This is a genomic window from Frigoribacterium sp. NBH87 (genome assembly GCF_014217665.1).
GTDB lineage: Bacteria > Actinomycetota > Actinomycetes > Actinomycetales > Microbacteriaceae > Frigoribacterium > Frigoribacterium endophyticum.
Genome location: NZ_CP043650.1, coordinates 1,934,009 through 2,045,177 on the forward strand (window position 1 = coordinate 1,934,009; position 111,169 = coordinate 2,045,177).

108 protein-coding genes, 1 tRNA gene and 2 pseudogenes (2 of these 111 cut by a window edge) are annotated in these 111,169 nt (G+C 71.7%); 59 read left to right on the forward strand and 52 right to left on the reverse strand.

The features are described 5' to 3' along the window. The 9 genes from F1C15_RS09020 to dnaA form a co-directional block, all read right to left on the reverse strand. A tRNA-Ile gene (locus F1C15_RS09020) sits at positions 1-64 on the reverse strand (it extends 10 nt beyond the left edge of the window). A 72-nt stretch (positions 65-136) separates the two neighbouring features. Further along, complete coding sequence (locus F1C15_RS09025; RefSeq protein WP_056058111.1) at positions 137-544, reverse strand: DUF3566 domain-containing protein; 408 nt, start codon at positions 542-544, stop codon at positions 137-139. Continuing rightward, a complete protein-coding gene (gene gyrA, locus F1C15_RS09030; RefSeq protein ID WP_185230689.1) occupies positions 537-3,206 on the reverse strand; it encodes a DNA gyrase subunit A in 2,670 nt (889 codons plus the stop codon). The genes F1C15_RS09025 and gyrA overlap by 8 nt, the downstream gene beginning before the upstream one ends. Before the next feature lie 77 nt (positions 3,207-3,283). Next, the gene (gyrB, locus tag F1C15_RS09035) at positions 3,284-5,257 is read right to left on the reverse strand and encodes a DNA topoisomerase (ATP-hydrolyzing) subunit B (RefSeq protein ID WP_185230691.1); all 1,974 of its coding nucleotides are present in this window, start codon (positions 5,255-5,257) and stop codon (positions 3,284-3,286) included. Positions 5,258-5,424: 167 nt separating this feature from the next. Then, complete coding sequence (locus F1C15_RS09040) at positions 5,425-5,976, reverse strand: DciA family protein (protein ID WP_185230693.1); 552 nt, start codon at positions 5,974-5,976, stop codon at positions 5,425-5,427. Continuing rightward, entirely contained in the window at positions 5,973-7,214 is a 1,242-nt protein-coding gene (recF, locus tag F1C15_RS09045) for a DNA replication/repair protein RecF (protein ID WP_185230695.1), read from the reverse strand. Before recF ends, F1C15_RS09040 begins: the two co-directional genes overlap by 4 nt. Before the next feature lie 17 nt (positions 7,215-7,231). Then, positions 7,232-8,116: a phosphogluconate dehydrogenase (NAD(+)-dependent, decarboxylating) gene (gnd, locus tag F1C15_RS09050; protein ID WP_056058120.1), complete on the reverse strand. Its 885-nt coding sequence runs from the start codon at positions 8,114-8,116 to the stop codon at positions 7,232-7,234. Between the two features lie 54 nt (positions 8,117-8,170). After that, positions 8,171-9,319, reverse strand: coding sequence for a DNA polymerase III subunit beta (gene dnaN / locus F1C15_RS09055; protein WP_185230697.1), 1,149 nt, complete (start codon positions 9,317-9,319; stop codon positions 8,171-8,173). Positions 9,320-9,811: 492 nt separating this feature from the next. After that, positions 9,812-11,227 (reverse strand): chromosomal replication initiator protein DnaA, encoded by a 1,416-nt coding sequence (dnaA, locus tag F1C15_RS09060; RefSeq protein WP_056058127.1) that lies wholly within the window; start codon positions 11,225-11,227, stop codon positions 9,812-9,814. A gap of 383 nt (positions 11,228-11,610) precedes the next feature. On the opposite strand from dnaA, the gene rpmH reads away from it, so the two are divergent. The 8 genes from rpmH (at position 11,611) to F1C15_RS09100 (ending at position 17,222) form a co-directional block, all read left to right on the forward strand. Next, positions 11,611-11,748, forward strand: coding sequence for a 50S ribosomal protein L34 (rpmH, locus tag F1C15_RS09065; RefSeq protein WP_043595303.1), 138 nt, complete (start codon positions 11,611-11,613; stop codon positions 11,746-11,748). A gap of 10 nt (positions 11,749-11,758) precedes the next feature. Further along, positions 11,759-12,094 carry a ribonuclease P protein component gene (gene rnpA, locus F1C15_RS09070; RefSeq protein WP_235491293.1) on the forward strand — a complete coding sequence of 112 codons (336 nt, stop codon included), beginning with the start codon at positions 11,759-11,761 and terminating at the stop codon, positions 12,092-12,094. Next, positions 12,091-12,447 (forward strand): membrane protein insertion efficiency factor YidD, encoded by a 357-nt coding sequence (yidD, locus tag F1C15_RS09075; RefSeq protein WP_056058131.1) that lies wholly within the window; start codon positions 12,091-12,093, stop codon positions 12,445-12,447. The genes rnpA and yidD overlap by 4 nt, the downstream gene beginning before the upstream one ends. Before the next feature lie 9 nt (positions 12,448-12,456). Then, complete coding sequence (gene yidC / locus F1C15_RS09080; protein WP_056058135.1) at positions 12,457-13,419, forward strand: membrane protein insertase YidC; 963 nt, start codon at positions 12,457-12,459, stop codon at positions 13,417-13,419. 93 nt (positions 13,420-13,512) lie between these two features. Beyond that, the gene (locus tag F1C15_RS09085; protein ID WP_185230699.1) at positions 13,513-14,154 is read left to right on the forward strand and encodes a R3H domain-containing nucleic acid-binding protein; all 642 of its coding nucleotides are present in this window, start codon (positions 13,513-13,515) and stop codon (positions 14,152-14,154) included. A gap of 72 nt (positions 14,155-14,226) precedes the next feature. Continuing rightward, the gene (gene rsmG, locus F1C15_RS09090; protein WP_185230701.1) at positions 14,227-14,868 is read left to right on the forward strand and encodes a 16S rRNA (guanine(527)-N(7))-methyltransferase RsmG; all 642 of its coding nucleotides are present in this window, start codon (positions 14,227-14,229) and stop codon (positions 14,866-14,868) included. A 441-nt stretch (positions 14,869-15,309) separates the two neighbouring features. Further along, on the forward strand, positions 15,310-16,242 hold the full coding sequence (locus F1C15_RS09095; RefSeq protein ID WP_056058142.1) for a ParA family protein: 933 nt from the start codon (positions 15,310-15,312) through the stop codon (positions 16,240-16,242). Further along, on the forward strand, positions 16,242-17,222 hold the full coding sequence (locus tag F1C15_RS09100; protein ID WP_056058147.1) for a ParB/RepB/Spo0J family partition protein: 981 nt from the start codon (positions 16,242-16,244) through the stop codon (positions 17,220-17,222). The genes F1C15_RS09095 and F1C15_RS09100 overlap by 1 nt, the downstream gene beginning before the upstream one ends. Positions 17,223-17,907: 685 nt before the next feature. Here the strand turns inward: F1C15_RS09100 and F1C15_RS09105 are convergent. The 6 genes from F1C15_RS09105 to F1C15_RS09130 form a co-directional block, all read right to left on the reverse strand. Beyond that, positions 17,908-18,867 (reverse strand): D-alanine--D-alanine ligase, encoded by a 960-nt coding sequence (locus F1C15_RS09105; RefSeq protein ID WP_185230703.1) that lies wholly within the window; start codon positions 18,865-18,867, stop codon positions 17,908-17,910. A 115-nt stretch (positions 18,868-18,982) separates the two neighbouring features. Continuing rightward, on the reverse strand, positions 18,983-20,290 hold the full coding sequence (locus F1C15_RS09110; RefSeq protein ID WP_056058153.1) for a PLP-dependent aminotransferase family protein: 1,308 nt from the start codon (positions 20,288-20,290) through the stop codon (positions 18,983-18,985). 121 nt (positions 20,291-20,411) lie between these two features. After that, complete coding sequence (gene trxA / locus F1C15_RS09115) at positions 20,412-20,738, reverse strand: thioredoxin (protein ID WP_056058156.1); 327 nt, start codon at positions 20,736-20,738, stop codon at positions 20,412-20,414. Positions 20,739-20,779: 41 nt separating this feature from the next. Next, complete coding sequence (gene trxB / locus F1C15_RS09120; RefSeq protein ID WP_185230705.1) at positions 20,780-21,772, reverse strand: thioredoxin-disulfide reductase; 993 nt, start codon at positions 21,770-21,772, stop codon at positions 20,780-20,782. A gap of 204 nt (positions 21,773-21,976) precedes the next feature. Further along, positions 21,977-23,647 (reverse strand): murein biosynthesis integral membrane protein MurJ, encoded by a 1,671-nt coding sequence (murJ, locus tag F1C15_RS09125; protein ID WP_255465128.1) that lies wholly within the window; start codon positions 23,645-23,647, stop codon positions 21,977-21,979. Further along, positions 23,644-26,019, reverse strand: coding sequence for a DUF6049 family protein (locus F1C15_RS09130; protein WP_185230706.1), 2,376 nt, complete (start codon positions 26,017-26,019; stop codon positions 23,644-23,646). Before F1C15_RS09130 ends, murJ begins: the two co-directional genes overlap by 4 nt. A gap of 175 nt (positions 26,020-26,194) precedes the next feature. On the opposite strand from F1C15_RS09130, the gene F1C15_RS09135 reads away from it, so the two are divergent. The 12 genes and pseudogenes from F1C15_RS09135 (at position 26,195) to rbsD (ending at position 38,301) form a co-directional block, all read left to right on the forward strand. Then, the gene (locus tag F1C15_RS09135; protein ID WP_185230708.1) at positions 26,195-27,625 is read left to right on the forward strand and encodes a CCA tRNA nucleotidyltransferase; all 1,431 of its coding nucleotides are present in this window, start codon (positions 26,195-26,197) and stop codon (positions 27,623-27,625) included. A 79-nt stretch (positions 27,626-27,704) separates the two neighbouring features. Then, on the forward strand, positions 27,705-29,126 hold the full coding sequence (locus F1C15_RS09140) for an extracellular solute-binding protein (RefSeq protein ID WP_185230710.1): 1,422 nt from the start codon (positions 27,705-27,707) through the stop codon (positions 29,124-29,126). Between the two features lie 193 nt (positions 29,127-29,319). Further along, positions 29,320-29,682, forward strand: a pseudogene (gene rpsF, locus F1C15_RS09145) (30S ribosomal protein S6); the annotation flags it as partial. Positions 29,683-29,769: 87 nt separating this feature from the next. Further along, positions 29,770-30,333: a single-stranded DNA-binding protein gene (locus F1C15_RS09150; protein WP_167260982.1), complete on the forward strand. Its 564-nt coding sequence runs from the start codon at positions 29,770-29,772 to the stop codon at positions 30,331-30,333. Positions 30,334-30,420: 87 nt separating this feature from the next. After that, positions 30,421-30,681 (forward strand): 30S ribosomal protein S18, encoded by a 261-nt coding sequence (gene rpsR, locus F1C15_RS09155; protein WP_055964231.1) that lies wholly within the window; start codon positions 30,421-30,423, stop codon positions 30,679-30,681. A gap of 27 nt (positions 30,682-30,708) precedes the next feature. Next, positions 30,709-31,161, forward strand: coding sequence for a 50S ribosomal protein L9 (gene rplI, locus F1C15_RS09160; protein WP_056058172.1), 453 nt, complete (start codon positions 30,709-30,711; stop codon positions 31,159-31,161). Positions 31,162-31,877: 716 nt separating this feature from the next. Continuing rightward, entirely contained in the window at positions 31,878-32,909 is a 1,032-nt protein-coding gene (locus F1C15_RS09165; protein WP_185230712.1) for a LacI family DNA-binding transcriptional regulator, read from the forward strand. 2 nt (positions 32,910-32,911) lie between these two features. Continuing rightward, the gene (locus F1C15_RS09170; RefSeq protein ID WP_056058177.1) at positions 32,912-34,429 is read left to right on the forward strand and encodes a sugar ABC transporter ATP-binding protein; all 1,518 of its coding nucleotides are present in this window, start codon (positions 32,912-32,914) and stop codon (positions 34,427-34,429) included. A gap of 32 nt (positions 34,430-34,461) precedes the next feature. Then, a complete protein-coding gene (locus F1C15_RS09175; RefSeq protein WP_056058181.1) occupies positions 34,462-35,433 on the forward strand; it encodes an ABC transporter permease in 972 nt (323 codons plus the stop codon). Between the two features lie 116 nt (positions 35,434-35,549). Further along, a complete protein-coding gene (locus tag F1C15_RS09180) occupies positions 35,550-36,485 on the forward strand; it encodes a substrate-binding domain-containing protein (RefSeq protein WP_185230714.1) in 936 nt (311 codons plus the stop codon). Then, positions 36,485-37,876, forward strand: a complete 1,392-nt coding sequence (locus tag F1C15_RS09185; protein ID WP_219731536.1) for a ribokinase — start codon at positions 36,485-36,487, stop codon at positions 37,874-37,876. Before F1C15_RS09180 ends, F1C15_RS09185 begins: the two co-directional genes overlap by 1 nt. Then, positions 37,873-38,301: a D-ribose pyranase gene (rbsD, locus tag F1C15_RS09190; protein WP_185230716.1), complete on the forward strand. Its 429-nt coding sequence runs from the start codon at positions 37,873-37,875 to the stop codon at positions 38,299-38,301. Before F1C15_RS09185 ends, rbsD begins: the two co-directional genes overlap by 4 nt. Positions 38,302-38,406: 105 nt before the next feature. Here rbsD and F1C15_RS09195 read toward each other — a convergent pair whose 3' ends face one another. Continuing rightward, positions 38,407-38,928 carry a hypothetical protein gene (locus tag F1C15_RS09195; RefSeq protein WP_185230718.1) on the reverse strand — a complete coding sequence of 174 codons (522 nt, stop codon included), beginning with the start codon at positions 38,926-38,928 and terminating at the stop codon, positions 38,407-38,409. A gap of 657 nt (positions 38,929-39,585) precedes the next feature. Here F1C15_RS09195 and dnaB point away from each other — a divergent pair. Next, positions 39,586-40,977 (forward strand): replicative DNA helicase, encoded by a 1,392-nt coding sequence (gene dnaB / locus F1C15_RS09200; RefSeq protein ID WP_185230720.1) that lies wholly within the window; start codon positions 39,586-39,588, stop codon positions 40,975-40,977. A gap of 255 nt (positions 40,978-41,232) precedes the next feature. Here dnaB and F1C15_RS16175 read toward each other — a convergent pair whose 3' ends face one another. Next, positions 41,233-41,358: a hypothetical protein gene (locus tag F1C15_RS16175; RefSeq protein ID WP_255465131.1), complete on the reverse strand. Its 126-nt coding sequence runs from the start codon at positions 41,356-41,358 to the stop codon at positions 41,233-41,235. 817 nt (positions 41,359-42,175) lie between these two features. On the opposite strand from F1C15_RS16175, the gene F1C15_RS09205 reads away from it, so the two are divergent. The 4 genes from F1C15_RS09205 (at position 42,176) to F1C15_RS09220 (ending at position 44,049) form a co-directional block, all read left to right on the forward strand. Further along, positions 42,176-42,529 (forward strand): hypothetical protein, encoded by a 354-nt coding sequence (locus F1C15_RS09205; RefSeq protein WP_185230723.1) that lies wholly within the window; start codon positions 42,176-42,178, stop codon positions 42,527-42,529. A 298-nt stretch (positions 42,530-42,827) separates the two neighbouring features. After that, on the forward strand, positions 42,828-43,241 hold the full coding sequence (locus F1C15_RS09210; RefSeq protein WP_185230725.1) for a TIR domain-containing protein: 414 nt from the start codon (positions 42,828-42,830) through the stop codon (positions 43,239-43,241). Beyond that, entirely contained in the window at positions 43,241-43,720 is a 480-nt protein-coding gene (locus F1C15_RS09215; protein WP_185230727.1) for a hypothetical protein, read from the forward strand. Before F1C15_RS09210 ends, F1C15_RS09215 begins: the two co-directional genes overlap by 1 nt. Next, positions 43,717-44,049 carry a hypothetical protein gene (locus tag F1C15_RS09220; protein ID WP_185230729.1) on the forward strand — a complete coding sequence of 111 codons (333 nt, stop codon included), beginning with the start codon at positions 43,717-43,719 and terminating at the stop codon, positions 44,047-44,049. Before F1C15_RS09215 ends, F1C15_RS09220 begins: the two co-directional genes overlap by 4 nt. A gap of 12 nt (positions 44,050-44,061) precedes the next feature. Here the strand turns inward: F1C15_RS09220 and F1C15_RS09225 are convergent, their stop codons facing one another. Next, complete coding sequence (locus tag F1C15_RS09225) at positions 44,062-44,427, reverse strand: hypothetical protein (protein WP_185230731.1); 366 nt, start codon at positions 44,425-44,427, stop codon at positions 44,062-44,064. 301 nt (positions 44,428-44,728) lie between these two features. Between F1C15_RS09225 and F1C15_RS09230 the strand changes: the two genes are divergently transcribed. Then, positions 44,729-47,209, forward strand: coding sequence for a helicase C-terminal domain-containing protein (locus F1C15_RS09230; RefSeq protein ID WP_185230733.1), 2,481 nt, complete (start codon positions 44,729-44,731; stop codon positions 47,207-47,209). A gap of 170 nt (positions 47,210-47,379) precedes the next feature. After that, positions 47,380-47,775: a DUF6228 family protein gene (locus F1C15_RS09235; RefSeq protein WP_185230735.1), complete on the forward strand. Its 396-nt coding sequence runs from the start codon at positions 47,380-47,382 to the stop codon at positions 47,773-47,775. 50 nt (positions 47,776-47,825) lie between these two features. On the opposite strand, the gene F1C15_RS09240 is transcribed toward F1C15_RS09235, so the two are convergent. Together F1C15_RS09240 and F1C15_RS09245 are read right to left on the reverse strand one after the other, a co-directional pair. Then, entirely contained in the window at positions 47,826-48,257 is a 432-nt protein-coding gene (locus F1C15_RS09240) for a hypothetical protein (RefSeq protein WP_185230737.1), read from the reverse strand. Between the two features lie 722 nt (positions 48,258-48,979). Further along, positions 48,980-49,525 carry a hypothetical protein gene (locus tag F1C15_RS09245; RefSeq protein ID WP_185230739.1) on the reverse strand — a complete coding sequence of 182 codons (546 nt, stop codon included), beginning with the start codon at positions 49,523-49,525 and terminating at the stop codon, positions 48,980-48,982. A gap of 258 nt (positions 49,526-49,783) precedes the next feature. Between F1C15_RS09245 and F1C15_RS09250 the strand changes: the two genes are divergently transcribed. Next, complete coding sequence (locus F1C15_RS09250) at positions 49,784-50,431, forward strand: hypothetical protein (protein ID WP_185230741.1); 648 nt, start codon at positions 49,784-49,786, stop codon at positions 50,429-50,431. A 100-nt stretch (positions 50,432-50,531) separates the two neighbouring features. Here the strand turns inward: F1C15_RS09250 and F1C15_RS09255 are convergent, their stop codons facing one another. Further along, a complete protein-coding gene (locus F1C15_RS09255) occupies positions 50,532-50,738 on the reverse strand; it encodes a hypothetical protein (RefSeq protein WP_185230743.1) in 207 nt (68 codons plus the stop codon). Positions 50,739-50,903: 165 nt separating this feature from the next. Here F1C15_RS09255 and F1C15_RS09260 point away from each other — a divergent pair, with 165 nt between their 5' ends. From F1C15_RS09260 to F1C15_RS09275, 5 genes and pseudogenes are all read left to right on the forward strand, one after another. Next, positions 50,904-51,797 carry an exonuclease domain-containing protein gene (locus F1C15_RS09260; RefSeq protein WP_185230745.1) on the forward strand — a complete coding sequence of 298 codons (894 nt, stop codon included), beginning with the start codon at positions 50,904-50,906 and terminating at the stop codon, positions 51,795-51,797. Between the two features lie 4 nt (positions 51,798-51,801). Further along, a pseudogene (locus F1C15_RS16350) lies at positions 51,802-51,900 on the forward strand (DUF4236 domain-containing protein); the annotation flags it as partial. A 135-nt stretch (positions 51,901-52,035) separates the two neighbouring features. Then, positions 52,036-52,854 carry a hypothetical protein gene (locus F1C15_RS09265; RefSeq protein ID WP_255465134.1) on the forward strand — a complete coding sequence of 273 codons (819 nt, stop codon included), beginning with the start codon at positions 52,036-52,038 and terminating at the stop codon, positions 52,852-52,854. A 334-nt stretch (positions 52,855-53,188) separates the two neighbouring features. Further along, positions 53,189-54,286 (forward strand): hypothetical protein, encoded by a 1,098-nt coding sequence (locus F1C15_RS09270; RefSeq protein WP_185230749.1) that lies wholly within the window; start codon positions 53,189-53,191, stop codon positions 54,284-54,286. Between the two features lie 54 nt (positions 54,287-54,340). Further along, a complete protein-coding gene (locus tag F1C15_RS09275) occupies positions 54,341-56,839 on the forward strand; it encodes a DUF4268 domain-containing protein (RefSeq protein WP_185230751.1) in 2,499 nt (832 codons plus the stop codon). Between the two features lie 151 nt (positions 56,840-56,990). Here F1C15_RS09275 and F1C15_RS09280 read toward each other — a convergent pair whose 3' ends face one another. The 3 genes from F1C15_RS09280 to F1C15_RS09290 form a co-directional block, all read right to left on the reverse strand. Further along, positions 56,991-58,859: a sodium:proton antiporter gene (locus tag F1C15_RS09280; RefSeq protein ID WP_185230753.1), complete on the reverse strand. Its 1,869-nt coding sequence runs from the start codon at positions 58,857-58,859 to the stop codon at positions 56,991-56,993. Beyond that, a complete protein-coding gene (locus F1C15_RS09285; RefSeq protein WP_185230755.1) occupies positions 58,859-59,536 on the reverse strand; it encodes a hypothetical protein in 678 nt (225 codons plus the stop codon). Before F1C15_RS09285 ends, F1C15_RS09280 begins: the two co-directional genes overlap by 1 nt. 183 nt (positions 59,537-59,719) lie before the next feature. Then, the gene (locus F1C15_RS09290; RefSeq protein ID WP_185230757.1) at positions 59,720-61,669 is read right to left on the reverse strand and encodes an S-layer family protein; all 1,950 of its coding nucleotides are present in this window, start codon (positions 61,667-61,669) and stop codon (positions 59,720-59,722) included. Between the two features lie 282 nt (positions 61,670-61,951). Between F1C15_RS09290 and F1C15_RS09295 the strand changes: the two genes are divergently transcribed. Both F1C15_RS09295 and aqpZ read left to right on the forward strand, forming a co-directional pair. Then, positions 61,952-62,422, forward strand: a complete 471-nt coding sequence (locus F1C15_RS09295) for a phage holin family protein (RefSeq protein WP_185230759.1) — start codon at positions 61,952-61,954, stop codon at positions 62,420-62,422. Between the two features lie 95 nt (positions 62,423-62,517). Next, positions 62,518-63,312 (forward strand): aquaporin Z, encoded by a 795-nt coding sequence (gene aqpZ, locus F1C15_RS09300; protein WP_185230761.1) that lies wholly within the window; start codon positions 62,518-62,520, stop codon positions 63,310-63,312. 72 nt (positions 63,313-63,384) lie between these two features. Here the strand turns inward: aqpZ and F1C15_RS09305 are convergent, their stop codons facing one another. Beyond that, positions 63,385-63,846, reverse strand: coding sequence for a hypothetical protein (locus tag F1C15_RS09305; RefSeq protein ID WP_185230763.1), 462 nt, complete (start codon positions 63,844-63,846; stop codon positions 63,385-63,387). 146 nt (positions 63,847-63,992) lie between these two features. On the opposite strand from F1C15_RS09305, the gene F1C15_RS09310 reads away from it, so the two are divergent. Then, the gene (locus tag F1C15_RS09310; RefSeq protein ID WP_219731537.1) at positions 63,993-64,991 is read left to right on the forward strand and encodes an HNH endonuclease; all 999 of its coding nucleotides are present in this window, start codon (positions 63,993-63,995) and stop codon (positions 64,989-64,991) included. Between the two features lie 126 nt (positions 64,992-65,117). Here F1C15_RS09310 and F1C15_RS09315 read toward each other — a convergent pair whose 3' ends face one another. After that, positions 65,118-65,432 (reverse strand): Dabb family protein, encoded by a 315-nt coding sequence (locus tag F1C15_RS09315; protein WP_082514660.1) that lies wholly within the window; start codon positions 65,430-65,432, stop codon positions 65,118-65,120. Between the two features lie 668 nt (positions 65,433-66,100). On the opposite strand from F1C15_RS09315, the gene F1C15_RS09320 reads away from it, so the two are divergent. Further along, complete coding sequence (locus tag F1C15_RS09320; protein WP_185230765.1) at positions 66,101-67,408, forward strand: multidrug effflux MFS transporter; 1,308 nt, start codon at positions 66,101-66,103, stop codon at positions 67,406-67,408. A 110-nt stretch (positions 67,409-67,518) separates the two neighbouring features. Here F1C15_RS09320 and F1C15_RS09325 read toward each other — a convergent pair whose 3' ends face one another. Next, positions 67,519-67,692 carry a CsbD family protein gene (locus tag F1C15_RS09325; RefSeq protein WP_156370161.1) on the reverse strand — a complete coding sequence of 58 codons (174 nt, stop codon included), beginning with the start codon at positions 67,690-67,692 and terminating at the stop codon, positions 67,519-67,521. Positions 67,693-67,928: 236 nt separating this feature from the next. Between F1C15_RS09325 and F1C15_RS09330 the strand changes: the two genes are divergently transcribed. Together F1C15_RS09330 and F1C15_RS09335 are read left to right on the forward strand one after the other, a co-directional pair. After that, positions 67,929-68,813: an alpha/beta fold hydrolase gene (locus tag F1C15_RS09330; protein ID WP_185230767.1), complete on the forward strand. Its 885-nt coding sequence runs from the start codon at positions 67,929-67,931 to the stop codon at positions 68,811-68,813. Beyond that, positions 68,806-69,366 (forward strand): TetR/AcrR family transcriptional regulator, encoded by a 561-nt coding sequence (locus tag F1C15_RS09335; protein WP_185230769.1) that lies wholly within the window; start codon positions 68,806-68,808, stop codon positions 69,364-69,366. Before F1C15_RS09330 ends, F1C15_RS09335 begins: the two co-directional genes overlap by 8 nt. 96 nt (positions 69,367-69,462) lie before the next feature. Here the strand turns inward: F1C15_RS09335 and F1C15_RS09340 are convergent, their stop codons facing one another. Next, entirely contained in the window at positions 69,463-69,879 is a 417-nt protein-coding gene (locus F1C15_RS09340; protein ID WP_185230771.1) for an arsenate reductase ArsC, read from the reverse strand. Positions 69,880-70,046: 167 nt separating this feature from the next. Here F1C15_RS09340 and F1C15_RS09345 point away from each other — a divergent pair, with 167 nt between their 5' ends. Then, a complete protein-coding gene (locus tag F1C15_RS09345) occupies positions 70,047-70,529 on the forward strand; it encodes a hypothetical protein (protein WP_185230773.1) in 483 nt (160 codons plus the stop codon). Between the two features lie 132 nt (positions 70,530-70,661). Here the strand turns inward: F1C15_RS09345 and glsA are convergent, their stop codons facing one another. Continuing rightward, positions 70,662-71,597: a glutaminase A gene (gene glsA / locus F1C15_RS09350; RefSeq protein ID WP_185230775.1), complete on the reverse strand. Its 936-nt coding sequence runs from the start codon at positions 71,595-71,597 to the stop codon at positions 70,662-70,664. A gap of 200 nt (positions 71,598-71,797) precedes the next feature. Then, positions 71,798-72,847 carry a TerC family protein gene (locus F1C15_RS09355; RefSeq protein WP_185230777.1) on the reverse strand — a complete coding sequence of 350 codons (1,050 nt, stop codon included), beginning with the start codon at positions 72,845-72,847 and terminating at the stop codon, positions 71,798-71,800. Between the two features lie 182 nt (positions 72,848-73,029). On the opposite strand from F1C15_RS09355, the gene F1C15_RS09360 reads away from it, so the two are divergent. Then, positions 73,030-73,623: a TetR/AcrR family transcriptional regulator gene (locus tag F1C15_RS09360; protein WP_185230779.1), complete on the forward strand. Its 594-nt coding sequence runs from the start codon at positions 73,030-73,032 to the stop codon at positions 73,621-73,623. Between the two features lie 449 nt (positions 73,624-74,072). On the opposite strand, the gene F1C15_RS09365 is transcribed toward F1C15_RS09360, so the two are convergent. Together F1C15_RS09365 and F1C15_RS09370 are read right to left on the reverse strand one after the other, a co-directional pair. After that, on the reverse strand, positions 74,073-76,664 hold the full coding sequence (locus F1C15_RS09365) for a glycoside hydrolase family 3 protein (protein ID WP_219731538.1): 2,592 nt from the start codon (positions 76,662-76,664) through the stop codon (positions 74,073-74,075). 654 nt (positions 76,665-77,318) lie between these two features. Then, positions 77,319-77,843, reverse strand: a complete 525-nt coding sequence (locus F1C15_RS09370; protein ID WP_167261040.1) for an SRPBCC family protein — start codon at positions 77,841-77,843, stop codon at positions 77,319-77,321. Between the two features lie 322 nt (positions 77,844-78,165). Here F1C15_RS09370 and F1C15_RS09375 point away from each other — a divergent pair, with 322 nt between their 5' ends. From F1C15_RS09375 to F1C15_RS09390, 4 genes are all read left to right on the forward strand, one after another. Further along, positions 78,166-78,999: a sugar phosphate isomerase/epimerase gene (locus tag F1C15_RS09375; RefSeq protein WP_185230781.1), complete on the forward strand. Its 834-nt coding sequence runs from the start codon at positions 78,166-78,168 to the stop codon at positions 78,997-78,999. After that, positions 78,996-80,117 carry a Gfo/Idh/MocA family protein gene (locus tag F1C15_RS09380; RefSeq protein ID WP_185230783.1) on the forward strand — a complete coding sequence of 374 codons (1,122 nt, stop codon included), beginning with the start codon at positions 78,996-78,998 and terminating at the stop codon, positions 80,115-80,117. The genes F1C15_RS09375 and F1C15_RS09380 overlap by 4 nt, the downstream gene beginning before the upstream one ends. Before the next feature lie 226 nt (positions 80,118-80,343). Further along, positions 80,344-80,967 (forward strand): DUF1992 domain-containing protein, encoded by a 624-nt coding sequence (locus tag F1C15_RS09385; RefSeq protein WP_185230785.1) that lies wholly within the window; start codon positions 80,344-80,346, stop codon positions 80,965-80,967. A gap of 126 nt (positions 80,968-81,093) precedes the next feature. Then, positions 81,094-82,200 (forward strand): C40 family peptidase, encoded by a 1,107-nt coding sequence (locus F1C15_RS09390; RefSeq protein ID WP_185230787.1) that lies wholly within the window; start codon positions 81,094-81,096, stop codon positions 82,198-82,200. Between the two features lie 633 nt (positions 82,201-82,833). Here F1C15_RS09390 and F1C15_RS09395 read toward each other — a convergent pair. Continuing rightward, positions 82,834-84,345: a SulP family inorganic anion transporter gene (locus F1C15_RS09395; protein ID WP_255465137.1), complete on the reverse strand. Its 1,512-nt coding sequence runs from the start codon at positions 84,343-84,345 to the stop codon at positions 82,834-82,836. A 95-nt stretch (positions 84,346-84,440) separates the two neighbouring features. Here F1C15_RS09395 and F1C15_RS09400 point away from each other — a divergent pair, with 95 nt between their 5' ends. Beyond that, positions 84,441-84,857: a MerR family transcriptional regulator gene (locus tag F1C15_RS09400; RefSeq protein WP_185230791.1), complete on the forward strand. Its 417-nt coding sequence runs from the start codon at positions 84,441-84,443 to the stop codon at positions 84,855-84,857. 54 nt (positions 84,858-84,911) lie between these two features. Here the strand turns inward: F1C15_RS09400 and F1C15_RS09405 are convergent, their stop codons facing one another. Then, the gene (locus tag F1C15_RS09405) at positions 84,912-86,012 is read right to left on the reverse strand and encodes a glycoside hydrolase family 6 protein (RefSeq protein ID WP_185230793.1); all 1,101 of its coding nucleotides are present in this window, start codon (positions 86,010-86,012) and stop codon (positions 84,912-84,914) included. Between the two features lie 291 nt (positions 86,013-86,303). Here F1C15_RS09405 and F1C15_RS09410 point away from each other — a divergent pair, with 291 nt between their 5' ends. Both F1C15_RS09410 and F1C15_RS09415 read left to right on the forward strand, forming a co-directional pair. Beyond that, complete coding sequence (locus F1C15_RS09410) at positions 86,304-87,215, forward strand: EamA family transporter (protein WP_185230795.1); 912 nt, start codon at positions 86,304-86,306, stop codon at positions 87,213-87,215. Positions 87,216-87,263: 48 nt separating this feature from the next. Continuing rightward, entirely contained in the window at positions 87,264-87,917 is a 654-nt protein-coding gene (locus F1C15_RS09415; protein WP_185230797.1) for a ScbR family autoregulator-binding transcription factor, read from the forward strand. Positions 87,918-88,045: 128 nt separating this feature from the next. Here the strand turns inward: F1C15_RS09415 and F1C15_RS09420 are convergent, their stop codons facing one another. The 4 genes from F1C15_RS09420 to F1C15_RS09435 form a co-directional block, all read right to left on the reverse strand. Next, the gene (locus tag F1C15_RS09420) at positions 88,046-88,972 is read right to left on the reverse strand and encodes a hypothetical protein (RefSeq protein ID WP_185230799.1); all 927 of its coding nucleotides are present in this window, start codon (positions 88,970-88,972) and stop codon (positions 88,046-88,048) included. Further along, a complete protein-coding gene (locus tag F1C15_RS09425) occupies positions 88,969-89,640 on the reverse strand; it encodes a response regulator transcription factor (RefSeq protein ID WP_167261061.1) in 672 nt (223 codons plus the stop codon). Before F1C15_RS09425 ends, F1C15_RS09420 begins: the two co-directional genes overlap by 4 nt. Further along, complete coding sequence (locus tag F1C15_RS09430; RefSeq protein WP_185230801.1) at positions 89,637-90,977, reverse strand: sensor histidine kinase; 1,341 nt, start codon at positions 90,975-90,977, stop codon at positions 89,637-89,639. The genes F1C15_RS09425 and F1C15_RS09430 overlap by 4 nt, the downstream gene beginning before the upstream one ends. A gap of 214 nt (positions 90,978-91,191) precedes the next feature. Further along, entirely contained in the window at positions 91,192-91,812 is a 621-nt protein-coding gene (locus tag F1C15_RS09435; RefSeq protein ID WP_056058344.1) for a superoxide dismutase, read from the reverse strand. Positions 91,813-92,009: 197 nt separating this feature from the next. Here F1C15_RS09435 and F1C15_RS09440 point away from each other — a divergent pair, with 197 nt between their 5' ends. Beyond that, the gene (locus tag F1C15_RS09440; protein ID WP_056058347.1) at positions 92,010-92,588 is read left to right on the forward strand and encodes a molybdopterin-dependent oxidoreductase; all 579 of its coding nucleotides are present in this window, start codon (positions 92,010-92,012) and stop codon (positions 92,586-92,588) included. Further along, positions 92,585-93,406, forward strand: coding sequence for an FAD-binding oxidoreductase (locus F1C15_RS09445; protein ID WP_185230803.1), 822 nt, complete (start codon positions 92,585-92,587; stop codon positions 93,404-93,406). The genes F1C15_RS09440 and F1C15_RS09445 overlap by 4 nt, the downstream gene beginning before the upstream one ends. A 342-nt stretch (positions 93,407-93,748) precedes the next feature. Here F1C15_RS09445 and F1C15_RS09450 read toward each other — a convergent pair whose 3' ends face one another. Both F1C15_RS09450 and F1C15_RS09455 read right to left on the reverse strand, forming a co-directional pair. Continuing rightward, a complete protein-coding gene (locus F1C15_RS09450) occupies positions 93,749-94,426 on the reverse strand; it encodes an SDR family NAD(P)-dependent oxidoreductase (RefSeq protein ID WP_185230805.1) in 678 nt (225 codons plus the stop codon). Positions 94,427-94,478: 52 nt separating this feature from the next. Beyond that, positions 94,479-94,790 carry a hypothetical protein gene (locus F1C15_RS09455; protein WP_185230807.1) on the reverse strand — a complete coding sequence of 104 codons (312 nt, stop codon included), beginning with the start codon at positions 94,788-94,790 and terminating at the stop codon, positions 94,479-94,481. Positions 94,791-94,961: 171 nt separating this feature from the next. Between F1C15_RS09455 and F1C15_RS09460 the strand changes: the two genes are divergently transcribed. The 3 genes from F1C15_RS09460 to F1C15_RS09470 all read left to right on the forward strand — a co-directional run bounded on the left by F1C15_RS09460 (position 94,962) and on the right by F1C15_RS09470 (position 98,931). Next, positions 94,962-95,420, forward strand: a complete 459-nt coding sequence (locus F1C15_RS09460; protein ID WP_056058360.1) for a DUF3817 domain-containing protein — start codon at positions 94,962-94,964, stop codon at positions 95,418-95,420. 108 nt (positions 95,421-95,528) lie between these two features. After that, complete coding sequence (locus F1C15_RS09465) at positions 95,529-97,835, forward strand: heavy metal translocating P-type ATPase (protein WP_185230809.1); 2,307 nt, start codon at positions 95,529-95,531, stop codon at positions 97,833-97,835. 256 nt (positions 97,836-98,091) lie between these two features. Then, positions 98,092-98,931, forward strand: coding sequence for a tryptophan-rich sensory protein (locus tag F1C15_RS09470; RefSeq protein WP_056058366.1), 840 nt, complete (start codon positions 98,092-98,094; stop codon positions 98,929-98,931). 833 nt (positions 98,932-99,764) lie between these two features. Here F1C15_RS09470 and F1C15_RS09475 read toward each other — a convergent pair. Then, on the reverse strand, positions 99,765-100,796 hold the full coding sequence (locus F1C15_RS09475) for an aldo/keto reductase (protein WP_185230811.1): 1,032 nt from the start codon (positions 100,794-100,796) through the stop codon (positions 99,765-99,767). Between the two features lie 460 nt (positions 100,797-101,256). Between F1C15_RS09475 and F1C15_RS09480 the strand changes: the two genes are divergently transcribed. Then, positions 101,257-102,261, forward strand: a complete 1,005-nt coding sequence (locus tag F1C15_RS09480) for an AraC family transcriptional regulator (RefSeq protein ID WP_056058374.1) — start codon at positions 101,257-101,259, stop codon at positions 102,259-102,261. Here the strand turns inward: F1C15_RS09480 and F1C15_RS16180 are convergent. Beyond that, a complete protein-coding gene (locus F1C15_RS16180; protein ID WP_255465138.1) occupies positions 102,225-102,347 on the reverse strand; it encodes a hypothetical protein in 123 nt (40 codons plus the stop codon). The two genes, F1C15_RS09480 and F1C15_RS16180, sit on opposite strands and share 37 nt — an antisense overlap. Before the next feature lie 438 nt (positions 102,348-102,785). Beyond that, positions 102,786-103,388 (reverse strand): dCTP deaminase, encoded by a 603-nt coding sequence (gene dcd, locus F1C15_RS09485; protein WP_185230813.1) that lies wholly within the window; start codon positions 103,386-103,388, stop codon positions 102,786-102,788. Positions 103,389-103,543: 155 nt separating this feature from the next. On the opposite strand from dcd, the gene F1C15_RS09490 reads away from it, so the two are divergent. Next, the gene (locus tag F1C15_RS09490) at positions 103,544-104,524 is read left to right on the forward strand and encodes an NAD(P)H-quinone oxidoreductase (protein ID WP_185230815.1); all 981 of its coding nucleotides are present in this window, start codon (positions 103,544-103,546) and stop codon (positions 104,522-104,524) included. A 258-nt stretch (positions 104,525-104,782) separates the two neighbouring features. Here the strand turns inward: F1C15_RS09490 and F1C15_RS09495 are convergent, their stop codons facing one another. From F1C15_RS09495 to F1C15_RS09515, 5 genes are read right to left on the reverse strand one after another with little or no spacing between them, the layout of a single operon-like run. After that, positions 104,783-105,433 carry a hypothetical protein gene (locus tag F1C15_RS09495; protein ID WP_185230817.1) on the reverse strand — a complete coding sequence of 217 codons (651 nt, stop codon included), beginning with the start codon at positions 105,431-105,433 and terminating at the stop codon, positions 104,783-104,785. After that, on the reverse strand, positions 105,430-106,125 hold the full coding sequence (locus F1C15_RS09500; RefSeq protein ID WP_185230818.1) for a hypothetical protein: 696 nt from the start codon (positions 106,123-106,125) through the stop codon (positions 105,430-105,432). Before F1C15_RS09500 ends, F1C15_RS09495 begins: the two co-directional genes overlap by 4 nt. Next, positions 106,122-106,574, reverse strand: coding sequence for a hypothetical protein (locus tag F1C15_RS09505; RefSeq protein ID WP_185230820.1), 453 nt, complete (start codon positions 106,572-106,574; stop codon positions 106,122-106,124). Before F1C15_RS09505 ends, F1C15_RS09500 begins: the two co-directional genes overlap by 4 nt. Then, positions 106,571-106,762 carry a hypothetical protein gene (locus F1C15_RS09510; protein ID WP_056058394.1) on the reverse strand — a complete coding sequence of 64 codons (192 nt, stop codon included), beginning with the start codon at positions 106,760-106,762 and terminating at the stop codon, positions 106,571-106,573. Before F1C15_RS09510 ends, F1C15_RS09505 begins: the two co-directional genes overlap by 4 nt. Next, on the reverse strand, positions 106,759-107,310 hold the full coding sequence (locus F1C15_RS09515) for an Asp23/Gls24 family envelope stress response protein (RefSeq protein WP_185230822.1): 552 nt from the start codon (positions 107,308-107,310) through the stop codon (positions 106,759-106,761). The genes F1C15_RS09510 and F1C15_RS09515 overlap by 4 nt, the downstream gene beginning before the upstream one ends. Positions 107,311-107,477: 167 nt before the next feature. Here F1C15_RS09515 and F1C15_RS09520 point away from each other — a divergent pair, with 167 nt between their 5' ends. The 4 genes from F1C15_RS09520 to F1C15_RS09535 all read left to right on the forward strand — a co-directional run bounded on the left by F1C15_RS09520 (position 107,478) and on the right by F1C15_RS09535 (position 109,627). Further along, positions 107,478-108,035, forward strand: coding sequence for an RNA polymerase sigma factor (locus tag F1C15_RS09520; protein ID WP_056058403.1), 558 nt, complete (start codon positions 107,478-107,480; stop codon positions 108,033-108,035). Further along, a complete protein-coding gene (locus F1C15_RS09525; RefSeq protein ID WP_185230824.1) occupies positions 108,032-108,703 on the forward strand; it encodes an Asp23/Gls24 family envelope stress response protein in 672 nt (223 codons plus the stop codon). The genes F1C15_RS09520 and F1C15_RS09525 overlap by 4 nt, the downstream gene beginning before the upstream one ends. After that, the gene (locus tag F1C15_RS09530) at positions 108,703-109,104 is read left to right on the forward strand and encodes a hypothetical protein (protein ID WP_185230826.1); all 402 of its coding nucleotides are present in this window, start codon (positions 108,703-108,705) and stop codon (positions 109,102-109,104) included. Before F1C15_RS09525 ends, F1C15_RS09530 begins: the two co-directional genes overlap by 1 nt. A gap of 331 nt (positions 109,105-109,435) precedes the next feature. After that, on the forward strand, positions 109,436-109,627 hold the full coding sequence (locus F1C15_RS09535; RefSeq protein ID WP_185230828.1) for a hypothetical protein: 192 nt from the start codon (positions 109,436-109,438) through the stop codon (positions 109,625-109,627). 206 nt (positions 109,628-109,833) lie between these two features. On the opposite strand, the gene F1C15_RS09540 is transcribed toward F1C15_RS09535, so the two are convergent. From F1C15_RS09540 to F1C15_RS09555, 4 genes are all read right to left on the reverse strand, one after another. Further along, complete coding sequence (locus F1C15_RS09540) at positions 109,834-110,262, reverse strand: hypothetical protein (protein ID WP_185230830.1); 429 nt, start codon at positions 110,260-110,262, stop codon at positions 109,834-109,836. Positions 110,263-110,265: 3 nt separating this feature from the next. Beyond that, complete coding sequence (locus tag F1C15_RS09545) at positions 110,266-110,466, reverse strand: hypothetical protein (protein WP_185230832.1); 201 nt, start codon at positions 110,464-110,466, stop codon at positions 110,266-110,268. A 232-nt stretch (positions 110,467-110,698) separates the two neighbouring features. After that, positions 110,699-110,893 carry a DUF2795 domain-containing protein gene (locus tag F1C15_RS09550; RefSeq protein ID WP_185230834.1) on the reverse strand — a complete coding sequence of 65 codons (195 nt, stop codon included), beginning with the start codon at positions 110,891-110,893 and terminating at the stop codon, positions 110,699-110,701. A 54-nt stretch (positions 110,894-110,947) separates the two neighbouring features. After that, a protein-coding gene (locus F1C15_RS09555; protein WP_185230836.1) for a glycosyltransferase family 2 protein crosses the window boundary here: on the reverse strand, positions 110,948-111,169 show its 3' end. The gene runs 774 nt beyond the window's last position; the window shows 222 of its 996 coding nt (coding positions 775-996); its start codon lies beyond the right edge, outside the window — the gene reads right to left on this strand; it ends in the stop codon at positions 110,948-110,950.

The following is a 111,169-nucleotide window of genomic DNA, read 5'->3' on the forward strand; positions in this document are numbered from 1 at the left end:
AGGACTTGAACCTGTGACCTCTTCGTTATCAGCGAAGCGCTCTAACCGCCTGAGCTATAGCCCCCGGACCGTCGTAAAGCCTACAGCACGACGACGGAGTTCACGAATCGAGCGTCTGCTCGGCCCGTGAGCCGGTTCAGTTGTTCGTGAAGCCCACGAGCAGGCCGCCGGTGACGCGGACGCTCAGGTTGTACAGCACGGCGACGATGGCACCGATGACGGTGCCGACGACGACGTTGAGGACGGCCACGACGATGCTGAAGAGCATGATCTGGGCGATCGAGAACGTGTCCTGGATGGAGAAGTTCTGGTCGCCGAGGATGTCGCGCAGCAGGGTGTCGAGGTCGTTGAAGATCCCGGTCTGGTTGAGGATCAGCCAGATCAGGAACGTCGCGACGATCGTGATGATGCCGAGGGCCACCGCGATGAGGAACGACAGCTTCACGACCGACCAGAAGTCGATGTAGACGAGCTTGAGTCGGACCTGCTTGGTGCCCGAGGGCTTCTTGGCCTTGCTCTGGAGTCTGTCAGCGACGCTACTCATTGATCGGTTCCTCTTCCGTGCTGTCGTCAGCGGGCTCGACGGCGGGCTCCGGAGCGTTCTCGACGGTGTCGATCACGTCGCCGGGGCTCACGGCGGGCACAGCTTCGTTGTCACCGACCGCGTCGATGACGGCCTCGTCGGACTGTGCCACGAGATTCCGTTCGGTGTTGCGCGCCACGGCGATGATGCGGTCATCAGCGGCGAAGCGCGCGAACACCACGCCCATGGTGTCACGGCCCTTGGCCGGCACCTCGGCCACGGCAGACCGTACCACCTTGCCGCTCGAGAGCACGACGAGCACCTCGTCGTCCTCGCCGACGATGAGGGCGCCGGCGAGGTCGCCCCGCGCCTCCGCCAGCTTGGCGACCTTGATGCCGAGGCCGCCGCGGTTCTGCACGCGGTACTGGTCGGCGGCGGTGCGCTTCGCGTAGCCGCCCTCGGTGACGACGAACACGTAGCCCGTGTCGTCGGCGACCGACGCCGACAGGAGGGTGTCGCCCTCGCGGAAGGTCATGCCCTTCACGCCCGAGGTCGAGCGCCCCATCGGACGGAGGGAGTCGTTGGTGGCGGTGAAGCGCAGCGACATGCCGTGACGGGACACCAGCAGCAGGTCGTCGCTCTCGTCGACGAGCAGCGCCGAGACGAGCTCGTCGTCGTCGCGCAGGTTGATCGCGATGATGCCGCCGGTGCGGTTCGTGTCGTACTCGGTGAGCGCCGTCTTCTTGATCAGGCCCTCCCGCGTGGCGAGCACGAGGTACTGCGCCACCTCGTAGTCGCGGATGTCGAGCACCTGCGAGATGGACTCGTCGGGCTGCATCGCGAGCAGGTTCGCCACGTGCTGGCCCTTGGCGTCGCGCCCGGCCTCCTGCAGCTCGTAGGTCTTGGCGCGGTAGACGCGGCCCTTGTTCGTGAGGAAGAGCAGCCAGTGGTGCGTCGTCGTCACGAAGAAGTGGTCGACGACGTCGTCGGCGCGGAGCTGGGCGCCGCGGACTCCCTTGCCGCCGCGGTGCTGGCTGCGGTAGTTGTCGCTGCGCGTGCGCTTGACGTACCCGCCGCGGGTGATGGTGACGACCATCTCCTCCTCGGGGATGAGGTCCTCGACGCTCATGTCGCCGTCGAAGCCGAACATGATCTCGGTGCGGCGGTCGTCGCCGTACTTGTCGGTGATCTCCTGCAGCTCGTCGCTGACGATGCTGCGCTGGCGCTCGGGCTTGGCGAGGATGTCCTTGTAGTCGGCGATCTCGCGCTCGAGCTTGTCGGCGTCGTCCTGGATCTTCTGGCGCTCGAGGGCCGCCAGGCGGCGCAGCTGGAGGTTGAGGATGGCCGAGGCCTGGATCTCGTCGACGTCGAGCAGCTCCATCAGGCCGCCCCGCGCCTCCTCGACGGTGGGCGAGCGGCGGATGAGCGCGATGACCTCGTCGAGGGCGTCGAGCGCCTTGAGGTAGCCGCGGAGGATGTGCGCGTCGGCCTCGGCCTTCTTCAGCCGGAACTGGGTCCGACGGACGATGACCTCGATCTGGTGGTCGACCCACGCCGAGATGAAGCCGTCGAGCGCCAGCGTGCGGGGCACGCCGTCGACGATGGCGAGCATGTTCGCGCCGAAGTTCTCTTGCAGGCTGGTGTGCTTGTAGAGGTTGTTCAGCACGACCTTGGCGACGGCGTCGCGCTTGAGAACGATGACGAGGCGCTGGCCGGTGCGGCCGGAGGTCTCGTCGCGGATGTCGGCGATGCCGCCGATGCGGCCGTCCTTGACGAGCTCGGCGATCTTGATCGCGAGGTTGTCGGGGTTCACCTGGTACGGCAGCTCGGTGACGACGAGGCAGGTGCGCCCCTGGATCTCCTCCACCGAGACGACCGCGCGCATGGTGATCGAGCCGCGGCCCGTGCGGTAGGCGTCCTGGATGCCCTTGACGCCGAGGATCTGCGCGCCGGTCGGGAAGTCGGGGCCCTTGACGCGCTGGATCAGCGCCTCGAGCAGCTCTTCGCGGGTGGCCTCGGGGTTCTGGAGGTACCACTGCGCGCCCGCCGCGACCTCGCGGAGGTTGTGCGGCGGGATGTTCGTGGCCATGCCGACGGCGATGCCGACGGAGCCGTTGACGAGGAGGTTCGGGAACCGGCTCGGCAGGATCGCGGGCTCCTGCGTGCGGCCGTCGTAGTTGTCCTGGAAGTCGACGGTGTCTTCGTCGATGTCGCGGACCATCTCGAGGGCGAGCGGGGCCATCTTCGTCTCGGTGTACCGGGGGGCGGCGGCGCCGTCGTTGCCGGGCGAGCCGAAGTTTCCCTGGCCCAGGGCGAGCGGGTAGCGGAGGCTCCACGGCTGCACGAGACGGACGAGCGCGTCGTAGATCGCCGTGTCGCCGTGCGGGTGGAACTGGCCCATGACGTCGCCGACGACGCGCGAGCACTTCGAGAACGCGCGGTCGGGGCGGTAGCCGCCGTCGTACATCGCGTAGATGACGCGGCGGTGGACGGGCTTGAGGCCGTCACGCACCTCCGGCAGGGCACGCCCGACGATGACGCTCATCGCGTAGTCGAGGTACGAGCGCTGCATCTCGAGCTGCAGGTCGACCTGCTCGATGCTGTCGCGCTTGATCGCCGGGGCGAAGGTGGGGGTGCCCTCGGCGTCGTCGCCCTCGGGGGTCTGGGTCGGCTCGTCGGCCATAATTCTCCGTCTGTCGTGGTGTGCCCCGGTCGTCTCCGCGGGGCGCGGGCGTGCTCCAGCTCAGCCGGAGGCGCGCATCAGATGTCGAGGAAGCGCACGTCTTTCGCGTTCTGCTGGATGAAGGCACGGCGTGACTCGACGTTCTCGCCCATCAGCGTGTCGAAGATCGTGTCGGCGGCCGCGGCGTCCTCGAGGGTGACCTGGAGCAGGGTGCGGGTGTCCGGGTCCATGGTGGTCTCCCACAGCTCCTTGTAGTCCATCTCGCCGAGGCCCTTGTAGCGCTGGATCCCGTTGTCCTTCGGGATGCGCTTGCCGGCGGCACGGCCCTGCACGAGCATCGCGTCGCGCTCGGCGTCGCTGTAGACGTACTCGTGCGGCGCGTTGCTCCACTTGAGCTTGAACAGCGGCGGCTGCGCGAGGTACACGTAGCCGAGGTCGATGAGCGGGCGCATGTAGCGGAAGAGCAGCGTCAGCAGGAGGGTCGTGATGTGCTGGCCGTCGACGTCGGCGTCGGCCATCAGGACGATCTTGTGGTACCTCGCCTTGTCGGGGTCGAAGTCCTCGCCGATGTCGGCGCCGAACGCCTTGATCATCGCCTGCACCTCGTTGTTGCCGAGCGCACGGTCGAGGCGCGCCTTCTCGACGTTGAGGATCTTGCCGCGGAGCGGGAGGATCGCCTGCGTCTCGGGGTTGCGCCCCTGGACGGCCGAGCCGCCGGCCGAGTCGCCCTCGACGATGAAGATCTCGGAGAGCGACGGGTCTTTGCTCTGGCAGTCCTTGAGCTTGCCGGGCATGCCGTTCGACTCGAGGACGCCCTTGCGGCGGGTCTGCTCGCGCGCCTTGCGGGCGGCGAGGCGGGCCTGCGAGGCCAGGATGCCCTTGCGGACGATCTCGCCGGCCTGCTTCGGGTTGCGGTCGAACCAGTCGTTGAGCTGCGAGCCGGCGACCTTCTGCACGAACGACTTCGCCTCGGTGTTGCCGAGCTTGGTCTTCGTCTGGCCCTCGAACTGCGGCTCGCCGAGCTTGATCGAGATGACGGCGGTGAGGCCTTCGCGGACGTCGTCGCCCGACAGGTTGTCGTCCTTCTCCTTGAGCAGGTTCTTCTCGCGGGCGTAGCGGTTGATCAGCGTCGTCAGCGCGGCGCGGAAGCCCTCTTCGTGGGTGCCGCCCTCGTGCGTGTTGATCGTGTTCGCGTAGGTGTGGACGCTCTCCTGGTAGGAGGTGTTCCACTGCATGGCGACCTCGAGCGAGATCTTGCGCTCGACGTCCTCCTGCTCGAAGGCGATGATGTCGTCGTGGACGGTCTCGACCTTCTTCACCGTGTTCAGGTACTCGACGTAGTCGACGAGGCCCTTCTCGTAGTGGAAGACGTCGTGGCGGGCCTCGACGCCCTCCTCCTGCACGCGCTCGTCGCTGAGCTCGATGCGGAGGCCCTTGTTGAGGAAGGCCATCTGCTGGAACCGGGTGCGGAGGGTCTCGTAGTCGAAGTCGACCGTCTCGAAGATCTCGGCGTTGGGCCAGAAGGTGATCGTGGTGCCGGTGGTGTCGTCGGCCTCGCCCTTCGCGAGCGGCGCGACGGGCACGCCGTCGGTGAAGCTCTGGCGGTAGACGTTGCCCTGGCGGCGGACCTCGACGTCGAGCTCGCTCGAGAGGGCGTTGACCACCGAGCTGCCGACGCCGTGCAGGCCGCCCGAGACGGCGTAGCCGCCGCCGCCGAACTTGCCGCCCGCGTGCAGGACGGTGAGCACGACCTCGACGGTCGACCGGCCCTCGATCGGGTGGACGTCGACCGGGATGCCGCGGCCGTTGTCGACGACGCGCACGCCGCCGTCTTCGCGCATGGTGATCTCGATGTGGTCGCAGTGGCCGGCCAGCGCCTCGTCGACCGAGTTGTCGACGATCTCGTAGACCAGGTGGTGCAGACCGCGGGGCCCCGTCGAGCCGATGTACATGCCGGGCCGCTTGCGCACGGCCTCGAGGCCCTCGAGAACCTGGATCGCACTGGCGCCGTAGGAGTCGTCGGGCTGGGCGTCGGTGGGGTTCGGTGACATGTGCGTGGGGGCTCCTGCCGGACGGGACGAGGGGTGTCGCCCCGCTGCGACACGCGGGCGCGCAGAGCGGTCAGACGACCCTCAGAGTCTACCGCAGGCGTGTCCCCCGTAGGGCGAGATCCGCCCACAGACGGATTTTCACGAGCCTGTTGGACGATTCACCCTCCCTAGCCGTAAGTATCGCGAGGACCACGCCCTGGAACCGATCTGGGGCCGCGTTTCCAGGACGGGGCGTTGGGTGCCAGGAAACGCACCGACTGGATCCCCGCGTCGGGGTACCTCTGGACGATGGTCGTCGTGACCGTCCCGCGCATGAGCCGGAGCTGCGTCGCCCACGCCGTGGAGTCGCACTGCACGGTCAGCGTGCCGTCGTCGATCGACACCGGGTCGGAGTGCGCGGCGAGCTCCTCGCCGACCATGTCGGGCCACGCGGTCATCAGCTCGGACTGCGCCAGCGGCGAGCTCCAGCCCATCTCGGTCGTGACGGTGGCGAGCACGTCGGCGATGCCGCGGGGCTCCCGGCCGGTGCCGAACGGCTGGCTCGGCGAGCCCAGCTTGATGGCCTTGCGACGACGGCCGTCGCGCGAGCGGCCGTTCGGGTCGCCGAACACGCGCCGGAACCGGAGGTACACGCGCTGCGCCTCGTTGTCGCCCCGGGGAGGCGCGGGCTCGGTCGCCGGGGCCGGCTCCGTCGCCGGGGTGGTCGCGTCGTCGCTCACGGGGTCGCCGCCTCGTCGACCGGCGCGGCCTCGTCGACCGGCGCCGCCTCGCTGACCGGCGCCGCCTCGTCGACCGGCGCGGGCTGGTCGACGATCGTGCCCTTCGCGATCCGGACCGTGTGCGCCTTGAGCCGGGCGGGCACGTCGCCCTCGACCGCGGCGGTGATGAGCACCTGCTCGTAGTCGGCGACGGCGTCGGCGAGGCGCTCGCGCCGTGACCCGTCGAGCTCGGCGAACACGTCGTCGAGCACGATCACCGGGTCGCCCGTCGCGGAGTCCGTGCGGATGACGGCGGCAGACGCGAGCTTGAGCGCGAGTGCGAACGACCACGACTCCCCGTGGCTGGCGTACCCGCGCGCCGGCAGCGCGTTGAGCGAGAGGAAGAGGTCGTCGCGGTGCGGGCCGACGAGGGTGAGACCGCGGTCGAGCTCGGACGGCCGCACCCGCGCGAGCGCCTGGCGGAAGACCTCGGGGACCTCCGCCGGCGGGATCGACTCGCTCGGCGCCTCCGCCGCGGTGGTCTCGTCGTCGGGCACGGAGCCCCGGATGCTGAGGACCGTCGAGAGCCGGGCGGCGTGGTCCTCGCCGGCGACGGCGGCGTACGACCGGGCGACCTCGGGGGCGAGGTCGGCGACGAGCTGGTCACGGGCGACGACGATCTCGCTGCCGAGCGCGACGAGCCGTTCGTCCCAGATGTCGAGCGTGCCGAGCTGGTTCGGCTTGACGCCGGAGGCGCGGGCCGACTTCAGGAGCGTGTTGCGCTGCTTGAGCACCCGCTCGTAGTCGGCCTGGACGCCCGCGAGGCGCGGCGAGCGGGTCACGAGCAGCTCGTCGAGGAAGCGACGGCGGCCCGAGGGCTCCCCGCGGACGAGTGCGAGGTCCTCCGGCGCGAAGAGCACGCTGGTGAAGTAGCGCGGCAGCTCGCGGGGCTTGATCGCCCCGCGGTTGACCTGCGCACGGTTGGGCGACGACCGGTTGATCTGGACCTCGGCGAGGAGCTCGCGGTCTCCCGCCTCGAGGCGGGCCCGCACGATGGCCGAGTCGGTGCCCTGCCGGATCAGCGCGGCGTCGGACGACACCCGGTGCGAGCCGAGGCTCGCCAGGTAGCCGAGCGACTCGACCAGGTTCGTCTTGCCCTGGCCGTTGCTGCCGACGAAGAGGTTGGGCCCGCGCGCGAGCGCGACTTCTGCGGACGCGTAGTTCCGGAAGTCGGTCAGGCTGAGATGCAGTACTCGCACGCGGGCCGGTGAGGCGACTAGGCCTTCTTGACCGCGTGGCCGCCGAACTGGTTGCGCAGGGCAGCCACGGCCTTCATGGTCGGCGAGCCCTCGCCCTGGCGCGACACGAAGCGCGCGAAGATCGAGGCGCTCAGCGCGGGCATCGGGACGGCGTGGGCGATGCCCTCCTCGAGGGTCCAGCGACCCTCTCCGCTGTCTTCGACGTAGCCCGACAGGCCGTCGAGCTTGGGGTCGGCCTCGAGGGCCAGCACCATGAGCTCGAGCAGCCAGGAGCGGACGACCGTGCCGCGCTGCCACGCCTTGAAGACCGCGGGGACGTCCTCGACGAGGCCCTTGGCCTCGAGGAGCTCGTAGCCCTCGCCGTACGCCTGCATGATCGCGTACTCGATGCCGTTGTGGACCATCTTCGCGTAGTGGCCCGCGCCGACGCCGCCGGCGTGGCTGAAGCCCTCCTCGCGGGGGCCCTCGGGGCGCAGCGCGTCGAAGACGGGCATGGCGCGCTCGACGTCGGCGGCGTCGCCGCCGACCATCAGGCCGTAGCCGTTCTCGAGGCCCCAGACGCCGCCGGAGACGCCGGCGTCCATGTAGCGGATGCCCTTGGCGTCGAGGAGGGTCGCGTGGACCTCGTCGTCGAGCCACTTCGAGTTGCCGCCGTCGATGACCAGGTCACCGGGCTCGAGCACCTCGCCGAGGTCCTTGATGACCGCGTCGGTGATCTGGCCGTGCGGCACCATCACCCAGACGAGGCGGGGCGACGGCAGAGCCGCGGCGAGTGCGCCGAGGTCCGCGACGTCGGAGACGGCGGGGTTGGCGTCGTAGCCGGTGACCTCGATGCCCGCGTTGCGCAGGCGAGCGCGCATGTTGTTGCCCATTTTGCCGAGACCGACGAGGCCGATGTGCATGAGATTCCTTCGTTCAGTGGAGGCGCCGTCTGAGCGCCTTCGTCGTGGTGCGCGTCAGCGCAGGAGGAGGTTGGGCTGCAGCAGGTACTTGTAGCTGTCAGCACCGGCCTGGTCCCTCGAGGACTGACTGGTGATCAGCACGGGACCGGGCTTGTTCGGGTTCTCCGTCTTGGTGAAGGAGATCCGCACGAACTCGGAGTGGACCGCTCCGAGGCCGTCGAGGAGGAACTGCGGCTTCAACGAGACCACCGTGTCCTCCCCCGTCAACAACGCGTCGATCGACTCTGATGCCTGCGCCTGCTCACTGCCGATGGCCTCGAGCGTGAGCCCGTCGATCGTGAACGTGAACCTGAGGGCCGCCTCGCGCTCGAGCACGAGCGAGACGCGGCGGACGGACTCGACGAGCTCGGCCGTGTTGATCACGGCGTAGTTCTCGACGGTCTCGGGGAAGAGCCGCTTGACCGGGGGGAAGTTGCCCTTGATCAGCAGCGACGTGACGGTCTTGTCGCCCGCCTGGAACGCGATCAGCTCACGGTCGTCGCTGCCGGTGATCGAGACGGCGACGGTGGTGGCGCTGCCGAAGGTCTTGCCGACCTCCTGCAGGGTGCGGGCCGGGACGAGCGCGGTGGTCGTCTCGGCGCCGCCGGTCGTGCCGGCGTCGAACTCGATGCCACGGACGGCGACGCGGTAGCGGTCAGTGGCCACGAGCGAGAGGGAGTTCTCGGAGACCTCGAGCTGCACGCCGGTGATGACCGGGGTGACGTCGTCGCGGGACGCGGCGACGGCGACCTGCGAGATGGCGAGCGAGAAGGCGTCGCCGGGGACGACGCCGGACTGCGCGCCCACGGTGGGCAGCGTCGGGTACTCCTCGACGGGCATGCTCAGCAGCGAGAAGTTGGCGGAGCCGCAGCTGACGGCGATGCGGTTCTCGTCGGTGGCGAAGGTGACCGGTGCGTTGGGCAGGCGGCTGGCGATGTCGGCCAGGAGGCGGCCGGACACGAGGATCGTGCCCGGTTCGTCGACCTCCGCCGCGATGCTCGTCTGGGCCGAGACCTCGTAGTCGAACGACGAGAGCGTGAGCCCGTCGGCGTCGGCCTCGATCAGGACTCCGCTGAGGATCGGGAGCGTCGTGCGCTGCGGGAGGAGCTTCACCGCGAACGAGACGGCATCGCTGAAGACGTCACGGTTGACCTGGAACTTCACGCGGGGACCCCTGTTCGACTACGCACCGGTGGATTGCCCGCCAATACTGCCACAGCGATGAGGCGGGCGGTCCCGGGGCTCCGGAGGGCAGCCCGCTGTCCACAAGGTTGTCTCTCGATCAATTTCTTGTAATCCAGGATTAACAGTCTTAACCGTTGTGCACAGTGTGGATAACCTGTTTAAAACCCCGCGGCCAGAGGGAACTACACGTTTGTGACTTGTGCACGGAGTGTGGAAGTCGGAGGGGGAACCCCCGGTGTCCGACCCCGGTCCCCCGGGCCGTTCCCACAGGTCGAGGCGATCTCCCCACAACGAGCCCCCGAGTTGTCCACGAGTTTCCACAGGTTATCCACACTGTGGGATCGTCCCCGGTCCTGGCGTGGCGCGGGGCGCCTCCCACCGGCCCACGGGACGACGAACGGGCGCCGACACGAGGTCGACGCCCGTCGGGGCGGTTCGTCGGGGAGGCGCGCGGCAGCGGCCTCGACTCCCCTACTTGTAGCGGGTGTCCTGCTTGATCCGGCTCGTCAGCTCCGTCACCTGGTTGTAGATCGAGCGGCGCTCCTTCATGAGCTCGCTGATCTTCTTGTTCGCGTACATGACGGTGGTGTGGTCGCGGTTGCCGAAGAGCTGGCCGATCTTGGGCAGGGAGAGGCTCGTCAGCTCGCGGCAGAGGTACATCGCGATCTGCCGGGCGGTCGCGATCGCCTGCGAGCGGGACGACCCGTAGAGGTCGTCGACCGAGAGCTTGAAGTAGTCGGCGGTGTGGTTGATGATGTCGACCGGCGCGATGACGTTGTCCTCGTCGAGGGTGATGAGGTCCTTGAGGACCGTCTGCACGAGCGAGAGGTCGACCGCCGTCCGGTTCAGGCTGGCGAAGGCCGTGACCCTGATCAGGGTGCCCTCGAGCTCGCGGATGTTGCTCGACACCTTCGTCGCGATGAACTCGAGCACCTCGTCGCGGATCTGGAGCTTCTCGCTCTGCGCCTTCTTGCGGAGGATGGCGATGCGCGTCTCGAGGTCGGGCGCCTGGACGTCGGTGATCAGGCCCCACTCGAAGCGCGACCGCATGCGGTCCTCGAAGCCGGTCAGGTGCTTCGGCGGCAGGTCGCTCGTGATGACCAGCTGCTTGTCGTGGTCGTGCAGGGTGTTGAAGGTGTGGAAGAAGGCCTCCTGCGTGGAGTCCTTCCCCTGCAGGAACTGGATGTCGTCGATCAGGAGGATGTCGATCTCGCGGTACCGCTGCTGGAAGAGGTTCGAGCGGTTGTTGGCGATCGAGTTGATGAAGTCGTTCGTGAACTCCTCGCTGCTCACGTAGCGGACCCGGATGCCCGGGTACATCGTCTCGGCGTAGTGGCCGATGGCGTGGAGGAGGTGCGTCTTGCCCAGCCCGGACGAGCCGTAGATGAAGAGGGGGTTGTACGCCTTCGCCGGCGCCTCGGCCACGGCGACCGCCGCCGCGTGGGCGAACCGGTTCGAGGCCCCGATCACGAAGTTGTCGAAGCTGTACTTCGGGTTCAGGCGCGAGTCGTTGCGCTTGCCCGACGAGGGCGACTCGACCGGGGTGGGGACGAACGGCGCCTCGATGTAGTGGACGGGCTCCGACTCCTCGGGCTGCTGAGTCAGGGTGTCGGGCGTGATGTCGGGGTTCACCGTGATGGCGAAGCTCGCCACGGAGGCGTCGCCCAGGGCGGCGATCGACTCCAGCAGGGGGGTGCGGATGCGTTGCTCGAGCATGCCGCGGGTCAGGTCGTTGGGCACCTCGAGGTAGAGGGTGCCGCCGAGCACTCCCTTCGGCTCGACCAGGCTGATGAAGCCGTGGAGCTGAGGGGTGATCCGGTCGTCGGTGGTGAGGGTGGCGAGGACGGACCGCCAGAGGTCCTGGACCGGATCGACGGTGTTCGCCACGGGTCATCACTTCCTGTCGGGTGCGCGAGGGGGCCCCGGCTGTCGTTCGGCAGGGCCCGGTCGGGCCCGCACGAGGATCTCTCCTGCACCAAGTTATGCACAGCTTTCTCCACCGGTGGACGATCGTCGTCTGAGCCGGGAGAGCCGCGGATTCCCCGTGGTTACAGGGATCTGGAGCAGGAAGTACCCACCTTAGTTCGGATGAGTATGACCCCCGCAATCGAAGTTCTCAACAGTGTGGACAAATGCCGGGAGCCCAGTCGTTTGACCGCAGCGCGGATGCCGCGTACTTTTAATCAGTTGATTTCAGCCGATTGGGCTGTGACAAGACTTCTTCGGACACGGCAGCAGGCCAGGTCCGCTTCCCCCACGGAGAGAACACCATGAGCAAGAGAACGTTCCAGCCGAACAACCGCCGCCGCGCCAAGAAGCACGGCTTCCGTGCCCGCATGCGCACCCGCGCCGGCCGCGCGATCCTGGCCGCTCGTCGTGGCAAGGGCCGCACCGAGCTCTCCGCGTAGCTAGTCCTTGTTGGCCCGCGCCAACCGGATCGTCCGCGCAGACGACTACCGCAACACAGTGCGCCGTGGCCGCAAGTCGGGCACGGCGCACTCGGTCGTCTACGTGCGGCGTCGTCGAGACGACGACGCGATCCGGTTCGGCTTCATCGTGGCCAAGACGGTCGGCAACGCCGTGGCGCGGAACACCGTCCGGCGGCGGCTCAAGCACGTGTGCCACGAGCTGCTCCCGACGATGAGCCCCGGCACCGACGTGGTCATCCGCGCCTTGCCAGGCAGTCTCGACGTTCCGTGGTCTACCCTGCTCACGGACATCTCGGGGGTCGTCGACGAGAGCGTGAGGTCATGACCGGTGCACTGCAGTTCGTGGCTCTCCTGCCGCGCAACGTCTGCGTCGTGATCCTCCGCGCCTACCGCGCCGTGGTCTCTCCTCTCTACGGCGAGGTCTGCCGCTACCACCCGTCGTGCTCGCGGTACGCCCTCGAGGCGATCCAGCAGCACGGGGTCGTCCGCGGCGTCGCGCTCGGCACCTGGCGCATCGGTCGCTGCAACCCCTGGTCGGCAGGGGGCGTCGACGACGTCCCGGAGCCCCGTCGGCAGAAGCACTCCCTCACCGCCTTCGGGTTCGTGGTCCCTCGACGGGCCGACTCCGCCCCGCAGACTCCCCCGCGCCTCCTCGCACAGACCCACTGGAAGGGCTGACCCGCCACCATGGACCTCCTCGGTACCGTTCTCTGGCCGCTGAAGTGGATCGTCGAAGCGATCCTCGTCAGCTTCCACACCATCCTCACGGGTGCCGGCATGGGCACCGACTGGGGCAGCACCTGGGTGCTCTCCATCGTCGGCCTCGTCCTCGTCGTGCGTGCCTGCCTCATCCCGATCTTCGTGCGGCAGATCAAGAGCCAGCGTCGGATGATGGAGATCGCTCCGCGCCTGAAGAAGATCCAGGACAAGTACAAGGGCAAGCGCGACCAGTTCAGCCGCGAGGCCATGTCGCGCGAGACGATGGCGCTCTACAAGGAGACCGGCACCAACCCGCTGAGCTCCTGCCTCCCCCTGCTGATCCAGATGCCGATCTTCTTCAGCCTCTACTCGGTGCTGCACAACGCCCAGCAGGACAAGGTGGGCATCGGCCTGCTCAACCAGGCCCTCTCGACGTCGTTCGGCGAGTCGACCCTGTGGGGCGCTCCGCTGAAGGAGACCTTCCTCGGCGCCACCACGTGGGAGGTCCGCCTCCTCGCCGGCGCGATGGTCGTCGTCATGACCGCGTCGCAGTTCATCACCCAGCTGCAGATCGTCTCGAAGAACATGTCGCCCGAGACCAAGGCGAGCCCCATGTTCAAGCAGCAGCGCATGCTCCTCTACTTCCTCCCCCTGGTGTTCGTCTTCTCGGGCCTCTCCTTCCCCCTCGGCGTGATGTTCTACTGGCTGACCTCGAACATCTGGACCATGGCCCAGCAGTTCCTCGTCATCAGGAACATGCCGACGCCCGGCAGCGAGGCCGCCCTGGCCCGCGAGGAGCGCCTGGCCAAGAAGGCCCAGCGCAAGGGGCTCTCGCTCGGCGACATCACGGTCACCGAGATCGAGCCGGCCCCCGCCGTGCCCAAGCCGACCCAGCGCGTGCAGCCCGTCGGCAAGAACCGCTCCAAGAAGCAGAACGGCGCCAAGAAGTAGCGCGTCGGCCCTCCCCCGGGCCGACGCCTCCCCCCTGCAGTGCCGCAGCACCTTCCCCGCCGTGATCCCGACCGACCCGGAGAGACGACCGACATGAACGACATCGACAGCACGAGCGCCGACCACGACGTCGCCCCCGAGGCCACGCCGGAGGCGCGGGTCGAGACCGACGCACCGGTCGCCTCCCCTGCTCCCGCCGTCGACGCCGTCCCCGGGCCCCCGACCCGGCGCGAGCCCGTCGGCGACGCTGCCGCGGCCTCGCCGGCGCCGTCTGCCCAGTCGATCATCGACGAGGGCGAGATCGCCGCCGACTACATCGAGGAGCTCCTCGACATCTGCGACTTCGACGGTGACATCGACATCGAGGTCCGTGCCGGTCGGTCGTACATCTCCATCGACTCGAGCGGGGGCGAGGGCTCGCTGCGCCTGCTCTCGAAGCCCGACACGGTCAACGCCCTCCAGGAGCTGACCCGCATCGCCGTCCAGGCGAAGACCGGAGAGTTCTCGCGCCTCATCCTCGACATCGGCGGCTCGCGCGCGACGCGCGAGCAGGAGCTCGGCGCCATGGTCGACCGTGCCGTCGAGAAGATCGAGGAGGGCGCCGCGGCGGCCTCGCTGCCGCCCATGTCGTCGTACGAGCGGAAGCTCGTCCACGACATCGTCGCGGCCCGCGGCTTCACCTCGGAGTCCGAGGGCGAAGGCCGCGACCGCCACACGGTCATCACCCGCGCCTAGCCGCGCTGCGCCGACGCCCCGCCCGGCGACCCGACCTCCCTGCTCCACCCGACCGGATGACCTGCTGACGCCATGACCGACACCGCCGAGCTCGAGACCGAACCCGCCGTCGCCGCCGAGATCTTCGGTGACCGCCTCGAGGTCGTCCGTCGCTACACCGCCGACCTCGCCCAGCACGGCGAGGAGCTCGGTCTGATCGGGCCGCTCGAGCTGCCGCGCCTGTGGACCCGGCACGTCATCAACTCCGGTCTCGTCGCCCCGCTGCTCACGGCCGGTCGGGTCGGTGACGTCGGCTCGGGGGCCGGGCTGCCCGGCCTCGTCCTGGCGGCGGCCCGACCCGACGCCACGCTCGTGCTGATCGAGCCGATGGAACGCAGGGTCGAGTGGCTGATCGCCGAGGCGGAGCGCATGGGCCTCACGAACGTGGAGGTGGTCCGCGCCCGCGCCGAGGAAGTCGAGCTCGACGGGTGGCTCCACCAGGTCACCGCACGCGCCGTGTCCGCGCTGTCCAAGCTCATCCCGCTCACCGCGCCCCTCGTGAAGACCGGCGGCCAGCTGCTCCTCATGAAGGGGGCTCGTGTGCAGCAGGAGATGGAGGCGGCTCGCAAGGCGATCGCCAAGGCGCACCTCGTCGACGTCGAGGTGCTCGAACTGGGCGTGGGCCTGGTCGACCCGGCTGAGGTCACCCGCGTCTTCCGCGCGACGCTGGACTGACGGTCCGGGCCGTCTCCACAGGAGGCGATCTGAGCGGGGGCGGGGTCGGTCGAGCTGGGCTGCCGCCAGGGCTCGCGTTCTGTGGGCGTGTGGTGCCCAAGGTCCGCTACCACATCCCATTAGATGCTCCTGAACAGCACATTTTCTGGCTTTCGCGCGTCATGCCACGCCCTCGTGCCGTTCCGGCCGAGGCAGTTACCAACATGTTGGTGAGCCTGTGTAGAAAGTCGTCCACAGGCGCCCACGGCGACGCCGGGTGACCCCTGTGGATGCCGTGCCGGACACTGGGGACACCCCGCTCTGGACCTCCGTCGACTGCGGTCGACGAGCTAGAGTTGACCGTGGTCGACCGCAGTGCTGGTCGATCAGGAGCCGACACGAGTCGCTGCTCCCACCCCGCGACCGGAGGCGTCGACCGTCCCGAGTCGACCACCGTTCCACGTGAAACATGGCGAGCAGGAGATCAGATCGGTGAGTTCCTCCACGGAGTTCGACAACAGCACTCCCCTCGCCCGGGAGCTCGCTGACCTCAACCGCCGCAAGCGAGCGCTCTCCAAAGAGCCCCTCCCGGCGCCGGCGAAGACCAGGGTCCTGACTGTCTCCAACCAGAAGGGCGGAGTCGGCAAGACCACGACGACCGTCAACCTGGCGGCGGCACTGGCTCGCAGCGGTGCGCGCGTGCTCGTCATCGACCTGGACCCCCAGGGGAACGCCTCGACGGCTCTCGGGGTCGAGCACCGCGCAGAGACACCCAGCGTGTACGACGTCATCGTCGGCGAGGGAGACGTCGCCGACGTCGTGCAGAAGACCCCGGAGTTCGAGGCGCTGTACTGCATCCCCGCGACCATCCACCTCGCCGGTGCGGAGATCGAGCTCGTCTCCCTGGTCGCCCGCGAACAGCGGCTCCGCCGGGCGCTCGACACGTACCTCGAGCAGACCGAAGCAGCGGGTGAGCGCTTCGACTACGTCTTCATCGACTGCCCACCGTCCCTCGGGCTGCTCACCATCAACGCCTTCGTGGCCGCCAGCGAGGTCCTCATCCCCATCCAGTGCGAGTACTACGCGCTGGAGGGCCTGAGTCAGCTCCTCCGGAACATCCAGCTGATCGAGAAGCACCTCAACCCGACACTCAAGGTGTCCAGCATCTTGTTGACGATGTACGACGGCAGGACGAACCTCGCTCAACAGGTCGTCGCCGACGTGCGTGAGCACTTCCCCGCGGAGGCCCTGCAGACCCTCATCCCCCGGTCCGTCCGCATCAGCGAGGCGCCCGGCTACGGGCAGACCGTCATCAGCTACGACACCAACTCACCGGGCTCCATCTCGTACCTCGAGGCGGCAGCCGAACTAGCGCGCCGAGGAGCACCCCAGTAGTGGCAACCAAGAGAACAGGGCTCGGCCGTGGCATCGGCGCCCTCATCCCCGTCGCTGACGAGTCGCAGGACCGGCCCGTCGACGTGTTCTTCCCGACCGCGCAGCAGACGGCGGAGGAGCTCGTAGCCGTCCCCGGCGCCCGCCTGGCGAACCTCAACCCGCTCGACATCCTGCCCAACGCTCAGCAGCCCCGGACGGAGTTCCGCGAGGAGGAGCTGGCGGAGCTGGTCACGAGCATCCGGGAGGTGGGCGTCCTGCAGCCCATCGTCGTCCGGCCTCTGCCGGCGGCACCGCGCGGCAAGGGCAAGGGGGCGTCCCGCGAGACGACGGACGTGCAGTACGAGCTCGTCATGGGCGAGCGACGGCTGCGAGCGACGAAGCAGCTGGGTCTGGCCACCATCCCCGCGATCGTCAAGGACACCGCGGACGAGTCGATGCTCCGGGACGCACTGCTCGAGAACCTCCACCGTGCAGAGCTCAACCCGCTCGAGGAAGCGTCCGCCTATCAGCAACTCCTCGCGGACTTCGGCATTACGCAGGACGAGCTGGCCAACCGGATCGGTCGGAGCCGGCCGCAGATCAGCAACACCCTGCGACTGCTGCGCCTGCCGGCGTCGGTGCAGCGCCGGGTCGCGTCAGGTGTCCTCTCGGCCGGGCATGCGCGAGCCATCCTGTCGACGGGTGATTCGCTCTTGATGGAGCGTCTGGCTGACAAGATCGTCAACGAGGACCTCTCCGTGCGGGCCGCGGAGGCGATCGCGGCGGGTGGGAGCAGCAAGCCCCGATCCACGCGGGCTGCGGTCGGCAAGCACCAGGCCCACCTCGACGAGGTGGCGGAGAACCTGGGTGACGCGCTGGACACCAAGGTGAAGGTGCGGCTGGGTGCCCGGAAGGGGTCGATCTCCATCGACTTCGCCTCCATGCAGGACCTGAACCGCATCCTGGCGGCGCTGGGGCAGGATCCCTTCGCCCAGGAGTAGTCGGTCCTGGTCTGCGTGACGCCCCTCTCGTCGAGAGGGGCGTTTCACGTGGAACGGGGGCGGGGGGGGCGGGGGTGAGCCGAGCCGTCTCGGTCTCGCTTCCCGATGACGAGGAGAGGGCGGAAGGCTCTCGTCCTTCCATCTGCGTCCTGCAAGCGTGGCAGTGGTCGGGTTTCACGTGGAACGGGGGCGGCGGTGCGGGAAACGTGGCTAGCGGCAGAAGCGCGCCCGACTACGAGGCTGGGCCTGTGCGTGCTGTCGAACCCCTGAAGACATGCGTGCCTGTGGCGAAATGCCTAAGATCGACCTTAGTCAGAGATCAACGCCTCACCACGCAACAGCCCGAACGCTCATAGTATGGCGATCGCGGGGACTGACTGTCGTGCCCTGGTACCGAACCCAGCCATGATGACTGTTGACCGACCACCCGGGCACCTTGCCTTTCAGGGCATTTGCGCCGTGACGGTTGTGTCAGCCAACGCATGTCTCTGTCACGGCTGTCGCGGTTGATCAGCACCTTGCTGAATTAGACCATACGAACGGCGGCCGCCACGTCGCCTCGTTCGAGGGTTGACGTGACGGCTCACCGATGAACCCGCTCGCCCGGCGCCGCGCGGAAGCACCCTGTTCCACGTGAAACGGCCCGCACCCTGAGCAGGATGCGGGCCGTTGTACGCCAGAGTTGTCAGCCGCGGTCGCGGACGGCCTTCTCCGCGAGGGCTGCGTAGACGAGGCCGAGTTCGTATCCCGCCGCGTCCAGGGCCATCGGCACGAGCGACGTCTCGGTGAGGCCGGGCAGGACGTTGACCTCCAGGAACCACGGGGTGCCCGCGGCGTCCACGATGAGGTCGACCCGGGAGAGGTGACGCAGGCCCAGCGCCTCGTGGACCGCCACGGCTGCCGCAGCGGCCGCCTCCCCCGCTGCCGCATCCAGCCGTGCCGGCGTGTAGAACGTCGTCTCCCCCGCGTTGTAGCGCGCCTCGAACCCGTACGTCCCTGATCGGGGCACGATCTCGACGGCGGGGAGCGCCACCGGGCCGTCGCCGGTGTCGATGACGCCGACGGCGATCTCCGTGCCGGTGATCTTCTGCTCGACGATGACGTCGTCGCAGTAGGTGTACGCGTCGACCATGGCGCGAGGGAGCCCACCGGGCTCGTCGACGACGGTGATTCCCTGCGCCGAGCCGCCGCGGGCGGGCTTGACCACCACGGGGACGGGGTGCTCCTCGGCGATCGCGGCCAGCACGCCGGCTGCGCCGAGCTCCCGGAACGCGTCGTGGGAGAGGGTGATGCCTCGCGGCGTCCTGACCCCGACGCGACGAGCCAGCTCCTTCGCGGTCGGTTTGTCCCAGGCGAGCCGGGCGGCGGCGGAGGTGCTGCCGACGAAGGGGATGTCGAGGGCCTCGAGGAGGCCCCGGAGGGCGCCGTCCTCGCCCGAGGCACCGTGCAGGGCCGGCCAGATGACGTCGGGGCGGTCGGACGTGAGGTGCGCGAGGAGGGAGGCGTCGGGGTCGCGGAGCTCCACCTGGATGCCGTTGGCCGCCAGGCTGTCGACCACGCGCCTCCCCGATCTCAGGCTCACGTCGCGCTCGTGCGAGATGCCTCCGGCGAGCACGGTCACGGTGTGGATGGCGCTGGTGGTCATGGTTTCTCCCCGGGGGTCGAGCGTGAGGGCAGGGCGGGCGTCGAGGCGACGATCAGGTCGAGGGCGTCGTCGCCGCCGCGGCGGCGGACCGTCGCCCTTGTCAGGTAAATGCTGATCAGGAGATGTTCGGGGGCGGCATCGTGACGCCCTGCCGCAGCACCGAGGGCGCCCCCAGCGAGGCCGACGAGAACGTCGCGAGCAGGTCGAGCTCGCCGTTCACCACGGTGGCGAGCCGGGCCACCCCCGTGCGGATCGCCTCGGGGGTCGGGTAGCAGAACGACAGGCGGATGTTCTGGCGACCGCCGCCGTCAGCGAAGAACGCGGTGCCGGGGGTGTACGCGACGAGCTCCTTGACCGCCCGGGGCAGCATGGCCTTCGAGTCGAGCTGCTCGGGCAGGGTGACCCAGACGAAGAAGCCGCCGTCGGGCTCCGTCCAGGAGAGCTGTGGGAGGTACTCCCCCAGGGCCGAGAGCATGGCGTCGCGACGCTCCCGGTAGAGACCGCGGAAGGTCTCGATCTGGGCCTTCCAGTCAGCCTGGTCGAGGTACTCCGTGATGACGAACTGCCCGAACGAGTTGGGCGAGAGCGTCGCCGACTCGTTGGCGAGGATGAGCTTCTCGCGGATGGCGTGCGGCGCGAGCGCCCAGCCCACCCGGAAGCCGGGGGCCAGGGTCTTGGAGAACGAGCCGAGGTAGATGACGCCCTCGTCGTCGACCGAGCGCATGGCCTGCGGCGCGGGCTGGTCGAAGTACAGCAGGCCGTAGGGGTTGTCCTCCAGCACGAGGATGCCGGCGTCGCGGCAGATCTCGAGGATCTCCAGCCGCCGCGCCCACGTGAGCGTGACGCCCGCGGGGTTGTGGAAGTTCGGGATCGTGTAGAGGAACTTGATGGTGCGCCCCTGGGACCGCACCGCGGCGATCGTCTCGCGCAGCGCCTCCGGCACGAGGCCCTCCGCATCGGTCGCCACGTGCGCCACGTCGGCCTGGTAGGCCTTGAAGACGCCCAGGGCGCCCACGTAGCTCGGCGACTCGGCGAGCACGACGTCGCCCGGGTTCACGAACAGCCGCGTCACGAGGTCGAGCGCCTGCTGCGAGCCGGTGGTCACCACGACGTCGTCGGCGCTGCCGCGGATGCCCTCCATCGCCATGATCTGCATGATGTGCTCGCGGATCGCCGGGGTGCCCTGGCCGGAGCCGTACTGCAGGGCCATGGCCCCGCCGTTCTGCGACATGACGCGGTCGATGGCACCGGTGACGAGCTCACGGGGCAGCGCGGAGACGAAGGGCATGCCGCCGGCCAGGGAGACGACCTCGGGGCGGCTGGCGACGGCGAACAGGGCTCGGACCTCGGAGGCGCTCAGGCCGGCCGTACGGTCGGCGTACGAGTCGTACCACGGGTCGAGGTTGGTGCCCTTGTTCGTCATCTGCGTCCCTGTCTGTCGGGGGTGGTGCGGTTCAGGATATGCCCGGAGGCCGCCGGGTACGGCGAGAGCCCGCCCAGCGGGTGTGCTGGGCGGGCTCTCGGGGTGCTGTCGAGGGTGTCGACTACGCGAGGAACTCCGCCAGGTCGGCCTCGAGGGCCGGCTTGGGCTTGGCGCCGATGACGGTCTTGACGACCTGGCCGCCCTGGTAGACCTTCATCGCCGGGATCGACGTGATCTGGTACTGCATGGCGGTCTGCGGGTTGTCGTCGACGTTGAGCTTGACGATCTCGATCTTGCCCGCGTTCTCGGCCGCGATCTGGTCGAGGATGGGCGAGACCGCGCGGCACGGGCCGCACCACTCGGCCCAGAAGTCGACCAGGATCGTCTTGTCGGACTTGAGGACGTCGGCCTCGAAGGACGCGTCGGTGACTGCCTTGGCGGTGCTCATGGTGGTTCCTTTCGTCGTGTGGTTCAGGGGGAGGGCGAGGGTCAGACGGCTACGGACTCGGCCGTGTCGATGCCCTCGGCGGCGCCGTCGGTGTGCTCGGCTAGAAACGTCTGGTCGAGGCTGGCGAGGAAGTGCTCGGCGTCGAGCGCGGCGACGACGCCCGACCCGGCGGCCGTGGCCGCCTGGCGGTACGTCGCGTCGATGACGTCGCCCGCGGCGAAGACGCCGCGCAGGTTGGTCTTCGAGCTGCGGCCCTCGACGGCGATGGTGCCGTCGCTGGTCAGGTCGAGCTGGCCGTGCACGAGGTGCACGCGCGGGTCGTTGCCGATCGCGATGAACAGGCCGTCGAGCTCGAGCTCGCTGGTGCCGCCCTCGACGGTGTCGGTGAGCTGCACGCCGGTGGCCTTCTCGCCGCCGAGGATGGCCGTGACCTGCTTGTTGAACAGGAACTCGATCTTGGGGTTGTCGACGGCGCGCTGCTGCATGATCTTCGAGGCGCGGAGCGACTCGGAGCGGTGGATGACGTAGACCTTGCTCGCGAAGCGCGTGAGGAAGGTCGCCTCCTCCATCGCGGAGTCGCCGCCGCCGACGACCGCGATCTCCTTCTGCTTGAAGAAGAAGCCGTCGCACGTGGCGCACCAGCTGACGCCGCGGCCGCTCAGGCGCTCCTCGTCGGCCAGGCCGAGCTTCCGGTACGCGCTGCCCGTCGCGAAGATGACCGAGACGGCCTCCTCGACGGCGCCGCTGCCGAGCGTGACCTTCTTGACGTCGCCCGTCAGGTCGACGCTGGTGACGTCGTCGAGCAGCACCTCGGCGCCGAACTTCTCGGCCTGCTCCTGCAGCTTGAACATGAGCTCGGGGCCCTGGATGCCGTCGGGGAACCCGGGGAAGTTCTCGACCTCCGTGGTCTTCATGAGCTCACCGCCCGCCTCGACGGAGCTGGCGACGATGAGGGGCTCGAGACCGGCGCGGGCCGCGTAGATACCGGCCGTGTAGCCGGCGGGGCCGGAGCCGATGATGATGATCTGGCGCATGAGCACCTTCCTCGAGGAACGTTCTGGATGGGGTGGGATCGAACCGTCGGAGCCGGAGGGCCCCTGCTGTCTCCCTCGACCGTCTGATCAAACGCATCCTAGCGGCGGGGCATTCCCCGCCCCGGGCCCCCTCCCAGAGGGCGTCCAGGAGGCGCGGCGGAGGGCGCCGGGGAGGCGCGGTGCGGCCCTCGGGGAGGGCTCGCGTCAGCGTCGGCGCAGCTTGCCGGCGAGCGGTGCGAGGCGGCGCAGCACCGGCCGGAGCAGCTCGTCGAGCTCGGGCAGGCGGATGAGCGCGAGCAGGCCGAAGTAGACGAGAGCCATCACGGCAGCGGCCACCACGACCGTGGCCAGCCCGGCGATCCGGCTCGAGTGAGCGAAGCCGTCGGCGACGAAACCCCCGAGGCCGGTCACGACGAGCAGGCCGACGACGCCCGACAGGAGCGAGAAGAACGCGTACTGGACGTACCGGCGCAGCACCCACCGGCCGTCGATGCCGCCGAGGCGGCGCTTGACGAGCACGAGCGCGACGACCGTCTGAGCCGAGCCCGCGATCGAGGTCGTGACCGCGATGGCGACGGCGATCCGGTCGTCGGGCACGACGGCCGAGGCGACGAGCGTGCCGACGACGAAGATGCCCGACTGCACGAGCTGCATGAAGAACGGCGTGCGCTGGTCGTGGAGGGCGTAGAAGACCCGCTGCACGACGAACAGCACGCTGAACAGCACGAGCCCCGGCATGAATCCGACGATGACCTGGGCCATCTGGCCGGCGCCGCGGAAGGTGCTCTCGAAGAAGCTCGCGAAGGGGTAGGCAACCACGCACATCGCGACCGTCGCGAACACCATGAACATGCCGATGGTGCGGAGCGACTGCGAGAGGTCGACGCGCACCGAGCGGAGGTCGCCGCGCGAGGCGTGGCCGCTCATGCGGGTGAAGTACGCGGTCGCGATCGACACCGCGACGATGCCGTGCGGGAGCATGAAGAGCAGCCACGCGTTCGCGAGGACGGCGTTGGAGGCGCCGGTGCCGCTGCCCTCGGAGGCCACGCGGCTCTGCACCAGGCCGGCCAGCTGCGTCACGAGGACCATGCCGAAGAGCCAGCCCGCGGCCTTGCCCGTGGCGCCGAGGCCCACCCCGCGCCAACGGAAGTCGGGGCGGTACGTCAGCCCCGCGCGGCGCCAGAACAGCAGCAGGAACCCGGCCTGGGCGAGCACGCCGAGGGTGGCCGTGCCGGCGAGGAGGGTGATGCGCCCCGGCGTCCAGACGTCGACCAGCGAGTTCTCGCCGGCGCCGCCGAAGGCGATCATGAAGACGACGAGGCCCGCGATGGCCACGACGTTGTTGATCACGGGCGCCCAGGTGAAGGGGCCGAACACCTGGCGGGCGTTGAGCACCTCGCTGAGCAGCGAGTACATCGCGTAGAAGAAGATCTGGGGGAGGCACCAGTACGCGAACGCGGTCGCCAGGGCCAGCGAGTCGGAGGTGTAGCCCCCCTGGCCGGACGAGTTGGCCTGCTGCGCGTAGATCCGCACGAGGACCGGTGCGAGGAGGGTGCCGAGCAGGCCGACGACGGCGAACAGCATCGTGCCGAGCGTGACCACCTTGTTGATGAAGCGCTGGCCCCCGTCGTCGTCGTGGGTCGCGGCCCGGACGATCTGAGGCACCAGGACGGCGCTGAGCAGGCCGCCGGCGATCAGCGCGTAGATGTTGTTGGGCAGCTGGTTCGCCAGGGCGAACGAGTCGGCGGCCCGGCTGGCCGTCTGGCCGATCGCGGCGGCGAGCACCGCCGTCTTCACGAAGCCGAGGACGCGCGACACCATCGTGCCGGAGGCCAGGAGCACGCTCGCGCGCCCGAGGCCGGCCTGCCCGCTCACGAGCGGCCCGCCCGTCCGTCGGCGGGGTCGGAGGCGTCGGGGCCGTCGGCCGTGGGCCCGTCGGCCGTGACGGGCTCGAGGCCGTCCGCGCCGTCCGCCCCGTCGAGCCCGTCGCGGGCACGGCGTCGCTTGCGGAAGGTGCGGTACAGCCCGCCGCCGAAGAGCAGCACGAAGCCGACGGCGAAGACCCACGTCAAGGCGGTCTCCCAGCCGGCCTGGACGTTGACCTGGACGGTGCTGGGCGCGCCGATGACGGCGCCGGTCACGCTGGCGAGCGTGATGCTGGCCGAGACGGTGCCGTTGGCCACGGACTGCACGGGGACGCGCACGCGGACCTGCGACTGGGCCTGGACGGTGACGGGGATGCCGACCTCCTCGACGGACAGGATGGAGTTGGACGGCCTCACCGTGACGTAGACGGTCGCCGCGGAGCTCGTGCCGTTCTCGACGTAGAGCGGCATCGACGAGCGGTCGCCGAGGATGAGCTGGTCGCTGCCCCGCACGACCGACACGAGCCCGGCGGTCGCGCTCGCCTCGGCGTCGGCGACCCCGACCTCGCTGGCGAGGCCCTCGGGGTTGTCGCGCCACGACTGCGAGGTGAGACCGAGGACGCGCAGCCGGACGGCCGCCGTGACGGTCTCGGGCTGCGCGAGGGCGGTGCCGAGGTCGACGACCCGCTGGTCGGCGGCGAGCAGGGTGCGCACCTGCGCGACCCGGGTCGCGTCCTCCGCGCGGTCGACCACGACGGCGCTCGTCCGCGGGGCGTCGAGGGCGTCGCCCAGGCCGACCGTCGTCGTCCAGGGCAGCCCGGCGAGGGCCACGAGCGTCTGGTGCAGGTACGGCCCCTGGGCCGCCCAGTCGCGGTCGAGGGCGGTGAGCAGGGTGCGCGCGTCGCTCGGCCGCTCACGGGCGACGGTGGCGACGCTCGCCGAGAGCTCCGCCACGGCGGCGGCCCAGGCGGCGTCGTCCGGGGCGCCGGCGGCCTGGCCGACCAGGGCGGTGAGCGAGTCGTCGGAGACGAGGCCGGTGCGCCCGCCGAGGTCGACCGCCGCGTTCTCGGTCGAGTCGGTCGAGCCGTCGACGTTCGAGCTCGAGAGGATGGCGCTGGTGGCGCCCGACGCCGTCCAGACGTCGAGGTCCGCGGCGACGACGGAGTCGTCGGTCGGCCAGACGACGCCGGTGTGGCTCCACGGCCAGCTCAGCAGCGACTCCGTGGTGGGGAGGGGCGGGGCCGTCGTGCCGTCGCCGGGCTGCTCGCCGGCACCGGGAGCCTGCCCGCCGGGGTCTGTGCCGGCCCCGGCGTCGTCACCCGCGCCTCCCTGGTCGGCCTCGCCCTCGGTCGAGGCCGACGGGTCGCCCGTGCCGGAGGGCGTGGCCTCGCTCGTGGGCGTGGCCTCCCTCGTGGGCTCGGGGGCGGGCGAGCCGCTGTCGTCGACCTCGGCGAAGAGCGACGGGTCGATCAGCGGGTCGAGCGAGAGGGGCGACGGCAGCGTGGCGGCGCCGGCCTGGCTGAGCGCGGCGGCGTCGGCGTCGGCCCAGGCGAGGGAGAACGACTCGAGCCCCGACGACTGCAGCTGGTCGAGCCAGGAGAGGGCCGAGGGAGGCGCGGAGCTGCCGAGCAGGCGGACGGACGCGATGATCATCGGGTCGACGGCCACCACGGCCCCCGTGCCCTGGACGGCGCGGAGCTGGCGAGTGAGGGTGCCGTCGACCGAGGTGTACGCGCTGAGGGCGGCGGCGTCGAGCACGCCGTTCTCGGTCTCGGGCGTCGTGATCGGCACCGCGACCGCGAGGCGGGTGGGCTGGAACGACTCGCCGGGGAACCACACGACGCTGCTGCGCGTCTGCGCGACCTCCTCGCCGTCGTCGTCGAGCAGCCGGGCCCCCAGGGCGCGGGCGCCCCAGGTGTAGCCCTCGAGGCCGACGTCGGCCGCGGCGACGGTGACCGAGGCCACGGTCTGCGTCGAGCCCGCCGGCACCGCCGGCACGTCGAGCCGGGTGAGGTACGAGCCGAGGTAGTCGGAGCCGGAGGTCGACTCGGGCCGCAGCCAGTTCGCGAGCTTGCCGCGCGTCGCGAACGCGCCGCGGTCGAGGTAGACGCGAGCGACCCCGGCCGCGACGTCGGTGTCGCTCGCGTTGCGCACGGTGACGTCGAGGACGAGGTCACGGCCGGGCACCAGCACCCCGTCGGCGGCGGGCGACAGGGTCAGCGTGACGCCGTCGACGGCCTCGCCCTCGTCGGCGGCCGCGGACGAGCTGCTCGCGGAGGGGCTCGACGAGCCGGAGGGCGCGGCGGTCGCGGCGGCCGGCAGGCCGACGACCACGACGAAGACGGCCGTCAGCGCGGCGAGGAGGGCGTGGAGAGGTCTCATAGGCAGTGTGCCCGCCGAGCACGAGGCGGCCGGAGGGCATGGCGAGTCTAGGGAACCGAGCCCGGGGGCACGCGGTGCGGCACCCGGGAACCCGCCCACCGGCGGGCCAGGACCATCCCTGGGGAGGAGGCGCGCGGCCGGGCCCGGGGAGGTCGCTGTGGCAAAGTGGTGCGTCATGGACACCGTCGCCTCCGCCCTCCAGCGACTGGACCTCCTGGCCGCCGCCCCCCGCGTCTCCGCGCTCGCCTCCGCCTTCGCCGCGGCCGGCCACGAGCTGGCGCTCGTCGGCGGCCCGGTCCGCGACGCGTTCCTCGGCCGGCCGGTCAACGACCTCGACTTCACGACCAGCGCCTCCCCCGACGAGATCCTCGCGATCGTCGTGCCGCTCGCCGAGGCCCACTGGGACGTCGGCCGGGCCTTCGGCACCATCGCCGCCCGCGTCGACGGCGAGGTCGTCGAGATCACCACCTACCGCAGCGACGTCTACGACGGCGAGACCCGCAAGCCCGTCGTCGAGTTCGGCGACACCCTCGAGGGCGACCTCGTGCGGCGCGACTTCACCGTCAACTCGATGGCGCTGCGGCTGCCCCAGAAGGTGCTCGTCGACCCCGCGGGCGGCGTCGAGGACCTGCTGGCCCGCCGCCTCGCGACGCCGGGCACGGCCGTCGACTCGTTCCGCGACGACCCGCTGCGCATGATGCGGGCCGCACGGTTCACCGCGCAGCTCGGCTTCGCGGTCTCGGAGGAGGTGCGGGAGGCGATGACGACCCGCGCCTCCACCCTCTCCATCGTGTCGGTCGAGCGCGTCGCCGACGAGCTCTCGAAGCTGCTGCGCACCGACACCCCCCGAGACGGTGTCCGCCTCCTGGTCGACACGGGTCTCGCCGACCACGTCGTGCCCGAGCTGGCCGCGATGCGGCTCGAGGTCGACGAGCACCACCACCACAAGGACGTCTACGAGCACAGCCTCACCGTGCTCGACCAGGCCATCGGCTACGAGCGCGAGCGCCACCCGGGCGAGGCCCCCGACCTCACGCTGCGCCTCGCCGCGCTGCTGCACGACTGCGGCAAGCCGGCCACGCGCCGACTCGAGGCCGGCGGCGTCGTCACCTTCCACCACCACGACGTGGTCGGCTCCAAGCTCGCCAAGAAGAGGCTGAAGGCCCTCCGCTTCGACAACGACACGATCGCCGCCGTCTCGCGCCTGATCGAGCTGCACCTGCGCTTCTTCGGCTACACCGAGGGCGCCTGGACCGACTCGGCCGTCCGTCGCTACGTGCGCGACGCCGGCGACCAGCTCGAGCGGCTGCACATGCTCACCCGCGCCGACGTGACGACCCGCAACCGGCGGAAGGCCGACCGGCTCGGCTTCGCCTACGACGACCTCGAGGCCCGGATCGCCGAGCTGCGCGACCGCGAGGAGCTCGACTCGCTGCGGCCCGACCTCGACGGCGACGAGATCCAGCGCGTGCTCGGCATCTCGCCGAGCCGCGAGGTGGGCGAGGCCTACCGGTTCCTGCTCGAGCTGCGCACCGAGGAGGGGCCGCTGGGCGCCGAGGTCGCCACCGAGCGCCTGCTCGCGTGGTGGGCGGCGCGGCAGGGCTGAGCCCGACCGGCCGGACCGTCCTGTCCGGGGTACGCGGCCCTGCAGACGGGCACCGCGACTCCCCCGGTAGCCTGCACGCGTGCGCAGCAGACCCCGAGCCGACTCCACCTTCGTCGCGACGTCGGTGGGCGTGCTGATCGTCGCCGCCAGCGCCGCCGGCATCGCCGCGTTCGGCGCCTCGACGGCGCCGGCCCCGGGCGCGCGGCTGACGCCGTCGGAGCAGGGCGAGACCACCGTCACCGTCCGCCTCTGGGACGAGACCGTCGCCGCCGGTTACGAGAAGTCGTTCGCGGCCTTCGAGCGCGACAACCCCGACATCGACGTCGAGGTCGAGGTCGTGCCCTACGCCGACTACTTCGACCAGCTCGCCGACGACGTCGACGACGGCGACGCGCCCGACGTCTACTGGCTGAACAGCTCCCACTACGACGGCTACGCCGAGGCCGGTGACCTCGTCGACGTCGACGCCGTGCTCGGCGAGAGCGCCCGCCGTGCCTGGAGCCCGGCCGTCGTCGACCAGTTCACGCACGACGGCTCGCTCTGGGGCGTGCCGCAGCTCAGCGACGGCGGCATCGCGCTCTACTACAACGCCGACCTGCTGGCCGCGGCGGGCGTCGACCCCGCCTCGCTCGACGACCTCACCTGGGCACCCGGCGGCGGCGCCGACGACACCCTGCTGCCGCTGCTCCAGCGCCTCACGCTCGACGACCAGGGCCGGAACGCCGCCGACCCCGCCTTCGACGGCACCGTGGCGCAGTACGGCTACAACGCGGGCAACGACCTGCAGGCGATCTGGTACGACTACCTGGGCTCGGCCGGGGGCCGTCTCGAGGACCCGGAGGGCGCCTCCTTCGAGCTGGACACGCCGGAGGCGCAGGCCGCGTTCCAGTACCTGGTCGACCTCGTCGGCGTGCACCGCGTCGCGCCCCCGGCCGCCGCCACGAACGCCGACCCCGACCACAGCCGCGACCTGTTCACGGCCGGCCACATGGCCCTGTTCCAGTCGGGGCTCTACAGCCTCTCGACGGTCGAGAGCCAGGCGCAGTTCGACTGGGGCGTCGCGATGATGCCCGCGGGGCCGGCCGGCCGCGTCAGCGTCTCGAACGGCATCGTCGCCGCGGGCGACGCCCACACCGCGCACCTCGACGACACCGCGAAGGTGCTGGCCTGGCTCGGCTCGACCGACGGCGCCGAGTACATCGGGCGCGACGGGGCCGCCGTGCCCGCGGTCACCGGCGCGCAGGAGCCGTACTACGCGTACTGGGCCTCGCGCGGCGTCGACGTCTCGCCGTTCTTCGACGTGATCGCCTCGGGCGACACCATCCCGGCCCCGACGTCGCTGTACGGCACGGCGCAGCCGGCCCTCGACCCGCTGCTCGACCAGGTCTTCGCGGGCTCGCTGCCGGTGCCCGAGGGGCTGGCGGCGGCGCAGGCCGCGGCGGAGGCGGCGGTCGCGGCCGCCGAACAGGCCAGCGACCCGTCGGCGACGCCCGCGCCGTAGGACCCTGGACCCGGCCGTCTCGGGGGCCGTGACGGGCCCGCGGGGCTCGACCCGCGTCTCCGGCGTTGTGGCCGGAGGCGCCAGCAGCTACGCTGGGAAGGTTGCGTCTGCCTCTCTGGCTGACGCAGCGTCATGAACACCCTCCTGTCACAGACCGTCTGTGGCCGTCAAGTCCGAAGGAGGTGGGTTAGTCATGCACCAGTACGAACTGATGGTCATCCTGGACCCCGAGATCGATGAGCGCACCGTCGCCCCGAGCTTGGACAAGTTCCTCAACGTCATCCGCGCCGATGGCGGCACCGTCGACAACGTCGACATCTGGGGCCGTCGTCGCCTCGCCTACGAGATCAACAAGAAGTCCGAGGGCATCTACGCCGTCGTCAACCTGACGGCGAACCCGTCGGCCACGGTCGAGCTCGACCGCCAGCTGGGTCTCTCCGAGGCCGTGCTGCGCACGAAGGTCCTCCGCGCCGAGGAGGCCATCGCGATGGTCGCCGCCGCGAAGAAGCTCTCCGACGAGAAGGCCGCCCGCAAGGCCGCCAACGCTGCCGCCGCCCCGGCCGCCGCTGCTGCTCCGGCCGCCGCGGTCGCCGGTGCGTCGCCCGCTGCCCCGTCCGCTCCCGCGAAGGCTGCCGAGTAACCGATGGCAGGCGAGACCGTCATCACAGTGGTGGGCAACCTCACCAGTGACCCCGAGCTGCGCTACACGCAGAACGGGCTCGCGGTCGCGAACTTCACCATCGCGTCGACCCCCCGCACGTTGGACCGCGCGTCCAACGAGTGGAAGGACGGCGAGGCGCTCTTCCTGCGTGCCAGCGTCTGGCGCGAGTTCGCCGAGCACGTGGCCTCCTCTCTGACGAAGGGCTCGCGCGTCATCGTGCAGGGCCGTCTGAAGCAGCGGAGCTACGAGACGAAGGAGGGCGAGAAGCGCACCAGCTTCGAGCTCGACGTCGACGAGATCGGCCCCTCGCTGCGCTACGCGACCGCTCAGGTCACCCGTGCGGCCTCCTCCCGCGAGGGCGGCGGCGGCGGTGGCTCCTTCGGGGGCAACCGCGGCGGCGGCCAGCAGGGCCAGGTCGGCGGCGGCCAGCAGTCCGAGCCGTGGGGCCAGCCCGCGCCGGCCCAGGGGGGCAACTCCCAGGGCGGCGGCGACGTCTGGAACACGCCCGGCGGCGGCGGCACCTACAACGACGAGACCCCCTTCTAGGTCGTCACCGACCTCCCAGGTCGTCTCGTCAGGGGCCTCCCGCCCCACCCCCTCAGAACTTCACCATCACTCGAAAGCAGAACAACAATGGCTGGAAAGAGCAGCGGCGACCGTCGCAAGCCCCTCCGCGGCAAGGGCGGCAAGAACGCCGCTCCCGCGAAGGCGATCCGCGTCGGCGTCATCGACTACAAGGACGTCGCGACCCTCCGCAAGTTCATCTCGGAGCGTGGAAAGATCCGCGCCCGTCGCATCACCGGCGTCTCCGTCCAGGAGCAGCGCCTCATCGCCCGTGCCGTGAAGAACGCCCGCGAGATGGCGCTCCTCCCCTACGCCGGCTCCGGCCGCTGATCCAGCGCCGACTGAAGGAGAAGCACCATGTCGAAAGTAATCCTCACGCACGAGGTCTCCGGCCTCGGCTCGGCCGGTGACGTCGTCGACGTCAAGAACGGCTACGCGCGCAACTACCTCGTCCCCCAGGGCTTCGCCGTGGCGTGGAGCCGCGGTGGCGAGAAGCAGGTCGCGCAGATCCGCACGGCCCGCGAGACCCGCGAGCTCAAGACGATCGAGGAGGCCCACGACCTCAAGCAGCGTCTCGAGGCCCAGAAGATCCGTCTCACCGTCAAGACCGGTGCCGACGGCCGCCTCTTCGGCTCCGTCCGCCCCGGCGACGTGGCCGACGCCGTGACCGCCCAGGGCGTCGCGACGATCGACAAGCGCAAGGTCGAGATCCCCTCGGCGATCAAGGTGACGGGTGAGCACGAAGCCACCCTCCGCCTGCGCGAGGACGTCATCGCCACGATCACCCTCACGGTGGTCTCCGCGAAGTAGCTCCACCCGCAGCACCTGCACCGTCACGAGAGCGGCGGCCCCCTCGGGGGTCGCCGCTCTCGTGCGTCGTGGGGTGGGTCAGGCCGCTGCGATGAACCGCGTTCCGATCCATGAACCGCGTTCTGCCGCGGTTCATGGTTCGGAACGCGGTTCTTCGTCGAGGGCGGTGTGGTGGGCGCGGTGGGTGCACCTTGCTTCCTCAGCGCACCCGGTTCCGTTCAACGAACCCCGTTGCAAAGGGGTTCGTTGAACGGAACCGGGTGTCCTCCGGGCTCGGCGAGAGGCGCGGCCCCGGCATGCGGGCAGCCGCGAAGCGGGCGGCGCGCAGCACCCCGCTAGGAGGGCTGCATCGCCCGGCAGCGAGGCGGAGTCACGCGCGCCGCCATGAACCGCGTTCCGATCGATGAACCGCGTTCTGCCGCGGTTCATGGTTCGGAACGCGGTTCTTCGTGGAGTGGCCGCCAGCAGCAGGCCCCGCAGAACCACGGACTGATCAAAGAACCACGTCATCGCGTGGTTCTTTGATCAGTCGGTGGTTCTCGAGCGGGGACGGGGGACTCGGGGAGGCGCGGGGTCGGGGGACTCGGGGAGGCGCGAGGAGCGCGGAGCGGCAGCCGGCGGGGGCGCGGTTGACAGGGCGGGGGCCAGCGCCTACTGTCATGGAATCGATTCCATGGAATCGATTCCACAGCCCCACTACAACGAGGTAGAGCCCGATGAACGCCGTCACGATCAAGGACGTCGCCACGCGCGCCGGAGTGTCCCCGGCCACCGCGTCGCGGGTGCTGTCGGGCAACCCGTCGACCTCCGCCGAGTCGCGCGAGCTCGTCGAGCGGGCCGTCCGCGAGCTCGACTTCCGCCCCAACGCGCAGGCCAGGGCCCTCCGCTCGACGCGCTCCGACACCGTGGGCCTGCTCGTCTCCGACGTGCGCAACCCGTTCTTCGCCGACCTCGCCCACACCATCGAGCAGGCGCTGCTCGAGCTCGGCTACGTCACGCTGCTCGGCAACGCCAACGAGAACCAGCAGCAGCAGGACCGCTACCTCGACACCCTCATCTCGCGCCGCGTCGACGGCGTCATCGTCGCCCCGCAGGGCACCGACTCCGCCAGCATCGAGGCGCTGCTCGCCCGCGAGGTGCCGACCGTCTTCGTCGACCGCACGGTGCCCGGCCTCGACGTGCCGAGCGTCACGACCGACAGCGGCCCCGGCATCCGCGCCGCCGTGCGCCACCTCGCCGAGCTGGGCCACACCCGGGTCGGCTACATCGCCGGCCCGCAGAGCGTCTCGACCGGTCGCGAGCGGCTCGAGTCGTGGACGGCCGCGATCGCCGAGCAGGGCCTCAGCGACGACCCAGCCCTCGTGCACGTCGGCGACTTCCAGTCCGCCAGCGGCTCGGCCGCGGTGCACGCCTTCCTCAGCCTCGACCAGCCGCCGACCGCCATCCTCGCCGCCGACAGCCTGATGGCCGTCGGCGCGATCGCGATGCTGCACCGTCTCGACCTGCGCATCGGCCGCGACGTCGCGGTCGTGGCCTTCGACGACATCGAGTGGTTCTCGCTCATCGACCCCGCCCTCACCGTCATCTCGCACAGCGTGGAGGACATGGGCGCCACCGCCGTCGCACTGCTCCAGGAGGTCATCTCCGGGGGGCGACCGGAGTCGGTGACGCTCGTGAGCGAACTGGTGATCCGCGCCTCCTCGTCCTCTCCCGTCCCGACACCGCCCCGATCCCTCGGCAGGAACTGACCATGACCCCCACGATCGACGACGATCGCCCGCTGCTCACCCTCGACCACGTCAGCAAGTCGTTCGGCCCGGTGACGGTGATCGACGACGTCACCGTGCACGTCCGCGCCGGCAAGGTGCAGGTGCTGCTCGGCGAGAACGGCGCCGGCAAGTCCACGCTCATCAAGATGATGTCGGGCGTCTACCAGCCCGACGGCGGCCGCGTGCTCGTCGACGGCGAGCCCGTCTCGCTGCCCGGCACGCTCGCGGCCGAGAAGCTCGGCATCGCGACGATCCACCAGGAGCTCAACCTCGTCGCCTCGCTCAGCGTCGCCGAGAACGTGATGATGGGCCGCTTCCCGCGGAGGTTCGGCATCGTCGACCGCCGCGAACTCAAGCGCCGCGCCCGCGCCGCCCTCGAGATGATCGGCCTCGACGTCGACGTCGACACGAAGGTCGGCACGCTCGGCATCGCCCGCCAGCAGCTCGTCGAGATCGCGAAGGCGCTGAGCATCGACGCGCGCATCCTCATCCTCGACGAGCCGACCGCGGCCCTGACCCGCCACGAGACCGAGCAGCTCTTCTCCGTCGTGGCGCAGCTGCGGGCCCGCGGCGTCGGCATGCTCTTCATCAGCCACCACCTCGACGAGATCGCCGAGATCGGCGACACCGTGGCCGTGCTGCGCGACGGGAAGTTCGTCGCCGAGGTGCCCGCGAGCACCCCCGAGGCCGAGCTGGTTCGCCTGATGGTCGGCCGCGACATCGACGAGCAGTACCCGCGCGGCACCGGCCCGGTCGACTCCGCCGAGGAGGTGCTGCGCGTCGAGGGCCTCACCTCGAGCGTCTTCCGCGACGTCAGCTTCACGGTGCACGCCGGCGAGGTGCTCGGCATCGCGGGGCTCGTCGGCGCCGGCCGCACCGAGGTGGTCCGGGCGATCGCGGGAGTCGACAAGTACGACTCCGGCACCGTCAGCGTCCGCGGCGTGGTGCTGAAGAAGGGCGACGTCGCCGGGGCCATCGCCGCGGGCGTCGGCCACGTTCCCGAGGACAGGAAGGCGCAGGGCCTCGTGCTGGGCGCCTCCGTCAATGACAACCTCGGCTACGCGACGCTGGCCCGCAGCGCGAGGGCCGGACTGGTCGACTTCGCCGGGCAGCGCTCGGCGGCCGAGGCGGTCGCGTCGCGCCTCCGCATCAGGATGCGCGACATCGACCAGCAGATCGGCTCGCTCTCCGGAGGCAACCAGCAGAAGGCCGTCTTCGGCCGCTGGATCATCGCCGGCTCGACCGTGCTGCTGCTCGACGAGCCCACCCGGGGCGTCGACGTGGGAGCCAAGGTCGAGATCTACGAGCTCGTCAACGCGATCACGGCCGCCGGCGGAGCCGTCGTCATGGTCAGCAGCGAGCTGCCCGAGGTGATGGGCATGAGCGACCGCATCCTCGTCATGCGCGACGGAGTCGTCGCCGGCGAGGTCGCCGCGGCCGACGCCACGCAGGACGCCCTGATGACGCTCGCCGCCCGCGACGTCGCCCCCACGAACTGACCCCGACAGACGAACCCAGGAAGACGACCCAGATGACCACCACCACCGTGAAGGCGCAGCGACGCTCCTTCGACATCAAGGCGTTCCTCGCCGCCAACGGCGCCCTCGTCGGGCTCGTCGTGCTCTGCCTCGCCCTGTTCATCGCGACGCCGGACTTCCTCACCGGGCGCAACCTGCTCAACATCGGCATCCAGGTGTCGACGGTCGCCGTGCTGGCCTTCGGCATGACCTTCGTCATCGTCGCCGGCGGCATCGACCTCTCGGTCGGGTCGGTCGCGGCCCTGTCGGCCATGGTGTCGGGCTGGTTCTTCGCCACGGCGGGGCTGCCCGGCGGGCTGGCGCTCGTGCTGGGGCTCGGCACGGGCCTCCTCGCCGGCGTCGTCAACGGCCTGGCGAGCGCGTACGGCAAGCTGCCGTCGTTCATCGCGACGCTCGCCATGCTCAGCGTGGCGCGGGGGCTCACCCTCGTGGTCTCCGACGGTCGCCCGATCGCGACTCCCCCGGCCGTCTCCTTCCTCGGCGGCAACGTCGGACCGGTGCCCGTGCCGATCATCGTGCTGGTGATCGCGGCCGCGATCGCGTCGTTCATCCTCAACCGCACCGTCATCGGCCGCTCGATGTACGCCGTCGGCGGCAACGCCGAGGCCGCGCGCCTCTCGGGCCTGCCCGTCAAGCGCATCGTCGTGGTCGTCTTCGGCCTCGCCGGGCTGTTCGCCGCGCTGGCCGGCCTGCTGCTCGCCGGCCGCCTCGACTCGGCCCAGCCGCAGGCGGCCTCGGGCTACGAGCTCGACGCGATCGCCGCCGTCGTCATCGGCGGCGCGAGCCTGGCCGGCGGCGTCGGGCGCATCTCGGGCACGATCATCGGCGCGCTCGTGCTCGTCGTGATCCGCAACGGGCTCAACCTGCTGAACGTCACGTCGTTCTGGCAGCAGGTCGTCATCGGCGTCGTCATCGCGCTGGCGGTCGGCGTCGACGTGCTGCGGCGCAAGACGCGCAACGCCTGACGCAGCGGCAGGGCACCCGGGGCGAGCGCGCCCCGGGTGCCCGCCCCGCGCCTCCTCGGCTCTTTTCCCCCTCCTCTTCTCCCCCACCCCCACCCGCACCCCACGAAGGACCCACGATGAAGTCGACCTCGTTCCGCAAGACCGCCACGATCGCGGCGATCGCCGCCCTGATCACGACCGGCGCCGCCGGCTGCAACCGCACCCCCGCCGGTGAGGCCGACAAGCCCACCGTCGTGCTCTCGCTCAGCACCCTCAACAACCCGTTCTTCGTCGAGCTGCGCGACGGCGCCGTCGCCGAGGCGAAGAAGCAGGGCGTCGACCTCGAGGTGGTCGACGCGCAGAACGACTCCGCCACGCAGGCGAACCAGCTCGCGACGGCCGCCTCGAGCGCCGACGCGGTCATCCTCAACGCGGTCGACAGCGACGCCGCCGGCCCCGCCGCGAAGCAGCTCAACGACTCGTCGGTGCCGATCGTCGCGGTCGACCGGGCCGTCAACGGCGCCGACGTCGCCTCGTTCGTCGCGAGCGACAACGTGGCCGGCGGCAAGCAGGCCGCCGACGCCCTCGCCGCCGCCATCGGCGAGAAGGGCGAGGTGATCGTGCTGCAGGGCGTCGCGGGCACCTCGGCCAGCCGTGACCGCGGCCAGGGCTTCGCCGACGGCATCGCCGCGTACCCGGGCATCACCGTGGTCGGCCAGCAGACGGCGAACTTCGACCGCGCCACCGCGCTCGACGTGACCACCAACCTGCTGCAGGCGCACCCCGACGCGGTCGGCGTCTTCGCCGAGAACGACGAGATGGGCCTCGGAGCGATCCAGGCGCTCGGCTCGCGCGCCGGCAGCGACGTGAAGGTCGCGGCCTTCGACGGCACCGAGGACGGCCTGAAGGCGGTCGAGGCCGGCACCATGTCGAGCACGATCGCCCAGCAGCCCGCCAAGCTGGGTGCACTGGCCGTCGACCAGGCCGTCAAGGCGATCGACGACGACGGGGCGGCCGACGAGGCCGTCGACGTCATCACGGTGACGAAGGAGAACGTGGGTGACTTCAGCTGATGAGCAGTGCGGATGAGGCGGGTGCGGGTGCGGGTGCGGCGGCGGCCGGGCAGGTCGGTGCGGGCGGCGACGCCGGTGCGGCCGGTGCGGCCGGCGCCGGGCAGGTCGGGACCGAGGGAGGCGCGGGGTACGGCCTCGAGGCCGGGATCGTCGGTGACGTGACCGGCTCGGGGGAGCCGCGCCGCGCCTCCGGCGGGCCTGCGGCGGGTGGGGAGGCCGGGGCTGACGCCCAGGGCTCCCCCGCCGACGGCGACCGCTCGGGCACTCCTGCCGCCGGCACCGTCACCGGCACGGTCGTCGTGGTCGGGTCGATCAACGTCGACCAGGTCGTGACCGTGGCGCGCCTGCCTCGTCCGGGCGAGACGCTCATCGGCACCGGCATGGTGCTGCTGCCCGGGGGCAAGGGCGCCAACCAGGCCGTCGCGGCCGCGCGTCGCGGGGCGTCGACCGTCATGGTCGGGGCCGTCGGCGACGACGTGCACGCGGCGGCGGCGACCCCGCTGCTGACCGAGAGTGGCGTCGACACGTCGCGCGTCGAGGTCGTGGCCGGCCCCACCGGGCTGGCCGTGGTCAGCGTCGGCGACGACGCCGAGAACACGATCGTCGTCGTGCCGGGCGCCAACGCGTCGGTCGGGCACGACGCCGTGGAGCGTCACGCCGACGTGCTGCGCTCGGCGGCGGTGGTCGTGCTGCAGGGCGAGATCCCGGCCGACGGCATCGAGCACGCGGCGCGGCTGGCGACCGGGCGGGTGCTGCTGAACCTGGCGCCCGTCGTCGCGGTCGACGCGGAGATCGTGCGGCTGGCCGACCCGCTGGTGCTCAACGAGCACGAGGGGCGCCTGCTGCTGGCGGCGCTCGAGGGCTCGGCGTCGGTCGCCGACGCCGCTGAGCTCGGCGAGGACGCCGTCTCGTCGGTGTCCCTGTTCTCCGACTCGCCCGAGGGCGGACCCACCGACGGCTCGGCCGGCCTGGGGGAGGCGCGCGACGCGGACGCCGCGGTCGTCACCGCCCTGCGCCAGCACGGGGTGCCCTCGGTGGTGCTCACGCGCGGATCCGCCGGCGCGATCGTCTCGGACGCAACAGGCCTGCACCACGTCGCGTCGCCGCGCGTGGCGGCGGTCGACTCGTCGGGGGCCGGCGACGCGTTCGTCGGGGCCCTGGCGGCGCGGCTCGCGGCGGGGGCGACCCTGCTCGAGGCGGCGCACGAGGCCGTGCGGGTGGGGGCGTACTCGGTGACGGGCGCGGGGACGCAGCCGTCGTACCCGGGGCTGGGGGACGAGCTTCCGTCTGTGGAGTCTGTGGACTCCGACCTGGACGGTGACGTGGCTGCTCCTGGGGACGGTGGGGGCGCCTCCTCGGGGGCCGGCTCTGCTGCTGAGGGCCGCGCGTGAAGCGCGGCGGACTGCTCAACGCGCAGCTGAACGAGGCGATCAGCCGGCTCGGGCACGGCGACCTGGTGGTCGTGGCCGACTGCGGGCTGCCGCAGCCGATCGGGGTGCCTGTCGTCGACCTCGCGGTCGTGCACGGGCTGCCGAGCTTCGCCGGGGTGCTGGACGCGCTGCTGGGTGACCTGGTCGTCGAGGGCGTGACGGCGGCGGCGGAGAGCCGCGGGGCTGCTGCCGGTGAGGTGATCGACGCGCGGTTCGGTGCTGGCGGCGGCGGCGACGGCGGCGGCGGGCTCGGGCTCGGGCTCGAGGTGGCGCACGTGTCGCACGAGGAGCTCAAGCGGCTCAGCGGCACCGCGCGGCTGTTCGTGCGCACCGGTGAGGCGACTCCGTTCGCGAACGTGGTGCTGCGCTGCGGGGTGCCGTTCTAGCTCGCCCGCTGCGCCCTGCCGAACCCCGTTCCGCTCATCGCACCCCGCTACGTCGGGGTGCGGTGAACGGAACGGGGTTCTTCAGCGCCCGGGGAGACCCGGGCGTCAGAACACGGCCCACGACGAGGCCCGGTCGCCGTCGAGCTCGGCGAGGGCCCGGCGCCGGTCGCGGGCGGCGGCCGAGCGCTCGGCGAGGAGCGGCCCGAGCGCGCCGAACACGACGCCCGGCAGCACCCAGCCGGGCCACGGCAGCACGAACCCGCCCACGAGCACCATGGCCGTCGTCGACAGCACCGCCGAGATCGAGCCCAGCACCAGGACGCGGAGGCGCGGTGAAGCCCCCGCGAGGACGGGCCGGAAGAGCGACACCAGCGCCCCGAGCAGCGCCCCGGCGACGAGGCCGACCGGGACGGTGAAGCAGGCGAAGAGCAGCCACGCGATGACGAGGCCGGGCGCGGCAGCCCACGAGCTGCTCAGGAGGTCGCCGTCGGTGGTGAGCGTGAGGGCGGAGGCGGTCACGGGGGAGACGAGCCCGGCGGCGGCGCCGACGAGCAGCCCGGTGAGGGCGTAGGCGCCGGTGCGGGTCGAGGCGTCGCGCAGGGCGAGGGCGGAGGGGTCGTCGGTCATGCCCGTCCCCCTGTCGTCCGGTCGCCGGGCGTGGTCGACCGTGCTGACTCCATCCAGGCCCACGCGGGTCTCGCGCGCAACCCCTCGAACCACGGACTGATCAACGAACCACGTTCTGACGTGGTTCGTTGATCAGTCGGTGGTTCGGGCGCGCCGGCGGGCTGTGCGGGCGGCGGAACCGGGGGAGTCGCGGGTCGGCTCCGGCGCCCGCCACCCCCGAACGAGGGGGTTGCCGGAAGCTGAACACGAGCCGTGCCCGTACAGGTCCGCGAACCCCCGTGTCAAATCTCTCGTCCACAGGCAGTTGTCAAATCGGGAGTCTCAACTCCTGGTTCAGACTATTTTCTGCACACAGGGTGGGGATACGGAAACCCCAGGTCAAAGCCGGTAGAACGAGCAAAATCCCCATTTTCTCCACAGGTCGATCCACAGTTGTCCCCAACCGCCTCCGGCGTTTCTCACCGGTTCTCCCCAAAGTTATCCACAGGGCTGTTTGCTGTGGAGAACTAGGTGTCCATAAGGTGTACCAGCGCTCGTCAGGGTGGGTCGCGACGGTCTGGTCAGGGGTTGTCGGGGGTCTGCCGTAGAACGGTCTCGAGCGCCTCCCGTGCTGCCCGGCACGGCCCCGAACACCGTCTCTTCTCCTCCGGAGGTCCCATGTCGATCGCCCACCTCGGTCTCGCCAGCGACACCAGCGACCGTGACCGGAAGGGCGGCGGCGACCGCGGCAACATGATGGACCGCGTGCCCCCGCACGACCTCCTCGCCGAGCAGAGCACCATCGGCGGAATGCTGCTCAGCAAGGACGCCGTGGCCGACGTCATCGAGACGGTGCGCGGCATGGACTTCTACGTGCCCAAGCACGAGGTCATCTACGACGCCATCCTCGGCCTGTACTCGCACGGCGAGCCCACCGACGTCATCACGGTCAGCGACGAGCTGATGAAGTCGGGCGACCTGTCGAGGGCCGGAGGCGCGGAGTACCTCCACACGCTGACCGGCGTCGTGCCCACGGCCGCGAACGCCGGCTACTACGCCTCGATCGTGGCGGAGAAGGCCGTGCTGCGGCGCCTCGTGGAGGCCGGCACGCGCATCGTGCAGATGGGCTACGCGAGCGAGGGCGAGGTCGTCGACCTGGTCAACAACGCGCAGGCCGAGGTCTACAACGTGGCTGGGGGAGTCCAGACCGAGGACTACGTGCCGCTGAACGAGGCCGTGACGGTCGCGATCGACGAGATCGAGGCGGCCAAGGGCCGTGACGGTCAGATGACCGGCGTTCCGACCGGCTTCGCGCAGCTCGATGCGCTGACGAACGGTTTCCACCCCGGGCAGCTGATCATCGTGGCCGCGCGACCGGCCCTGGGTAAGTCGACGTTGGCGCTCGACCTGGCGCGGGCGGCGTCGATCAAGCACGGGCAGGCGTCGGTGTTCTTCTCGCTCGAGATGGGGCGCAGCGAGATCGCGATGCGTCTGATGTCGGCGGAGTCGAGCGTGCCGCTGCAGAACATGCGCAAGGGAACGGTGGATGCGCGTGACTGGACGAACATCGCCCAGGTGCGAGGGCGGATCAACGACGCCCCGCTCTTCATCGACGACTCGCCGAACATGACGCTGGTCGAGATCCGTGCCAAGTGCCGTCGTCTGAAGCAGCAGCACAACCTGAAACTGGTCGTGATCGACTACCTGCAGCTGATGACGTCGGGCAAGCGGGTGGAGAGCCGTCAGCAGGAGGTCTCGGAGTTCTCGCGGGCGCTGAAGCTCATGGCGAAGGAGTTGCAGGTGCCTGTGATCGCGCTGTCGCAGCTGAACCGTGGCCCCGAGCAGCGTGCCGACAAGAAGCCCGCGATCAGCGACCTGCGTGAGTCGGGGTCGCTCGAGCAGGACGCCGACATGGTCATCCTGCTGCACCGCGAGTCCGCCTACGAGAAGGACAACCCCCGCCAGGGCGAGGCCGACTTCATCGTCGCCAAGCACCGCAACGGGCCGACGGACACGATCACGGTGGCGTTCCACGGGATGTTCTCGCGGTTCGTGGACATGCCTAGCTAGGTCTTGTTTTGTCGTCTGCGAGTTAGTTTGTCGAAATGCTGCCTAGATCGTCGCTTTTGATGAAGAGCGACAATCTGATTTGCAGTTGAGCGGGCAGAATCTCGAGTCTGGGATGTCCAATCAAGGGTCGCCTAGTGCGACGAGGTGCGGCGCATTAGCTCCGCGGGGAGCTATGACTGGAACGGCGGCAGCATCGAATCGAGCCCCGGGGGCTGGACCGTCCCCGGCCATACCTCCGGCTCCGGCGAGCTGCGCTCAATCAGCGCGGGTATCCGCCTCATGCTGCATCGCCCAGGCGACGGCAGCGTTAAGCGTGTCGAAGGTCCGCAGCCACGGCCGGCGGCCGCCGTCGTCGCGGCAGTGCGCGTAGACGTCGTACACCCAGCGGCCCGTCGAGCTGCGGGTTGCAACGTACCCGAGAGGTGGCGCTGGCAGGTGCTGCACGAGCCACAGCCCGTGCGCACCTGGGAACACCGGCCGCGCGTAGGGGTGCTGCTCCCCTCGCTTGGCGAGGATGCTCCGCATCGCGTCGCCTGGTTCCCGCACACCCACAGGCGCACGGTAGGTCGAGCCACCGACAGGGACAGCGCGTCCCGGGGAGGGCCGGCTGATGGATCGGGCATGAGGCAACGCTAAGCGCTGTCGCGTGACTCGGGACGGCGCCCGTAGACGACTGAGAGCACCGCGAGGGCTCGCTTCGAGTGACGGGGCTTACCCAGGATGCTGACCAGGATGACGAAGATGAAGATGGCCATCCACAGACAGGGCACGACGAACATCACCGGGCTTACTGAGGCCGCCGCAAGAGACAGCGTGGCGGGTGCCCACGCCAAGATGGACTGAATACTCAATATCGTGCTCCAAGCGGTGCTCGACGCCCCGCGTGTCTCCACCAGTTGGCTGACGATATTGCGATGAATCCGGAGGCAAGGTTTGGCTGCCTGTCGTCCCGCAAGAAGCGCGTCCCGTGGGGGAAACGCGATACTCAACGGGCAGGAAGCCCCTTGCTGCCCTCTGCGTTGAGGAGTTGCGCCACAGGCTTGGTTTACTTAAGAGTGAGACGCAAGAAGTTTGTAGATATTCAGAGTTTTTGAGTGTCTGTCTGAATTCGTAGTTGAACTTGGAAGCCCGGATATCACTCGTTTGCATGCATTGATCTGCCGCACTGGATTCGCACAGGTCAGGACAGACTGACCGCATGACGAATCGAAACCTGCTTGTGACGAAAGAATGGATCTGGGTAGTTGTGTTGTTAGTGGTCTGTAGTGCCGCTGCTTTGTGGCTGGTAATGACTATTCCGTTCGTCAACAAGCTACCCGAGGGAACGAGCACCGTGACCGAGTACGTCGTGAACCAGACCGTGTCGCGTTTCGGTATCCCCGTGGTCGCCTTCCTGTTTTTAGCGGCGTCGATGACCGTGCTCGGACACAACAGGGGCGACGGGCGATCTCGACTCGACCTCGGCGCCAAGCTGTGCAGCTTGGGAGCCGCGTCGTTTTCTCTATGGGCCGTTGGCGTCGCCATTGCAGTCGGCGGTGGAGTCTCCAAGTGATCTCCAGTGTCTAGTTGGGGTCGGTTGAAAACGATCAATTACGGCTGGTGGCGAAGGGCTAGTGAGTCTCTACAAGCCCATACACAGACGAGAGGCCGGATCTCGGGCCCGACCTCTCGCCTTAGCATTCCCGAGAGTCATGGACGACTCTCTGCGAGAAGGGGTTCTGTTCAGGTCCGGCTAGTGGCCGGTGCCGAGCTTGCCAGCGATGCCGGGTCCCTGGCAGTTGTTGGGCGCTCGAGGGCCTAGCCCAAAGGAAACAGTGAGCAATAGGCTTCGACAAAGATTGGGGAACAACATGGCTGAGCCACGGGCATTTTTGAGCTTTGATTTTGACCACGACGCGACGTCGCGGGTCCTCTTCGCCGGCCAGGCGAAAAAGGACTCACCGACACCCTTCACGGTCCAGGACTGGTCGAGTAAGAGATCTCTGCCCGAGGCTCAATGGGAACGATTGATCGCTGCGAAAATCGCGGCGACAAACGTCCTGATCGTTCTGGTGGGGCCCACCACATATACGGCCACGGGTGTGGTGAAAGAGATTGCTTTCGCTAAGGCCGCGAACGTGCCGATTTTCGGTGTGTACGTCAACGGCGCAGGTGCACTTACGCCTCTACCTACTGGGCTGCAGCGCAACCGCACGATTGGCTGGACTTGGAAGGCGGTTGCGGCGGTAGTCGACCAAGCCCTTGGTGAAGGCAAGAACGCATAATGACCGTGCCTAGCGGAGCGCGCGCATTAAGCAACGGCGAACTTCTTGATCTGTACAAGCTGACCGTTGAAATGGCCGATCGGGTGTCGGCTCGGCGCGGCCAGGCTAATCAGTTTTATGTCGCTTTGCAGACAGCCTTGCTGGGGGCCCCAGCACTTTTCTCCGTCGTTGGAGAAGGGGCAGAGATCAATCCCCTGCGTGGATTTCTCCTGGCCGTCGTAGGCGTCATGGTCAGCGTTGTCTGGTGGTTCCAGTTACGCAGTTATCGTGATCTAAACACCGCTAAGTTCGTCGTCATTAACAAGATTGAGGCCGACAATTTGCCGATCACCCCATTCTCGGACGAGTGGGCTCAGCTGAAAAAAGACCCCGTTCCGAAGCTTCGAGATAGGTATGCAGAATTGGGATTTGTGGAGCGCTTCGTGCCCATTGTGTTTCTTCTCGTGAATGCGGCCCTCGCTGTGAGTGTGTGGCTATGAAATACATCGACAAGATCGCCTTGGCCGTTAGGGATGAATTGAAGCCGGAGGACCGTCCCGCGGAGCATGGCAAGGCGCTGTACGAGCTGTATGCGCTCCTGGTGCTCACCCGTGGCGATGAAACATCGTTAGCTGATGTGCACGATGCGTGGTCGGTCTGGATGGGAAGGATCAATCCGGAGCACGAGGCTCTGGTGCCTTTTGGCACGCTCTCCCGATTGAAGCAGGACGAGGATCAACCATTTCGAGATGCTATCCGGCGGGTGGCTAAAGACCCTACGCTGGCCAGACTTGTCCACAGAGCTAGCGCCCATGACACTTCCAGATAGGAAAAGTGGCTATTAGTTCTTGAGAGCTTCCGCCAGTTCCTCCGTCTCGTTTTGGAGGGCATCCCAGTCGTACGAGTCGACCTCGCGAGGGCGGAGGAAGTTCACGCGGATTCGCAGCGGTTCCTCGATTCCGACGAAGAGGGCGTTCCCAGAGGCTTTCGCGAGCTCACCTTGGACGTCCAAGAGGGCTCCTGGCCCGTGGAGGTCGCGGGCCTTGAGTTGCTTCTTCACGGAGGCGATCGAGCCCAATAGGGTTTTGCGCGTTGCGGCGTCGAGGTTGCCCGAGCCCCACTCCCGCGCCAGCGTGTGGAGGCCGGCGAGGAACTGAGCTGCTTCGGCGTAAACGATGTCGTCTCGAAACACTTCGTGCAGTTGCACCGCACTGGCGCCCACACCACGAATGAAATTGCTGACCTCTTTGGCGTCGCCCGTTCAACGTTCTGCTGAGCAAACCAGCGCGGTCAGCAGCCGTGAGCCTAATTGGCGCGTGCGGACCAGGAACGGCATGGTCTACCCACTGTCTCTACATAACAACGCGATCTCGTTGTCGCAAGCACTGCAGCCCAGGGCTAGGCAGGCTTATTCGGCGTCCTTTATGGTGTGCAAGGGGTCAGGCTCAGGTCGGCAATGCGGCTGCGAATGAGTTTCGCTGCACCCCAGGAGCGACGGGGCAAGGTCAATGGTCGACTTCGGGGCAATGCTGGCGAGCGACGCGGACGACGCGCCGATCGAGCCACGTGAACTGCACAGCCAGCTGACAAAGGCACCCGGGTACGGGTATCTACGGGACGTGCAGGGTCAGGTGCTCTCGAAATGGCATGAACGCCGCGACGAACGTGACATCGTCATCAAGGTCAACACCGGCGGCGGCAAGACCATTGACGGTCTCATTATTCTACAGAGCTACCTCAACGCAGGTGAGGGGCCGGCGCTGTTCGTCGCGCCTAGCGACTACCTCGTAGGTCAAGTTCTCGCAGAGGCCCAAAAGCTCGGTATCGAGGTCACGACCAACGTCGACGGGGCGGCGTACCTTAATAGCGAAGCCATCGGTGTCGTCAACGCCCATAAACTGGTCAACGGACGTACTGTCTTTTCGAGCCGACGGCCAACACGTCCTCGCGCTCCCATCGGAGTGGTCGTGGTCGACGACGTACATGCGGCCCTTGCTACAACCCGCGAAAAGTTGTCCTTGACAGTGCCACGCAAGAACGCGGCATTTATGCCTCTCTTGGACCTATTTGCGGAGGATTTAAAAACTCAGTCCTCGGATTCGTACCTGGACGTGCGCGACGATCGGCGTGGCGCTCCTGTCAGAGTGCCGTTCTGGGCCTGGCGATCCAAGGTTGAACAAGCACGGGAGATACTTCGCAAAGAAACTGGTGAAAAGCAGGACCTGTTCTATGACTGGCCGGCTGTGGCAGAAGTCTTGCCGCTGTGCCGCGCCGTCTTCTCAAACCACGAGCTGACGATCACGCCGCACTGTCCTCCTATCGACCACGTGACGTCGTTCATGGAAGCAAAGCACCGGGTGTTCCTCACCGCAACGCTCGCCGACGACAGCGTGCTCGTCACCGACTTCGGCGCCTCTCCGGCCAGCGTGCAGTCACCCATCACCCCTCTGTCTGCCGGTGACATCGGAGAGCGAATGATCGTTGCTCCACAAGAAATCAATCCCGCACTCACCGCCGAGGCAATCCGTGCAGAAATCATCAGTCTCAGTAAGACATTTAACACAGTGGTGCTCGTCCCTAGCGCTTCCTGGGCGGAAGCCTGGAGAGCGCACGCGGCCATCGTTGCTACGAAAGACGACATTGATGAGGCCGTCAAAAAGCTTCGCGGCAAGAAGCACGTCGGACTTGTTGTGCTGGTGAACCGCTACGACGGGATTGACCTTCCCGACGACGCCTGTCGGATTCTCGTTCTCGACGGCTTGCCTGAGGCGTTTAGCCCGGAAGAGCGCCTGAGTTCCAGCCTCGCCCGCGCCAGCTCCGGGATCGACGACCGCCAAGTACAGCGCATCGAACAGGGAATGGGTCGCGGAGTACGTAGCAACGAGGACCACTGTGTCGTGTTCCTGCTTGGCCCTCGGCTTGCGCAGCTCACCGTGGACCCTCGCACGGTGACCCGTTTTAGTCCCGCAACCCAGCAGCAGCTCAAGCTCTCACGCCAAGTTGCGGCGAACATGGACAACCTCCCGCTCAGCAAGATTGTCGATACCGTCAAACAGGCGCTCACGCGGGACAAGAACTGGGTGGAGCTAGCCCTTAAGGCACTGCGCAACATTGCCCCGGCGCCGGGGCATGTCTCAGACGCGGCGGTTGCAGAACGGGAGGCATACGTCCTGGCGCACAACGCCGATCTGGCCGGCGCACGTGATCGAATCGCTACTGCCGCAGCTGCAGCGGACGAGACTTCCTCGGGGAGACTGCTGGAGCTCCAAGCGACGTACGCCGACATGACTAGCCCGGAACTCGGTCAGCAGATCCTCACCCAGGCCCGCGCGAAGAACACCAACGTCACAAAGCCCCTTGCCGGCCTGACCTTCGTGGCCCTCGAAACCCATTCACCTCAGGCAGTGGCGTGTGCCGCCCGCCTGGGGCAGAAATACTCGACCGCCGCCGCGCTGCGACTGGACGTGGAGTCCATCATTGAGGACCTCGCTTTCGATGAGTACCGAGTTGAGCAAACTGAGGAGGCTCTGCGTCGCGTCGGCGAGTTCATCGGGCTCGGGTCCCAGCGTCCCGAGCACGATACAAACACCGGTCCCGACAACCTCTGGGCGCTAGGCAACAACGAGTTCTGGGTCATCGAAGCAAAAACAGGGGCGAAAAGCACCGCCATCGGGAAGCGTGACATGAGTCAGCTCGCGTCATCGATGCTGTGGTTCGGTCAGCGATACGATCCTGCCGCTCGCGCGGTGCCGATCATGGTGCACCGCGCCGTCGCCGCCTACTCGGACGCGACTCCTGTGACTGACATGAAAATCATCACGGAGAGAGGGCTAGGCGAGCTCACCGCGGCCCTGCGCGCCTTCGCTATTGCCCTTGCCGAGGGTGTGTGGGCGGACCCCGAGGCTGTGGCTCCCTTGCTGGAAGGCCATGGGCTCTCTTCCAGAAAGCTGAGCAGTTTCACCACCGCGCAGCGCGGCATCAAGAACTGATTGCATCGTCGCATCCACCGTGTCGGCGGCCAATGGCTCAGCTGGATCTGCTTTGGGCCCGCCAGGCCCGCGCCCGAGCCATCGTCATTATCAAGACGAAGCACGCCATGGTTTTCATCGCCCCAACGACTGAGCACCAGGGCTCCCCGCATCACTGCCAAGCTGACCCCATGGATCCCGTCGTCGTCATCGGCACGCACTCCGAGGGCGTGACCGTCCTCGACGTCGAGCGCTTGGCCCACGAGGAGGGCGAGCAGGTGCTGGTCGAGATCAACCGCGGGGGCCTCACCGCCGCCCGCTGGGTCTTCTTCTTCCACGATGCGTCCGAGCTCGTCCGCTACTTCTCCTCCCTCTCCCGGCACTGGCGCGGGTGGCAGGGCACGAGGGAGTGGAAGAGCCTGGAAGGCGATCTCGAGATCCAGGCGACCCACACCGGGTCTCACGTCGACTTCGTCGTCTCGCTCCGCTCCGAGCCGTCCTGGCGGTCCGAGATCAGCCTCACCGTCGCGGCCGGCACCGACCTCGAGCGGATCGCCGACGTCCTGGCGACGACCCTGCCGACCTGAGGGGACGGCGACGTGACGGGTGTGGGGGAGTGGGCCCGCGACTCCTCGGGTCAGCCCCGGTCGGGGACGCAGGGGGCGTCGTCGCCGAAGGCCTCGGTGACGCGGCGCACGGCCTCGGGGGTGCCCCACTGCTCGACGTGCTCGCAAGCGCGGTCGGCTCGGGAGGCGTACATGCCGAAGACGCCGACGTCGACGTAGGTGTAGTCGTGGACTCCGACGGAGCGTGCGCCGGTGCCGGGCTCGTCGGGCAGGTCGATCACGGCTCCGTCGGGGAAGCGCATCTCGACTCCGTGCGGCGCACAGGTGGGCAGGGCGTCGGTCGAGAGGTCGGCCACGATCACCGGCTCGTCCGTGCTGCACCACGGGATGTCCGTCTCGGCGGCCGTGAGGGTGAGCGGCACGTCGGGGTCGGCCCTCACCGCGAGCACCAGCAGGACCAGGGCGAGGAGGAGCGCCGCCGTGATCCCTGCGAGGAGCTTCATGAGGCGAACCTAGTGCTGGGCCGGGGGAGGTGACCCGCGCCTCCTCGGGTCTCGGGAGTGCGAACGGGAGGCCTGCCGGCCCGATCGCTGCGATGATCGAGGCGGGGGTGCTCGCGCGCGGGCACGGGGGCGACGTCCCTCTCGGCCCCACCGCGCCGAGGAGGACCGTGTCGAAGCCTGGAACGACCCGCGAGCCGCCGAAGCCGTTCACGGCGCAGCAGAAGCGCGACCTCCGGACGTCGTTGATCATCATCGGCGTGGCCGTCGCCGGGTTCGCCGTGCTGATCGTCGGGGCCCTCTTCTGGGACCACGCGGCGTTCCCGCGCGAGCTCGCGGAGTCCACGCCGCACAGCGTGCTCCAGGAGGAGCGCTCGGACCCCGCCACCTGGTCGTACGTCGACGACGACCTCGTGACGCGGCCCCTGGGGAGTGCGTCCGCATCGACGGCTGGCGGCTGCAGCGCCCCTGGCAGTGCACCTCGGCCGACGGCAGCCACGTCCTCACCTTCCTGTACTCGACGGGGCGCCACGGCAGCGGTCTCCGTGATCAGACCCTCACCGTCCGGGGCGAGGACGTCCCGATCGAGTGCACCCGGGGCGGCGCGTGGCACGCGGCGTACTACTGCGCGCCGGAGTCCGCGCTCCCGGCGGACGCGGAGTAGCGGCGCCGGACCACCGGCCGCGTGTCTCGGGGAGGCGCTGGTCACCTGACCCGCGCCTCCGTCAGTTCTCGGTCGCGTCGAGCAGGGCGGCGACGGCCTCGTCGACGGTGTCGTGGGTGGTCAGCGTCGTGGTGGGGGTGGCAGCCTGCCAGCCCTCGCCGGGGCGGCCGCGGAGGGAGCCGACGTGGTCGATGTAGGGACCACTGTCGTCCGTGGCCGACGACGAGAAGACGGCGAACTCCATGAGGAGGCCCGGACCCGTGGGGACAGGACTGAGGACCGACCCCCGCGGGCCGGGGAACGGCTCGGTGGCGTCCACTGCTCTCATGTCGGCCACGTACGAAGCGTGCCGGTCGGCCCTGATGATCTCGAGGTCGCGACCTGCTCGCCCTCGCGCGAGGCCGTCGTCGAGGGCGTCCGACTCGGAGTCGTAGACGGTCGTCCGCCCCCACGGTGACGCACGTTCGCCGGTCGCCCAGACCCGGTAGCCACCGGTGTCGCCCGTCGTGACCACGACCATGTCGGTGTCGTTCAGGTGCGGCTCGAAGATCTTCATGCGCAGGCCCTCCGCGTCGCGCAGGGCGCGGGCCTCGTCGACGGTCGTCATGCGTCAGGCCCGGAGGTCGTTCGTGTCGGTCATCTCTGTCCCCCCGTCGATGGCACCGTCAGGAGCGGCGGCTCGTCGTCGATCTTGGCACTGCCTCCCTCGGGCTCGGGCTCGGGCTCGGGCTCGGGCTCGGGCTCAGGCTTGACGCTGCCGGTGGGGGGGCGACAGCCTGAGCAGGACTCGGTCACGAGGCAGCGCGACGTCGCACCGCAGGGCGCCCGCCTCCTCGCCGGCACCCCACGGAACGGACGAGGGACCATGACGACGCTCACCACACGCGCCCTGGCCTGCGCGGCCACGGGCGCCGTCGCGCTCGTCCTCTCCGGCTGCGCCTCGAGCCCAGCTGAGCAGAGCCCCACGCCCACTCTCGCGCCGACGTCAGGGGCCGCCGCCGCCCAGGAGTTAACCACCCGCACGACCGTCCTGAGCCGCGACGGCAGCGCGGCCCCGGTGCTCTGCCTCGACGTCGTCCTCAAGTCGTACCCGCCGATCTGTGACGGACCGGCCGTGCAGGGCTGGGACTGGTCGGGCCTCGAGGGCGCCGAGACCGCCGCGGGCACGACCTGGGGCCGCTATGAGGTCACCGGCACGTGGGACGGGACGGCGTTCACCGTGACCTCCCCGGCCCGACCGTGGGACGGCGTCGCCGTCGACCTCCTCACGCCCGGCTCGTCCGACACCGCAGGCACGGCAGCGTCACCGGCCGTGACCGCTGCCGTCGAGGACTACCGTGCGGCGATCTGCATCGACGGCACCGTGCTCGGCGTCGAGGAGCTCGATGGTCGGGCCCGCGTCCACGTCATCGTCGACGACGGCACCCTGCAGCGGTCGGCGGACGAGCGCTACGGCCCCGGCGTCGTCGTGATCGACCCGGCGCTCGAGCCGGCCGCCGACCCCGCGAGCTGATCCGGCGAGCTGGCCCGGCAGGGCCGCAGGGGTGGGGAGGCGGTGGTCACGGGACCAGCGATCCTCGCGGCCCTGCCTGGGGTGACCGGTGCCAGCCCAGCTAGCCCCGCTCGACGCGCTCGTCGTTCGCGGCTCGGGTGGTGCTGTCGCGCCGGCGGCGGAGTGCCAGGGTTCCGACTGCTTCGCTCCATACCACTAGGGCGGAGGCGAGGGCCGGCATCCACTTCGTGTCGTCCGGCGAGGCAGCGAACCAAGCCGATGAGGCGATCAAGGCCGCGGTGGCGACGACGTAGAAGATCCAGCGCATGGTGCTCGCTCCTGGGTTTACGGGGCTGCGTCGGTACAGCTCAGAGAGGGCTGATCGAGATGTCAATGTCGACCTGATCGGGATTGCCTCCATGAGGATCGGTCTGACGCTTCCCCGCATTCTGGGGGTGCCGATGAAGGTGAGCCTTGCTCCTATGCTGAGCCTGTGCCCCTGAACTTCGTGTCCATCGACTTCGAGACCGCGAACTTCGATCGTGCGTCCGTGTGTGCCGTCGGTCTGACGAAGGTCGTCGACGGAGCTGTGGCGGACGCCGACTCCTGGTTCGTGAGTCCGCCGACCGGGTCCGACTTCACGAACACCTATCTCCACGGCATCGGTCCGAGCCATGTCGTAGGGGCACCTTCCTGGGCGGAGACGCTCCTCAGGATCAGTCAGATGACGGCAGGCGTGCCCCTGGTCGCCTACAGCCCGTTCGACAAGGGCGTCTACAACGCCGCGAACGACCTGACCGGAGTGGCGCCAGGCGAGTTCCAGTTCCTCGACGCGCTCGCGATCGTGCGGCGGCACTGCCAGCTGCCCAGCCATCGCCTCCCGCTCGTCGTGGAGCACTTCGGGTTGCCCGACTTCAACCACCACGAAGCCGGAGCCGACTCCTTGGCCTGCGCTCTCATCACGCTTCGCGTCGCGGAGGAACGTGGTGCCGACAGCATCGAGGCGCTCTGGGCCTCCGTGCCCCCGAAGGACAAGGCCCGATCAACCCGCATCCGCACCTACCAGAAGAAAGCGGAGCTGCCGCAAGCCAGCCTCGAGGCCGACCCTGGCCATCCTCTGTTCGGTGAAGTGGTCTGTTTCTCCGGCGACCTGGACAGCTACACGCGTGCGAAGGCTCAGGAGATCGTGGCCTCGTTCGGCGCGACCGTCGCCGGCAACGTAACCAAGAAAGTCAGTCTCGTCGTCATGGGTGGTTTCGATCCTGCAACGCTGCGGGTCGGCGCCACCCTCAGCTCCAAGATCGAACGCGCCAGGGAGCTGGCCGCAGGTGGCCAGGCCATCGAGATCGTGACGGAGCAGACGTTCCTCCAGATCCTGGCGTCCTGAACGCATGGGGTTCTACGTCCGCAAGACCCTGAGATCGGGGCCGTTCCGTTTCACCGCGAGCACGTCAGGGCTGGGGGTCAGCGCAGGAGTGCCCGGCTTCCGCGCCGGGACGGGGCCGCGCGGCAACTATGTCTCAGTCAGTGCTGGTGGGCTGAACTACCGAACTACGCGGGCTCAGTCGCGACGCCCGACACGCGCCTCTCCTCCCACGCGCACCTCGTCGCAGCACGATGTCGAGATGGAGGACGTCACCGGGGCCACCATCCACGAGCTCGTGGCGACAGGTCGCGGAGACATCGTCGAGCAGCTCAACGACGCGGCCGCGTACCGGTCGTGGACCTGGCCGATCTTCGGCGTGCTCTTCCTCGCCGGCCTCGCGATCGCGTCCTGGGGGTGGCTGCTCTCGGGGGCCGCGCTCGTGGCGCTGGTCTATCTCGTGCTCCGTGACCAGGCCAAGCGCAGGGTCATCGTCTTCTACGACGTCGAGGGGGCCGATGAACGGTGGTTCGACTCGTTGGTCGACTCGACGACGGTCGCCGCCGCGTCACAGAAGGTGTGGCGGATCGTAGAGTCGGGCCAGGTCGTCACCACCCGTCAGCACAAGACGAACGCCGGCGCAGGGAACCTGGTGAGCCGCGTCTCGGCGACGGTGACGTTCGACGCTCCCCGGCACCTGGCGACCAACATCGCCGTGCCGACGATCACGGCGGGCCACACGAGCTTGCACTTCCTGCCCGACCGGATCCTCGTGAAGGAAGGCCGGCAATACGCCGACGTCGCGTACGGCGACCTCGTCAGCGGAGCCCGCAGCACCCAGTTCATCGAAGCTCTCGGTGGGCTGCCTACCGATGCGCAGCAGGTGGACCGGACGTGGCAGTACGTCAACGTCAAGGGCGGGCCCGACCGGCGGTACTCGAACAACCCCGAACGAGCGGTGATGCTCTACGGCCAGCTCGAGATGTCGTCGCCCGGGGGCCTCTACTGGAAGGTGCAGACGTCGGCCGTGTCGGCGACGAACCGGCTGCACGAGTCCCTCCGGGCGGCACCTCGGCACTGACGGGGTCACTCGGTCGACTGACGCAAGACCGGAAGCTCGGCTTCCATTCGACGCTGTACCGAGCCGAGGAAACCAGCCGCTGACCTCGCGAGAGCGTCATGCCTTTCGCCCCATTCCGCGCGCACTCGTTTGGTCTCGTGGCACGTGTGGCCGGTTGGTGAACTGAGATCCACCACTCGGATCCGCCTGTCTCATGTCGGGTCAGGCGCGGCTCATCACGGTCGGCGATGACTGACAAGATGAGGCGCTCACAACAACTGGAGGCGTCGTGGTACCTGAAGAAGCTGTCGTTGTTCCACTCGTGTCGATGACGTCCGAGCCGAGCACTGAGGACATGCTCCGCATGCTCCTGAACCGCGATGCATTGCTCATCAGTCGTGCCCCTGCCTCGCCTCTGGGCACATCCTCGGGTCTTGTCGCCCAGAGCACGGGCGCCTTTGCCAAGGCGATCAGCCAGGCGGCGGGACACCTGGGTCGTTCGTCCGGGTCCACCGAAACCCTCTACCGCGTCATCATGCCGACAGGTTCGGTTGCGCGCGATCTCGTCCCCGCGGTGGGCGGTGGTTTCCGTGGACTGGCTCGAGCGGCGGGTTCATCGAAGATCTCTGGTGACGTGCGGCTCGTCCCCGCAGTAGCGGGTGCTGGCGCGACTGTTGCTGCCGGGCCGCTGATCGCAACAGTCGGGCTCGCTGTGGCCGGCGAGATGCTGGCTCAGTATCAAATGAACAAGAAGCTCGACGGGATCAAGAACGCGTTGGTCGGGATCGAGACCCGAGCGAACGACCACGACCGGTCAGTGCTGTCGACTGCTGCTCAGCAGGCTGGCAAAGTCGCTAGCTACCTGCTCGATCAGGCGCACATCCCGGCGATCTCGTCAGCTGCCTACGCGTTCGGTGAACTAGACACTCTCACCAACAGCTACATCGATCGGCTTGACCGATGGATCGACGTGACTCGGAAGTACGCAGATGCGGAGCGGGTCTATGGGCCGGAGCTCCTGGTCGCATTGGTGGGCAAGCGCGACAACCCCATGAGGGAATTCGAGCGGATCGTCGCCCAGACGTACGAGGGACTCGCGCTTCGGGCCCGAGTGACGGTCCTGGAGAAGGTCGCTGCCGAGTACTCGAACCCGGATCGTTCACTGCCACACGTCGAGAGCCTGCTGAGCAACGAGCTCGGGCAGATCGCCGATCGACAGTCTCAGCTCGTCGGACTACTCGACGATCTCAGCGTGCTGCGGCTCGACTCCAGCAAGGTACCCGTCACCTTCGCCGGCAAGGGAACTCTCGAGGCCAGAACCACTTTCAGCCGTCTCGCTCGCGCCCTGCACGCTTTACCTGACGGCATCCCGGTGCTCACTGATTCCGACCAGACCGTCCTCGAACTCACTCCTGGCACGGGCGGTCTCTCGGTGGCGACGCCTGGAAACTGACCACTTAACGGCGCAAGCCAATAAATTCTGCAACGAAGTAGACACGGAGAACGCATGGTCAAGGCAGCGGAGACGAACCTCGCTGGTGTGCTGGAAGGTAAGAAGCAGTACCAAGTACCTCTCTATCAACGGGTCTACTCCTGGGCGACTCCGCAGCTCGACCAGTTGTGGAATGACATCGTCGAGCTCGCCGCAACGCGCCGCCTCGAGCCGTCTGCCACCCACTTCATGGGGTCCTTGGTCCTGGCTCAGAGTCCCGACTTCTCGGTCGTCGGTGTCTCGAAGTTGCTCGTCGTGGACGGCCAGCAGCGTCTGATGACCCTCACGCTTCTCCTGGCAGCCCTTCGCGATCATCTGATCGAGACCGGGGATCTCGAGAGAGCGGAGGGCATCAACGCCCAGTACTTGGTCAACGTGTACGACAAGGACAAGCCCGCGAAAGTCCTGCCGACGCAGGCCGACCGGGCGTCCTATCTCGCTGTTGTGCGGTCAGCTCCCGACGCAGGGGGCAGCAACAATGTCGGCGAGGCTTACAACCACTTTCGAGCAAAGCTAGCTGCCGCCGACGATCCAGAGGAGCCGCAAGACCTCGAAGAGATCGAGAACGTCGTCGTCAACGGCCTTGCTCTCGTGGTCGTGACAGCCGAGCCCAGGGACAACGCACACCGCATCTTCGAGTCGCTGAACAACACCGGCCTGCAGCTGACGCAGTCAGACCTGCTCAAGAACTACTTGTTCATGCGACTCGGAGAAGGCGGGACTGACGTCTACGAGTCCGTGTGGCTCCCGCTGGAGGACAAGCTCTCTGGCGAGAACCTCGAGTTGCTCTTCTGGCTCGATCTCGTCCAGACCGACGAGCGCGCCAAACGATCGGACACCTACGTTGGTCAGCAGAAGCGTCTCGAGAAGCTCTCTGGACCGCCGGAGATCGTCGAAGAGGTCGTTCGCATCGCCAAGCTCGGTGACGTGCTGGCGACGCTCCTCGAGCCTTCACGCGAATCCGATGAGGACGTCAGACGCCGACTCACACGCATCCGTTCATGGGGTTCGACGACCGCCTACCCCATCGTCATGCGCATCCTGGATCGACGTGCAGCCGGCACAGCGTCCACTCAACAGGTGCTCGATGCTCTGACTTACCTGGAGTCGTACTTCGTTCGGCGAGTCGTGATCGGACGCGCGACCGCGGGTCTGAACCGCACGCTACTGCAGGCAGTCGGCGGGATCGCAGACGCCGCGGAGATCGATGTCGCGCTGCGTGACTACCTGTCACGGGGCCGCAAGTTCTACGGCACTGACAAGCAGGTTCGCGATGCTGTCGCGAACGTGCCCTTCTACTGGCAGGGACGTGCGGCGCAGAAGAAGCTCATCCTCTTGTGGCTCGAGGAGTCCCTCGGGTCCAAGGAGATCGTCGACCCGACGACTTTGACGATCGAGCACGTCCTGCCTCAGACCCTGACCGACGCTGTGCGCGACACATTTGCTCTCAGCCTCCCTGAGGAGTCTGACGTCGCCTTCGAGCATGACCGGCTCGTCCACACCATCGGCAACCTGACGCTCACGGGCTACAACAGTGAGTTGAGCAACCACCCGTTCAGCAAGAAGAGGGTCATGCTCGCGGAGAGTGGCTTACGTCTGAACCAGGCGATCGCGGGGCACGAAGCATGGGGTGCTCCTGAGATCGTGCAGCGCGGTGCCGACCTGGCGGAGAGGATCATCGCCTTGTGGCCGGGGCCCGACGAGACGCTGACTGGTCTCGAGGTAGAGGAGTCGACCTCCCTGGGCCGCCTGGTCGCCGCGATCGTGGCCGAGATCCCAGCTGGCCGATGGACGTCCTATGGTGAGGTTGCACTAGTCGCAGGGTCCTATCCTCAGCCGGTCGCGGCTGTCATCACAAGCCACCCCATGCAGGCTGCATGGCGCGTGCTTCAGATAGGTGGAACGATCTCACCCGCGTTCCGGTGGCTCGACTCGGCCCGGATCGACGACCCGCACGACGTCCTGACGTCTGAGGGGCTCACCTTCGGGAGTGACGGCCGCGCCGACATGGACCAGTTCATCAGCGCGGAAGAGCTCGCCGAACTGACTGGGCTGGACATTGACAGAGATCGCCTCCGGACGCCCGGAGAGAGACCTCTGCTTGCGCAGAGGCAGGCTTTCTTCCAGCGAGTCCATGACCTGGGCGAAGCGAGCGACACGACCATCGCTTCCTGGCCGAAGGCTTCGACGAATTATGCGGTCGACGTTCGCCTGGGCATAGCGGGTACGGCGATCGTGCTGTCCCTCTACTCACGCAAGCCTGAAGCGGTCTTCTGCGCTTTCTACATTCGCGACGACAAATCCGCCTACGCCCGCCTTCGCGACCGCCGACAGGAGATCGAGGCGGCGGTCGGTGCGGAGCTCGAGTGGGTTGACGCTCCTGATGTTAAGTCGAACCAAGTGGTCCTCCGCAAGGACGGCGATTGGCGTGACGATGAGTACGCATCGGAACTAGCTGAGTGGCTCGTCAGGACCGCTGACAGATTCGCTCGAGTATTCCCTTCGCACCTCTGAGTGCTCGGACAAGGGACCGCGACGTCGTCGTGAGGCGACTGACCTCGACACGGCTCGATGACTGGACGGCAGTGCCGGTGAGGTTCAGGTCGTCACGTCGATCGTCTCGGCTCCCGGTCGTGCACACAGCGCCTCCCGCGCCTCCCGCGCGTCAGTCCGCGAGCCGCCCGCGCAGCACGATCGCGATCTCCGAGGCGTCGAGGTTCGCTAGGGCGTCGGCCAGCACGTCGGCGTCGAAGAGGCCGTTGTCGCGGGCGTCGAGCAAGGCCGACCGCTGCGCCGCCAGCATCGCGAGCGTGTGCGCCACCGACGCGTCGAACGCCTCCTTCGAGCGCTCGAGCACCGGCGCCTCGGGGGCCGGCACGGCGTCGCCGCTCGCGCGCATCAGCTCGAAGATCCTCGTCCGCTCCGACTCGTTGCGCTCGTGCAGCTCCGCCTCGTCGACCGGCGGCGACAGCCGCTTCAGCAACGGACCGACCGTCCCGCCCTGCACCAGCAACGACAGCGCCGCCACCGCGAACGCGATCAGCACCAGCACCGGACGCTGCGGCGTGTCCTCCGGCAGCGTCTGCGCCGCCGCGACCGTCACCGCACCGCGCATCCCCGCCCAGACGACCGCCGTCCCGTCCCGCCACCCGAGCGGCTGCCTCAGGAAGTACTCGATGTCGGCCAGGCCCTGCGTCACCCGCCTCGTGAACTGGTCGAGGGTGCGCTGCGAGGGGGTGCGCCGCGAGGGGGTGCGCTGCGAGGGCGTCCGCGACGACGTGCGCCGCGACCGGGTGCGGGAGGCGCGGGGCGAGGGCGTGCGGGAGCCTCCGGAGCCGAGACGGGGGGAGGGGGACGGCGACGCGACCTCCGCGGGGGCGGGCACCGCGACTCCCTCAGGCCCCGCCTCGGCGGCGAGCTGCGACGGGCCGGAGCGACCGCGCCGGTTCATCTCGGCGAAGGGCCCGACGGCCCCCTCGGTGCGGATCTGCTCGTGCATGCTCTGCACCCGCGGCTGCATCGCCTCGGCGTGCCGCGCCCTCGCCGACAGCACCCGCAGCAGCGGCGCCACGTACGCCGCCCGCACCACGATCGTCAGCACCAGCGCCCCCACCGCGATCAGCAGCGCGGGCGCCACCCCGGCGTGGTCCTCCTGCACGTCGACCACGATCGACCGGATCTGCAGGCCCATCGTCAGGAACACCGCACCCTCGAGCACCAGCTCGACCGTCCGCCAGTTCTGCGAGTCGGAGAGGCGGTTCTGCGGCGACAGCTCCCGCGGGGCCCGCACCCCGGTCACCAGGCCCGCGACCACCGCCGCCACGAGCCCGGAGGCCCCGACGGCGCTCGCCGGCAGCGACGCCACGAAGGGCACCGCGAACGAGATCACCGTGTTGACGGTCGAGTCGGGCACCCTCCGCCGCAGCGCGAGGTTCGCCGCCCCGACGACGAGCCCGATCACCAGGGCCACGACGACCGAGTACGCGAACGTGCCGACGGCGCCCCAGACCGAGAAGGAGGCGGCGGTCGCCACGATAGCCGTCCGCAACAGCACCAGCGCGGTCGCGTCGTTGAGCAGGCTCTCGCCGTCGAGCATGGCGACCACCCGCTTCGACACCGACGTCTGCCGCACGATCGACGTCGCGACCGCGTCGGTCGGGCTGATCACCGCCCCGAGCGCCACGCCCCACGCGAAGCCGAGGTCGGGCAGCACCAGCATGAAGAAGACGCCGAGCACGAGGGCGCTCGCCACCACCAGCACGACCGACAGGCCGCTGATCGCCCCGAACTCGCGCCGGAAGTTCATCGCGGGCATCGACACCGCCGACGAGTAGAGCAGCGGCGGCAGCACCCCGGCGAGGATCAGCTCGGGGTCGATCTCGACCGCCGCGAACGCGGGCAGGAAGCTCGCGCCCACCCCGATCGCCACGAGCAGCAGCGGAGCGGCGACCCTCAGGCGCGGCCCGACGAGCGTCGCGGCCGCGATCACGAGCAGCGCGGTCATGAGCACCGCGAGCAGCTCGGTGACCTCCATCAGGCCTCGAGCAGGATGCGCAGCGCGGCGACGAGCGCCTTCACGTCGGCCCGGAGCGCGGCGGCCTCGGCCTCGAGGGCGGCGGCACGGCCGGCGGTGGCGGGGGGAGCGGGGGAAAGGGGAGCGGGGGAGGCGGGGTATGGGTCGCGTGCCGGCTCCGCGTCGGCGGCGGTGTCGAGGTCGTCCTCGTCCTCGACGTCGTCCTGGTCCAGCTCGTCGTCCGCCGGCTCCAGATCGGTCTCGGGCTCCGGCTCGAGCTCGGGCTCGTCCGTGTCCTCCGTCGCGGGCGCCGGCTCGGCGTCGTCCTCCGTCACCACCGACTCCTCAGCGGTCGGCTCTTCCGCGCCGGTCGGCTCCGCCTCGGCGGCGTCCGCCTCGGCGGCGACCGTCTCGTCGTCGTCAGCGTCCTCGCCGGCGGGGGGCGCCTCCTCGAGGGCCGGGGCCGGCTTCGACGTGCGGACGACCTGCGAGAACTTGGGGCGCGGCTTCTTGGGCGCGGCCGCGGACTCGGGCGACGCCTCCTCGACCCAGTCGGCCAGGGTCTGCCGGGGCACGCTGAACTCGTCGGAGACCACCGTGAGCACGTTGCGGTCGCCCGGGTTGGTCATCCTGCGCTGGAGGACCCGCGCGGTCGCGGCCTCCTTCGTGGCGTCGTCGTACCACTCGTCGAAAGGCATGCGCTGATTCTAGGGACGCTCCGGCGGTCGGTCCGCGCGATCCCCCGGCGCACACCTAGAGGGCCCCGCTGATGCAGCGAGGCCCTCCGGTCGTGCGCCGGGCGGGGTTCACGGGGCCGAGGCCCCTGCCCGCCCGGCAGGTCGGTGCAGCGCGGTCAGCGCGCCGCGGTCACGGCGCCGCCGTCACTCGGCGCCGCCGTCGCGCGCGGCCCGGCGGCGGGCGCCGACCAGCAGCGCCGTGCCGAGCGTCAGCATCAGCGCCGAGCCCAGCAGCACGCCGCCGGTGCCGTCCGAGCCCGTGTAGGCCAGGCCGGAGGCGCGGGTGCCGCCGACGGGGCGGGGAACGACGCGGTCGCCCCCGGCCGGGACGATGGCCGCGGGCGCGACGTAGGTGAACGGCAGCGCGTCGGACGCGCCTCCCGCCGTCGTCACCACGATCGTCGTGGCCCCGGCCACGCAGGCCGGGGTGACGAACGTCAGGCGGGTGCCGTCAGCGGAGACCGTGACCGCAGTGGCCGGGATCGTGACTCCGCAGATCGTCACCGTCGTCGCTCCGGGCACGAACGGGCCGCCGATCACCGTGACGGTGTCGCCGCCCGTCGTCGAGCCCGAGCCGGGGTCGACCGAGGCCGCGCCGGGCTCCGCGAGGTACGTGTAGCCGTCCTCGAGCACCGCGGCGCCGTCAGCGCCGTCCAGGACGACGTCGACCGGGCCCGCGACCCCCGCCGGGGTCACCACCGTGACGCGCGTGTCGGTGGGGGTCCCGACGATCGTCGCCGCGACTCCTCCGAAGGTCACGTCCGTCACGCCGGCGAGGCCGGTGCCCGAGACGACCACCGTCTGGCCGCCCGCCGTGGGGCCGGCCGTCGGCGAGATCGAGACGACGGCGGGGCCGCCGGGGCTCACGTAGACGAAGGGGCTCGGTGCGGTCGTCGTCACTCCCGCGGGGGCGGTGAGGACGACCTCGGCGACTCCGGTGCCGGCCGGGCTGGTCACCACGACCTGCGTGCCGTCGGGCGAGACCGAGACGACCGTGCCGGGGGTGCCGTCGAACGTGACGCCGGTGGTCGTGTCGAGGCCGGTGCCCGTCAGGGTCACCGTCGTGCCCCCGACGGCCGGTCCCTGCGCCGGGTCGATCGCCGTGATCGCCGGCGCGACGTACGTGTACGCGAGCTCGGCGGTGCCCGCCGTCGGCTCGGTGACCGTCACGGTCACCGGGCCCGCGGGGGAGGCGGGGGTCGTCGCCGTGAGGGAGGCCCCGTCGGCCGCCACGGTCACGGCGGTCGCCGGCAGCGTGCCGAACGTCACGGTCGTGTCGGGCGTGAAGCCGGTGCCCGTGATCGTGACGACCTGGCCGCCGCTCGTCGGGCCGACGACCGGCGTGATGCCCGTCGCCGTGATCTGCGCGGCCGCGCCCGCGGTCGGCGACTCGCACGCCGCCGAGGCGAGGGTGACCGTGCCGAGCGGCACGTCGACGATCTGCGTGTCACCGACGGTGCCGCCGAGGGTGAGGGCAGCGACGATCGACGTGGCGGTCGCGCTGCCGAACCGGGCCTGCTCGACGCGGCTGACGTCGACGGTCAGCGTCGCACCGAGCAGGTCGCCCGCCAGCGCGGCGCTCGCCGAGACGGTCGGAGTGGTCGCGTCGAGGGTCGCCGCGGTGCCGAAGAGGGTGAGGCCGACCAGGCCGGCGTCCGCGGTCGTGCCGCCGCCGCCGACCGGGCAGGTCACGTCGGCCGTGACGGCGTCGGCCGTGAGCACGTCGACGCCCAGCAGCGACACCGCGGCGCCCGCGACGTCGGACGACGCCGACGAGCCGGTGGTCGTGCTGGAGGCGCGGGTGCTGACCGCGCCCACGGTCACCTCCCCGCCCTGGACCGTCGCGAGGGTCGACCCCTGGCTGTCGAAGGCCCCGGGCGCGCCGCCCGTGCCGGCGGTGACGAGGCCGACGGCCGCCGTCGCGTCGAGGGCGACGAGGCCGGGGACGGTGCCCGTCAGCGCGACGCCGGCGCCGAGGGCCGAGGCGTCGCCCGGAGCGGCGGAGGCTGGTGAGGCCAGGAGGACGGACGAGCCGAGGACGAGGCCGGCGGTGACGCCGATCGCCGCGGTCCGCGAACGCAGGACAGAACGCATGTGTTGCTTCTTCGCAACAGGGTGCCCCTGATCGGCACCGGTCCGCCGAATCTAAGCTTTTCTCACGGTGTCGTCACCCCCAGTGCGAGGGTGACCGGTGCGGTCTCGTTTCCGCGGATGCGCGGTCGCGCTGGCCGGGTGACGAGTGCCGGGGCGGCCGAAGCTGGGAGGGGGCCGGAGGCGCGTGACCGGTGGTGAGCGGGACGCGTCATGTAGGGGAGTCCTGCACCGCGCCTCCTGAGGGGAGGGCGGGCGAGCAGGGCCGCGACCCCGGAGGAACCCATGTCTGACGACGACACCCGCGAGGCCCCGCGCCTGCGCGACCAGCTGAGCAGCCGGGCGATCGAGCCGATCGTCCGCGCCGTCCGCACCGAGATCGGGAAGGCGCAGCGGGAGGTCGCCGACCGCGCCCGCAGCGCGCGCACCGGCCTCGTGCTCGTGGGCGTCGGCGCCGTGCTCGCCGTCGTGACCGTCGGGCTGCTCGCGGCCGTCGTCGTCACCGCGATCGCCGTCGCCCTGCCGCTCTGGGCCGCGACGCTCATCGCCTTCGGGGCCTTCGCCGTCGTGTCGGCGATCGTCGTCCGCGTTGGGGTCTCCGCGGTCAGCCGCGGTGTGCCGCCGGTGCCGAGGGACACGATCGCCGAGCTCGGCGGACGCCGGGGGACGGAGCGCGACGGCGGCGACCGCGACGGCGACCGCGACCGCGACGGCGACGGCGACCGCGACCGCGACGGCGGGGATGCGCTCGACTAGCGCGCGGCTGCTCCGCGACCGGCGACCCGCGCCTCCCCCCTGACCTCCACCCGTTCCACCCCACCCGACCCCCGAACACAGGAAGCAGCACCCCCATGGCACGCCAGGACCCGAACCCGAAGCCCGTCAGCCGGTCCACCTCCGAGCAGCGCACGCAGCACGCCGAGACCTGGTCGAGCGGGGCGCGGTACGCCTCGGAGGCGTTCGGCGCCTTCCTGCTCGTGCTCGGCGGGGTGGGCACGGCCGTGCTCGCGTCGTCGTTCCCCGACGACGGCAACGCGCTGGGCGTGGGGTTCCTCGGCGTCGCGCTCGCCTTCGGCCTCAGCGTGACGGGCGGCATCTACGCCGTCGGCCACATCTCGGGCGGGCACTTCAACCCGGCCGTCACGGTCGGCGCCGCCGTCGCGGGGCGCACCGAGTGGCGCCACGTGCCCGGCTACGTCGTCGCGCAGATCGTCGGCGGAGTCGCCGGTGCGGCCGTCGTCGCCGGAGTCGTGGCCGACGGCCCCGCCGGCGCGTTCACCGCGGCCCGCGAGTCGGGCTTCGCCTCGAACGGCTGGGGCGAGCTCTCGCCCGGCGGCTTCGGCCTCGGCGCCGTGCTGCTGATCGAGGTCGTGCTGACGGCCGTGTTCGTCGGCGTCATCCTCTCGGTCACCGCGAAGAAGGAGTACGCGGCCCTCGCGCCGCTCGCGCTCGGCCTCACGCTCACGCTGATCCACCTCGTGAGCATCCCGGTGAGCAACACCTCGGTGAACCCGGCCCGCTCGATCGCCGCCGCGGTCTTCGCGGGGCCGGACGCACTCGGCCAGGTGTGGGCGTTCGTCGTCGCCCCGCTCGTCGGTGCGGTCGTCGCCGGGGTCGCGCACCGGGTGCTGCGCCGCGCGGCGTGAGGTGAGCTGCGGCTCCCGGCCGGCTGGCGGCCTCGCCGGGGGCGGCGCGGGGCGGCGCGGGGCGGGGTCAGGTCAGGAGTCGCGGTGCCGGTCGGGCCCCGGGGTCGGCCGGTCGTGCGCGAACCAGCGGGCGAGCAGCCGCGCGCTGGCCAGCAGCAGGACAGCGAACGCCGTCTGGTCCACCGCGCCCCACACCGGGATGCCGCCGACCACCGCGATCACCGACCAGTTCACGGCGATGTCGGCGAGGATCACGATCAGCCCGAGCACGACCCCCGCACGTCGCCGGAGCAGCAGCAGCACGATGACGAGTGGGTCCCAGAGCGTCAGCGAGATCCAGAAGGCTCGCAGGGCGGGGTGCAAGCCGGCGTAGGCGTCGGCGCCCCCGACGACAAGATCGGCCACGTGCGTCGTGGTGCCGACGGCGAAGCCCGCGATCCAGAGCCAGCGGAGGAGCCGGGCGGCGCGGTGGTGAGGCGCCGGGGCTGGGGCCTGCGGGTACGCGGGGCCGGGAGGCGGGGTGACCGGCTGCACGGCGTGAGCCTAGCCCGGGTCTCGAGTCGTCACGGCTAGCCCCCGAACTGGTGATCGCTGTGAGGCTCGTGTCCCTGCGACAGTCGAAGCTCTGTCTTTGACGATCAGTCATTCCTGGACCCAGCAGAACCTCGGGGGATCTCGCCGTGCCGAAACCGCTCTTCATCGCCCTGCTCATCGCTGGGCCGACAGCCACGATCGCAGGCTCCGGCAGCTTCTTGCTCGGTCTGTTCGTTCTCCTCGTCGTGATCGTGGCGAACCCGATCGTCCGTTCCATCCGGAAGGCTCGATACTTTGCGTCGGAGCACTTCACGAGTCTCCGCGCCGCGGTCGCCTCCTTGGTCGCGGAGCACAACGCTGTTGTCGGCTACGTGGCTGAGATCAGGTCGCAGGGTTCATTCGAGCTAGGAGCGTCGTCGACCGGACAGTTCGCCCACCTCGCGACCTTCCAGAACGATTCGTCATGGAACAACCGACGTGATCGCAACGTCGCTGAGTACGCGCCTCACGTGCACAATGCATCGCTGCAGGTCGTGCGCAACGCGAGCGCTGAGCCGATCAAGTACCTGATGAAGTACTTCTCGGTCCGGGCTGATCAGGACACGCTCGCAGACGTGCAGCGCGTGTCGGGCGACATCTCTCGTCTGGAAGAGGCGGTCATGAACGTGCGCGGGCGGGAGGCCGACCTCATGGCACGGATCGCTCCTCCTGCGTTCATCCAGAAGCACTACTCCACCGAGTTCTGGGAGCAGATCGGTGCTCATCTGTCGCCCATCGCGGTGCCCTATCCGCAGTACAAGTTCCAGTACACCTCGGCGGGCGGCAACAGCGCGCAGACGACGCGGATCCGTCTGGACACTCCGACCCTGGAGGCCCTGTCGTCGACGCTGGTCGACAAGATCCGCTGGGCCAAGTCGGCGGCCGGACAGAGGGCCCTGATGACGAACGGGCTGCGCACGTTCATCAAGACGCGCGATAACTACGCGTGCCAGTACTGCGGCATCTCAGTGGCTGCTGAGCCTCACCTCCTGCTCGAGATCGATCACATCCTCCCCGTGTCGCGCGGCGGTCTCAGCACCCCAGAAAATCTGCAGACGCTCTGCTGGCGATGCAATCGCACTAAGGGTGCTCGCGTCATCGCGTAGAAGTTGCACAGACTCGAGGGAACAGCGACAGCAGGGTTCCCCAGAGGTGCGGGGACGGGCCATGGGATCTGAACGTCGGCCGTGAGACCTCCCCCCGGCCCGCCTCCTTGAGTGCGGGGCCTCGGGCTACGCGGCGACGTCGAAGACGACGATGCGGGCCGCGGACTCCTGCAGGAACGTCGCGACCTCGACGTGCTGCGGGTCGGGCAGGTAGCCGTCGAGGGCCGCCTTGTCGCGGAAGTGCACCGCGAGCATCCAGTCGAACCCGCCCTGCAGGTCCTCGTCGCCGATGTTCGGGCCGCTCGTCACCGAGAGCACGCCGTCGATCGACGTGAGCTTCTCGGTCGACCGCGCGCTCGCCTGCTCGGCGGTGTCTGCCCCGGCGGACTCCGCCCACTCGACCAGCACCACGTGCACCACTTCTCCTGCTCCGAACGCCATGGGTCTTCCTCTCGTCTGCGGCGCCGACTCGCTCGGCGCCTCCGTCGATCCTGCGCCTCCCGCCCGGACGGCGGCAGGGAGCGTGCGTCCTCCCCCCTGCTCGCCGCTGCACCTGCACCTGCACCTGCTGGCCGGCGGGAGTCGCGGGTCGGCCCGCGCAGGAGAACCACGTCCTCGCACGCGAACCAGGCCGCGGCGTGGTTCGCGTGCGAGGACGTGGTGCCTCTCGAGCCGGGCACCCCGTTCTCGCCCGGGCACCCCGCCGCGGCGGGGTTCGTGTGCGAGGACGGGGTTTACGGCGGGGGCGACGAGGGAGGGGCGGGAGGCGGCGAGGGCCGGGCAGGAGGGGCGGGGAGGCGCGGGAGGCGGCGAGGGCCGGGCCAGATCGGGTCGCGAGGGGGCGTGGCGCATCGTGGCGCAGGGTGACGCGGCCTGACGTGCCTGCGAGGGGCGGTCCAGATCCGCTCTCCTCCACTCCGGAGTGGATCGGCGGATGTGGACGGTGCCGTCTCCTGCCGTGCGCGGCGTGCGGCAGCCGAGCCCGCTCGAGGAACCACGTCTTCGCCGACGAACCAGGCCGCGGCGTGGTTCGCGTGCGACGACGTGGTGCCTCTCGGGTCGGTGCGCGGCGGGGCAGGGGGCGCCCGCCCCGACTACGGTGGGCCCGGATGAGCGACGACGACGTCACCCGACCCGGCGACCCGGGCGACCCGGGCCCCGGCACTCCGGGCCCCGGCAGCCCCGGCGACCCGCGCGACCCCGCCGCCGGCGACCCCGCCCCGCGCTGGGCGCCCCGCCGCGGCGCCGTCCTCACCATCGGCCTCATCGTCGGCATCTCGCCCTTCGCGACCGACATGTACATCCCCGGCCTCCCGGCCATCGCGGCCGACCTCGACGCGTCGACGGCGCAGGTGCAGCTCAGCCTCACCGCCTTCCTCGTCGCGTTCGCCGTCGGCCAGATCGTCGTCGGGCCGCTCAGCGACGGATCCGGCCGGAGGCGCGTCCTCCTCGCCGGGACCGCCCTCTTCGCCGTCGCCTCCCTCGCCTGCGCCCTGGCCCCCGACTCGACGACCCTCGTGCTCGCCCGCGTCGTGCAGGGCCTCGGCGGCGCCGCCGGCAGCGTCGCCGCCCGCGCCATGGTCGGCGACTCGACCACCGGCGTCGCCCGCAGCCGCCTCTTCGCCACCCTCGCCGCGATCAACTCGGTCGGGCCCGTCGTCGCCCCGCTCATCGGCGGGCTCGTGCTCGCCGCGGGGTCGTGGCGCGCCACGTTCGCGCTGCTCGCCGTGCTGGGCACCGGGCTGACCGTCGCGGCGTGGCGACAGCTGCCGGAGACCCTCACCGCGCCTCCCCCCGGCGGAGCCTCGCTCGGCGCCTCGCTGCGCCGCATGGGCGCGCTGCTCGGGATCCCGCGCTTCCGCTGGTACCTCGTCACCGGGTGCGCCGCGACGATCGGCTTCTTCTCGTACATCTCGACGTCGTCGTTCGTCTTCCAGCAGCAGTACGGGTTCAGCGAGGGGCTCTACACGCTCGTCTTCGCCTCGAACGCGTCGTGCATGATCGCGTCGACCCTCGTCTTCCGCCGCCTCGTCGGCCGCTTCGCCGAGGACCGCCTCTTCACGATCGGCCTCGCCACCTGCACCGTCGGGTCGGCGCTCGTGCTCGTCGGAGCCGTCTCGGGGGCCGGGCCGGCGCTGATCTGGCCGGCGCTCGCGCTCGTGACGGCGGGGTGGGGCTGGGTGATCCCGGGCTCGATCACGCTGACGCAGGCGCTCGGGCACCGGGCCCCCGGCACGGCGGCGGCCCTGGTCGGCGGGCTGCAGTTCGGCCTCGGCGGCGCGGCCACCCCGCTCGCCGGAGCTCTCGGCGGCACGGCGGTCGCGATGGGCGGGCTGATGCTCGGCTTCATCGCCGTCGGGCTCGCGGTGCAGCTGTGGGCGTCACGGCCCGGCTCCCCGCAGGGCGACCGCGGGTAGGAGTCGCGGGTCAGCAGGCGGGGCGAGGCCCGGCCACGACGGAGGGCCCGGCGTCTGCGACGACGCCGGGCCCTCCGGGCATCCGGTGCGTGAGCACCGGGGGAGCGGGACTAGTGGTCCGTCGCGTCCTTGGCCTTCTCGGTCTCCATGCGGGCCTCGCTCATGGCCTGGTCCTTCTGGCCCTGGTGCGTGAGCTCGGCGTCGTCGGTCTTCTTGCCGACGGCCTCCTCGGCGTGTCCGGCGACCTTCTGAACTGCGTCCTTTGCCTTGTCTCCGAGCGACATGACGTCTCCTTCGTGAAGTGGGTGCCGACGAACGTCGGCTGCCCTGGACGCTAGGCCGGGGGGAGTCGCGGGGCCTGTCTGCCCGGCAGGTTCACAGCCCGGGTGCGTCCGGTGGCCAGGAGCGGGGCCCGGGCCGCGCCTCCCGGTCGACCCGCACCGCGCCTCCCGCCGACCCGCACCGCGCCTCCTCGAGACTGGCTATTGACATTAGCCAAATGGCTACGTAGATTAGCCACATGATGACGCAGACCACGGAGACCCGCCGCCTCGACCGCCTCGGCGAGGGATCGATCGCCTACGACGTGCAGGGCCACGGCCCGCTCGTCGTGCTCGTGCCCGGCATGGGCGAGCTCCGCTCGACGTACCGCTTCCTCGCCCCGGCCCTCGTCGCGGCCGGGCACACGGTCGTCACCACCGACCTGCGCGGCCACGGCGAGAGCGACGCCGGCTTCCGCAGCTACGGCGACGTCGACACCGCCGGCGACGTCGAGGCGCTGATCCGCGAGCTCGGCGAGCCCGCCGTGGTGGTCGGCAACTCGATGTCGGCCGGCTCCGCGGTGATCGTCGCGGCGGAGCACCCCGAGCTCGTGCGCGGCCTCGTGCTCGTCGGGCCGTTCGTACGCAACCCCCCGGTGAGCGGCGTCGTCACGGCGCTCTTCCGCGTCATGATGGCCCGCCCCTGGGTCGCCACGACGTGGGGCGCCTACCTCCCCACCCTCTACTCGGGCGCCAAGCCCGCCGACTTCGCCGCCGAGAAGGCCCGCGCCCTCGCCAGCATGCGCCGCCACGCCCACGCCCGCGCCTTCAGCCTCACGACCCGCACCGACCACGCCCCCGCCGAGGCGGCGCTCGCCGCGGTCACCGCCCCCACGCTCGTCGTCATGGGCGAGAAGGACCCGGACTTCCGCGACCAGGCCGCCGAGGCCCGCTGGATCGCCGACGCCCTCCACGGCCGGGCCGTCATGGTGCCCGACGCCGGCCACTACCCGCACGTGCAGCAGCCCGAGATCACGACGGAGGCGGTCGTCGGTTTCCTGCGCGGGCTCCCGACCGCGGGCGGTCCCGTCGCCGGCGCGACCGACGGCGCCGCGGACCAGGGCGGCGAGGGCTCGCGTGCCTAGGGCAGGGCTCGACGGCGCGGTGGTGGTGGAGCGGGCGGGCGAGCTCCTCGACCAGCGACCGGGCGACTCCCTCAGCCTCGCGGTCGTGGCCGACAGCCTCGGGGTGCGCGCGCCCTCGCTCTACAAGCACGTCGACGGCCTGCCCGGGCTGCACCGCGGACTCGTGCTGCTCGCCAAGGGCGCCCTCGCCGACGCCCTGCGCGACGCGGTGGTCGGCCGGTCGGGCGACGACGCCGTCGCGGCCCTCGCCGACGCGTACCGCCGGTGGGCGCTGACGCACCCGGGGCAGTACCCGCTGACCGTCCGGGCGCCCCGCGAGGGCGACGCCGACGACCTCGCCGTCTCGGAGCGCGCCACCAGCGTTGTCTACACCGCCCTCGGCGGTTACGGTATCGACGGCGACGACGCGGTGGACGCGACCCGGTTCCTCCGCGCGGCGCTGCACGGGTTCGTGTCGCTCGAGACGAGCGGCGCGTTCGCGCTGCCGGTCGACCTCGAGCGCAGCTGGCGGCGTGCGGTGCAGCACGTCGTGGCGGCGCTCGCCGCCTGGTGAGCCGGCGCCCGGCGGCGCCGGGTGGTCACGAACTGCTGCTCCCGGGGCTCGGGAGGAGCAGATCGTGACCACTCGGCGTGCGGGGCGGGTGGCGGGTCAGGCGGGGGCGATCTCCGCGACGAGCTGCTCGACCCGTCGACGGATGTCGTCGCGGATGGGACGCACCTCGTCGAGGCCGCGGCCGGCCGGGTCGGTGAGCTCCCAGTCCTCGTAGCGCTTGCCCGGGAAGACCGGGCACGCGTCGCCGCAGCCCATCGTGACCACGACGTCGCTGTCGCGCACCGCCTCCGTCGTCAGCACCTTCGGCTGCGCCCCGGCGATGTCGACCCCGACCTCGGCCATGGCGGCGACGGCGACGGGGTTGATCTGGTCCTTCGGCTCGCTGCCGGCCGAGAGCACCTCGACGCGGTCACCCGCGAGGTGCCGCAGCCAGCCGGCGGCCATCTGCGAGCGGCCGGCGTTGTGCACGCAGACGAAGAGCACGGCGGGGCGGGCGACGGGAGCGTCGGTCATGGTGGTCTCCGGGGTCGGGTCGGGGTCGGGGGAGGGCCGATGATACGGGGCGCAGGTGTCTCGACGGCTCGGGCTTCCCTGCCCGGCTCGACCTGCGCCTCCCTCGGGGGCTCGGAGCGCGCCCCCCCGGGGTGGCGCTCCCGGGCGAGAGGGCGCACCATGGCGTGATGCGATCCGACCGAGACCTCACCTCCGTGTCCGAGCCCGCTCGCCCCGCCGTCGTCGACCGGGTGCGCGAGAGCCTCGACGACGCGGCCGCCCGCCACGGCGGGCGCGTCCGCGTCACCCACAGCTACGTCGCGGCCCAGCAGTCGGGAGGCGCGGGGCGTGTCGCCGGATGGCAGTCACGCGTGCAGGTGGCCGGCGTCCGTCGTCGCCCGGTCGACCTCTGGTGCGCCGTCGACGCCCGCGACCTGATGGTGCTCGGCGGGGCCGACCTCGCTGGCTGGCGCCTCGACGACCCCACCGCCGAGCGCGAGTGCCGCGCGGCCCTCGGCCAGCTGGTCGACGACTTCGTCGCCGGGCGCCTGCCCGTCGACCGCACGTCGGAGCTCGCCCGCACGGGCGCGGTCGTCACCCTGCTCGCGACGGCGGCCGCCGCGACGGCGCTCGCCGTGGCGTCGGTGATCGCGGGGCGCGGCAAGCGCTGAGCTGAGCTGGGCTGAGCCGGTCGGGGCCGAGTGGTCGCGATCTGCTGCTCCCGGGGCCCCCGACGAGCACTTCGTGACCACTCGCTGCCGCCGCGCCGCCGCGCCGCCGCCCGCCGCCGCCCCCGCCCCGCCCTACGACGCGAACGCGTGCAGCCCGAGCTCCCGGCTCAGCGCCGCGCTCGCGGCGGCCCCGCGCACGCTCGTGCCCTGCCCGTCGAGGGGCGGGCTGACGACCGCGGCCCCGAGCACGCGGGGAGCCGAGAGCACGATCGCTCCCGAGACGCTGGACTTGGCGGGCACGCCGACCTCGCGCATCCACCGCCCCGACCCGTCGTAGACGCCGCACGTCGCCATCACCGACACCACGTCACGGGCGACGGCGGCGTCGACGACCTGCACGCCGGTCACGGGGTTGCGTCCGCCGAGCGCGAGCGTCGCGCCCATCACGGCGAGGCACTCGGCGTCGACCAGCACCGCGCACGAGCGGGCGTAGGCCTCGACGGCGTCGTCGGCGGTGACGTGCAGCGTGCCCTCGGAGCGCATCAGGTGCGCGAGCGCGTGGTTGCGGTCGCCGAGCAGCTGCTCGGAGCGGCTCACGTCCTCGTCGACCTCGAGGTCGCGCCCCGCGAAGGCGCTGAGGCCTCGGAGGATGCGCGCGGCACGCCCGTCGGCGTCGCCGCCGTCGACGAGGGCGGCGGTGAGCAGGGCCCCCGCGTTGACCATCGGGTTCGGCGGGCGGCCCGTGCCCGCCTCGAGCTCGAGCGCGTCGAAGGCCTCGCCGGTCGGCTCGATGCCGACCCGGTCGAGGGCGTCGCCGCCGGTGTCGGCGAGGGCCAGCGCGAACAGGAACGGCTTGACCGCCGACTGCACCGAGAACGAGGTGCCCGCGTCGCCCGCGGTGCGCACCGTGCCGTCGGGCAGGGCGAGGGCGACTCCGAGCAGGTCGGGGTCGGCGTCGGCCAGCTGCGGGATGCTGTCGTCGACCTCGCCACCGGTCGTCCCGCGCACGCGGCGCAGCAGGTCGTCGAGGTCGAGGTCACGGCGCCGGGCGTCGTCGGGGGTGGGCATGGGCCCAGCTTGTCAGCGCGGCTCCGCGGCGGCCCGGCCGGGCGCGAGGCGTGGGGCGGGCCGGCGCGGCGCCGTGCGCGAGGCGCGGGGCGGGCCCGCGGGACCACGTGCGGGAGGCGCGGTGCCGGCCTGGGCCGACCCGCGCCTCCCGGGGGTGCGTGCGGTGCATGCGCGCGGTGCGGATGCGCACCGCCGCGACGTCAGTGGCGGCCGGCGCCTCCGTCGGCGTGGTCGTCGTGCGCGTGGGTGATGGGCTCGCCCTCGACGCGCTCGCGCTTCGCCTTCTCCGCGTCGCCGCGGGTCTTGGCGAGGCTCGCCACCGTGGCGACGGTGATCGTGAGGCCGATGAACAGCAGCGAGAACCAGATCGGGATCTCGGGCACCCACAGCAGCGGCTCGCCGCCGTTGATGAAGGGAACCTCGTTGACGTGCAGCGCGTGGAAGACGAGCTTGAGGCCGATGAAGGCGAGGATGACCGCGAGGCCCTGCGACAGGTAGACGAGGCGCTCGAGCAGGCCGCCGATGAGGAAGAACAGCTGGCGGAGGCCCATCAGCGCGAAGGCGTTCGCGGTGAAGACGATGTAGGGCTCCTCGGTCAGGCCGTAGATGGCCGGGATCGAGTCGAGCGCGAAGACCAGGTCGACGAAGCCGATCGCGATGACGCAGAGCAGCAGCGGCGTGACGAAGCGCTTGCCGTCGATCTTGGTCGTGAACTTGTCGCCGACGAACTCGTCGTGCACCGGCAGCACCCGCCGGGCGATCTTGACGAAGGCGTTGTCGGCCGCGTTCCCCCCGTGGCTGCCCTTGATCTGCTGGTACGCGAGCACGAAGAGCAGGGCGCCGAAGATGTAGAAGACCCAGGAGAAGTTCTCGATCAGCGCGGCGCCCGCGGCGATGAAGCCGGCGCGCATGATGAGGGCGATGACGATGCCGATCATCAGCACCTTCTGCTGGTAGATGCGGGGCACGGCGAAGCCGGTCATGATCAGCAGGAAGACGAAGAGGTTGTCGATCGACAGCGCCTTCTCCGTGAGGTAGCCCGCGAAGTACTCGCCGCCGTAGCCCCAGCCGCTCGTGAACCCGATGCCGACGCCGAACAGCAGCGCGAGCCCGATGTAGAAGGCCGACCAGCGGGCGGACTCGCCGATCGTGGGCTCGTGCGGCTTGCGCACGTGGGTGAAGAACTCGTAGACGAAGAAGGCGATGGTGACGCCGATCGTGATGAGCCAGGTGGTCAGGGTGATGTTCACGGGGTGCTCCGCGGGTCTCGGGCAGGGTGCGGGTCGACGTCCGTGCGGGTGCTCGGACGGGGAAGGGCGGGTGTTCTGCTCCTCGACAGTAGGTCGGAGGCGCTGTCAGCCTGCTCGCAGGTAGCCCCCAGCCTCCTGAGAAGCTGCAGTGCCTGCACGGGCGTGTCCCCTACCGTGGCCTCGTGACCACCGCGCCCGGGCCCGTGCCGAACAGCCGCGGCGTGCGCCGTCGGAAGGACATCCTCGACGCGGCCCGCGCCGTCTTCGCCGAGGTCGGCTTCCGCGGAGCGACGATGGCCGCGATCGCCGCCCGCGCCGAGGTCACCCACGCCGGTCTGCTCTACCACTTCGCCACGAAGGAGGACGTGCTCGAGGCCGTCCTCGCCGACGGCAGCGAGCGGGGCCGCTCGATCGTCGAGGCCGGGCGCGGGAGGTCGGACCACCTCGAGGCTCTCGAGCAGCTCGTGGCGCTGAACGCCTCCGACCCGGGGTGGTCGCGGCTCTTCTCGGTGCTGCTCGGCGAGAGCGTGTCGCCCGGGCACCCGCTGCGCGACCGCATGGCCGAGCGGTACGACGGGATCTCAGCGTCGCTCGCGGCGCACCTCCGGTCGCTGCGCACGGAGGGCGGTGCGTGGTCGGACGACGACCTCGACGGGCTCGCCCGCGTGCTGCTCGCCGTGATGGACGGGCTGCAGTTCCAGCAGCTGACGGGCGCCCGGTCGCACATGACCGACGACTTCGGGCTGCTCGTCGAGGCGGTGCGCCGCTCGCTCTGAGGGCTGGACGCAGGCCGCTGGCCGCTGGGTGGCGTGCGCTGCGCTCCGCGGCCGGGACGGGGGAGTCGCGGGTCGTGACGGCGCCCCGCCCCGGCTGCGAGGAAGTGACGGTCCAGAAAGGCCGATCCACTCCGGAGTGGAGGAGCGCGACGAGATGTGGGGACGCGCGCGGGAGCGACTTCCAGGAAGGGCGCTCCGCTCCGGAGTGGAGGAGCGGGTGGCGGTCGGGTCCTGCGAGGGGGTCGTCCTCCACTCTGGAGTGGATCAGCGATTCCAGACCGTGCTTCTCGGAGCCGGAGCCGGTGCCGGCGCTGGCGCCGGGGCCGGGGCCGGAGCCGTAGCCGCCGCCGCGGCCCCCCTCTCCCCCAGGAACGACCGACGCCGACCGTGCCCGAGGGCAGCGGCCGGCGTCGGCGGTGGTGAGCTGGGGTCGAGGCGGCCCCGGGAACCTAGCTCGCGCCTCCGGCAGCCCTGCGGCGGCGGATCACGACGAGTGCGAGGCCGAGCAGCACGAGCAGCGCTCCTCCGACGATGCCGGGCAGGGCGTCGCTGCCGGTGAAGGCGAGCGGGGTGCCGTCGGCGGCGGTCGCTCCCGAGACGACGCGGAGGTCGTCCCAGCCGTACAGCGACCCGTCGGCGGCCTGCACCACGACGCGGTGCGTGCCGAGCGTGGTGCCGGCCGGGATGGTCACCTGCACGCTCCCGTCGACCGAGGCCGTGGCCCGGGCCAGCACGACGGGCTCCGAGTGCAGCCAGACGGCCACCTCACGCCCGGCCCCGGCGGCGCCGAGGTCGACCGTGATGCGCTGGCCGCGCTGGGCCGTCGCCGGCACCGACACGGAGCCGCGGGCGGCGTCGGTCAGCTGGGCGTCGGGCACCGGGACGGTCGTCCCCGTGCCGGGCGCGGGCGAGGGCGACGGAGCCGGCGTGCCGGGGCCGCCGGGCGTTCCGGGGGTGCCGGGCTCGCCGGGGCCGGGCGCGGGCTCCTCGCCGGCGTCGCCGTAGCTGAGGCCGAAGCCGTAGGCGAAGAGCGGCGTCGCCGTGTCGTTCGGCACGTCGGGCAGCTGCGCGTCGACCTCGGCCATCGACGAGGGCAGCTCGAAGGGCAGGCGCCCCTCGGGCTCGGCGGCTCCCGTGACCACGGCGAGCAGCGCCTCGTCCGAGACTCCGTAGGCGCCCAGGACGGCGTCGCTCGACTCCACGACGTTCCCCAGCACGAGCGGGCGCGACAGCTGCGGCACGGCGATCGTCAGGGCGCCGGCGGCGTGCGCCGCCTGCAGGGCCTGGAAGTCGGCCTCGGTGCCGGTGAAGTCGAGGTCGGTGAGGTCGTCGCCCCCGCGCGGGTCGGTGAGGCGCACGATCGCGACGTCCGCCTCCTCGGGGGTCGCGACGGGCGTCAGGCCGGCCGCGGTCGCGGCCTCGGCGGAGACCCCGGAGAGGTAGACGGTCGTGCCGGGCGCGACGGTGCCCTCGGCGTCGCCGAGCGGCAGGGCCGCGGCGCCGGTCGCGGGCACGACGTCGTTCGACAGCAGCGTCAGCGACCGGGCCTGGTCGTCGAGGGCGACTGCGCGGGAGGCGGCGCTCCCGACGATCTCGTCGGCGGCGGCCGGGTCGACGTACGGGTCCTCGAAGAGGCCCAGCTGGAACTTCTGCGAGAGCACGCGCTGGGCGGCCTCGGAGACGCGCTCGTCGCTGAGCAGCCCGGTCTGGACGGCCTCGACGATGTACTGCGGCTTGTCGCTGCCGCCGATGATGTCGACGCCCGCGTTGATGGCGCTGGCGTAGCGCGCCGGGAGGCTCAGGCCCTCGACGCCCCACGGCATGCCGGCGCCCCAGGGGCCCACGAAGGAGGCGGGGGGACGGTTGTCGAGGCACGCCTGCGGGCAGTCGTTGGCGATGCCCCAGTCGCTCGTCACGACGCCGTCGAAGCCGTACGTGCCGCGCAGCAGGTCCTGCAGCAGGAACTCGTTGTGGCCGGCGCCGACCTGCTCGATCGGGCCCTGGCCGGGGACGACCTCGAGGTCCTTGAGGATGGAGTACGTCGGCATGATGCCCGCTGCGTCGACGTCGAACGCGCCCTCGTAGGGCACGACGTGCTCGGCGAAGTCGCCGCCGGGGAAGGCCGCGTAGCGGCCGTAGTAGTAGTGGCTGTCGTAGCCGTCGACCTGGGCGCCGTAGCCGACCCAGTGCTTGACGACCGTGGCGACGCCCTCGTCGGTGATGCCGTCGGTGCCGCCCTGGAGGCCCTCGACGTAGGCGCCGACGTGGTCCTTCACGGTCTCGCCGACGGAGCCGAAGGTGCCGTTCTGGCGGGTCCAGCGCGGCTCGGTGCTGAGGTCGGCCTGGGGCGAGAGCGCCTCGGTGATGCCGACGGCGCGGTACTCGTCGCCGATGATCTCGCCCATCGCGAGCGTCGCGGCGGGGTCGCCCACGGCGCCCATGCCGATCGCGTCGGGGAAGGGCGTGAAGTCGGCGTTCGAGACCGTCTGGCCCTCGGTGACGCTGAAGCCGTTGCGGGGGTCGGTGCTGATCTTGAGGGGGATGCCGAAGGGCTCCGCCTCGGCGGCCTCCTGCAGCTGGTTGTGCTGCTCGGCGAGGGCGCCCGCGCCGATGCTGAGGCGCGAGATGTAGGTCGAGATGTGGCGGTCGCGCAGCAGCGGGTCGAAGGCGGCCCGGTCGTACGTGCCGCGGCCGGTGAGGCTCGCGTGCATCAGCAGCCCGGCGCGCTGGTCGAGGTCGAGGCGGGCGACGAGGTCGGAGGCGCGCTCGTCGGCGGTGAGCCGCCAGTCCTCGTAGGGCGTGAGGTCGCCGCTGCGGTCGAGGTCGCGGAACTGCAGCCCGTCGACGGTGATGATCTCGGTCGAGCGGGACTCGAGGGTCGGCTGGGCAGCGGCTGCTGCTCCCGGGCCGGCAGCCGGGTCGGCGGCGAGGGCGGCGGGTGCCGGCGTCGCCGCCAGGGCGAGCGAGGCGACGAGCGCCCCTCCCGCCGTCACGCCGAGTGCCCGGCCCCTGCGGCCGGCACCGTGCGTCAGTGATCGCATGTCTACTCCTTCGTAGGCTCGCCCCTCCCCCATCGGAGGGGCACAGCTGAGCTAAAGCCCCCCTTCGGATTAAGTCAAGCCGACTTCAGGAACTTGCGCTGGGCGGGGGTGCGGGGGTGCGCGGGTGTGGGGGTGCGGCGGTGCGGCGGTGCGGCGGTGCGGTGGTCCGGCCGTGCGGGCGGTTCGGCCGTGCGCGGCGGAGAGTCCTGGCCCTGACCCCGGCGGGGAGGGCGCCGTCCAGAAAGCTCGATCCACTCTGGAGTGGAGGAGCGGGGGTGGGGTGGGGCGGGGTGGGGGTCGGAGCGGCCGGCCGAGGAAGCTCGATCCACTCTGGAGTGGAGGAGCAGGGCGGGGGTGCGAGATGCGAAGGGCCTGCTGTTCCGCTCCGGAGTGGATCAGCGATCCTGGACTGCTGGTCCCGGGCGGCGCGATGAGGCGCGGAGCCGGGGCCGGACTCGGGGAACTGCGATCAGCACCCCGTGCCGACAGTGAGGGCGGGAGTACGGGCGGGAGCGACCCGGGCGGGCGGTCACGAGCGCCCGTCCGGCTCGGACTCGCCCGTCGTCACGGCCGCCCCGGCGAGGGCTGCAGGGCCGAGGGGCCGACGGGCCGCGGGGGCACCGAGCTGCAGGGCCGAGCGCCCGGCAGGCGCCCTCAGCCGCGGCGGTCGAGCTCGTGCGCGATGCCGCGCAGCACCCGCGCCATGTACGGCCCCCAGAGCAGCCCCACGATCAGCCGCACCACGAGCCCGGCCCCCCGCCGCGCCCGGAACGTGTAGCGCCACGAGATGCGCGTGCCGCGGCCGCGGGTCGACCCGTCGCTCGCCCCGCCGGCGCTGTACCACCACTCCGCCCGCCCGCTGCGGACGAGCAGCCGCAGCGGCCCGCGGAAGTCGCTCAGCTCGTACGTGAACGCCCCGACGCGGTCGGCCGGCCCGGTGCCGGGCGGGTCGACCTCGACGATCGTCTCGGTGACCGAGCCGCCGTCCGACAGCTGCAGCCGACGCGTCTGGCCGGGCGTGCCCCAGCCGCCCGTCTGGTCGTGCACGGCGACGACGCCCGGCAGCGGACCCGACCGGGGGTAGAACCCCACCGGCGTCAGGGGAGTGCCGATGTCGAAGGCCCGGTCGACCGGTGCGGTGGTGACGGCCTCACGGGTCGCGCTGACTGTCGTCGTCATGGGCAGGGATTCGGAGTCGCGGGTCCGGTCGACTGGTCGGTCTCGCCCCCGGTCGGGTCACGTCCCGCCGCGCCCGGCTCCGTGGCCCGCCGTCGATCCGACCCGCACCCCTGCGCCCGGCCCGACCCGCGCCCCCGTGGCCGGCCCGACCCGCGCCCCCGCGCCCGGCCCGACCCGCGCCTCCTCGGGGGCCGGCCCTGCGCCTCCTGATCCTGCCGATCGGACGACGACTTTTGCATGTCGGTCGACAGAAGTAGCAGAATGAGCACGGGCCGCCGCACCGTGACGCGCCGCAGACCACCGGATACGAAGGAGCATCCCCATGAGCACACCGTCCGTCCAGCTCTACAGCGTGCGCGACGCCGTCGCGGAGGACCTCAACGGGGCCGTCGCGCGCCTCGCCGAGATCGGCTTCACGAAGGTCGAGCCCTACGGCTTCGCCGAGCGCCCCGCCGAGATCGCCGCCGCGCTCAGCGCCGCCGGGGTCACCGCGCCCTCCGGCCACGCCGCCGTCATCGACTCCGACGACGCCGAGCAGATCTTCGCCGCCGCCGAGCAGATCGGCCTCGAGACCGTCATCGACCCGTTCATCCCGAGCGACCGCTGGCAGACCGCCGACGACGCCGCCCGCATCGCCGAGCGCGTCAACGAGCTCACCGCCCAGGCGGCCTCGCACGGCCTCCGCTTCGGCTACCACAACCACCAGTGGGAGTTCACGAACGAGGTCGACGGGCGCCCGATCTACCACTCGTTCGTCGAGCAGCTCTCGCCCGAGGTCGTCCTCGAGCTCGACACCTTCTGGGCCACCGTCGGCGGCCAGGACACCCCCTCGCTGCTCCGCCAGCTCGGCGACCGCGTGCAGTTCCTGCACATCAAGGACGGCCAGGTCAGCGGCGACATCGCCACCGCCCTGCCGAGCAGCGAGAGCGCGCTCGTCGTGCCCGACGCCCTCAAGGCCGCGTTCGAGAACCAGACCCCGGCCGGCCAGGGCGACGTCGACGTCCGCGCCATCCTCGAGGCCGCGCCGCACGCGCTGCGCGTCGTCGAGTTCGACGCCTACTCGGGCGACGTCTTCGCCGGCATCGCCGAGTCGTTCGCTTGGCTGCAGGAGAACGACACCACGCAGCTCGACGGCACCGACGGGGTCACCGCGTGAGCGCGGGCAGCACGGGCCGCACGGGCACGGTCGGCGTCGGCGTCATCGGCGCCGGCAACATCAGCTCGCAGTACCTCGAGAACCTCACGAAGTTCCGCGACGTCGAGGTGCGCATGGTCGCCGACCTCGACCTCGCGCGGGCCGAGTCGCAGGCGACGACGTACGGCGTCGCCGCCCACGGCACCGTCGACGAGCTGCTGTCGCGCGACGACATCGAGATCGTCGTCAACCTGACGATCCCGGCCGTGCACACCGAGGTCGGCCGCCAGATCGTGGCCGCGGGCAAGAACGTCTGGAGCGAGAAGCCCCTCGCCCTCGACGCCGAGTCGGGCGCCGAGCTGCTCTCGGCCGCGCGGGAGGCGGGCCTGCGCGTCGCGTGCGCCCCCGACACCGTGCTCGGCGGCGGCATCCAGTCGGCGCTCCGCGCCATCGGCCGCGGCGACATCGGCGAGCCGCTCACCGCGACGACGATGTTCCACGTGCCCGGCCCCGACGCCTGGCACCCGGACCCGGACTTCCTGTTCGCGGTCGGAGCCGGCCCGCTCTTCGACATGGGCCCGTACTACGTGACGACCCTCGTGCACGCCTTCGGCTCGGCCTCGCGGGTGTCGGCCGTCTCGTCGAAGTCGTTCGAGCGCCGCACGATCGGCAGCGGCCCCCGCGCCGGCGAGACCTTCCCCGTCGAGGTGCCGACGCACCACGCGGCGCTGATCAGCTTCGAGGGCGGGCAGTCGGCGCAGTCGACGTTCAGCTTCCAGAACGCGCTGCCCCGCATGGGCTTCGTCGAGATCAGCGGCACCGAGGGCACCATCGTGCTGCCCGACCCCAACATGTTCGACGGCGACTCCACCCTCTGGCGGTTCGGCCAGGAGGAGCCCGAGACGCTCACCGCCTCCGGCTCGTTCTGGGGCCGCGGCTCCGGCGTCGTCGACCTCGCGCGGGCGATCCGCGGCGGCGACGACGAGAAGGCCAGCGGCGCGGTCGCGGCGCACGTCCTCGACGTGCTGCTCGCGGTCTCGACCGCGGCGGAGCAGGGCTCGCCCGTCGACGTCACGTCGTCGGTGCCGAAGCCGACGCCCCTGCCCGAGGGCTGGGACCCGGCCGCGGCGACGCTGTAGGTCGCAGGCGGAGGGCGGCCGAGGCCGCCCCACAGCCGAGGAGGCGCGGTGTCGGGACGACCGGCACCGCGCCTCCTCGGCGTCCTCCCGTCCTGGGGTCCTCGGCCTCCCGGTCGAGTGGTCGCGAACTGTCGTCGCCGGGCCCTCGGAGCAGCAGTTCGTGACCACTCGGCGGGCTCCGGACGGGCTCCGGACGACGTCGGAGGCGCGGCGTACCCTCGTCGGCATGGCCAGCGAGAGATCGGACCCGCGCATCAACGCTGCGCGGTACCGCGTCGAGGGGGAGGCCCCGCCGGAGAACGCCCCCCGCGACACCCGCACCGCCGCCGAGATGCGCGCCTGGGCCCGCACCGCGATCGACGTCGCCGTCGCGCGCGGCGACTTCGACGACCTGCCCCTGGCGGGCAAGCCGCTGCCCGGCCTCGCGGGCGACACGGTCGACCCCGACTGGTGGATCCGCGGCCTGATCGAGCGCGAAGGGCTCACCGGGCTGGCGCCTCCCGCGCTGTCGCTCCGCACCGAGCACGCGGAGTTCGACGACACCCTCGACCGGCTCGGCAGCGAGGCCGCCGTGCGCGCCCACGTCGACGACTACAACGCCCGCATCGTCGAGGCCCGCCGCCAGCTGACCGGCGGCCCGCCCGTCGTGACGCCCACCCGCGACGTCGACGACGAGGTGCTGCGCTGGCACGAGCGTCGCCGTGCCCGCCGTGCGGCCGCGGCCGCCGAGGCCGCCGCGGCCCCGCCGCCGCCGAGCTGGCGGGAGCGCCGGGCCCTCCGTCGCGAGCTGCGTCGTCGCCGCGAGGAGTCGCGGGTCGAGCCCCCGGAGCGGCCCGCCCCGAGCGGGTGAGGGGGGTGAGCGGCCGACGGCTCACCCGCGTGAGCGGGGAGGCCGGTGTGCTCGCAGGACTCGTGCCGAGGGCGCTCCGGCGATAGGGTCGAGTGTTCCCGACGAGTGACCGAGAGGACCGACCGCGTGACGAGCACCGCCTCCGCCGACCTGTCGGGCCCCGAGAACTCGGATCGCGACGCGTCGACCACCGGAGGCGGAGACGCCCCGCTGCTGCGGCCCCGGGGCCGCCGTCGGGCCCAGGCCGCCGTGCTGCCGACCACCTGCCGCGCCTCGTTCGTCCAGTCGGACGCCCTCGTCGCCGCCTCCGAGGCGGCCACCGGCCCGCTGCTCCGCGGTCGCCGTTCGGCCGCCCGTGCCGACGCCGTCGCCGCTGAGGCGGCGGAGCTCGCCGGCGAGCCGGTCGCGACCCCGACCGCGGGCGTGAGCCGCAAGGTCGTGTCGGCCAGGGCAGCGTCGGCGAGCCGCGCCGCGGACTCGACCCGCGCCTCCGGCCGGCGGGCTGCGGCGCCGAGCGCTGCTGCTGCACCTACGTCCCCCGCCCCAGCCCCCGCCGCTCGTCGTCTCGGTGCCGTGGTGAAGAAGGTCTCGGTGGTCGCCGCGTTGATCGGCTTCGCCGCCAGCGGCACGCTGCCCCTGCTCGCGAGCGCCGACCAGGGAGCCCAGGCCGTCGCGGCCGGCCCCGGGGCGTCGGCGGCGCGGGGAGCGTCGCAGAGCCTCTCCGTCGACGGTGACGTGATCGACGCCGACATGAGCCGTGACGCGTACTCGGCGACGTCGTTGGTCGACCTGGCGACGCAGGTGAAGCTGAACTCCGCCGCCGCGAGCACCTCGGTGTGGGACGGCCGCACGACCGAGAGCTACCTGGCTGACCCGCTCTACCCGACGCTCGACCGCGACCAGGTGCTGGCCGTCGCCATGCAGTACATCGGCACCCCGTACGTGCACGGCGGCGAGGACCCGACGAAGTTCGACTGCTCGGGCCTCATCACGTTCGTCTACTCGCAGTTCGGCATCTCGCTGACGCACTACGTGCCCACGCAGGACGCGGAGGGAACCCGCGTCTCGGCCGAGGACGCCGTGCCCGGCGACCTCGTGGTCTTCGACAACCTCGCGCACGACGGGATCTACGCGGGCAACGGGATGATCCTCGACGCGCCCAAGCCCGGCGGCTTCGTCGCGGTGCGCCCCATCTGGGACCAGCCGCACCACTTCGTCCGCATCGGCGCCTAGGGCCCGTCCCGCCACCCCGCCCGCCCGCACTGCTGTGCGGGTCCGGCGCCGGTCGCCCGCGCCGGGGCGTGAGTCTCCTGGCGCCCGCGCTGCGGCGTGAGTCTGCTGGCGGTCGGCCTCATCGCCGCGAGCTGGGCTGCCAGGAGCTCGCCGTCCGGATGTGACGCCCCAGATTCGTCGATCCACTCTGGAGTGGAGGAGCTCAGCCGTGAACGCGCGTCCTCCCGAGCGCTGTCGCGGTCGGTCCGGCGGGTCCGTGTCGTCGTGGGCGGGTCGGCGCCGACCCGCCCAGGAGGACGAGGACCCGCCTCACCCCGCCGTGTCACCGTGTCCGCAGGTCACCGGTCTCGCTCCTCCACTCTGGGGTGGAGCAGCGGGGTGGGTGTGGGGCGAGAGGCAGGCTCGCTCCTCCACTCTGGGGTGGAGCAGCGGGGTGGGTGTGGGGCGAGAGGCAGGCTCGCTCCTCCACTCTGGAGTGGATCAGCGATCCCAGGGACCACTTCTCCGAGATCTCGCCGAGCGGGCCCGCCACGGCGGACGGCGCCGGCGGCTCGCGCCGGCGGCTCGCGCCGGCGGCTCGCGCCGGCGGCTCGCGCCGGGGAGCGCCCGACCGACCTGCCCCCCCTCCCCGGCCTACTCCCCGAACTGCCCCGTCAACCTCGAGCGGAAGGCGTGGCTGCGGTCGTCGAGCCCGACGAACTCCACCGCCACGTCGTGGGCCGCGAACTTCGTCTCGACCGAGTCGAGGGCGGCGACGCTCGAGGCGTCCCACACCTGGGCCCGGCTCAGGTCGACGACGACCGAGGCCGGGTCGTCGCGGTACGCGAAGTGCTCGACCAGGTCGTTGCTGCTGCCGAAGAACAGCGGCCCGACCACGTCGTAGCGCACGGCACCGCTCTGCGCGTCGACGGTCCGCTCGACCCGGATCACGTGCGCGATCCGCCGCGCGAACAGCACCATCGCCAGCAGCACGCCGACCGCGACGCCGATCGCGAGGTTGCCGGTCGCGACGACCACGACGACCGTCACCACCATCACGAGCGTCTCGGGCAGCGGCATCCGCCGCAGCGTCGACGGCTTCACGCTGTGCCAGTCGACCGTCGAGATCGCCACGACCATCATCACCGCGGCCAGCGCGACCATCGGGATCCGGGCCATCACCGAGCTCAGCCCCGTCACGAGCAGCAGCAGGAAGAGCCCGGCCACCACGGTCGACACCCTCGTGCGGGCCCGTCCGATCTTCACGTTCACGACGGTCTGCCCGATCATCGCGCAGCCCGCGATGCCGCCGTAGAAGCCCGCGGCGATGTTCGCGACGCCGAGGGCCCACGACTCCTTGCCCTTGTGCGACGGCGTCTCGGTGATGTCGTCGACCAGCTTGGCCGTCAGCAGCGTCTCCATCAGGCCGACGAACGCCACGCTGAGCGCCGTCGGCAGGATGATCACGAGCGTGTCGAGCGACACCGGCACGAGCCACGGCGTCAGCCCGGGCAGCCCGCCGCCCATGGGGCCCTCGTCGCCGACCGTGTGCACGTCGTTCAGCCCGGCGAACACCACGATCGCCGTCACGACCACGATCGCGATCAGCGGTGCGGGCACGGCCTTCGTCAGCCGCGGCAGCAGCACGACGATCGCGATCGTCAGCGCGAACAGCGGGTAGACCACCCACGGCACGTCGACCACGTGGGGCACCTGCGCGACGAAGATCAGGATGCCGAGCGCGTTGACGAACCCGATCATCACCGACCGCGGGATGAACCGCATCAGCCGCGCCAGCCCCGCCGTGCCGAACGCCACCTGGATCACCCCGGCCAGCAGCACCGCCGGCAGCACGTACTCCACGCCGTGCTGCTGCACGAGCGGCGCCACGACCAGCGCGACCGAGCCGGCCGCCGCCGTCACCATCGCCGGGCGGCCGCCCAGCAGCGACATGACGATCGCGAGCACGACCGACGAGACCAGGCTGACCATCGGGTCGACGCCCGCGATGACCGAGAACGAGATCACCTCGGGCACGAGGGCGAGCGTGGTGACGATGCCGGCCAGCGCCTCCCTCGTGAGCAGGCGCGGCGAGCGGAGCACGCCGAGCACGGTGTCGTCGACGTGCACGGGCACGACGGAGGAGGGGGAGGCGGGAGACGTCACGGGGCTCCTGAGGAGAGTCTGGAAGAGTGGGGGCGCACGGCGACCCTGCCGTACGATCAACCCTACCCTCACGTGAGGGTAGAGATGGGCCATGCATGAGCGACGTCGACCAGCCGATGATGCAGATCGGCGAGCTGGCAGAGCGCGCCGAGATGTCGCTGCGCACCATCCGCCACTACGACGAGGTCGGCCTGCTCGCCCCCACCGGCCGCACCGAGGGCGGCTTCCGGCTCTACACCGAGGCCGACTTCCAGCGCCTCATGGTGATCCGTCGCATGAAGCCGCTCGGCTTCTCCCTCGACGAGATGGCCGAGCTGCTGCGCGTCGTCGCCGACCTCGAGTCCGCGACCACGGCAGGCCCCGAGGGAGGCGCGGAGGGCTCCCCGGGGCACGTCGCCGCCGTCCGCGCCCGCCTCGACTCCTTCATCGAGCAGACCGTCGAGCGACGAGCCCGCCTCGAGCGCCAGCTCGGCATGGCCGACGAGTTCCTGGAGCTGCTGCGCAGCCGCTGACGCCGGTGCGCCGGGCCCGGCCCGCGACTCCCGATGTCTCGACCAGCCCCGCGGCTACTGCTGCGAGCCCTCGTCCTCGACGCGGCGGGTGACGAGGCCCTCCGCGAACGACGGCCACCAGGTGCCCGCCGCGGGCCCGCCGTTGCAGGTGCCGTCGCTGATGCCGGGCGTCTTGACCCAGAGCAGGGCGTCGAGCCCCCCGCTGCCCCCGGCGACGTGCGGGTCCTGGCCGAGCGCCGCCCCGTCGGGGTTGCACCAGGTGCCCTGCCAGCCCCGGCCGTTGCGCGACACGTCGATCACGAAGTGGCTGTCGCCGGTGAGGGCGGAGAGTCGCTCGGCGTAGGCGCGCTCCTCGTCGACCCGGTAGAAGCCCGACACGTTCGTGAAGAAGCCGCGGGCGTCCTCGACCCCGGCGGCGAGCAGGCGCTCCGACATCGTCTGCGCGTCGACCCAGTTCGAGTTGCCCCCGTCGAGGTAGGCGGGCACGCCGGCCGCCGCGAAGTCCTCGACGGCCTGGCGCAGCAGCGGCAGCCTCTCCTCGACGAGGTCGGGGCAGCGGCTGAGGATGCCGAGCGAGTCGGGCTCGACGATCACCACGGCGTCGTGGCCGCGGATCGTCTCGGCGATGGTGCGGTTCCACGCCGGGTACTCCTCGACCGTGAGCCCGCCCGCCGAGTAGTTGCCGCAGTCGCGGTCGGGGATGGCGTACGTGACGAAGACCGCCGTCGCGCCCTGGGCGTCGGCCGCGTCGAGGAAGTCGGTGACCACCTTCACCAGCTGCTCGTCGTCGTAGCCGTCGCCGATCCACATCGCCACGGGCTGCGCGGCGATCACGCCCGCCGCGTCGGCCTGGCCGGGCTGGCCCGCGGCGTCGAGCTCGGCCTGCGCCCGCGAGGCGAGCGAGCCCGGCTCGACGGCGAGCCCGCCGGGGAAGACGAGGTCGGTCGGGGCGGTGCGCATCGTCTCGCGCGTCACGCGGTCGGGCGCGGCGGTCGGCGTGGCCGAGGCGGTGTCGCGGTCGGCGTCGCCGTCGCGCTCGCCGCGGTCGGCGGACGACGTGCAGCCGACGAGGGCGAGCAGCGCGGCGGCGACGACCGCGCCGAGGGCGGCCCGGGCGGCGCGGGGGCCGAGGGCGGCGCGGGGAGTGGTCGACATCGGAGCCTGTTCCCGGGCACGCTCGTCGACGGCCCGACGCTGGTGGTCCCCCATGACAGCACGGCGGGGCCCTCCGGCACAGGCAGCCGAACGGGGGACCGCGGGCGTCCCCCGGGCCCGGGCCGGGCCCGCCGGCGCGGTCGGCGCGGGCCTGCGGGAGGCGCGGTGCGAGCCCCCGGCACCGCTCGCGGCACCGCCCGGGCAGGGCCGCCCGCCGACCGGTGGCCTGCTCGGCCGGACGACCAGCGCGTCGGCTGGCGCCCCCGCCGCCCGCTCGGCCAGGCTGGCCGGATGACGCCCCGCGACCGCCTCCTCGCCCTCGTCGTCGCGGTCTGCTGGGGCGTGAACTTCCCGATGACGGCGCTGGCGCTCGAGCACTTCCCGCCGATCTTCCTCGTCGCGCTGCGCTTCTCGCTGCTGGCCGTGCCGACGCTGCTGTTCGTGCCGCGCCCGCCCATCCCGTGGCGCAGCCTGCTGCTCGTCGGCCTCGGGCTGGGGATCCTCCAGTTCGGCTTCCTCTACCTGGGCATGGCGGCGGGCATGCCCTCCGGCCTCGCGTCGCTCGTGCTGCAGGCGTCGGCCCCGGCGACCGTCGTGATCGCGGCGTTCTGGCTGCGCGAGCGCATCACCCGGCGCCAGGCGATCGGCATCGGCGTCGCGGTGCTCGCCCTCGCCGTGATCGCGGTGCACCGGGCCCAGGTGGCGGCGCTGCTGCCCGTCGTGCTCGTGCTCTGCGGCGCGCTCGGCTGGGGCCTCGGCAACGTGGCGGTGCGGCGGGCGGCCGCCCCCGACCCCCTCCGGCTCACGCTCTGGATGTCGGTGGTGCCGCCGATCCCGATGCTCGCCCTCTCGCTCGCCGTCGAGGGGCCCGGGCGCATCGGCCGCAGCCTGGCGACCGTCGGCACCCTCGACGCCCTGCCGAGCGTCGTCGGCCTGTTGTACGTCGTGCTGGTCGCGACGGTGCTCGGCTACGGCCTCTGGACCCGCCTGCTCGCCGCGTACCCGTCGAGCACGGTCGCGCCGTTCTCGATGCTCGTGCCCGTGGTCGGGGTGCTCGCGTCGTGGGCGGCCTTCGACGAGGTGCCCGACGCGGTCGAGGTGGTCGCGGGCGTGGCCGTCGTGGGGGGCGTGCTGTACGCCAGCCGGGCTCCGCGCCGCGGCCGACCCGCGACTCCTGCCGTGCCGGAGACGCCCGCGGCCTGACCGGGGGCGGGCGTCACACCCCGGGGCCCGCCGGTACTGTGTCTCTCCGTGCCCCAGCAAGAGCGTGCCCGAGCGACGCGCGCGGCGATCCTCCACGCCGCCGCCGAGGTCTTCGACGAGCGCGGCTACGGCTCGACGTCGCTCGACGTCGTCGCCGACACGGCGGGCGTGACCAAGGGCGCGCTGTACTTCCACTTCCCGTCGAAGGCCGCGCTGGCCGACGCGGTCATCGCCGAGCAGCACCGCCTGGCGCGCGCCTACGCCGACCGGGTCTCGGCCGTGGCCGGCTCGTGCGCGGAGGCGATCGTGCTGTCGTGCGCGTCGCTCGCGACCCAGCTGACCCGCGAGGTGACGATCACGGCGGGCATCCGCCTCACCACCGAGGTGCCCGACCGCGCGCTCACCGTCGCGCCGCCGTACCTCGACTGGCTCGACCAGATGGGCCGGCTCATCCGCGGAGCGGTCGACGAGGGCGCCTTCCGCGCCGACCTCGACGTCGACGCCGCGACGCACCTGCTCGTCGGGGCCTACACGGGCGTGCAGACCCTCTCCGGGGCGACGACCGGGCGGGCCGACGTGTTCGAGCGGCTCGCGCAGCTGCTCTCGGTGCTGCTGCCGTGGATGGCGGCCCCCGGGTCCGAGGGCCTGACCACGTCGCTCGTCGCGCTGGTCAGGCCCACAGACCTCCCCTCGGCCCCCTAGGCGCCCCCCGGCGCCGTGGTCCCTCTGTACCCCAGGTTACATACCCGCGGGACGGTTTCGACAGGCCCCCGGCCGGGGGGCAGGGGCAGGGCGGGAGGCGCGGGGAGCAGGAGGCGCGGGCCGGCAGCTCAGGGAGCCGGCGGCGTCAGCCGGGCCAGCGCGGCGTCGACCGTGCGCTTCGCCGCGGCGACCGCCCCCGTGTCGACCTGCGAGAGGCGCTCGCCGTAGTCGTGGGGCACGGTGAGCTGGTGCTCCCACTCGGCGGCGTAGAGGGCGTCGAGGTACCCCGACGACTCGCGGCAGGCGGCGTCGGCGGTGGCGACGTCGAGCTCGGCCTCGGTGACCGGCGACGCGGGGTCGTACGACCGGAAGTTGCCCGCCATGGCGTCGGTGGGCATGCCCGCCGGGGAGTCCGGGAGCTCCCAGGAGGCGTCCGCGACGGGCTGCATGCACTCGAGCCACGCGGGGACGGTGGCGAGGACGGCGTCGTCGTCGCGGGCGTCGCGGAAGGCGGCGTCGCTGAGCCGGGTGGCGATGTCACCGACCGTCCCGGTGCCCGTCCCGAGGTAGCCGGAGAGCAGCTCGGGGTGCTCCGAGTACAGCCTGTCGACGCAGCGGTCCCTCGCGGCGCTCTCGGCGGCCGAGACCGGCCTCAGGACGAACTCCCGCCACGCCCCCTCGCCCGGGTCGGCGGTCGGCGGCACGTGGTAGCCCCGAGCCTCGGCCTGGTCGAGGTCGAAGGCCCGCGTCGGCTGGCGTTCGGCCGCGGTGGTCGCCGCATCGACGTCTCGCCAGGGCACCCGTGAGCCGTCACCGCCCTCGTCGGTACGGCACTTCTCGATCATCAGCTCTTGTGCGTAGCCGAAGCGGATGTCGCCGACACCGATGTACTGGTCGAGCGGCATGGCCCAGGAGGATCGATCCTGCGTGGCGGTCGTCGGCAGGGCCCAGGGCCGAGTCGACGGCAGCCCCGCGACGACGACCCCGGCCACGACGAGGGCGACGGCGACGGCGGTGACCCGCTTGGCGACCTGCTCGCGGTCGCGCTCCGTCACCCGCGCCTCCGCTCGGCTCCGGAGACGAGGCCGTTCTCGTAGGCGAACACGACGATCTGCACGCGGCTGCGCAGGGCGAGCTTCTGCAGCACGGCGCGCACGTGGCTCTTCACCGTGGCCTCGCTGAGGAAGGCCTCGGCGGCGATCTCGGTGTTGCTCAGGCCGCGGGCGATGAGCAGCGTCATCTCGCGCTCGCGCGGCGAGAGCGGGGCCAGCGGGTCGACGGGCGGCGTGGGGGCGGGCACGGCGTACCGGTGCACGACGTCGAGCGCGGCGTCGGCGGTCGAGACGGGCTCGCCCGCGAACGCGGCCCTGATGGTGCCGAGCACCTCGTCGGGCGTGGCGTCCTTCGTGAGGAACGCGTACGCGCCGGCCTTGAGCGCCCCGTACACGGCCTCGTCGCGCTGGATCGTCGTCAGGGCGACGACCCGCGGCAGCTCGTCGGGCGAGACGCCCTCGAGCAGCCGGGCCGTGGCCTCGAGGCCGTTCATCACCGGCATGCGCAGGTCCATCAGCACGACGTCGGGGCTCGTGCGCGCCGCCAGCTCGAGCGCCTGCCGCCCGTCGACGGCGGTGCCGACGCAGGCCATGTCGGGCTGCGCCTCGATGAGCATCTCGAGCCCGCTGGCGAACAGCGGCTGGTCATCGACGACGGCGACGCGGATCATGGGGTGCTCTTCTCGGTCAGGTCTGGCGTGGTCAGGTCGCGGGAGTCCAGGTCGCGGGAGCCCGGGCCGGGAGGCGGCGGCCCGGGGGAGGTCGGCGCCGGGGAGGCGGTGGTCGCGGCCCGCTCACCCCGTGACGGCACGAAGGCGGTCACCTCGAACGAGGCGCCGTCGTCGGCCGGGCCGGCCGTCAGCCAGCCGCCCGCCAGCCGTGCCCGCTCGGTCATGCCGCGGACGCCCGCGCCGCCCTCGCGACCCTCCCGGGCGGCGACGAGCGGGGAGCCCCGCCCGAGCGAGCGGACGGAGAGCGACAGCCCCTCGCCGCGGTGGTCGAGCACGACCGCGACCGTGCTCGTCGTGCCCGCGTGCTTCAGGGCGTTCGTGAGGCTCTCCTGCACGATGCGGTAGACGGCGAGCTCCTGCGAGGGGGCGAGGGCGGGCGTCCCCTCGACGACGACGTCGAGCTCCATGCCGGCCTCGCGCATCGCCGCGGCGAGGACCCCGAGGTCGGCGAGGGTCTGGCGCGGGGCGGTCACGTCGTCGTCGTGCGTGATCCGCTCGACCAGCCGCCGCACGTCGAGCAGCGCCGTGCGGCCGACCTCGGCGATCGTGGCGAGCGAGGCGTCGGCGGCCTCGGGGCGCGTGGCCCGCAGCGCGATCGCCCCCTGGGCCTGCGACACGACGACGGCGAGCGAGTGCGCGAGGGCGTCGTGCACGTCGCGCGAGATGCGGGCGCGCTCCTGCTCGAGCCGCAGCTCGAGGTCGGCCGCCTCGAAGCGGGTCTCGGTGGCCTCGAGCGCCGCGCGGATGACGACCACCCGGCGGATGCTCGCGAACGCGACCCCGATCGCCCACGCCCCGGCGAACACGCCGAAGAGAGCGGCCATCAGCAGCGAGAACTCGATGCGGAGGCCCGCGGTGCCGGCGCCCACCCAGGTGCTCCAGCTCTGCGGCCGGGTCAGCGTCGGCACGGTGAGCAGCCAGGCGGCGAGCCCGGCCGTCACCCCCGCCACCAGCAGCGCGGCGAGGCGCAGCCACGGCGAGGGCCGGACGGCGACGAAGGCCATGACGAGCGCGACGGCGACGTAGGCCGTCCAGGTGTCCTGCCCGGGGGCCTCGGCGAGGCCGAGCAGCTGCAGGACGGGCACGACCACGACGAGGGCGAGGGCGGTCGACGGCATCCACCACGACAGGCCGATGGCCAGCGCGAACAGGCCGAAGACGACGCTGTTGTCGGCGACGCCGCCGCGGCCCCAGGAGGCCGCCACCCAGAACACGAAGTAGACGGTCGCCGCGGCCGGGGCGACCGCGTGCCGTCCCCACCGCCTCACGTCGATCATGTGCAGAAGGCTAGGTGAGGGGCGGGCCGCGCCGCGCCTCTCGGGGGTCAGGTTCATCCCGGAGGCGCATGCCCGGGGGGTGGGGAGGGACGGCGAGGGGTGGTCGTCCCCAGGGGCGAGCGAGGCCGGACGCGACGGGGCCGCACGCGACAGGGCCGCGCCCCCGGCCCGTCGTGACGGGGGAGGCGCGGCCCTGGTGAAGAAGCGGGTGCGACTAGAAGGTCAGCAGGCCCTGCGTCTTCGTGGTCGCGGCGGCGTAGCGCTGCGCGACGTTCTCCCAGTTCACGATGTTCCAGAAGGCCTTGACGTAGTCGGCACGGACGTTCTGGTAGTCGAGGTAGTAGGCGTGCTCCCAGACGTCGAGCATCAGCAGCGGCACGAGGCCGAACGGCACGTTGCCCTGCTGGTCGAAGAGCTGGAAGACGCTGAGGCGCTGACCGATGACGTCGTACGCGAGCACCGACCAGCCGGAGCCCTGCACGCCGAGCGCGGTGGCCGTGAAGTGCGCCTTGAACTTCTCGAGGTCGCCGAAGTCGCGGCCGATGGCCTCGAGCAGGTCGCCGACGGGCTCGCTGGTCTCGGGGGTCAGGTTCGTCCAGAAGATCGAGTGGTTGACGTGGCCGCCGAGGTTGAACGCGAGGTCCTTCTCGAGCTTGTTGACGTTGGCGAGGTCGCCCTTGTCGCGCGCCTCGGCGAGGGCGGCGTTGGCCGTGTTCGCCCCGGTCACGTACGTGTTGTGGTGCTTGGAGTGGTGCAGCTCCATGATCTGCGCGCTGATGTGCGGCGCGAGAGCGGAGTAGTCGTAGGGGAGGTCGGGCAGGGTGTACTCAGCCATGGGGGAGTCCTTTCGCTGGGGGTCTCCCACCACCGTACGACCCCCGTGCACCTGCAGGTCAACCGCCTCCCAGGCCAGTCCCAGGCTGGTGGTCTCGCCGGGCGTCGGGGGGCCCCGCTACTGTGGGCCGGGTCGGGGCGAACGAGCCCCGCGCGACGCCGCCGCACGGCGTCGCCCCAGGGTGCAGGAGGCGCGCGATGGCAGGGTTCACCGGCTTCGGCCGACGTCGGGAGGCCGACCCGCGCCTCCCCCCGGGGCAGCACCTCGAGCAGGGCTTCCCCGTGCTCTCGGCCGGCCCCACCCCGAACATCAAGCGGTGGGAGCTGCAGGTCGGCACCGAGCAGGGCCAGCGCTCGCTCACCTGGGCCGACTTCCAGGCCCTGCCGCACGAGGCGATCGAGACCGACATCCACTGCGTCACGAGCTGGAGCAAGCTCGGCACCCACTGGTCGGGCGTCTCGCTCGACACCCTCTTCGACGGCCTCGAGACCGACCACGGCTACGCGATGGCGACGAGCTACGGCGGCTACACGACCAACCTGCCGCTCGACGAGCTGCTCGGCGGCAAGGCGTGGGTGGTCGACACGTACGAGGGCCAGCCCCTGCACGCCGAGCACGGCGGGCCGGCGCGGCTCTTCGTGCCCGGGCTCTACTTCTGGAAGAGCGCGAAGTGGCTGCAGGGCGTCCAGACCATGGCGACCGACCGCCGCGGCTTCTGGGAGAGCATGGGCTACCACGGCCACGGAGACCCCTGGCGCGAAGAACGCTACGCGTGAGCGGTGCCGACCCCTATGCCTGGCGGCCCGGCACGGTCGTCTCGACGACCCCGCTGAGCGGCACCGGCCGGTCGATCGTCGTCGCCGTGCCCGGCCTGCGGGCCGCCCGTGCCGGCCAGCACGTCGACCTGAGGCTGACCGCCGACGACGGTTACCAGACCGTCAGGTCGTACTCGCTCTCCGACGTGCGGGGCACGCACGGCGATCCGCTCACCGCTGCCCTCGAGATCTCGGTCGAGCAGCTGCCCGACGGCGAGGTCTCGCCGTACCTGGTCGAGGCCGCCGAGCCGGGCGACCCGGTCGAGGTGCGCGGCCCGATCGGCGGCTGGTTCGTGTGGCCGCCGACGGAGTTCGACCCCGACTCGGCCGTGCACGCGGTGCTGCCCGAGCCCGCGGGGGCCCCGGCGCCGTCGCGGTCGCCCGTGCAGCTGATCGGCGGAGGGTCAGGAGTCGCGCCCCTGGTCGCGATGATCCGCTCGCGGTCGGAGCGGGACGACGCGCCCCCGATGCGGCTGATCTGCTCGGTGCGGACGCCCGACGACCAGTGGTTCGCGCCGGAGCTCGACGAGCTCGCCGCCGCCGCGGGGCCCGACCTCACGGTCGACTGGATCTTCACGCGCGGAGCGCCGGAGGGAGCGGCCCGGCCCGCCGGGCGCCTCACCCGCGAGCGACTGCTCGAGCTGGCGCTGCCCGCCGAGCAGCACCCGCTCGTCTACGTCTGCGGCACGAACGGCTTCGTCGAGACGATCGCGGGCTGGCTCGTCGATGCCGGCCACGACCCGACCCGGGTGCGCACGGAGCGGTTCGGCGGGGCGTAGCGGGGCGGCGCGGGGGCGGGCGGCGCGGCACGGGGTGGCGCAGCGCGGCGCTGTGCGCACTGCGTGCTGCGCAGGCTCGTGCCACGAGCACGCGGCACCGCCTCGGTGACCACAGGGGGGTCTCCGCGACGATGCCGCTCGTGTGCTGATCCGGTGCTGTGCGTGACGCTACGCCGCCCGCCTCCGTGCCGGGCGGACTCACCGGCCGGGCTCAGGCTCGCCGCCGCCGCTGCGTCGACGTCCGAGCGACGCCGGCTCGAGTGGTCGCTATCTGCTCCTCCTGACCCGCGCGAGCAGCAGTTCGTGACCACTCGCCGGCCGCGTGGACTCCGCGCCGTCGCCTCAGTCGGCGCTGACCTGCTCCCGGAAGGTGTCGCGCCGGGTGTGGAGCCCCCAGAGCCGCTCGGCCAGCGCCTCCGGCGTCTTCTCCGGGTCGTCGGGCGTGATGGCCCCGCCGATGATCAGCTGCGACACCTGGATGCCCTCGTCCGCCAGCTCGTCGTGCAGCAGCTGCGCGTACGCGGCCTGGCCGGCGAAGGCGATCGAGGTGCCGGTGACGGTGCGCCCGGGCGTGACGGCCGAGCCGCCGTTGACGAAGAGGATCGTGCCGCCGTGGCCGTCCGGCCCCCGCCCGAGGAAGCGCATGCCCGGCAGCACCTGGTGCACGGCCGCGACCGGCCCGTAGATCGAGAACTCGACGGGCCCGACGAGGTCGGCCGGCGTCGTCTCGAGCACGGGCCGCATGAAGTCCTTCTGCGGCAGCGGGCTGTACTGCAGCACCTGGATCGGCCCGAGCGCCTCGGTCGCCGCCTCGAGCGCCCGGGCCACGGAGGCGGGGTCGCGCACGTCGGCGACGAAGCCCTGCGCGGTGATGCCGTCGGCCTCGAGCTCGGCCGCGAGGGCGTCGAGCCGGCCCTGGTGACGGGAGATCAGCGCGACGCTGAACCCCTCCCGTCCGAATCGATGGGCCACGGCAGCGCCGAGCCCCTTGCCGGCACCGATGATCGCGAGAGTAGTCATGCCCCCCAGCCAAGCAAGGAGGCGCGGGCCGGCACCCAGGGAGCGCCGAGCCTCAGCGCGGGTCGTCGCCCTGCCACACGGGCGGCCCGGGCCGCGGGTGCCGGATCGTCTGCACCAGGCCGGTGATCGCGACCGCCAGGGCGACGAGTACGGCGAGCGTGAGGACGACGCCGAACGGGGTGACCGGGTCGCCGCGACCGAGGTGCCGACCGACCAGGACGAGGTCGAGCAGCAGCGGGAAGGCGAGGATGCCCCAGCCGACGGGCGAGCCGCGGAAGGTGGGCCAGGTGAGGCGGAGGCGGCCCGGAGCGGTGTCGCGCGGGGCGTCGTGCCGTGTCGTGTCGTGCTTCTCGTGGTCGCTCATGGAGTCCCCTCGTCGTCGTCGCTGACCTGACCAGGGTACGCCGCGCCTCCTGAGGATCCTTCGGAACAGGAGGGGCGCCTCCTGCTGGGTGCGTGGTGTGCACGACGGGAGGAGCCGCCCAGCGGCGGCCTGCGACCATGAGCGGAGTCCCGTCGACCCCCTGGAGCCCCCGTGTCGCCTCGCACCCTCTTCCGTTCGTTCGCCGTCGCCGAGGTCGTCACCTGGGCCCTGCTCATCGGCGGCATGCTGCTCAAGTACGTCGCGCGGGTCGGCGACTGGCCGGTCAGCGTCGCCGGGCCGATACACGGCTTCGTCTTCCTCGCGTACCTGGTGGCCGGCGTCGTCGTCGCGGTCAACCAGCGCTGGAGCCTCGGCGTGACGGCCGCGGCCCTCGCCAGCGCCGTCGTGCCGTTCGCCTCCCTGCCCGTCGAGCGCTGGATCGACCGCCGCGGCGGCCTCCGCGGCGACTGGCGCCGCACCGCGACCGACGACCCGCGTGACCGGCGGCCGGCCGACCGCCTCCTCCGCTGGGTCCTCGGTCACCTGGTGCTGGCCGTCGTCCTGCTCGCGGCCGCGGTGGTCGTGGTCTTCGTCGTGCTGCTGATCGTCGGGCCGCCCGTCGGGGGCTGACCCGCGGGCGGCCGGGCGGCCGCCCCCTGACCGTCGGCAGATGACCGCGAGGAGTCGCGGGTCGAGAGATCTGGACGGCGACACGGATACCCCCCTAGGGTATGCAGCATGACTCCTCGGCACGACGACGCTGCGCACGGCGACCACGGCGACCACGGCGACCACGGCGACCACGGCGACCACTCGGACCTCGCGACGGCCGCGCACGGGCAGGAGGCGCACGGCGTCGGGGACGACCACTCCGGGCACGACTCGCACGCGGGGCACCACGGGCACGACGCGCACGACGCGCACGCCGGGCACGACGCGCACGCTGGGCACGACGCACACGCGGGCCACGGCGGACACGGCGGGCATGGCGGGCACGGCGGCCACGGCGACCACGCCGCCCAGTTCCGCGACAAGTTCTGGGTGAGCCTCGTCGTCGCGATCCCGGTCGTGGCCTTCAGCTCGATGTTCGCGGGCCTGCTCGGCTACGACGTGCCGTCCTTCCCCGGAGCCGAGTGGATCTCGCCCGTGCTCGGCACCTTCCTCTTCGTCTGGGGCGGCTGGCCGTTCCTCTCCGGCGGCGTCGCCGAGGCGCGGGCGAAGCAGCCCGGCATGATGCTGCTCATCGCGATGGCCATCACCGTCGCCTTCGTCGCCAGCTGGGCGACGACGCTCGGCATCGGCGGCCTCGACCTCGACTTCTGGTGGGAGCTCGCCCTCCTCGTCGTCATCATGCTGCTCGGCCACTGGATCGAGATGCGCGCCCTCGGGGCCGCCTCCGGCGCCCTCGACGCGCTCGCCGCCCTGCTGCCCGACACGGCCGACCGCGTCGACGCGACGGGCCCCGACGGCTCGACCCGCGACTCCGGCAGGTCCGACTCCGGCAGCTCGGGCTCCGGCACGACCGAGGTGGCGATCGCCGACCTCGTGGCCGGCGACGTCGTGCTCGTCCGCTCGGGCGCGCGCGTGCCGGCCGACGGCACGATCGTCGACGGCTCCGCCGAGATGGACGAGTCGATGATCACCGGCGAGAGCCGCACCGTCTCGCGCTCTGAGGGCGACCGCGTCGTGGCGGGCACCGTCGCGACCGACGGCACGCTGCGGGTCCGCGTCACGGCGGTCGGCGACGACACGGCGCTCGCGGGCATCCAGCGGCTGGTCGCCGAGGCCCAGTCGTCGTCGTCGCGGGCGCAGGCGCTCGCCGACCGCGCCGCCGCGCTGCTCTTCTGGTTCGCCGCGGGGGCGGGCGTCGTCACGTTCGTCGTCTGGCTGCTGCTCGGCGACCTCGACCAGGCGATCACGCGCACCGTGACCGTGCTCGTCATCGCCTGCCCGCACGCCCTCGGCCTGGCCATCCCCCTGGTGATCGCGATCTCGACCGAGCGCGCCGCGAAGGCCGGCGTGCTGGTCAAGGACCGCCTGGCCCTCGAGCGCATGCGCACCGTCGACACCGTCCTGTTCGACAAGACGGGCACCCTCACGAAGGGCGAGCCCGCGGTGACGGACGTGGCCCGCGCCTCCTCGTCCGACCTCGTCGACGACGACGCGGCCGTCCGCCTCGCGGCGGCGGTCGAGCGCGACAGCGAGCACCCGGTCGCCCGCGCGCTGGTGCGCGCGGCCGAGGCCGACGCGGGGCAGGGCGGGGCGCCGGAGTCGCGGGTCGAGTCGTTCCGGTCGCTCACGGGCAGCGGCGTCACGGCCCGTGTCGACGGGGTCGAGGTGAGCGTCGGGGGCCCCGGCCTGCTCCGCGACCAGGGCCTCGAGGTGCCCGGCGACCTGGCGACGGCGACCGGGCCGTGGCGGGCCGACGGCGCCGCGGTGCTCTACCTCGTGCGTGCCGGAGCGGTGGAGGCGGCGTACGCGCTGCGCGACGAGGTGCGGCCGGAGTCGGCGGAGGCCGTGCGACACCTGCACGACGCGGGCGTGCGGGTCGCGATGGTGACCGGCGACGCGCAGCAGGTGGCCGACGCGGTCGGACGTGAGCTGGGCATCGACGAGGTGTTCGCCGAGGTGCGCCCGGACGAGAAGGACGCGCGCGTCGCCGAGCTGCAGCAGCGCGGCCAGCGGGTCGCGATGGTCGGCGACGGCGTCAACGACGCTCCCGCGCTGGCCCGGGCCGACGTCGGCATCGCGATCGGCGCGGGCACCGACGTGGCGGTGGAGTCGGCGGGCGTCGTGCTCGCGTCGAACGACCCGCGGGCGGTGCTGTCGGTGATCTCGCTGTCGCGGGTGGGGTACCGCAAGATGATCCAGAACCTCGTCTGGGGAGCGGGCTACAACGTGCTGTCGGTGCCGCTCGCGGCGGGCGTGCTGGCACCGGTCGGCTTCGTGCTGTCGCCCGCGGCGGGGGCGGTGCTGATGAGCCTGTCGACGGTGATCGTGGCGCTGAACGCGCAGCTGCTGCGCCGCTGGCGGCCTGCCGCCTGAGCGGGGTGCGGCGTCTGGGCCCGTGCTGGCCACGACCCGCGTCGGTCAGTTGCCGTTTTGGGGGCCTCCGGAGCCCTCTCAAGCCCTCAAATTGGCAACTGACCGACAGTCGCGGGCAGGGCGTGCCGGACTCGGGCCAGCACGGCTCGCTGGGGGCTGGGGGCTGCCCCGCGACTCCTCGGGGCCCGGTCGATGAGGCTGAGAAGCGCCTGATGATTCAGCAGCTAAGAGATCTCGGCGGCGTACCGTCGCCGACATGAGCACAGCCACGCGAGCCGAACCGCACCCTCCCCAGCCGAGCGACGTCGTCCGTCAGATCGTGGTGGTGGTCGCGGCCGTGCTGGCCGTCGTCCTCGCCGCGGTGGGGTCGGGCGCCTTCGGCGGCACCTCCGTCTCCGGAGCCTCCGGCGGGGCGCTCAGCGCCGACGCCACCCCGATCGCCCCCGCGACCACCGCCTTCTCGATCTGGTCGGTCATCTACCTCGGCCTCGTCGCCTACGCCGTCTACCAGGCGCTCCCCGGCCAGCGCAGCGTCGACCGCCACCGTCGCCTCGGGTACTGGGTCGCCGCCTCCATGCTGCTGAACGCGGCCTGGCTCTTCGCGGCCGTGCAGCTCGGGAACGTGTGGCTCAGCGTCGTCGTGATCGTCGCCCTGCTGGCCGTGCTGGTGCGGATCTTCGTCACCCTCTTCCGCACGCCGACCCACGGCTGGGTCGACGCGCTCGTCACCGACGGCACGATGGGCCTCTACCTCGGCTGGGTCTCGGTCGCGACCGCCGCCAACATCGCGGCTGCGCTGGTCGAGTCCGGCTTCGACGGCCTCGGTGCCCCGAGCAGCGTCTGGTCGACGGTCGTGCTCGCCGTCGCCGGCCTGTCGGGCGTGGCCGTCGCTCTCGCCGGCCGCGGCCGGATCGCTCCCATGCTGTCGCTGGTCTGGGGCCTCTCGTGGGTCGCCGTCGGGCGCTTCACCGGCCAGCCGCTCGACACCGCCGCCGGGGTCACGGCACTGGTCGCGGCGGTCGTCGTGCTGGTCGTGACCGTCGCCGTCCGGGTGCGCCACGGCCGCGTCGGCGCGACGGCCGACCTGCACCGCTGACGCGTCGAGTGGTCCCGATCTGCTCTTCCCTCGCGCCGGGAGCAGCAGATCGTGACCACTCGGTCGAGCTCACGAGGCGGAAGCCGGCCCGGGCAGGCAGAGGTCTGCTCGTCTTCCTGCCCAGCGCCATCCGCCTCGTTCTGCCCTCATCTTACAGATATCAAGAATTTCACAGTGACATCCTTGACACCGGTCGCCCGGGGGAAGAGAGTGTGAGCGTGACGCGAGCTGTCGGCTCGCATCACGCTCGAGCCGCGTGAGGTCGCACCCTCAGGGCTCCTCCCCGACAGCCGAAGGCCGGCGGTCTGGGGCACCGTCAGCTGATGAGGGGGCGGCCGCGCGGGGACTCCTCGTTCCGGGCTCCCGAGAGGAGCGTCACATGTCAGGAGATGTCGGTCACCCTCCTCATCGGAGGGCCGATCAGGCCGGGGGGTCTGCGCGTGCGTCACGGACAGCCGTGGTGCCGTCTCTGACAGCTCTCGTCCTCGTACTGGCGGCGACCGTCCTGGTCATCGCAGGAGTCCCCCTCGGGTTCTTGCCGGTCACGCTCGCCATCTGGTTGCTCCGCTGGGCAGACCGGCGCGCTCCTGGCGGATCCTGGCCCGCGATGACCTTCCTCGGGATGGTCCCCTTCTTCATCGTGATGATCGTCGTGCTGGTACGCCGATGACGAGCGACTGGTGCCGACCGGCTCCCTCGTCAGCGCGAAGGGTTCACGAGAGCAGTACGGGGCGACGATCGTCGTTCATACGCATGCGGGAGGCGCGGTGCCGGTCTGGTCGACACCGCGCCTCCCGCAGTCGCACCGTGCGGTGCCGGGCTGAGCCCGGGAGTCAGCGACCGCCGTCGATGCGGCGGCCGCGCTGGGCGACCCCGGCGGTGCCGTAGGGGTAGTCGTCGATGCGCGGGGCGCTCGCGTCGCCGAGGCGCGTGAGCTCGTCGGCGGTGAGCACGAGGCCCGACGCGCCCAGGTTGTCGTCGAGCTGCCCGACCGTCCGGGCGCCGAGGATCACCGAGGTCACGGCCGGCTGCGCCAGCAGCCAGGCGAGCGCGACCTGCGAGGCCGAGGCGCCGTGGGCGTCGGCGATCGCGGTGACCGCGTCGATGACCGTCCAGGTGCGCTCGTCCGCGTTGCGCGCCTCCCACGCCTCCATGCCCCGCGTCGGGTCCTCACCGAGTCGGGTCGAGCCGGTGGGCGCCTGGTCGCGCCGGTACTTGCCGCTCAGCCAGCCGCCGGCCAACGGCGACCAGGGCAGCAGGCCGATGCCGGCGTCGAGCGAGGCCGGCACGACCTCGTGCTCGATGTCGCGCACGAGCAGGTTGTACTGCGGCTGCAGCGTGACGGGCGGCGCGAAGCCGAGGGCGTCGGCGCGGCCCACCGCCTTCGTGACCTGCCAGCCGAGGTAGTTCGAGAAGCCGTAGTAGCCGATCTTGCCCGCGCTGATCGCGTCGTCGAGGAACCGCAGGGTCTCGTCGATCGGCGTCAGGGCGTCCCACGCGTGCATCTGGTAGAGGTCGACGTGCTCGGTGCCGAGACGCCGGAGCGAGTCGTCGAGGGCACGGGCGAGGTGCCGCCGCGAGAGCCCGACGTCGTTCGGGCCGTCGCCCATGGGGAAGCGCCCCTTCGTCGCCAGCACGACCTGCGCCGCGTCGGTGGGGCGCGCGGCGAGCCAGCGCCCGATGATCTCTTCGGAGACCCCCGCGCTGTACACGTCGGCGGTGTCGACGAGCGTGCCGCCGCCCGCGACGAACGCGTCGAGGATCTGGTGAGAGGTGGTCTCGTCGGCTTCTGCGCCGAACGTCATGGTGCCCAGTGTCAGCTCCGACACGGAGGCACCGCTGTTCCCGAGGGTCCTGTAGTCCATGGCCGCGACGCTACGCCGTGCGTCGGCGGCGGGGCTGCGGGAGGCGCGGGGCGGGGAACAGCCCCGCCTCCCGGAGCCCTGGGGAGGACTCCCCGAAAAAATTCTGAGACATTCTCCAAACCGTTCCGAGCGGTGCTCCGAAGACTGCACACCACGGCGGTTCGGGCTGGCCGTGGTGAGCACCGAGTCGGGACCCTGGCGGGTCCCCCGGCGTCGGTGCGCGAGCCGGGGTGTGGGTTGGTTCAGGTCTCCACCCCGGCTCGTCCCTCCCCGGCTCGTCCTCCCCAGCTCGTCCCTCCCCACCGCGGCCCGCCTCCGGGGCACATCGGCGTCCGCCGAAGGGGGGGCAGCTCCTGAGGCGTCGCACTATGCTGACGCCGTCGGGGGATCAGCCCGACGCTCCGACGCCGTTCCCTGACCCCGAGCGGCCCGGCGCCCACCTCGACGAGAGGCGTGACCGATGCCGTCGCCCCCGTACCCGTCGCAGCCCGTGACGCCGTCGCCCTTCGACGACCCGCGCATCCGCGGCCTGGAGACCACCGACCCCGACGTCGCCCACGAGGCGATGCGGCGCACCTTCCGCATGCGCGAGCTCGTGCCGGGCGACGCCCACGAGTTCTACTACCGCCGCGCGGTGTCGGGCGAGCACCGCTTCGCCGTCGGAGAGATGCGGTACACCGGCACGCTGCGCGCCGAGAGCGAGCCGCTGCCCTTCTTCGGCATCTGCCGCCTGCTCGGCGGGGGCTTCCGGGTGCAGGCGGGCGACGCCGACCACCGGGCGGAGCTGCTGAAGCCGTTCGCGTTCCCCACCACCACGAACAAACGGACCGAGTGGGACGACGTCCACCTGGCCCAGCTCATGCTCGACCGGGCCGCCGTGGAGGCCGAGCTGGTGGGGCTGTCGCTCACCGCGCCTCCCGCAGGCCTGCACGTGATCGGCATGGAGCCCCAGAGCGAGGCCCTCGGCCGGTACTGGCGCGGGCACATGCGACACCTCTACCAGGACGTCGTGCGCAACGACGCGGCGATGGCGAGCCCGTTGATCAGGGGGCAGGCGTTCCGGTCGCTGGTGGCGGCGTTCGTGACGACCTTCCCGACGACGGCGGTCGGCACGAGCGAGGCGTCGAGCGCCCGGCCCGTGCCGTCGACGGTGCGGCGCGCGCTCGCCTACGTCGAGGAGCACGCCCACGACGACATCGGCGTCGTCGAGATCGCCGAGGCGGCCCGGCTGACGCCGCGGGGGCTGCAGCTGGCGTTCCGCCGGCACCTCGACACGACGCCCATGGCGGTGCTGCGGGCGGCGCGGCTGCGCGGGGCGCACCACGACCTTCAGGTCGCTGACCCGACGCGCGGGCACACCGTGGCGGGGATCGCTCAGAGCTGGGGCTTCGCGAACGCGGGGCGCTTCACGGCGGCGTACGTGGCGCACTACGGGCGGTCGCCGCGCGAGACGCTGGAGTCGTAGGCGCGGGTGCCGGTGCCGGTGCCGGTGCCGGGGCGGGTGCCGGTGCCGGGACGCGCCCGGAGGTAGTTCTGGGGAGACTCCTCCACTCTGGAGTGGAGGAGCGTGCCTGGGAAGGGGTCTCGGGGTGGGGTGCCTGGGGAGCGTCCTCCACTCCGGAGTGGAGGAGTGTGCTCGGGGGCGGGGTGCCGGGGGAGGCGTCCTCCACTCCGGAGTGGATCAGCGCTCAGGGCACACGGGACTCGGCTGCGGCCGCCACCGCGACCACTGCGCACGGCGCCGACGCAGCGGGGAGTGAAGGGGGTGCGGGCGAGAGACCCGACATCGCCGCCCGCACCCAGCAACTCGCAGTCCTGAACCCGTACCGCGAGGCCATCCCAGTGTGATACGAACGCGAGTTTTCTGCAGATCGACCGGACACGGAGCGAATGCCCTGCCCCCCGGGCGAAGCCGAGCACGACGCGTGTCCCCCGACGGGCCGGGAACCGCGCGTGCGCACGCCGACGGCGCAGCGGGGACGACGGCGCTCAGGCGCCCGCCGACTCCGCCCCGCCCGACACGTCGGTGTGCACGAACCCCTGGAACGACCGGCTCGCCGTCGGCCCGCGCTGCCCCTGGTAGCGCGACCCGTACTCCTGCGAACCGTAGGGGTGCTCGGCCGGCGAGCTGAGGCGGAAGAAGCAGAGCTGCCCGATCTTCATGCCGGGCCACAGCTTGATCGGCAGCGTCGCGACGTTCGACAGCTCGAGCGTCACGTGCCCCGTGAAGCCCGGGTCGATGAACCCCGCCGTCGAGTGCGTCAGCAGGCCGAGGCGGCCGAGCGAGCTCTTGCCCTCCAGCCGTGCGGCGACGTCGTCGGGCAGGGTGACGCGCTCGTAGGTGCTGCCCAGCACGAACTCGCCCGGGTGCAGGATGAACGGCTCGTCGGCGGGCGTCTCGACCAGGCGCGTCAGCTCGGGCTGGTCGGCCGCGGGGTCAATGAACGGGTACTTGTGGTTGTCGAACAGCCGGAACAGCCGGTCGAGCCGCACGTCGATGCTCGACGGCTGGATCAGCGTCGGCTCGTAGGGGTCGAGGCCGATGCGCCCGGCGTCGAGCTCGAGCTTGATGTCGTGGTCGGAGAGCAGCACGCGGCCAGCCTAGACGGCGGGCAGGTCGGGCCCCGGCGCGGGCCCGGCGGAGGGCCTGCGGGAGTCGCGGGCACCGCCCTGGGGAGGGGGCGCCTCCCCGGGTCGTCCCCAGGTCGCCCGGCTCGCGCTCGGCCCGGACGGGGCAGGATGGCCCCATGCGTGCCGTCACCGTCCCCGTTCCCGGAGGGCCCCGTGCCCTCGTCGTCAGCGAGGTCCCGGAGCCCGTGCCCGGCCCCCGCGAGGTCGTCGTCGACGTCGCCGCCGCCGGCGTGAACCGCGCCGACGTGAACCAGCGCGAGGGGCACTACCCGTCGCCCGCCGGAGCCCCGTCGTGGCCCGGGCTCGAGGTCAGTGGCACGGTCGTGGCCCTGGGCAGCGAGGTGACCACCGCCTCCCTCGGCGACCACGTCGTCGCCCTGCTCAGCGGCGGCGGCTACGCCGACCGCGTGGCCGTCGACGAGGGCCTGCTGCTGCCCTACCTCAAGGGGCTCGACCTCGTCGAGGCCGCCGGGCTGCCCGAGGCCGTCGCCACCGTCTGGTCGAACCTCGTCATGTCGGCGCAGCTGCAGGCCGGCGAGACGCTGCTCGTGCACGGTGGGTCGAGCGGGGTCGGGTCGATCGCGATCCAGATCGGGAAGGCGCTCGGCGCCACCGTCTACGCCACCGCCGGCACCCCCGCGAAGGTCGAGTTCTGCGAGCAGCTCGGCGCCGACCGCGGCATCGACTACCGGGCGGAGGACTTCGTCGCCGTCACCCAGGAGCTCACCGGCGGCCGCGGCGTCGACGTCGTGCTCGACCTCGTCGGCGGCGACTACCTGGCGCGCGACGTCGACGCGCTCGCCGTGGGCGGCCGCGTCATGGTGATCGCGTCGCAGGGCGGCTCGTCGGCCACGATCGACGTCGCCCGCCTGATGGGCAAGCGGGGCCGGATCTGGGGCACCACGCTGCGCGCCCGCCCGCTCGAGGAGCGCCGCGCGATCATGGCCGAGGTGCGCGAGCACGTCTGGCCGATGGTCGCGTCGGGGGCCGTCCGCCCGGTGCTCGACAGCGTGTTCCCGCTCGAGTTCGCCGCGACGGCGCACGAGCGCATGGAGTCGGGCGAGCACTCGGGGAAGATCCTGCTCGCGGTGCGCTGAGCCCCGCGCTGCACCCGCGCTGGGCTGCGCTCGCGCGCCGCTGAGTCGGCGCTGCGCAGGCGCCGCCGCCGCCCCTGAACCTGCTGCCGCCCGGGCCTCAGCCACCCGCTCGAACCACCGACTGATCAAAGAACCACGTTTCTCAGTGGTTCTTTGATCAGTCGATGGTTCTGGGGCTGGTTCTGGGGCGGGGGCAGGTGCGTGCGCAGGGTCAGGGGCGGGTGCGGGAGCGGGGCGGGCGCCGCGCGGCAGGCGCGGCTACGCGACGCGCGGGTCGCTGCCGCGCTTCACGACCGACGCGCCGACCACCTCGACGAGCACCGGCTCCTCCTCGCCGAGCACCCGGTCGAGACCGCGCACCACGTCGCTCGCCGCCGCGACGACCGGCGCCGGGGCCGCGCCCGCGGTCACCCGCACGCGCACCTTGAGCGCCGGGCGGCCGCGGACCGTCCACGCCGACACGTGCACCGAGGTCACGTCGCGTCGGGCCGAGAGCGCGTCGGCCACGGCCGTCTCGGCGAAGGCGGCCGAGATCGCGATGGACCCGGCCGGCTCGTCGTGCACGACCAGGCGGCCGGTGCGTCCGCCACCGTGGGCGACGGCGGCCACGGCGAAGACGATCACGAGCAGCAGGCAGAGCGCCGCGAGGGCCACCGCGAGCCAGCTGCCCGCGCCGCCCGCGCCGCCCATGCTGTCCGCGCTGCCCGCGCCCGACGGGTCGAGCGGCGTCGCCGCGACGGCGTCCGCGACCGCCGAGGAGGCGTCGGCCAGCCAGCCGCGGACTGTCCCGCCCAGGGAGCCCGAGCCCCCGGGCAGCGTCGCCACGATCAGGAACGCCCCGACGGCGAGGGCGACGACGCCCACGACGACGAGCAGCAGGCGGTTGAGGAACCGGTTCGACGAGGTCACGCGTCCAGCCTCCCGTGGTCGGCGACGCGCGAGGTCACGCGGAGGGCGGGCTGCACGGGCCGGCTCTCGAGCTCGGAGCGGACGGCCGCGAGCACGCCCTGCTCGTCGACCGTCACCCCGGAGGCGGGGGTCAGCTCGACGCGCGCCTCCCGTCGCGAGACCCACACGGTCACCTGCCCGGCGCCGAGGCGCCCGGCCGTGCGGGCGACCCGCGCGAGCGACGCCGCCAGCACCGTGTCGTCGACGACCGCGGCGACGCGCTCGTCGGTGATCTCGTGGCGTCCGCGGTGGCCGGCGGTCAGGCCGAGCAGCACCAGCACGACGCCGACGACCGCCGCGGCGACCCCGGCGGCGACGACCAGCCCGGGGGCCTCGCCCAGGGCGGTCGTGAGGGCGCCGAGCACGTCGACGGGCGACGCGAGCAGCGCGGGGCGGCCGAGGGCGGCGAGCACGGCCTCCGTGCCGAGCCAGGCGGCGGCGAGGGCGGCGACCACCAGCACGACGACGGCGCTGGCCGAGCGGCTCGCGCGGCTCTCGCGGCGGACGAGCCGCCGGTAGGGCGCCGTGACGTCCGGGCCGGGGCCCGAGCGGACGCCGGCGTCGGGCGCGGTGGCGTCGGGCGCGGTGACGACAGACGTGGTGCCGTCCGGCGCGGCGGCGCCGGGCCCCGTGGTGTCGGAGGCGGTGCTCACGCGACCCTCCCGGTGCGGTCGAGCACAGAACGGCTGACGGTCACGTCGACGCGCGAGACGGTGCGCCCGGTGATCTCGGAGACCCGCCTCGTCAGCGTCGACTGGAGCTCGCGCACGAGGCCGACGACGCCTCCCGCAGGCACCGGCACCGACCCGGAGAGCGCGGGCACCCGCACGGGCGTGGTGACGCGGAGCGCCAGGTGGCCGGCGTCGTCGGAGGCGTCGACGCGCACCTCGGCGCGGTCGACGCGCAGCTGCTCGGCGACGACGGCGGCGGCGACGCGGGTGAGCACGCGGGCCGCGAGGCTCACGTGCCCGGGCACGACCGGGCCGCGCCCGGCAGCGGCACCGGCGCCGTCGCCGTCGCCGTACGCGTCACGCAGGGCGGACGAAGCGGACGGAGCAGACCCGCCGACCGACGCCGCGGCCGACCCGGCCCCGGCGCTCACGACGACGAGCGCCGGCCGCGCAGCGCGTCGAGCAGCCCGCCCAGGTCGGTGCGGCCCGAGACGACACGGCCGACGAGCCCGCCGACCGCGATGCAGAGCGCGACGATCAGCAGGGCGCCGAGGCCCCACTCGAGGCCGACGACCGCGAGCACGGCGCCGACCGCCATGCCGACGACGGTGGCGCTCACGAGACGCGGCCCGGGGCGGCGGCGCCGGCCGCGTCGTCGTCGTCCTCGCCGGGGATGTGGACGTCGTTGATCGCGACGTTGACCTCGGCGACCTGCATGCCGACGAGGTCCTCGATGGCCCGGGCCACGGCGGCGCGCACCTGCTCGGCGACCAGGGTCATCGGCTGCGGGTACTCGACGACGATCGTGACGTCGGCGGCGACCTGGGTCTCGCCGACCTCGACGCGCACGCCCTGGCTGAGGTCGCTGCTGCCGATCACGTCGCGGAGGGCGCCGAACGCGCGGGCCGCTCCACCGCCGAGGGCGTGCACGCCGGGCACCTCGCGGGCGGCGATGCCGGCCACCTTCGAGATGACGCCGTCGGCGATGACGGTCTTGCCGGGCGAGGAGACGCCCGGGGTGCCGACGCCGCTCGCGGGGGTCGTGGAGGCGACGGGCGCCTTGTCGACACGGCTGGCGCCGGCGGCGGGGATCGTCGCGCCCGACGGCGTGGTGCCGACGGTGCCGGGGGTGGTGGCGGTGCTCGGGGTCTTGTCGGTGGCGGCCATGGGCTGCTCCTTCTCGTCGGTGCGTCGGTGGTGCCGGGTGCGGTCCAGGGGCGCCCGGCGGTACGGTCGTCAGTGAGACGGACGCCGAGGCCCGGGTGTCACGGTCCCCGTCCCTTCCATTTCCTACACGGCCCGGCTCTGCCGGGCCCGGTGACCGAGGAGGCGCGATGGCGGTCGACCTGTCCGGTGCAGCCGACGGGGTGCTCGCGACCCGTGCCGCCGAGGGCGACGAACGCGCCTTCGAGGTGCTGCTGCGCCGCCACCTGGGCCTGATGACCGCCTACGCGACGCGGCTGACGCGCTCCCGGGCCGACGCCTCCGACGCCGTCCAGGAGGCCTCGGTCGTCATCTGGCGCGAGCTGCCGCGGCTGCAGACGCCCGACGCGGTGCGCGGCTGGATGATGACGATCGTGTCGCGCAAGGCCTACGACCTCATCCGCAGCCGCCGCGTCGCCGACGACGTCGACGAGCTCGAGGTGCCCTCGCAGAGCGGCGCGGTCGACGACCCGGAGCGCGTCGCCGCCTCCACCGACGCCATGGGCGCCCTGCGCGGCGCGCTCGCCCGGCTGCCCGCCTCACAGCGCGAGGTGTGGACCCTGCGCGAGGTCGGAGGCGAGTCGTACGCTGACATCGCCGAGCGCACCGGCACCAGCGTGACCGCCGTCCGGGGCCTGCTCGCGCGGGCCCGTGAGACCCTGACCCGAGAGATGGAGGCCTGGCGATGAGCGACGACCCGACGCGCACACCGCTGACGCCCGCCGGCGCGGCCCCGAGCGACCCCGCGGCCGACCCCGCCGACGTCGACCCCGCCGCCGAGCTCGAGGTCGTCGACGACGGCCCGATCTCGATGGAGCGGCTCAGCGACTACCTCGACGCCGGCCGCGAGCCGTACGACCCCGAGATCGAGTCCGACCCGTCGGCGCTGGCGCAGCTGGCGGCCCTCGCGCGCCTCCGCTCGATGACCGCGGGCCTCGTCGCGGAGGACGCCGCCGCCGAGCCCGCCCCCGACCCCTCCTGGATCGCCGGCGTCATGAGCCGGGTGCGGCTCGAGTCGCGCACCGGCCGGGAGATCCCGCTCTCGTCGCCCGACCCGCGGAGCACCCTGCACGTCACCGAGGGCGCGGTGCGCTCGCTGATCCGCGAGGCCGGCGACGCGGTGCCCGGCGCCGTCGTCATCTCGTGCGGCATCGTCGGCGAGGTCGACCGGCCCGACGCGGTCGTCGGCGTCGAGGTCGCGATCAGCGCGCTCTTCGGCACGACCGTGCCCGACGTCGCCGACGCCGTGCGCGAGGCGGTCGCCGCGCACCTGGCGGCGCAGACGGAGCTCGTCGTCGAGGCCGTCGACGTGACCGTGCGCGACGTGCACCTGCTCGACACCGACGGAGGACTCTGATGGCCGACCCGCTCGACGACGACCGTCTCTCGCTGCTCGCGGCCGAGCTCGGCGCGATCGCGGCAGCCTGCCCCGGGGTCCAGCGCGTGCAGGCGCGACCCGGCTTCGGGTCGCTCGTGCGGCAGGCCGTCGAGGGACTCGGCGCCGTCGTCGGCGGTGGGCCGGGGGGAGGCGCGGACGCGTCGTCGTCGGCCGCCGCGCTCGAGGGCGGTCGCCCGGTGCCCCTCGTGGGCGTCGCCGTCGCGGAGGCGGAGACCCGCGTCACGCTCGACATCGCCGTGGGCGAGGGCGCGCAGGGCCCGGCGGTGGCCCGCGAGGTGGCCGCGCGCCTCCTCGAGCGGGTCGCGGCGGAGCCGCTGCCGCCCGCCTCCGTCGACGTTCGGATCGTCGGCCTCACCTAGCGCGCGGCGGCGGGTGCCGGGCGCGCATCGAGGTGCCGCTACCGGGGGCCTGCGCAGCGCCGAGGGCCCGGGACGGGGCACCTCGAGGGAGTCGCGGCGTCGCGGCGGGCGCCGGGCGCGCATCGAGGTGCCGCTACGTGGGGCCTGCGGAGCGCCGAGGGCCCGGGACGGGGCACCTCGAGGGAGTCGCGGCGTCCGCACCGCCGTCGCGTCGCCTGCCGCGCGGGTGCAGGCGGGCGTCGCACCGGGGCGAGCCCTGCGCGCGGCGGCGGCCTACCGTGGGCGGGGCGCGGCCGCCCCGGCCGCCGCACCCCGACACGAGGAGGACAGCATGAGCGACGAGCCCCTGGAGTTCCAGAGCAGCAGCGCGGACCCCGACGACGGCGGGAAGTGGGACCAGGCGCTGAAGGGCGAGGACTACGACCTCGACGCGGACGGCGACGTCGACGCCGACGTCGAGACCGACCCGGACGCGGCCGAGGCCCCGGCCCCCGGCACGACCCCCTCGCCCGACCAGGTCTGACCCGCCCGGTCTGACCTGCCGGTCTGACCTGGCCGCGGCCCCCGCACCCCGTTCCGTTCACCGAACCCCGATGCTCCAGGGTTCGTTGAACGGAACGGGGTGCGCTGCATGCGGCGGGCTACGGGAGGCGCGGGTCGGGCTGCGCGGGAGGCGCGGGTCGGGCTGCGCGGGAGGCGCGGGTCGGGCTGCGCGGGAGGCGAGCGCGGCTAAGCGGTGCCGCCGAGGTCGGCGGCGAGGCAGGTCGCGTCGACGAAGCGGTCGCAGCGCATCCGGCTGCCGGGCCCCGGCACCTGCTCGGTGCCGAGCGCGACGACCGCGTCGCCGCGCCGCAGCCGCCGCGCGACCTCGCGGTCGAGCGCGCCGTGCACCCGCACGAGGTGCACCCGAGCGTCACCGAGGTCGGCCTCGTCGAGGAGGTGGCGGCCGGTCGTCATCCGCGACTCGGGCAGCGCGGCCACCCGCACGACGCTGGCCGAGAGCGGGCCCTCCTGCAGGGTGAGCGCCTCGTCGAGCACGACGCCGACGATCGTCAGCGGTGCCCCGGTGCGGGTCGTCGGCCAGTGCGCGGCCCGGGCAGCCGGCAGGGCCCGGGCGAGACGGGTCGGGGCGGAGGCGACCCGCGTCAGCAGCGACACGGCTCAGCCCTCGCTCGGGTCAAGGTCCGCCGAGCGGGCGTCGTCGTCCGTCGCCGCGTCGTCGTCGGGGCCGTCGAGCGCCGGGTCGGCCTCGATGTCGCGCACGGCGCCGGCGTCGAGCGGGCTGTCCGGCCCCCCGGGGTCGGGAGCGCCGCCCACCCCGCTGTCGCTCGTCCCCGTGCTCGTGTGGTCCTCGTCGGCCATGTCGTCCCCTCCGGTCGTGCACCGCGCCCCGGCCCAGCGCCGGGGGAGGTGCCGGAGGGCGCCGCACCGCTGACGGGCCCTGCCGTCGGCGCTGACCGGGGCTCACGCCCCGCGCCGACCCCACCGTCGCGGGCGGCCCCTCCTGTCGACGAGACAACCACCGCCGCGAGCCGCCCCGCAGGCCCTTGACACCAGGTCGGGGGGCGTGCGTGACGGCTCGCGGCGGCGGGCGTCACTCGTCGGCGACGCCCTTGCTGACCGCGGTCGGCGCGTCGAACGAGTCGCCCTCGAGCGCCTGCAGCGCGTCGATGACGTCGTCGGGCGCGCCCTGCTCCTTCGCGGTGGCGACCAGGTCGTCCTTCGACACGGGGTAGTCGACCCCGCTGAGGTACTTCTGCATCTGGATCTGGATCTGGGTGTCGGCCATGGCGGTCTCTCCTTCATCTCGGACGCGGGGCCCGGCCGCAGCCGGGCCGCCCCGTCATCTCGGGGTCGGCCGGTCGGGGCGACCGGCCGGGCGGCCGGCCACCTCGACCGGCCGGGGGACCCCGTCGGCACCGACCGGCTGGTCCGGCCGGTCGGGGCCGACGGGGCGGTCGAGGTCGACCACGTCGGTCGCCTCGACGTCTCGGCGGGGCACCGTGGTGGGCGCCTCGAGGTGGACGGCTCCGCTGGGGACGATGCCCGCGCCTCCTCGTCGCTC

What these genes read in the sequence shown, in the direction of transcription:
- F1C15_RS09025 (WP_056058111.1), bottom strand. Translation starts at nt 544, where the DNA reads ATGAGTAGCGTCGCTGACAGACTCCAGAGCAAGGCCAAGAAGCCCTCG.
- gyrA (WP_185230689.1), bottom strand. Translation starts at nt 3,206, where the DNA reads ATGGCCGACGAGCCGACCCAGACCCCCGAGGGCGACGACGCCGAGGGC.
- gyrB (WP_185230691.1), bottom strand. Translation starts at nt 5,257, where the DNA reads ATGTCACCGAACCCCACCGACGCCCAGCCCGACGACTCCTACGGCGCC.
- gnd (WP_056058120.1), bottom strand. Translation starts at nt 8,116, where the DNA reads ATGCACATCGGCCTCGTCGGTCTCGGCAAAATGGGCAACAACATGCGC.
- rpmH (WP_043595303.1), top strand. Translation starts at nt 11,611, where the DNA reads ATGAGCAAGAGAACGTTCCAGCCGAACAACCGCCGCCGCGCCAAGAAG.
- yidD (WP_056058131.1), top strand. Translation starts at nt 12,091, where the DNA reads ATGACCGGTGCACTGCAGTTCGTGGCTCTCCTGCCGCGCAACGTCTGC.
- yidC (WP_056058135.1), top strand. Translation starts at nt 12,457, where the DNA reads ATGGACCTCCTCGGTACCGTTCTCTGGCCGCTGAAGTGGATCGTCGAA.
- F1C15_RS09085 (WP_185230699.1), top strand. Translation starts at nt 13,513, where the DNA reads ATGAACGACATCGACAGCACGAGCGCCGACCACGACGTCGCCCCCGAG.
- rsmG (WP_185230701.1), top strand. Translation starts at nt 14,227, where the DNA reads ATGACCGACACCGCCGAGCTCGAGACCGAACCCGCCGTCGCCGCCGAG.
- F1C15_RS09105 (WP_185230703.1), bottom strand. Translation starts at nt 18,867, where the DNA reads ATGACCACCAGCGCCATCCACACCGTGACCGTGCTCGCCGGAGGCATC.
- F1C15_RS09110 (WP_056058153.1), bottom strand. Translation starts at nt 20,290, where the DNA reads ATGACGAACAAGGGCACCAACCTCGACCCGTGGTACGACTCGTACGCC.
- trxA (WP_056058156.1), bottom strand. Translation starts at nt 20,738, where the DNA reads ATGAGCACCGCCAAGGCAGTCACCGACGCGTCCTTCGAGGCCGACGTC.
- trxB (WP_185230705.1), bottom strand. Translation starts at nt 21,772, where the DNA reads ATGCGCCAGATCATCATCATCGGCTCCGGCCCCGCCGGCTACACGGCC.
- F1C15_RS09130 (WP_185230706.1), bottom strand. Translation starts at nt 26,019, where the DNA reads ATGAGACCTCTCCACGCCCTCCTCGCCGCGCTGACGGCCGTCTTCGTC.
- F1C15_RS09135 (WP_185230708.1), top strand. Translation starts at nt 26,195, where the DNA reads ATGGACACCGTCGCCTCCGCCCTCCAGCGACTGGACCTCCTGGCCGCC.
- F1C15_RS09150 (WP_167260982.1), top strand. Translation starts at nt 29,770, where the DNA reads ATGGCAGGCGAGACCGTCATCACAGTGGTGGGCAACCTCACCAGTGAC.
- rpsR (WP_055964231.1), top strand. Translation starts at nt 30,421, where the DNA reads ATGGCTGGAAAGAGCAGCGGCGACCGTCGCAAGCCCCTCCGCGGCAAG.
- rplI (WP_056058172.1), top strand. Translation starts at nt 30,709, where the DNA reads ATGTCGAAAGTAATCCTCACGCACGAGGTCTCCGGCCTCGGCTCGGCC.
- F1C15_RS09165 (WP_185230712.1), top strand. Translation starts at nt 31,878, where the DNA reads ATGAACGCCGTCACGATCAAGGACGTCGCCACGCGCGCCGGAGTGTCC.
- F1C15_RS09170 (WP_056058177.1), top strand. Translation starts at nt 32,912, where the DNA reads ATGACCCCCACGATCGACGACGATCGCCCGCTGCTCACCCTCGACCAC.
- F1C15_RS09175 (WP_056058181.1), top strand. Translation starts at nt 34,462, where the DNA reads ATGACCACCACCACCGTGAAGGCGCAGCGACGCTCCTTCGACATCAAG.
- F1C15_RS09180 (WP_185230714.1), top strand. Translation starts at nt 35,550, where the DNA reads ATGAAGTCGACCTCGTTCCGCAAGACCGCCACGATCGCGGCGATCGCC.
- F1C15_RS09185 (WP_219731536.1), top strand. Translation starts at nt 36,485, where the DNA reads ATGAGCAGTGCGGATGAGGCGGGTGCGGGTGCGGGTGCGGCGGCGGCC.
- F1C15_RS09195 (WP_185230718.1), bottom strand. Translation starts at nt 38,928, where the DNA reads ATGACCGACGACCCCTCCGCCCTCGCCCTGCGCGACGCCTCGACCCGC.
- dnaB (WP_185230720.1), top strand. Translation starts at nt 39,586, where the DNA reads ATGTCGATCGCCCACCTCGGTCTCGCCAGCGACACCAGCGACCGTGAC.
- F1C15_RS09205 (WP_185230723.1), top strand. Translation starts at nt 42,176, where the DNA reads ATGACGAATCGAAACCTGCTTGTGACGAAAGAATGGATCTGGGTAGTT.
- F1C15_RS09210 (WP_185230725.1), top strand. Translation starts at nt 42,828, where the DNA reads ATGGCTGAGCCACGGGCATTTTTGAGCTTTGATTTTGACCACGACGCG.
- F1C15_RS09215 (WP_185230727.1), top strand. Translation starts at nt 43,241, where the DNA reads ATGACCGTGCCTAGCGGAGCGCGCGCATTAAGCAACGGCGAACTTCTT.
- F1C15_RS09220 (WP_185230729.1), top strand. Translation starts at nt 43,717, where the DNA reads ATGAAATACATCGACAAGATCGCCTTGGCCGTTAGGGATGAATTGAAG.
- F1C15_RS09230 (WP_185230733.1), top strand. Translation starts at nt 44,729, where the DNA reads ATGGTCGACTTCGGGGCAATGCTGGCGAGCGACGCGGACGACGCGCCG.
- F1C15_RS09235 (WP_185230735.1), top strand. Translation starts at nt 47,380, where the DNA reads ATGGATCCCGTCGTCGTCATCGGCACGCACTCCGAGGGCGTGACCGTC.
- F1C15_RS09240 (WP_185230737.1), bottom strand. Translation starts at nt 48,257, where the DNA reads ATGAAGCTCCTCGCAGGGATCACGGCGGCGCTCCTCCTCGCCCTGGTC.
- F1C15_RS09245 (WP_185230739.1), bottom strand. Translation starts at nt 49,525, where the DNA reads ATGACGACCGTCGACGAGGCCCGCGCCCTGCGCGACGCGGAGGGCCTG.
- F1C15_RS09250 (WP_185230741.1), top strand. Translation starts at nt 49,784, where the DNA reads ATGACGACGCTCACCACACGCGCCCTGGCCTGCGCGGCCACGGGCGCC.
- F1C15_RS09255 (WP_185230743.1), bottom strand. Translation starts at nt 50,738, where the DNA reads ATGCGCTGGATCTTCTACGTCGTCGCCACCGCGGCCTTGATCGCCTCA.
- F1C15_RS09265 (WP_255465134.1), top strand. Translation starts at nt 52,036, where the DNA reads ATGGAGGACGTCACCGGGGCCACCATCCACGAGCTCGTGGCGACAGGT.
- F1C15_RS09270 (WP_185230749.1), top strand. Translation starts at nt 53,189, where the DNA reads ATGCTCCGCATGCTCCTGAACCGCGATGCATTGCTCATCAGTCGTGCC.
- F1C15_RS09275 (WP_185230751.1), top strand. Translation starts at nt 54,341, where the DNA reads ATGGTCAAGGCAGCGGAGACGAACCTCGCTGGTGTGCTGGAAGGTAAG.
- F1C15_RS09280 (WP_185230753.1), bottom strand. Translation starts at nt 58,859, where the DNA reads ATGGAGGTCACCGAGCTGCTCGCGGTGCTCATGACCGCGCTGCTCGTG.
- F1C15_RS09285 (WP_185230755.1), bottom strand. Translation starts at nt 59,536, where the DNA reads ATGCCTTTCGACGAGTGGTACGACGACGCCACGAAGGAGGCCGCGACC.
- F1C15_RS09290 (WP_185230757.1), bottom strand. Translation starts at nt 61,669, where the DNA reads ATGCGTTCTGTCCTGCGTTCGCGGACCGCGGCGATCGGCGTCACCGCC.
- F1C15_RS09295 (WP_185230759.1), top strand. Translation starts at nt 61,952, where the DNA reads ATGTCTGACGACGACACCCGCGAGGCCCCGCGCCTGCGCGACCAGCTG.
- aqpZ (WP_185230761.1), top strand. Translation starts at nt 62,518, where the DNA reads ATGGCACGCCAGGACCCGAACCCGAAGCCCGTCAGCCGGTCCACCTCC.
- F1C15_RS09315 (WP_082514660.1), bottom strand. Translation starts at nt 65,432, where the DNA reads ATGGCGTTCGGAGCAGGAGAAGTGGTGCACGTGGTGCTGGTCGAGTGG.
- F1C15_RS09320 (WP_185230765.1), top strand. Translation starts at nt 66,101, where the DNA reads ATGAGCGACGACGACGTCACCCGACCCGGCGACCCGGGCGACCCGGGC.
- F1C15_RS09325 (WP_156370161.1), bottom strand. Translation starts at nt 67,692, where the DNA reads ATGTCGCTCGGAGACAAGGCAAAGGACGCAGTTCAGAAGGTCGCCGGA.
- F1C15_RS09330 (WP_185230767.1), top strand. Translation starts at nt 67,929, where the DNA reads ATGATGACGCAGACCACGGAGACCCGCCGCCTCGACCGCCTCGGCGAG.
- F1C15_RS09340 (WP_185230771.1), bottom strand. Translation starts at nt 69,879, where the DNA reads ATGACCGACGCTCCCGTCGCCCGCCCCGCCGTGCTCTTCGTCTGCGTG.
- F1C15_RS09345 (WP_185230773.1), top strand. Translation starts at nt 70,047, where the DNA reads ATGCGATCCGACCGAGACCTCACCTCCGTGTCCGAGCCCGCTCGCCCC.
- glsA (WP_185230775.1), bottom strand. Translation starts at nt 71,597, where the DNA reads ATGCCCACCCCCGACGACGCCCGGCGCCGTGACCTCGACCTCGACGAC.
- F1C15_RS09365 (WP_219731538.1), bottom strand. Translation starts at nt 76,664, where the DNA reads ATGCGATCACTGACGCACGGTGCCGGCCGCAGGGGCCGGGCACTCGGC.
- F1C15_RS09370 (WP_167261040.1), bottom strand. Translation starts at nt 77,843, where the DNA reads ATGACGACGACAGTCAGCGCGACCCGTGAGGCCGTCACCACCGCACCG.
- F1C15_RS09375 (WP_185230781.1), top strand. Translation starts at nt 78,166, where the DNA reads ATGAGCACACCGTCCGTCCAGCTCTACAGCGTGCGCGACGCCGTCGCG.
- F1C15_RS09385 (WP_185230785.1), top strand. Translation starts at nt 80,344, where the DNA reads ATGGCCAGCGAGAGATCGGACCCGCGCATCAACGCTGCGCGGTACCGC.
- F1C15_RS09400 (WP_185230791.1), top strand. Translation starts at nt 84,441, where the DNA reads ATGAGCGACGTCGACCAGCCGATGATGCAGATCGGCGAGCTGGCAGAG.
- F1C15_RS09405 (WP_185230793.1), bottom strand. Translation starts at nt 86,012, where the DNA reads ATGTCGACCACTCCCCGCGCCGCCCTCGGCCCCCGCGCCGCCCGGGCC.
- F1C15_RS09410 (WP_185230795.1), top strand. Translation starts at nt 86,304, where the DNA reads ATGACGCCCCGCGACCGCCTCCTCGCCCTCGTCGTCGCGGTCTGCTGG.
- F1C15_RS09425 (WP_167261061.1), bottom strand. Translation starts at nt 89,640, where the DNA reads ATGATCCGCGTCGCCGTCGTCGATGACCAGCCGCTGTTCGCCAGCGGG.
- F1C15_RS09430 (WP_185230801.1), bottom strand. Translation starts at nt 90,977, where the DNA reads ATGATCGACGTGAGGCGGTGGGGACGGCACGCGGTCGCCCCGGCCGCG.
- F1C15_RS09435 (WP_056058344.1), bottom strand. Translation starts at nt 91,812, where the DNA reads ATGGCTGAGTACACCCTGCCCGACCTCCCCTACGACTACTCCGCTCTC.
- F1C15_RS09440 (WP_056058347.1), top strand. Translation starts at nt 92,010, where the DNA reads ATGGCAGGGTTCACCGGCTTCGGCCGACGTCGGGAGGCCGACCCGCGC.
- F1C15_RS09450 (WP_185230805.1), bottom strand. Translation starts at nt 94,426, where the DNA reads ATGACTACTCTCGCGATCATCGGTGCCGGCAAGGGGCTCGGCGCTGCC.
- F1C15_RS09455 (WP_185230807.1), bottom strand. Translation starts at nt 94,790, where the DNA reads ATGAGCGACCACGAGAAGCACGACACGACACGGCACGACGCCCCGCGC.
- F1C15_RS09465 (WP_185230809.1), top strand. Translation starts at nt 95,529, where the DNA reads ATGACTCCTCGGCACGACGACGCTGCGCACGGCGACCACGGCGACCAC.
- F1C15_RS09470 (WP_056058366.1), top strand. Translation starts at nt 98,092, where the DNA reads ATGAGCACAGCCACGCGAGCCGAACCGCACCCTCCCCAGCCGAGCGAC.
- F1C15_RS09475 (WP_185230811.1), bottom strand. Translation starts at nt 100,796, where the DNA reads ATGGACTACAGGACCCTCGGGAACAGCGGTGCCTCCGTGTCGGAGCTG.
- F1C15_RS09480 (WP_056058374.1), top strand. Translation starts at nt 101,257, where the DNA reads ATGCCGTCGCCCCCGTACCCGTCGCAGCCCGTGACGCCGTCGCCCTTC.
- F1C15_RS09490 (WP_185230815.1), top strand. Translation starts at nt 103,544, where the DNA reads ATGCGTGCCGTCACCGTCCCCGTTCCCGGAGGGCCCCGTGCCCTCGTC.
- F1C15_RS09515 (WP_185230822.1), bottom strand. Translation starts at nt 107,310, where the DNA reads ATGGCCGCCACCGACAAGACCCCGAGCACCGCCACCACCCCCGGCACC.
- F1C15_RS09520 (WP_056058403.1), top strand. Translation starts at nt 107,478, where the DNA reads ATGGCGGTCGACCTGTCCGGTGCAGCCGACGGGGTGCTCGCGACCCGT.
- F1C15_RS09525 (WP_185230824.1), top strand. Translation starts at nt 108,032, where the DNA reads ATGAGCGACGACCCGACGCGCACACCGCTGACGCCCGCCGGCGCGGCC.
- F1C15_RS09530 (WP_185230826.1), top strand. Translation starts at nt 108,703, where the DNA reads ATGGCCGACCCGCTCGACGACGACCGTCTCTCGCTGCTCGCGGCCGAG.
- F1C15_RS09535 (WP_185230828.1), top strand. Translation starts at nt 109,436, where the DNA reads ATGAGCGACGAGCCCCTGGAGTTCCAGAGCAGCAGCGCGGACCCCGAC.
- F1C15_RS09545 (WP_185230832.1), bottom strand. Translation starts at nt 110,466, where the DNA reads ATGGCCGACGAGGACCACACGAGCACGGGGACGAGCGACAGCGGGGTG.
- F1C15_RS09550 (WP_185230834.1), bottom strand. Translation starts at nt 110,893, where the DNA reads ATGGCCGACACCCAGATCCAGATCCAGATGCAGAAGTACCTCAGCGGG.